Source organism: Dietzia sp. IBK-p2-15D (genome assembly GCF_057773105.1).
In genome coordinates this window covers 54121-147741 of the sequence record NZ_JBYMTK010000010.1, presented here as the reverse complement: position 1 = coordinate 147741, position 93621 = coordinate 54121, and the positions used below count along the sequence as shown (strand labels likewise).

The 93621-nt window shown below is 71.5% G+C and carries 96 protein-coding genes, 2 pseudogenes and 1 riboswitch (1 of these 99 only partly in view); of the genes and pseudogenes, 47 read left to right on the top strand and 51 right to left on the bottom strand.

Annotation, left to right across the window (positions count from 1 at the left end; genetic code table 11):
* Window positions 1-292, bottom strand: a pseudogene (locus tag AC3DEV_RS13830) (HNH endonuclease signature motif containing protein); the annotation flags it as partial.
* A 126-nt stretch (window positions 293-418) separates the two neighbouring features.
* On the bottom strand, window positions 419-1558 hold the full coding sequence (locus AC3DEV_RS13825) for an ArsO family NAD(P)H-dependent flavin-containing monooxygenase (RefSeq protein WP_488372475.1): 1140 nt from the start codon (window positions 1556-1558) through the stop codon (window positions 419-421).
* Between the two features lie 73 nt (window positions 1559-1631).
* On the opposite strand from AC3DEV_RS13825, the gene AC3DEV_RS13820 reads away from it, so the two are divergent.
* A complete protein-coding gene (locus tag AC3DEV_RS13820; protein WP_488372474.1) occupies window positions 1632-2708 on the top strand; it encodes a permease in 1077 nt (358 codons plus the stop codon).
* Between the two features lie 49 nt (window positions 2709-2757).
* Window positions 2758-2994, top strand: coding sequence for a thioredoxin family protein (locus AC3DEV_RS13815; protein ID WP_154830223.1), 237 nt, complete (start codon window positions 2758-2760; stop codon window positions 2992-2994).
* 43 nt (window positions 2995-3037) lie between these two features.
* On the opposite strand, the gene AC3DEV_RS13810 is transcribed toward AC3DEV_RS13815, so the two are convergent.
* A complete protein-coding gene (locus AC3DEV_RS13810; protein ID WP_488372473.1) occupies window positions 3038-4195 on the bottom strand; it encodes an acyl-CoA dehydrogenase family protein in 1158 nt (385 codons plus the stop codon).
* 108 nt (window positions 4196-4303) lie between these two features.
* Here AC3DEV_RS13810 and AC3DEV_RS13805 point away from each other — a divergent pair, with 108 nt between their 5' ends.
* The gene (locus AC3DEV_RS13805; protein ID WP_472982646.1) at window positions 4304-5083 is read left to right on the top strand and encodes a PIG-L deacetylase family protein; all 780 of its coding nucleotides are present in this window, start codon (window positions 4304-4306) and stop codon (window positions 5081-5083) included.
* A 6-nt stretch (window positions 5084-5089) separates the two neighbouring features.
* Here AC3DEV_RS13805 and AC3DEV_RS13800 read toward each other — a convergent pair whose 3' ends face one another.
* The 4 genes from AC3DEV_RS13800 to AC3DEV_RS13785 form a co-directional block, all read right to left on the bottom strand.
* Entirely contained in the window at window positions 5090-5794 is a 705-nt protein-coding gene (locus tag AC3DEV_RS13800) for an APA family fibronectin-binding glycoprotein (protein ID WP_488372472.1), read from the bottom strand.
* The gene (locus tag AC3DEV_RS13795; protein WP_488372471.1) at window positions 5791-6495 is read right to left on the bottom strand and encodes an alpha-ketoglutarate-dependent dioxygenase AlkB family protein; all 705 of its coding nucleotides are present in this window, start codon (window positions 6493-6495) and stop codon (window positions 5791-5793) included. The genes AC3DEV_RS13800 and AC3DEV_RS13795 overlap by 4 nt, the downstream gene beginning before the upstream one ends.
* The gene (locus AC3DEV_RS13790) at window positions 6492-7919 is read right to left on the bottom strand and encodes an MFS transporter (RefSeq protein WP_488372482.1); all 1428 of its coding nucleotides are present in this window, start codon (window positions 7917-7919) and stop codon (window positions 6492-6494) included. The genes AC3DEV_RS13795 and AC3DEV_RS13790 overlap by 4 nt, the downstream gene beginning before the upstream one ends.
* A gap of 263 nt (window positions 7920-8182) precedes the next feature.
* A complete protein-coding gene (locus AC3DEV_RS13785) occupies window positions 8183-9046 on the bottom strand; it encodes an inositol monophosphatase family protein (protein ID WP_488372470.1) in 864 nt (287 codons plus the stop codon).
* A gap of 133 nt (window positions 9047-9179) precedes the next feature.
* Between AC3DEV_RS13785 and AC3DEV_RS13780 the strand changes: the two genes are divergently transcribed.
* The 5 genes from AC3DEV_RS13780 (at window position 9180) to AC3DEV_RS13760 (ending at window position 13844) form a co-directional block, all read left to right on the top strand.
* On the top strand, window positions 9180-9824 hold the full coding sequence (locus AC3DEV_RS13780; protein WP_067719103.1) for an ABC transporter permease: 645 nt from the start codon (window positions 9180-9182) through the stop codon (window positions 9822-9824).
* Window positions 9821-10999 carry an ABC transporter ATP-binding protein gene (locus AC3DEV_RS13775; protein WP_440220381.1) on the top strand — a complete coding sequence of 393 codons (1179 nt, stop codon included), beginning with the start codon at window positions 9821-9823 and terminating at the stop codon, window positions 10997-10999. The genes AC3DEV_RS13780 and AC3DEV_RS13775 overlap by 4 nt, the downstream gene beginning before the upstream one ends.
* Before the next feature lie 104 nt (window positions 11000-11103).
* Window positions 11104-11814, top strand: coding sequence for an ABC transporter permease (locus AC3DEV_RS13770; RefSeq protein ID WP_067719194.1), 711 nt, complete (start codon window positions 11104-11106; stop codon window positions 11812-11814).
* Window positions 11811-12833, top strand: coding sequence for a glycine betaine ABC transporter substrate-binding protein (locus AC3DEV_RS13765; RefSeq protein ID WP_488372469.1), 1023 nt, complete (start codon window positions 11811-11813; stop codon window positions 12831-12833). The genes AC3DEV_RS13770 and AC3DEV_RS13765 overlap by 4 nt, the downstream gene beginning before the upstream one ends.
* Before the next feature lie 126 nt (window positions 12834-12959).
* Window positions 12960-13844 carry an alpha/beta fold hydrolase gene (locus tag AC3DEV_RS13760; RefSeq protein WP_488372468.1) on the top strand — a complete coding sequence of 295 codons (885 nt, stop codon included), beginning with the start codon at window positions 12960-12962 and terminating at the stop codon, window positions 13842-13844.
* On the opposite strand, the gene AC3DEV_RS13755 is transcribed toward AC3DEV_RS13760, so the two are convergent.
* The 3 genes from AC3DEV_RS13755 to AC3DEV_RS13745 all read right to left on the bottom strand — a co-directional run bounded on the left by AC3DEV_RS13755 (window position 13841) and on the right by AC3DEV_RS13745 (window position 15086).
* A complete protein-coding gene (locus AC3DEV_RS13755) occupies window positions 13841-14146 on the bottom strand; it encodes a hypothetical protein (protein WP_269503429.1) in 306 nt (101 codons plus the stop codon). The genes AC3DEV_RS13760 and AC3DEV_RS13755 overlap by 4 nt on opposite strands.
* A gap of 9 nt (window positions 14147-14155) precedes the next feature.
* The gene (locus AC3DEV_RS13750; RefSeq protein WP_413957590.1) at window positions 14156-14587 is read right to left on the bottom strand and encodes an MmcQ/YjbR family DNA-binding protein; all 432 of its coding nucleotides are present in this window, start codon (window positions 14585-14587) and stop codon (window positions 14156-14158) included.
* 70 nt (window positions 14588-14657) lie between these two features.
* Window positions 14658-15086: a hypothetical protein gene (locus AC3DEV_RS13745; RefSeq protein ID WP_067719090.1), complete on the bottom strand. Its 429-nt coding sequence runs from the start codon at window positions 15084-15086 to the stop codon at window positions 14658-14660.
* Window positions 15087-15198: 112 nt separating this feature from the next.
* On the opposite strand from AC3DEV_RS13745, the gene AC3DEV_RS13740 reads away from it, so the two are divergent.
* Window positions 15199-16206, top strand: coding sequence for a carbon-nitrogen hydrolase family protein (locus tag AC3DEV_RS13740; RefSeq protein ID WP_488372467.1), 1008 nt, complete (start codon window positions 15199-15201; stop codon window positions 16204-16206).
* Here the strand turns inward: AC3DEV_RS13740 and AC3DEV_RS13735 are convergent.
* Window positions 16185-17075 (bottom strand): cation diffusion facilitator family transporter, encoded by an 891-nt coding sequence (locus AC3DEV_RS13735; protein ID WP_472982638.1) that lies wholly within the window; start codon window positions 17073-17075, stop codon window positions 16185-16187. The two genes, AC3DEV_RS13740 and AC3DEV_RS13735, sit on opposite strands and share 22 nt — an antisense overlap.
* A gap of 69 nt (window positions 17076-17144) precedes the next feature.
* Here AC3DEV_RS13735 and AC3DEV_RS13730 point away from each other — a divergent pair, with 69 nt between their 5' ends.
* From AC3DEV_RS13730 to AC3DEV_RS13720, 3 genes are read left to right on the top strand one after another with little or no spacing between them, the layout of a single operon-like run.
* The gene (locus tag AC3DEV_RS13730; protein ID WP_472982637.1) at window positions 17145-17579 is read left to right on the top strand and encodes an NfeD family protein; all 435 of its coding nucleotides are present in this window, start codon (window positions 17145-17147) and stop codon (window positions 17577-17579) included.
* A gap of 51 nt (window positions 17580-17630) precedes the next feature.
* Entirely contained in the window at window positions 17631-18950 is a 1320-nt protein-coding gene (locus AC3DEV_RS13725; RefSeq protein WP_488372466.1) for an SPFH domain-containing protein, read from the top strand.
* 57 nt (window positions 18951-19007) lie between these two features.
* A complete protein-coding gene (locus tag AC3DEV_RS13720) occupies window positions 19008-19652 on the top strand; it encodes a TetR/AcrR family transcriptional regulator (RefSeq protein WP_256821500.1) in 645 nt (214 codons plus the stop codon).
* A gap of 13 nt (window positions 19653-19665) precedes the next feature.
* Here AC3DEV_RS13720 and AC3DEV_RS13715 read toward each other — a convergent pair whose 3' ends face one another.
* From AC3DEV_RS13715 to AC3DEV_RS13685, 7 genes are all read right to left on the bottom strand, one after another.
* Complete coding sequence (locus AC3DEV_RS13715; RefSeq protein WP_488372465.1) at window positions 19666-21039, bottom strand: TIGR01777 family oxidoreductase; 1374 nt, start codon at window positions 21037-21039, stop codon at window positions 19666-19668.
* Between the two features lie 10 nt (window positions 21040-21049).
* Window positions 21050-21712 (bottom strand): lipocalin family protein, encoded by a 663-nt coding sequence (locus tag AC3DEV_RS13710; RefSeq protein ID WP_488372481.1) that lies wholly within the window; start codon window positions 21710-21712, stop codon window positions 21050-21052.
* Window positions 21713-21810: 98 nt separating this feature from the next.
* Entirely contained in the window at window positions 21811-23961 is a 2151-nt protein-coding gene (locus tag AC3DEV_RS13705; RefSeq protein WP_488372480.1) for an MMPL family transporter, read from the bottom strand.
* 119 nt (window positions 23962-24080) lie between these two features.
* A complete protein-coding gene (locus AC3DEV_RS13700; RefSeq protein WP_488372464.1) occupies window positions 24081-24890 on the bottom strand; it encodes an alpha/beta fold hydrolase in 810 nt (269 codons plus the stop codon).
* Between the two features lie 122 nt (window positions 24891-25012).
* Window positions 25013-25735, bottom strand: coding sequence for a histidine phosphatase family protein (locus AC3DEV_RS13695; RefSeq protein ID WP_488372463.1), 723 nt, complete (start codon window positions 25733-25735; stop codon window positions 25013-25015).
* Window positions 25735-27087, bottom strand: coding sequence for a phosphotransferase family protein (locus AC3DEV_RS13690; RefSeq protein WP_488372462.1), 1353 nt, complete (start codon window positions 27085-27087; stop codon window positions 25735-25737). Before AC3DEV_RS13690 ends, AC3DEV_RS13695 begins: the two co-directional genes overlap by 1 nt.
* Window positions 27084-28373 carry an acyl-CoA dehydrogenase family protein gene (locus AC3DEV_RS13685; protein ID WP_488372461.1) on the bottom strand — a complete coding sequence of 430 codons (1290 nt, stop codon included), beginning with the start codon at window positions 28371-28373 and terminating at the stop codon, window positions 27084-27086. The genes AC3DEV_RS13690 and AC3DEV_RS13685 overlap by 4 nt, the downstream gene beginning before the upstream one ends.
* A 179-nt stretch (window positions 28374-28552) precedes the next feature.
* Here AC3DEV_RS13685 and AC3DEV_RS13680 point away from each other — a divergent pair, with 179 nt between their 5' ends.
* Window positions 28553-29521: a glucosyl-3-phosphoglycerate synthase gene (locus AC3DEV_RS13680; RefSeq protein WP_488372460.1), complete on the top strand. Its 969-nt coding sequence runs from the start codon at window positions 28553-28555 to the stop codon at window positions 29519-29521.
* On the opposite strand, the gene AC3DEV_RS13675 is transcribed toward AC3DEV_RS13680, so the two are convergent.
* From AC3DEV_RS13675 to AC3DEV_RS13660, 4 genes are all read right to left on the bottom strand, one after another.
* Entirely contained in the window at window positions 29500-30384 is an 885-nt protein-coding gene (locus AC3DEV_RS13675) for a cytochrome c biogenesis CcdA family protein (protein WP_488372459.1), read from the bottom strand. The two genes, AC3DEV_RS13680 and AC3DEV_RS13675, sit on opposite strands and share 22 nt — an antisense overlap.
* A 10-nt stretch (window positions 30385-30394) precedes the next feature.
* Entirely contained in the window at window positions 30395-31135 is a 741-nt protein-coding gene (locus AC3DEV_RS13670) for a DsbA family protein (RefSeq protein WP_488372458.1), read from the bottom strand.
* Between the two features lie 97 nt (window positions 31136-31232).
* Window positions 31233-32186 carry a M48 family metalloprotease gene (locus tag AC3DEV_RS13665; protein ID WP_488372457.1) on the bottom strand — a complete coding sequence of 318 codons (954 nt, stop codon included), beginning with the start codon at window positions 32184-32186 and terminating at the stop codon, window positions 31233-31235.
* Entirely contained in the window at window positions 32186-32590 is a 405-nt protein-coding gene (locus tag AC3DEV_RS13660) for a BlaI/MecI/CopY family transcriptional regulator (protein WP_472982629.1), read from the bottom strand. The genes AC3DEV_RS13665 and AC3DEV_RS13660 overlap by 1 nt, the downstream gene beginning before the upstream one ends.
* A 71-nt stretch (window positions 32591-32661) precedes the next feature.
* On the opposite strand from AC3DEV_RS13660, the gene AC3DEV_RS13655 reads away from it, so the two are divergent.
* Window positions 32662-33345, top strand: coding sequence for a hypothetical protein (locus AC3DEV_RS13655; RefSeq protein ID WP_488372456.1), 684 nt, complete (start codon window positions 32662-32664; stop codon window positions 33343-33345).
* On the opposite strand, the gene AC3DEV_RS13650 is transcribed toward AC3DEV_RS13655, so the two are convergent.
* Window positions 33320-33952: a class I SAM-dependent methyltransferase gene (locus tag AC3DEV_RS13650; protein WP_488372455.1), complete on the bottom strand. Its 633-nt coding sequence runs from the start codon at window positions 33950-33952 to the stop codon at window positions 33320-33322. The two genes, AC3DEV_RS13655 and AC3DEV_RS13650, sit on opposite strands and share 26 nt — an antisense overlap.
* A gap of 96 nt (window positions 33953-34048) precedes the next feature.
* On the opposite strand from AC3DEV_RS13650, the gene AC3DEV_RS13645 reads away from it, so the two are divergent.
* From AC3DEV_RS13645 to AC3DEV_RS13635, 3 genes are all read left to right on the top strand, one after another.
* On the top strand, window positions 34049-34735 hold the full coding sequence (locus tag AC3DEV_RS13645) for a PIG-L deacetylase family protein (RefSeq protein ID WP_067719049.1): 687 nt from the start codon (window positions 34049-34051) through the stop codon (window positions 34733-34735).
* Between the two features lie 84 nt (window positions 34736-34819).
* A complete protein-coding gene (locus AC3DEV_RS13640; RefSeq protein ID WP_067719047.1) occupies window positions 34820-35431 on the top strand; it encodes a class I SAM-dependent methyltransferase in 612 nt (203 codons plus the stop codon).
* Entirely contained in the window at window positions 35428-36801 is a 1374-nt protein-coding gene (locus AC3DEV_RS13635; protein WP_488372454.1) for an MFS transporter, read from the top strand. The genes AC3DEV_RS13640 and AC3DEV_RS13635 overlap by 4 nt, the downstream gene beginning before the upstream one ends.
* A gap of 71 nt (window positions 36802-36872) precedes the next feature.
* Here AC3DEV_RS13635 and AC3DEV_RS13630 read toward each other — a convergent pair whose 3' ends face one another.
* Together AC3DEV_RS13630 and AC3DEV_RS13625 are read right to left on the bottom strand one after the other, a co-directional pair.
* A complete protein-coding gene (locus AC3DEV_RS13630; protein ID WP_488372453.1) occupies window positions 36873-37595 on the bottom strand; it encodes a nicotinamide mononucleotide transporter family protein in 723 nt (240 codons plus the stop codon).
* Between the two features lie 100 nt (window positions 37596-37695).
* Window positions 37696-37890: riboswitch (FMN riboswitch) on the bottom strand.
* Between the two features lie 101 nt (window positions 37891-37991).
* Window positions 37992-38471: a Rieske (2Fe-2S) protein gene (locus tag AC3DEV_RS13625; protein ID WP_271800587.1), complete on the bottom strand. Its 480-nt coding sequence runs from the start codon at window positions 38469-38471 to the stop codon at window positions 37992-37994.
* Window positions 38472-38547: 76 nt separating this feature from the next.
* On the opposite strand from AC3DEV_RS13625, the gene AC3DEV_RS13620 reads away from it, so the two are divergent.
* The gene (locus AC3DEV_RS13620; protein WP_472982623.1) at window positions 38548-39708 is read left to right on the top strand and encodes a pyridoxal phosphate-dependent aminotransferase; all 1161 of its coding nucleotides are present in this window, start codon (window positions 38548-38550) and stop codon (window positions 39706-39708) included.
* A gap of 128 nt (window positions 39709-39836) precedes the next feature.
* Entirely contained in the window at window positions 39837-41696 is a 1860-nt protein-coding gene (locus AC3DEV_RS13615; RefSeq protein WP_488372452.1) for an acyl-CoA dehydrogenase, read from the top strand.
* A gap of 187 nt (window positions 41697-41883) precedes the next feature.
* Here the strand turns inward: AC3DEV_RS13615 and AC3DEV_RS13610 are convergent, their stop codons facing one another.
* The 3 genes from AC3DEV_RS13610 to AC3DEV_RS13600 are packed head-to-tail and all read right to left on the bottom strand — an operon-like array spanning window position 41884 to window position 43993.
* The gene (locus AC3DEV_RS13610) at window positions 41884-42849 is read right to left on the bottom strand and encodes an NADPH:quinone oxidoreductase family protein (protein WP_488372451.1); all 966 of its coding nucleotides are present in this window, start codon (window positions 42847-42849) and stop codon (window positions 41884-41886) included.
* 21 nt (window positions 42850-42870) lie between these two features.
* The gene (locus tag AC3DEV_RS13605; RefSeq protein ID WP_067719033.1) at window positions 42871-43308 is read right to left on the bottom strand and encodes a hypothetical protein; all 438 of its coding nucleotides are present in this window, start codon (window positions 43306-43308) and stop codon (window positions 42871-42873) included.
* A gap of 22 nt (window positions 43309-43330) precedes the next feature.
* Window positions 43331-43993: an SDR family oxidoreductase gene (locus AC3DEV_RS13600; protein WP_163376196.1), complete on the bottom strand. Its 663-nt coding sequence runs from the start codon at window positions 43991-43993 to the stop codon at window positions 43331-43333.
* Window positions 43994-44169: 176 nt separating this feature from the next.
* On the opposite strand from AC3DEV_RS13600, the gene AC3DEV_RS13595 reads away from it, so the two are divergent.
* A complete protein-coding gene (locus AC3DEV_RS13595) occupies window positions 44170-45432 on the top strand; it encodes a L,D-transpeptidase (protein ID WP_206473461.1) in 1263 nt (420 codons plus the stop codon).
* Window positions 45433-45618: 186 nt separating this feature from the next.
* Here AC3DEV_RS13595 and AC3DEV_RS13590 read toward each other — a convergent pair whose 3' ends face one another.
* On the bottom strand, window positions 45619-47094 hold the full coding sequence (locus AC3DEV_RS13590; RefSeq protein ID WP_488372450.1) for a peptide MFS transporter: 1476 nt from the start codon (window positions 47092-47094) through the stop codon (window positions 45619-45621).
* A gap of 226 nt (window positions 47095-47320) precedes the next feature.
* On the opposite strand from AC3DEV_RS13590, the gene AC3DEV_RS13585 reads away from it, so the two are divergent.
* Both AC3DEV_RS13585 and AC3DEV_RS13580 read left to right on the top strand, forming a co-directional pair.
* A complete protein-coding gene (locus AC3DEV_RS13585) occupies window positions 47321-48682 on the top strand; it encodes a hemolysin family protein (RefSeq protein ID WP_488372449.1) in 1362 nt (453 codons plus the stop codon).
* Entirely contained in the window at window positions 48679-49782 is a 1104-nt protein-coding gene (locus tag AC3DEV_RS13580; RefSeq protein ID WP_253702200.1) for a hemolysin family protein, read from the top strand. The genes AC3DEV_RS13585 and AC3DEV_RS13580 overlap by 4 nt, the downstream gene beginning before the upstream one ends.
* Window positions 49783-49822: 40 nt before the next feature.
* Here the strand turns inward: AC3DEV_RS13580 and AC3DEV_RS13575 are convergent, their stop codons facing one another.
* The gene (locus AC3DEV_RS13575; protein WP_119192556.1) at window positions 49823-50326 is read right to left on the bottom strand and encodes a DUF4112 domain-containing protein; all 504 of its coding nucleotides are present in this window, start codon (window positions 50324-50326) and stop codon (window positions 49823-49825) included.
* Between the two features lie 162 nt (window positions 50327-50488).
* Here AC3DEV_RS13575 and AC3DEV_RS13570 point away from each other — a divergent pair, with 162 nt between their 5' ends.
* From AC3DEV_RS13570 to AC3DEV_RS13560, 3 genes are read left to right on the top strand one after another with little or no spacing between them, the layout of a single operon-like run.
* Window positions 50489-52378 carry a penicillin-binding transpeptidase domain-containing protein gene (locus tag AC3DEV_RS13570; RefSeq protein ID WP_488372448.1) on the top strand — a complete coding sequence of 630 codons (1890 nt, stop codon included), beginning with the start codon at window positions 50489-50491 and terminating at the stop codon, window positions 52376-52378.
* A gap of 9 nt (window positions 52379-52387) precedes the next feature.
* Window positions 52388-53374: an SDR family NAD(P)-dependent oxidoreductase gene (locus AC3DEV_RS13565; protein WP_488372447.1), complete on the top strand. Its 987-nt coding sequence runs from the start codon at window positions 52388-52390 to the stop codon at window positions 53372-53374.
* Between the two features lie 49 nt (window positions 53375-53423).
* Window positions 53424-55235, top strand: a complete 1812-nt coding sequence (locus AC3DEV_RS13560; RefSeq protein WP_488372446.1) for an acyl-CoA dehydrogenase — start codon at window positions 53424-53426, stop codon at window positions 55233-55235.
* A gap of 178 nt (window positions 55236-55413) precedes the next feature.
* Here AC3DEV_RS13560 and AC3DEV_RS13555 read toward each other — a convergent pair whose 3' ends face one another.
* On the bottom strand, window positions 55414-56091 hold the full coding sequence (locus AC3DEV_RS13555) for a fasciclin domain-containing protein (RefSeq protein WP_167457869.1): 678 nt from the start codon (window positions 56089-56091) through the stop codon (window positions 55414-55416).
* Between the two features lie 493 nt (window positions 56092-56584).
* On the opposite strand from AC3DEV_RS13555, the gene AC3DEV_RS13550 reads away from it, so the two are divergent.
* The 3 genes from AC3DEV_RS13550 to AC3DEV_RS13540 all read left to right on the top strand — a co-directional run bounded on the left by AC3DEV_RS13550 (window position 56585) and on the right by AC3DEV_RS13540 (window position 59654).
* Window positions 56585-58144 (top strand): molybdopterin-dependent oxidoreductase, encoded by a 1560-nt coding sequence (locus tag AC3DEV_RS13550; RefSeq protein ID WP_488372479.1) that lies wholly within the window; start codon window positions 56585-56587, stop codon window positions 58142-58144.
* 74 nt (window positions 58145-58218) lie between these two features.
* Window positions 58219-58800, top strand: a complete 582-nt coding sequence (sigK, locus tag AC3DEV_RS13545) for an ECF RNA polymerase sigma factor SigK (protein WP_163376190.1) — start codon at window positions 58219-58221, stop codon at window positions 58798-58800.
* Window positions 58797-59654, top strand: coding sequence for an anti-sigma factor (locus AC3DEV_RS13540; RefSeq protein WP_488372445.1), 858 nt, complete (start codon window positions 58797-58799; stop codon window positions 59652-59654). The genes sigK and AC3DEV_RS13540 overlap by 4 nt, the downstream gene beginning before the upstream one ends.
* 60 nt (window positions 59655-59714) lie before the next feature.
* On the opposite strand, the gene AC3DEV_RS13535 is transcribed toward AC3DEV_RS13540, so the two are convergent.
* From AC3DEV_RS13535 to AC3DEV_RS13525, 3 genes are read right to left on the bottom strand one after another with little or no spacing between them, the layout of a single operon-like run.
* Window positions 59715-61031 (bottom strand): class I SAM-dependent methyltransferase, encoded by a 1317-nt coding sequence (locus AC3DEV_RS13535; protein ID WP_488372444.1) that lies wholly within the window; start codon window positions 61029-61031, stop codon window positions 59715-59717.
* Complete coding sequence (locus AC3DEV_RS13530; protein WP_488372443.1) at window positions 61028-62500, bottom strand: FAD-binding oxidoreductase; 1473 nt, start codon at window positions 62498-62500, stop codon at window positions 61028-61030. The genes AC3DEV_RS13535 and AC3DEV_RS13530 overlap by 4 nt, the downstream gene beginning before the upstream one ends.
* A 10-nt stretch (window positions 62501-62510) precedes the next feature.
* The gene (locus tag AC3DEV_RS13525) at window positions 62511-63440 is read right to left on the bottom strand and encodes a sterol desaturase family protein (protein WP_488372478.1); all 930 of its coding nucleotides are present in this window, start codon (window positions 63438-63440) and stop codon (window positions 62511-62513) included.
* Window positions 63441-63582: 142 nt separating this feature from the next.
* Here AC3DEV_RS13525 and AC3DEV_RS13520 point away from each other — a divergent pair, with 142 nt between their 5' ends.
* Window positions 63583-64158, top strand: coding sequence for a DUF732 domain-containing protein (locus AC3DEV_RS13520; protein ID WP_488372442.1), 576 nt, complete (start codon window positions 63583-63585; stop codon window positions 64156-64158).
* 11 nt (window positions 64159-64169) lie between these two features.
* Here AC3DEV_RS13520 and AC3DEV_RS13515 read toward each other — a convergent pair whose 3' ends face one another.
* Window positions 64170-65309, bottom strand: a complete 1140-nt coding sequence (locus AC3DEV_RS13515; RefSeq protein WP_472982599.1) for a patatin-like phospholipase family protein — start codon at window positions 65307-65309, stop codon at window positions 64170-64172.
* A 190-nt stretch (window positions 65310-65499) separates the two neighbouring features.
* Here AC3DEV_RS13515 and AC3DEV_RS13510 point away from each other — a divergent pair, with 190 nt between their 5' ends.
* Both AC3DEV_RS13510 and aroD read left to right on the top strand, forming a co-directional pair.
* Window positions 65500-65982 carry a DUF4262 domain-containing protein gene (locus tag AC3DEV_RS13510; RefSeq protein ID WP_488372441.1) on the top strand — a complete coding sequence of 161 codons (483 nt, stop codon included), beginning with the start codon at window positions 65500-65502 and terminating at the stop codon, window positions 65980-65982.
* A 38-nt stretch (window positions 65983-66020) separates the two neighbouring features.
* A complete protein-coding gene (aroD, locus tag AC3DEV_RS13505) occupies window positions 66021-66800 on the top strand; it encodes a type I 3-dehydroquinate dehydratase (protein ID WP_488372440.1) in 780 nt (259 codons plus the stop codon).
* Here aroD and AC3DEV_RS13500 read toward each other — a convergent pair.
* Window positions 66797-67237, bottom strand: coding sequence for an SRPBCC family protein (locus AC3DEV_RS13500; RefSeq protein ID WP_154830186.1), 441 nt, complete (start codon window positions 67235-67237; stop codon window positions 66797-66799). The genes aroD and AC3DEV_RS13500 overlap by 4 nt on opposite strands.
* A 49-nt stretch (window positions 67238-67286) precedes the next feature.
* Here AC3DEV_RS13500 and AC3DEV_RS13495 point away from each other — a divergent pair, with 49 nt between their 5' ends.
* From AC3DEV_RS13495 to AC3DEV_RS13485, 3 genes are all read left to right on the top strand, one after another.
* Window positions 67287-67856 (top strand): DUF1697 domain-containing protein, encoded by a 570-nt coding sequence (locus tag AC3DEV_RS13495; protein ID WP_488372439.1) that lies wholly within the window; start codon window positions 67287-67289, stop codon window positions 67854-67856.
* 251 nt (window positions 67857-68107) lie between these two features.
* Entirely contained in the window at window positions 68108-68668 is a 561-nt protein-coding gene (locus tag AC3DEV_RS13490; RefSeq protein ID WP_488372438.1) for a DUF2599 domain-containing protein, read from the top strand.
* Entirely contained in the window at window positions 68665-69180 is a 516-nt protein-coding gene (locus tag AC3DEV_RS13485; protein WP_472982596.1) for a GNAT family N-acetyltransferase, read from the top strand. Before AC3DEV_RS13490 ends, AC3DEV_RS13485 begins: the two co-directional genes overlap by 4 nt.
* On the opposite strand, the gene AC3DEV_RS13480 is transcribed toward AC3DEV_RS13485, so the two are convergent.
* Window positions 69104-70594, bottom strand: coding sequence for a condensation domain-containing protein (locus AC3DEV_RS13480; RefSeq protein WP_488372437.1), 1491 nt, complete (start codon window positions 70592-70594; stop codon window positions 69104-69106). The two genes, AC3DEV_RS13485 and AC3DEV_RS13480, sit on opposite strands and share 77 nt — an antisense overlap.
* A 45-nt stretch (window positions 70595-70639) precedes the next feature.
* On the opposite strand from AC3DEV_RS13480, the gene AC3DEV_RS13475 reads away from it, so the two are divergent.
* The 3 genes and pseudogenes from AC3DEV_RS13475 to AC3DEV_RS13465 all read left to right on the top strand — a co-directional run bounded on the left by AC3DEV_RS13475 (window position 70640) and on the right by AC3DEV_RS13465 (window position 72916).
* Entirely contained in the window at window positions 70640-71443 is an 804-nt protein-coding gene (locus AC3DEV_RS13475) for an alpha/beta fold hydrolase (protein ID WP_488372436.1), read from the top strand.
* Between the two features lie 72 nt (window positions 71444-71515).
* Window positions 71516-72334: pseudogene (nadE, locus tag AC3DEV_RS13470) on the top strand (NAD(+) synthase); the annotation flags it as partial.
* 21 nt (window positions 72335-72355) lie between these two features.
* Window positions 72356-72916 (top strand): cysteine hydrolase family protein, encoded by a 561-nt coding sequence (locus tag AC3DEV_RS13465; RefSeq protein ID WP_256385645.1) that lies wholly within the window; start codon window positions 72356-72358, stop codon window positions 72914-72916.
* A gap of 15 nt (window positions 72917-72931) precedes the next feature.
* On the opposite strand, the gene AC3DEV_RS13460 is transcribed toward AC3DEV_RS13465, so the two are convergent.
* The 3 genes from AC3DEV_RS13460 to AC3DEV_RS13450 form a co-directional block, all read right to left on the bottom strand.
* Window positions 72932-73939, bottom strand: coding sequence for a pirin family protein (locus tag AC3DEV_RS13460; RefSeq protein ID WP_488372435.1), 1008 nt, complete (start codon window positions 73937-73939; stop codon window positions 72932-72934).
* Window positions 73940-73994: 55 nt separating this feature from the next.
* Entirely contained in the window at window positions 73995-74600 is a 606-nt protein-coding gene (locus tag AC3DEV_RS13455) for a DedA family protein (RefSeq protein WP_120285713.1), read from the bottom strand.
* A gap of 74 nt (window positions 74601-74674) precedes the next feature.
* Window positions 74675-75307: a YdcF family protein gene (locus tag AC3DEV_RS13450; RefSeq protein ID WP_256820989.1), complete on the bottom strand. Its 633-nt coding sequence runs from the start codon at window positions 75305-75307 to the stop codon at window positions 74675-74677.
* Between the two features lie 112 nt (window positions 75308-75419).
* On the opposite strand from AC3DEV_RS13450, the gene AC3DEV_RS13445 reads away from it, so the two are divergent.
* The 3 genes from AC3DEV_RS13445 to tpx all read left to right on the top strand — a co-directional run bounded on the left by AC3DEV_RS13445 (window position 75420) and on the right by tpx (window position 77501).
* Window positions 75420-76088, top strand: coding sequence for a DNA-3-methyladenine glycosylase family protein (locus AC3DEV_RS13445; RefSeq protein WP_488372434.1), 669 nt, complete (start codon window positions 75420-75422; stop codon window positions 76086-76088).
* An 11-nt stretch (window positions 76089-76099) separates the two neighbouring features.
* Window positions 76100-76903, top strand: a complete 804-nt coding sequence (locus AC3DEV_RS13440) for an adenylate/guanylate cyclase domain-containing protein (RefSeq protein WP_185951521.1) — start codon at window positions 76100-76102, stop codon at window positions 76901-76903.
* A 100-nt stretch (window positions 76904-77003) separates the two neighbouring features.
* Window positions 77004-77501, top strand: a complete 498-nt coding sequence (tpx, locus tag AC3DEV_RS13435) for a thiol peroxidase (protein WP_488372433.1) — start codon at window positions 77004-77006, stop codon at window positions 77499-77501.
* A gap of 117 nt (window positions 77502-77618) precedes the next feature.
* On the opposite strand, the gene AC3DEV_RS13430 is transcribed toward tpx, so the two are convergent.
* Window positions 77619-78182: an NADPH-dependent FMN reductase gene (locus AC3DEV_RS13430; protein ID WP_067718956.1), complete on the bottom strand. Its 564-nt coding sequence runs from the start codon at window positions 78180-78182 to the stop codon at window positions 77619-77621.
* A gap of 66 nt (window positions 78183-78248) precedes the next feature.
* Window positions 78249-79061, bottom strand: coding sequence for a PaaI family thioesterase (locus tag AC3DEV_RS13425; RefSeq protein ID WP_488372432.1), 813 nt, complete (start codon window positions 79059-79061; stop codon window positions 78249-78251).
* 74 nt (window positions 79062-79135) lie between these two features.
* Between AC3DEV_RS13425 and AC3DEV_RS13420 the strand changes: the two genes are divergently transcribed.
* Entirely contained in the window at window positions 79136-80629 is a 1494-nt protein-coding gene (locus AC3DEV_RS13420) for a sensor histidine kinase (RefSeq protein WP_488372431.1), read from the top strand.
* Window positions 80630-80733: 104 nt separating this feature from the next.
* On the opposite strand, the gene AC3DEV_RS13415 is transcribed toward AC3DEV_RS13420, so the two are convergent.
* Window positions 80734-81420, bottom strand: coding sequence for a response regulator transcription factor (locus AC3DEV_RS13415; RefSeq protein ID WP_096906600.1), 687 nt, complete (start codon window positions 81418-81420; stop codon window positions 80734-80736).
* A 12-nt stretch (window positions 81421-81432) separates the two neighbouring features.
* Complete coding sequence (locus tag AC3DEV_RS13410; protein WP_082924056.1) at window positions 81433-82272, bottom strand: serine acetyltransferase domain-containing protein; 840 nt, start codon at window positions 82270-82272, stop codon at window positions 81433-81435.
* 84 nt (window positions 82273-82356) lie between these two features.
* Between AC3DEV_RS13410 and AC3DEV_RS13405 the strand changes: the two genes are divergently transcribed.
* Complete coding sequence (locus AC3DEV_RS13405; RefSeq protein ID WP_366222119.1) at window positions 82357-82680, top strand: putative quinol monooxygenase; 324 nt, start codon at window positions 82357-82359, stop codon at window positions 82678-82680.
* A 24-nt stretch (window positions 82681-82704) separates the two neighbouring features.
* Here AC3DEV_RS13405 and AC3DEV_RS13400 read toward each other — a convergent pair whose 3' ends face one another.
* Window positions 82705-83523 carry a DUF1906 domain-containing protein gene (locus AC3DEV_RS13400; RefSeq protein ID WP_067718943.1) on the bottom strand — a complete coding sequence of 273 codons (819 nt, stop codon included), beginning with the start codon at window positions 83521-83523 and terminating at the stop codon, window positions 82705-82707.
* A gap of 162 nt (window positions 83524-83685) precedes the next feature.
* Between AC3DEV_RS13400 and AC3DEV_RS13395 the strand changes: the two genes are divergently transcribed.
* A complete protein-coding gene (locus AC3DEV_RS13395) occupies window positions 83686-84600 on the top strand; it encodes an SDR family NAD(P)-dependent oxidoreductase (protein ID WP_488372430.1) in 915 nt (304 codons plus the stop codon).
* 71 nt (window positions 84601-84671) lie between these two features.
* Here the strand turns inward: AC3DEV_RS13395 and dapA are convergent, their stop codons facing one another.
* Window positions 84672-85559, bottom strand: coding sequence for a 4-hydroxy-tetrahydrodipicolinate synthase (dapA, locus tag AC3DEV_RS13390; protein WP_069389590.1), 888 nt, complete (start codon window positions 85557-85559; stop codon window positions 84672-84674).
* 126 nt (window positions 85560-85685) lie between these two features.
* Here dapA and AC3DEV_RS13385 point away from each other — a divergent pair, with 126 nt between their 5' ends.
* From AC3DEV_RS13385 to AC3DEV_RS13375, 3 genes are read left to right on the top strand one after another with little or no spacing between them, the layout of a single operon-like run.
* The gene (locus tag AC3DEV_RS13385) at window positions 85686-86030 is read left to right on the top strand and encodes a hypothetical protein (protein ID WP_317471092.1); all 345 of its coding nucleotides are present in this window, start codon (window positions 85686-85688) and stop codon (window positions 86028-86030) included.
* An 11-nt stretch (window positions 86031-86041) separates the two neighbouring features.
* Window positions 86042-87415, top strand: coding sequence for a hemolysin family protein (locus AC3DEV_RS13380; protein WP_488372429.1), 1374 nt, complete (start codon window positions 86042-86044; stop codon window positions 87413-87415).
* Window positions 87408-88454 (top strand): hemolysin family protein, encoded by a 1047-nt coding sequence (locus AC3DEV_RS13375; RefSeq protein WP_069388501.1) that lies wholly within the window; start codon window positions 87408-87410, stop codon window positions 88452-88454. Before AC3DEV_RS13380 ends, AC3DEV_RS13375 begins: the two co-directional genes overlap by 8 nt.
* Before the next feature lie 32 nt (window positions 88455-88486).
* Here the strand turns inward: AC3DEV_RS13375 and AC3DEV_RS13370 are convergent, their stop codons facing one another.
* On the bottom strand, window positions 88487-88612 hold the full coding sequence (locus tag AC3DEV_RS13370) for a hypothetical protein (RefSeq protein ID WP_256385631.1): 126 nt from the start codon (window positions 88610-88612) through the stop codon (window positions 88487-88489).
* A 236-nt stretch (window positions 88613-88848) separates the two neighbouring features.
* Here AC3DEV_RS13370 and AC3DEV_RS13365 point away from each other — a divergent pair, with 236 nt between their 5' ends.
* Window positions 88849-89631 carry a pirin family protein gene (locus AC3DEV_RS13365; protein ID WP_256821001.1) on the top strand — a complete coding sequence of 261 codons (783 nt, stop codon included), beginning with the start codon at window positions 88849-88851 and terminating at the stop codon, window positions 89629-89631.
* Here the strand turns inward: AC3DEV_RS13365 and AC3DEV_RS13360 are convergent.
* From AC3DEV_RS13360 to AC3DEV_RS13345, 4 genes are all read right to left on the bottom strand, one after another.
* The gene (locus AC3DEV_RS13360) at window positions 89628-91361 is read right to left on the bottom strand and encodes a BCCT family transporter (RefSeq protein ID WP_488372428.1); all 1734 of its coding nucleotides are present in this window, start codon (window positions 91359-91361) and stop codon (window positions 89628-89630) included. The genes AC3DEV_RS13365 and AC3DEV_RS13360 overlap by 4 nt on opposite strands.
* A 146-nt stretch (window positions 91362-91507) precedes the next feature.
* Window positions 91508-92116 carry a CAP domain-containing protein gene (locus tag AC3DEV_RS13355; protein ID WP_240341356.1) on the bottom strand — a complete coding sequence of 203 codons (609 nt, stop codon included), beginning with the start codon at window positions 92114-92116 and terminating at the stop codon, window positions 91508-91510.
* A 100-nt stretch (window positions 92117-92216) separates the two neighbouring features.
* Complete coding sequence (locus tag AC3DEV_RS13350) at window positions 92217-93176, bottom strand: diacylglycerol kinase (RefSeq protein ID WP_488372427.1); 960 nt, start codon at window positions 93174-93176, stop codon at window positions 92217-92219.
* Window positions 93173-93621, bottom strand: the 3' portion of a protein-coding gene (locus tag AC3DEV_RS13345) for an FAD-binding oxidoreductase (RefSeq protein WP_488372477.1). Its footprint extends 1153 nt past the window's final position; only the last 449 of its 1602 coding nucleotides appear in the window; its start codon lies beyond the right edge, outside the window; it ends in the stop codon at window positions 93173-93175. Before AC3DEV_RS13345 ends, AC3DEV_RS13350 begins: the two co-directional genes overlap by 4 nt.

Sequence of the window (93621 nt, the reverse complement as noted above, 5' to 3'; positions counted from 1 at the left end):
CCGTCGAGATCGCCATCGCCGACACCACGTACCCGGCCGCGACATCGATCGGATCGAGTACCGCATGACCGGGCCGACACTCACCGCCGCCCGCACCGGACTCCTCCCGGCGCTGGCATTCGACAAATAGCTCGTAGCAGGCCACGAACCGGCGCGCCGCCGCACGATTCTCGCCCATCCACCCCTCACGCGCCGCCGCCCGCAACCCCGACAGCGACACGGGCGCCGCGGAACCGGCGCCGCCACCAGACGGGGACGGACCACCGGCCGCGGCGTCTTCGTTCCCGCCCATGTGCCCCACCCCCTGCCCGTGCGTACGGTCTCGAATCTGTGTTCTATGATACGCACGCACATTCGAACAGGCAAGGGTCACACATCATCAAATAGCCCCAGCCGAGAACACGCGGGACCGTCGTGCTCACCCCAGCGACGCGGCCACCGCCGCCTTCGCCCACTGCCCCACCCCGATGAGGGTCGCCGACGCCGCGCCGCACCAGTCGCCGTAGCCGAGCAGGAACAATCCCGGGACGCCCGGCACCTCGACGCCACTCGTGTCGACCCGTCCGTCGCGACGCGGCAGCAACCCCCGCAAGTGACCCAACGCCGGCCGGAAGCCGGTACACCAGATCACCGCGTCGACCGGCTCGCGTCGACCGTCCGACCACTCCACACCGGCCGCGGTGAACCGCTCGAACATCGGCGTCGCCTCCAGGAGGCCGGCGTCACGGGCTGCGCGGACCGGCGGCACCACGACGATGTCGCCCAGCTCGGCGATGCCGCCGCCGGACTCCCCCACGCCCCGGATGGCCGCGTTGGCGACGCGGAAGAGTTCGCGGCCGTCGACATCGTCGGGCAGGTAGCGGGGCGGGCCGGTTGTACACCAGGTCAGCCACCCGCCGGAGTCGGCGAGTGGCCGGGCGAGGTCAGCGGCGATCTGGGCGCCCGAGTTCGCGCCACCGACCACCACGACGCGCCTGCCCTCGAAGTCCGACGGGCCCCGGTAGGCGGCGCTGTGCAGCTGCCGGCCACGGAAGTCACCGGCGCCCGGATAGGTGGGGACGAAGGGGCGTCGATAGGTACCGGTCGCACTGATGATCGCCCGCGCGCGCCACGAGCGACCGTCAGTGGCGCGGATGAGGAACACCTCGTCGTCGTGGTCCTCGTCGTGGTCCTCGTCGTCGTCGTGGTTGTCGTCGATGTTGGTGGCGTCGCCGCCCGCTCGCCCCGCTCCCGGCCGCTCCACGGCGACCACCGTCACCCCGCGCCGCACGGGGAGGTCGTAGTACTCCTCATAACCGCGCAGGTAGTCCACGACGTGGGCCGCGTCGGGATTGGCGCCGTCGTCCGTGCGGGGCATGCGACGGCCCGGCAGGGACGAGAAGTCGGCGGGCGAGAACAACCGCAGGGACGGCCACGTGTGCGGCCACGCTCCGCCGGGCCCGTCCGAGGCGTCGAGGATCTCGAAGTCCGCGCCGGCGCGGCGGAGGTAGAAACCGGCCGCGAGACCCGCCTGGCCCCCGCCGATCACCACGACATCGCGCACGGCCGCGTCCGGCACCCTGCCACCCCCTCAATAAAGGTTCTGACCTGTTCCTATCGACGGTTATCGATCTTAATCGTACAGTGGACCCATGAGCACCTCCCCCGCTCCCGTGGCAGGCCGGTCCGGCCCCGACGACCTAGCCGGGGTCCGCGAGCACCGGCGGCTCGTGGCTGCGCTCGCCCTGGCCGCGGTCGCATGGGTCGCACTGTGGATGTCCAACGAGTGGTTCTGGGACGCGGCCGTGGGGTGGCTCGGCCTCGACCTCGCGGACCGGGCGGTCGGAGCGGTGCACTTCTTCCTCTACGACACCGTGAAGATCGTGCTGCTGCTCGTCGGACTGATGTTCGTGGTGGGGATGCTCCGCGCGAGTCTCGACCTCGACAGAGCACGTGACTGGCTCGAGGGCAGAGGCCTGTTCGTCGGACTCACCCTGGCGATCGTGCTCGGCGTGGTCACCCCCTTCTGCTCCTGCAGTTCGATCCCCTTGTTCATCGGCTTCGTGGCCGCCGGGATCCCCCTGTCGGTGACCCTGACCTTCCTCATCGCCTCACCCCTGGTCAGCGAGATCGCGGCGATCATGATCGGCGAGATGTTCGGCTGGCACATCGCCGCCGCCTACGTCGCGGCCGGCGCCGGCATCGCGTTCGTCGCCGGCTGGGTCCTGTCGCGATTGCGCCTGGAGAAGTGGGTCGACCAGGTCGTGTACACCACCCGCGTAGCAGCCCTGCGCGCCGACGGCCACGTACCCACCCTCCGCGAGAGGATCGACGCAGCACTGGGCGAATCGCGCGACATCCTGCGTGACGTGTGGATCTGGGTGATCGTGGGCGTCGGCATCGGTGCCGCGATCCACGGTTGGGTACCGGAGGACTTCTTCCTGCGCTGGGCCGGTCCGGACAACCCGCTGGCCGTACTCGTCGCGACGCTCGCCGGGGTACCGCTGTACGTCAACGGGGCCGGGGTCGTACCGATCGCCGAGGCCCTGTGGACCAAGGGGATGAGTCTGGGCACCGTCATGGCGTTCATCATGAGCTCGATCGCCCTGTCGGTACCGCAGGCGATCATGCTGCGCCGGGTGATGAAGCCGCCTCTGTTGGCGTTGTTCTTCGGCGTGGTCACCGTTGGCGTCCTCGCCATCGGCCTGCTCTTCAACCTCGTCGCCTGAGCCACCGCGAATCACACCGACCCGAATCACACCGACCCCAGGAGGAACCATGATCGTCAAGGTGCTCGGCCCCGGATGCCGGAACTGTCACACCCTCGTCACCCGCACCAGGGAGGCACTGGACGGGCTCGGGAGGGAGGACGAGATCATCGAGGTCACCGACGTCGCCGAGATCGCCGGTTACGGCCTCATGAAGACTCCCGGCCTCGTGGTCGACGACGAGCTGGTCGTGGGCGGGAAGGTCCCGACGGTCCGTCAGCTCACCGAGCTGCTGCGCGGCCGGTAGGCCGGCTCCGGGCCCCCGCCGATCACCACGACGTCGCGGTGGATCACAGCGCCCGGCCGATGACCTCCTTCATGATCTCGTTCGTGCCACCGTAGATCCGCATGACGCGGGCGCCGGCGAATTTCTGCGCGATGGGGTACTCCATCATGTAGCCGTAGCCGCCGAACAGCTGGAGGCAGCGGTCCACCACGTCGTCCAGCATGTCGGTCGCCTGGAGCTTGGCCATGGAGGCGGTGACGGCGTCGAGCTCGCCGTCGATCTCCCGGGAGATGCAGTGGTCGACGAACGTGCGGGTGGCCATGACCTGGGTCTTGCAGTGCGCCAGCTCGAAGCGGGTGTTCTGGAAGTCCAGGATCGGCTTGCCGAACGCCTGCCGCTCGCGGACGTACTCGAGCGTCTCGATGACGGCGGCCTCGGCCATGGCCAGCGCGTCCACGGCGATCGCCAGGCGCTCGCGCGGGAGCTGGTTCATGAGCTGGTAGAAGCCCTGCCCCTCCTCGCCGCCGAGGATGTTGGCGGCGGGCACGCGCATGTCGTTGAAGAACAGCTCGGCGGTGTCGGCGCCGTGGCGGCCCATCTTCTCCAGCACGCGGCCGCGCTCGAAGCCCGGCGTCGAGGCCTCCACGGCGAACAGGGCCATGCCCTTGTGGCCGGCGTCGAGGTCGGTCTTGGCCACCACCACCACGAAGTCGGCGGAGCCACCGTTGGAGATGAAGGTCTTGGAGCCGTTGATGACGTATTCATCGCCGTCCCGCTTGGCGGTGGTGCGCACGCCCTGCAGGTCGGACCCGGCGCCGGGCTCGGTCATGGCGATGGCGGAGATCCACTCACCCGAGCAGATCTTCGGCAGCCATTCGCGCTTCTGCTCCTCCGTGGCGTAGTTCGCCACGTAGTGGGGGGTGATGGTGGAGCCGACGCCCATGCCGAAGGCGGTGTCCCCGGAGTGGACGAGCTCCTCGGTGACGAGGTATTCCATGCCCGGGTCGCCGCCCTGGCCGCCGAACTCCTCGGGCACGTCGAGGCAGATGAGGCCGGCCTCGCCGGTGCGCAGCCAGGTCTCGCGGTCCACGTGCTTCTGCGTGGACCACTTCTCCTGGTTGGGCGTCATCTCCTTCGCGAAGAACGCGCGGGCGTGCTCGCGGAGCAGCCGGTGGTCGTCGGTCTCCCAGGTGGGGCGGTAGTCGGGGAAGAGTGCGGACACTGGGGGCCTCCATGAGGGGACGACGACGACGAGGTTCGCGGCAAGTTTACGTGGGCCCGTTCCGGCGACGGCGGGGACGCGAGCACCGAGGAGGGCCATACTCGGGTCATGAACGATTCCCCGGACCGGCCAGAGAACGCAGCCCAGCCCGAGAAGGCCACCACCCCGGCATCCTCGGACCATTCCGTGCCCGAGGCGTTCCCGACCGACTGGACCCGGGGGCTGGTCCTGGTGGCACACCCCGACGACCCCGAGTACGGGATGTCCGCCGCGGTGGCACGGTGGACGGCCGAGGGCCGCAGCATCGTCTACGTCCTGGCCTCCAGCGGCGAGGCCGGCATCGAGGGGATGGCACCGGCGATCGCGGGACCGATCCGCGAGGAGGAGCAGCGGCGGTCCTCGGCGATCGTCGGGGTGGACGAGGTGGAGTTCCTCGGTTTCCCGGACAGCCGGATCGTCAACAACGCCGAACTGCGCGACGCGGTGGCCGACGCGATCCGCCGCCATCGCCCGGACGTCGTCATATCCCTGTACTCCGGTGAGGAGTTCGGGCCGGGGATGCCCAACCAGAGCGATCACATGGAGTTCGGCGCGGCCGTGGGGGCCGCGTACGACGACCTGGTCGCCGCGGTCGGGGTGGACGCCGCGGAGGGTCGCCCGCAGATGTGGTTCGAGTCCTCGCCCGAGGTGACGCACTACGTCGATGTGAAGGGGTTCGTCGAGTCGGCCGTCGACGCGCTGGCCGAGCACTCCGAGTACCTGTCGGTGCTCGACCCTCAGACGCCGGTGCGGGACCAGGCGCGGGCGCAGGTCGAGGCCGTGTGCGCGTCGCGTGAGGGACTCGCGGATGGGAACCCGGTGGTGGGCTTCCGGCGCATGCGGCCCTGAGCCGCGTCAGATCCGGGCCGGCCGCAGGCGCTCGACGATCTCGTCGGCCCACTCGGCGTGGGGTGACGACATGCTGCCGTCGCCCGGACGACTGACGTAGGTCAGCCAGAAGCGCTGCGCGCCCTCGCCGACGACCGCCGAGTACACCAGCGCGCCCTCCGGGCCGATGATGTCCTGCTGGACCGCGGGGAGCACCCGGAACGACACCGACCAGCCGTCGCCGACGCGCGTGGAGAGCGGTTCGATCCGCTCCTCGACCGGCCGCCCCGGGACGGGGAGCAGGAACTGACCCATCCCGTTGGCCAGGGTGAGCGCCGCCAGCTGGTTGTCCGGGTTCTCCGGATCGAACAGGTCCTCGGTGAGGCGACCGGCCAGCACGACCCCGTCCGATCGCCCGGCCGCCGGAGGCTCCGCCGCCGACCCCGCGTCCTCGTCCACTACCGGGCTCATGACGGTACTGCCGAAGACCAGCTCCCCCGACTCCGCGCGCCACCCCTCGGGGACGCGGATGACCAGGCCGGTCGCGGGATCGACATGGTCGGAACCGGCCGCCACCTGGACCTTCGGGGACAGGGTGCGCACCCCCGGGGAGTATGTCGCCGACGAGACGACCACCGTCACGACCGCGGCGACCACCGCCAGGACGGCGACGAGCGCCACCACGAGAATGGTCCGGCTCCGGCCGGCGGACGGGTTCTGCCCTGACGTCATCCGCCCAGCGTAGGTGGCCGGGTTTCCCGCAGCGTGATGTTGACCCTCCCCGGCTCCGCGCCCAGCGCCTCGCGGCACCACGCCGGGGCGGTGCCGTCGAAGACCTTCGGTACGCCGTGGAAGGCCATCCGCGACGGCCCGCCGAACACCACGAGGTCGCCCGATTCCAGGCGAACGTCGGTGTACGGGCGCCCGCGGTGTTCCGGGGTGCCGAAGCGGAACGTGCACGCATCACCCAGGCTCAGCGAAACGACGGGTGCCGTGCTCGCCTCGTCGCGGTCCTGGTGCAGGCCCATGGTGGATCCACGGCCGTAGAGGTTCACCAGGGCGGTGTCCGGGGTGTAGTCAGCAGTCTGTTCGGCCCCGGGCGTGTGGGCCGACCCCGCGACCGCCGGCTCCACCGCCGCTGCCGCCGCGAGCCCGTTCCGCGCCGCCCGCACCAGCCAGTCCGGGACCGGCGGGACCACCTCGTCGTCGTCGTACCGGTACGGCACCCAGTGGCGCCCCAGGCTGAACGTGCGCACCGACATCCGGCCCCCGCCGGGGAGCACGATCGAGCGCGGCACGCGCACCGCGGCCCAGTCCAGGCACGCCCGGAGAAGGAACTCCTGCTGCTCGCGGCTCAGCCAGTCGGGCACGTGCACCGCACCGGGGCCCAGGACGGTCGGCTCGCGGTCGACGCCGAAGAGCGGCTCGGTCACCTCTGTCCGCTCTCCTCCTCGTCCGGATCGGCGGCCGTGATGGGCGCCGCGATGTCCTCGAGCGACTCCCCCTCCGCGTCCACGCCGAGGACGATCTCCGCGATCCCGCCGATCGCCATGATGCCGGCGGCGAGGAGGAAGCCCAGCCCCACCAACGTGCGGTCCCCGCTCTCGATGAAGTTACCGAACAGCAACGGCCCGATCATGCCGCCGATGGCCGTACCGATCGCGTAGAAGAAGGCGATCGCCAGCGCACGGGTCTCCATCGGGAAGATCTCCGACACCGTGAGATAGGCCGCCGAGGCACCCGCGGTGGCGATGAAGAACGTCAGCGACAGCAGCGCCACGAAGCCCCACAGGCCACCGGTCTCATTGACGAACACGAAGTAGAGCGGCACCGTCACCAGGGCCGAACCGAGGTAGGTGCCCGAGATCATCTTCTTGCGGCCGACCCTGTCGAACAGCGGGCCCAGGATGAGCGCCCCGAGGAAGTTGACGATCGCGAACAACGCCAGCAGCAGCGGGGCATTGCCGGCGTCGATGCCGTAGTAGTTCTGGTACAGCGTGCCCAGGTTGAAGGTGATGCCGTTGTAGAGGAACGCCTGGCCGATGAACAGCGCGAGACACAGGACCGCCCGCTTGGGGTACTTGCCGAACGCCGTCTTGGCGATCTCCGTGAACGGGATCGACTTCCGCTGGTGGATGGTGATCTCGTCGTCGCGACCGACGTCCTCCAGCGGCTCGTCTTTCTCCTCCTCGACCTGCTCCTCGATGTCCTCCACGATCTCGTCGGCCTCGTCCTCGCGGCCGTGGATGAACAGCCATCTCGGACTCTCCGGGACGTGTCGGCGGACGAAGATGATCACCACGCCGAGCAGGGCGCCCACCCCGAGAGCGAAGCGCCAGCCCAGGTTCTCGGCGAACATCGCGGTGTTGAGGAAGAACAGGGAGTAGAACGAGCCGAACGTGGCTCCCAGCCAGTAGGTGCCGTTGATGAGGATGTCCACACGGCCGCGGTAGTACGCGGGGATGAGTTCGTCGACCGCGGAGTTGATGGCCGCGTACTCGCCGCCGATGCCCGCCCCCGTGAAGAACCGACAGAGGAAGAACATCCACGGCTCCACCGCGAAGGCCGTGGCGAACGTGGCCACGCAATAGACGATCAGCGTGAGCATGAACAGTTTCTTGCGGCCCCACTTGTCGGTCAGCCGGCCGAAGAACAGTGCGCCCAGGCAGGCGCCGAGGATGTAGATCGACGCGGCGAGACCGATCTGGCCTTCCGTGATCGGCAGGCCACTGCCCGGCTCGACCAGCCGCGCGGCCAGCGAGCCGATGAGGGTGACCTCGAGGCCGTCGAGGATCCACACGGTCCCCAGGCCCACGACGACCTTCCAGTGGATACCCGCCCAGGGCAGCCGGTCCATTCTGGCGGGGACGGCGGTGGTGATGGTCCCGAGGGTGCGCTTGCGCTTGCGCTTGCCGGACCCGGACCCGGACTCGGTGGCGGTGGCGGGGGACGCTTCACCCCGGGGATGTCGCTCCATGGATTGGTTGTAACCCGCCGCGCGGCGGCGTGCATCCGGACGGCAGGCTCACCAGACCTGCGATGCGGGAATGTACACAGAACCGCACGTTGCGCGTCCGGATCGGACCATAGGCGCAGCGAACCTCCCCGCGCGTCCGGCGCCTACGGCTGCAGCACCGCCCACGCCTGGTCCGCCAACTCGCGGGTCGCGGCCGCCACGACCGTGCCGCCCTCGAGCGGCTGGCGGCCGTCCGGGCCGGTGATCACGCCGCCCGCGGCCTCGATGATCGGGATCAGCGCCACGATGTCGTACGAGTTCAGGTCGGCCTCCACGACCAGATCGACACGCCCCGCGGCGAGCATGCAGTAGGCGTAGCAGTCCCCGCCGAAGCGCTGCAGGCGGACCCGGCGGCCGAGCTCGTCGTAGCGGCTGCGCACCTCGCCGTCGTCACCGAACATCGACGGGTGGGTGGTGTACATGATCGCCTCGGACAGCTCCGTGCACCCCGACGCGCGCAGGTCGATCGCGCCCGGACCGTCGGAGCGGCGCCGCACGGTGGCGCGGCCGTGCACGGCCGCGAAGGTCTCGCCCAGGATCGGCTGGTCCATCCACCCGGCCACAGCGCGGCCGTCCTCCACCACGCCGACGAGCGTGCCCCACCCGGCCATTCCCGTCATGAACGCCTTGGTGCCGTCGATCGGGTCCAGGTACCAGGTGCGGGCGGCGTCGGCCGGCCCGGTCTCGCCGTTCTCCTCCCCCACGATCCGGTCGCCCGGGTAGACGTTCGAGATCCCCGCCCGCAGCAACGCCTCGATCGCGCGGTCGGCCTCGGTCACCGGGTCGTAGCGCCCGTCCGTCGCGCCGTTCCCGGCCCGGTCCCCGGCCACGCCGTTCTTGTCCGCGGCGGCCAACGACTCGAGGTCACCGTGGAAGTGCCGGCGGGCGATGCGGCCACTGGCGGCGAGGAGCTCGTCGAGGCGCTCGGTCAGGTCGTGGTCCAGGGGGCGTGCGGGCCGTGACGTCATGCCCCCATGGTGCACCACGCCCCGCCGCCGTCCCGACGGATCGGCGCATGTGCGCCCTCTACGCCCGCCGATACGGCTACCGTGGGCGCACCCGAACACGGAACGCACCACCCACAGACGGAGCCGAGATGCGATGACCGCCCTGATGGACTTCATCTCCACCCGCCGCTTCCAGCTCGCGACGGACTCGTGGCAGCACATCAGTGCCACCGTGCAGGCCGTGCTCATCGCGACGCTGCTCTCGGTCGCGCTCGGGGTGGCCGTGTACCGCAGTCGGTCGGGGTCCGCGATCGCCACCGGCCTGGCCGCCACCGCCCTGACCGTCCCGTCGTTCGCCCTGCTCGGCCTGCTCATCCCGGTCCTCGGCCTGGGCGTGCTGCCCACCATGACCGCACTGGTGATCTACGCGGTGCTGCCGATCCTGCGCAACACGATCGTCGGCCTGGACGCCGTGCCCGCGGCGACCGTCGACGCCGCCCGCGGGGTGGGGATGAGCCGGATCGGGGTGTTGGGCCGGGTCGAGATCCCGCTGGCGTGGCCGTCCATCCTCGCCGGGATCCGCATCTCCACCCAGATGTCGATGGGCATCCTCGCCATCGCCGCGTACGCCAAGGGCCCGGGGCTGGGGAACCTCATCTTCGCGGCCCTGTCCCGGGTCGGGACGCCCACCGCGCTGCCGATGGCGCTCACCGCGACCGTGCTCATCGTCGTCCTCGCGCTCGTCCTCGACGCGCTCCTCGTCCTGCTCGGACGTCTCACCATCAGGGGGAACCAGTGAGCACCTCAGAACCCGTATCCGGCGTGCCGATCGTGCTGGACGACGTCACCAAGGTCTACCCCGGGCAGGAGCGCCCGGCGGTGGACCACGTCTCGCTCGAACTGCCGGCCGGGCGGACCACCGTCTTCGTGGGCCCGTCCGGCTGCGGCAAGACCACCACCATGCGGATGATCAACCGCCTCATCGAGCCCACCTCCGGCACGATCACCATCGACGGCGAGGACAACCGGACCCTCGACGCCGACACCCTGCGCCGCAGCATCGGCTACGCCATCCAGGCCTCCGGGCTGTTCCCGCACATGACGGTCGCGCAGAACGTCGGCACCGTCCCGCGGCTGCTCAAGTGGAAGAAGTCGCGCATCCGTGAGCGGGTGGACCAGATGCTGGAACTGGTCGGCCTGGACCCGTCGGACTACCGCGACCGCTACCCCGCGCAGCTCTCCGGCGGTCAGCAGCAGCGCGTCGGCGTGGCCCGGGCGCTGGCCGCGGACCCGCCGGTACTGCTCATGGACGAGCCGTTCGGGGCGGTCGACCCCATCACGCGCGCGTCGCTGCAGGACGAGCTCGTGCGGCTGCAGGACGAGCTGCGCAAGACCATCGTCTTCGTCACCCACGACTTCTCGGAGGCGGTCAAGCTCGGGGACCGGATCGCGGTGCTCGGTCCCGGATCGTCGGTGCTGCAGTTCGACACCCCGGAGGCGATCCTCACCAACCCCGCCGACGAGACGGTGAGCGGGTTCATCGGCGACGACGCCGCGCTCAAGACCCTGACCCTCCGGCGCGTGGGGGACGTGGAACTACAAGGGGCGACGACGGCGAGGGCCTCCGAGAGCCCGACCGATTTCGCGGCCCGGTTGCGCGGAACCAGCGACGAGTGGGCCGTGGTGCTCGACGACGCCGGCCGCCCCCTGCGCTGGGTGCGCGGGGACCGGGTGTCGCGGATGCCCGACCTGGGCTCGGGCGGGTTGCCGATCACCGGCACCGTGACGGTCGACTCCTCGCTGCAGGAGGCGCTGGACGGGCTGCTGTCGACGGCGAGCGCCACCACGGTGGTCGTGGACCGCGACGGGGCCTACCGCGGCACGATCGGGATCGACGACCTGGTCGCCGAGTTGCGGCGTATCCACCACCGGCACAACGACGAGGGCCTCGCCGAACAGGACGTGGCGCCGTGAGCGCCCCCGCCACGGCGACGCGTGGGGGCTCCGCCGGTCGTGGGGGCGCCGCTGGTCGCGGAGGTTCTGCCAGTCGGGTCGCCGCCCTCCAGGACTCCGCGCGGCTGATCGTGCAGCCGCTTCTCATCGTGGCCGCGGCCGTCGGCGTGCTGTGGTGGGCGTTCTCCGGCGAACTGGACGAGACGCAGAAGGCCTCGCTCAACGCCGCCTCCATCACCCAGCGCACGCTCGAGCACGTGCAGATCACGGTGACGGTCGTGGCGATCGTCGTGGCGGTCGGCGTTCCGCTGGGGATCCTGCTCACCCGCCGACGGACACGGTTCCTCGCACCGGTGGCAGTGGGGTTCGCCAACATCGGCCAGGCGGCGCCCGCGATCGGCCTGATCGTGCTCCTGTTCCTGGCCACCAACCGGACCGGGTTCTGGATCGGTGTGCTGCCGGTCGCGTTCTACTCCCTGTTGCCGGTACTGCGGAACACCATCGTGGGGATCCGCAACGTCGACCCCGCACTCATCGACGCGGCGCGCGGACAGGGGATGTCGAGCGGACGGGTCCTGCGCACGGTCGAGTTGCCCCTCGCGGTGCCGTTCATCCTCGCCGGCCTGCGCACCACCCTCGTGCTGGCGGTGGGCACGGCGACGCTGAGCTTTTTGGTCGATGCCGGCGGCCTGGGGATCTTCATCGACACCGGATACCGGCTGCAGGACTACACCACCCTCGTGGTCGGCTCGGTGCTGGCGGTGTGCCTGGCACTGTTCGTGGACTGGCTCGGCGGGGTCGGCGAGATCCTGTTCAATCCGAAGGGGCTGCGATGACCGGCACGATCCCCGCGCGCGCCGGGCTGACGCGAACAGCGTTGACACGAACAAGGCGCCTGGTCACCGCGCTCCTGGCCACCGTGATGCTGGCGACGGGATGCGGGCTCAACAACGGCGGTTCCGTCCCGCTGCCCGTGGGCCCCGGCCCCGAGGGCACCGTCCCCGCGCTGGAGGGGGTGCGCATCACGGTCGGCGGCAAGGACTTCACCGAGGGCGTGATCGCCAGCTACCTGGTGGAGTTCCTGCTGGCGGCCGCGGGGATGGAGGTGTCCGACATGTCCTCGTTGGCCGGGTCGAACAGTTTCCGCCAGGCGTTGGTGACGGGGCAGGTCGACATCGGCATGGAGTACACCGGCACCGCGTGGATGAGCTACCTGGGCAACTCCGACCCCATCCGGGACCCGCAGGGGCAGTGGGAGGCGGTGCGCGACGCCGACCTGGCCGAGCACGACCTGCGGTGGCTGCCCCCCACCACCGTGGACAACACCTACTCGTTCGCGATGAACCGGGCCACCGCCGAGGAGACCGGGGTACGCACGTTCTCCGAGTACGCCGAGTTGGCCCGGACCGATCCACAGGCGGCCCTGACCTGCATGGAGACCGAGTTCTCCGTGCGTCGCGACGGTTGGCCCGGGCTGGCGGAGGCCTACGGGTTCGACGCGGACGCCGTGCCCACGCCGATCATGCAGCCGGGGATCATCTACCAGGCGACCTCGGTCGGCCGGGAGTGCCGGTTCGGCGAGGTCTACACCACCGACGGCCGGATCAAGGGCCTGGACCTGCTGGTGTTGGAGGACGACCAGCGCTTCTTCCCCGTCTACAACCTCGCGACGGTGGTCCGCGGTGAGATGCTCGACGCGCACCCGGAGATCGAGGACGTCCTCGCCCCGCTGGTGGACATCCTCACCAACGAGGTGATGGTGGAGATGAACATGCGCGTCGACGTCGACGGCGAGGATCCCGCGCTGGTCGCGCGCGATTTCCTCGAGGACCGGGGGCTGGTCTCGGTGGAGTGACCCGGCGCGTGCCCCACGCGGCCGGATGCGCCCGCCCGCCCGGTGACACACAATTCCGGTGACACAGTTCCGGTGACATGCAGTTCCGGTGACATACAAACGGGTTCCACAACCAGGAGGTCCCCAGTGCCCAGGAGGTCGATCGTCTCGCTGCCGCGGACGGCCGCGCGACTACCGCGGATGATCCCCGACCTGGCGCATCTGCCACCCGGGCGGATCGTCACGCTCGCCGACGGCGTCACCACGAAGGTTCACGACACCGGCGAGGAGCACCTCGCACCGGCGATCCTGCTGCACGGGATGGCGGCCACCGGGATGCTGAACTGGTACCAGACGTTCGAACGACTGCGGGGCGAGTACCGACTCATCACGTTCGACCAACGCTGGCACGGCAAGGGCTTCCACGGGGATTTCCGGTTCGAGACCCTCGCGGAGGACGTGCTGCGGGTCGCCGACCACCTCGACATGGCGGCGCCGGTGGTGGGCGGCTACTCGATGGGCGGGATCGTCGCCCAGCTGGCGGCCCGGCGCGACCCCTCCCGGCTCGGCGGCCTCGTGCTGGCCGCCACCGGGACGGGTGCCCAGCGCAATGCCCTCGAGAAGGTCGCACTCGGCGGGTTCACCCGCTCCCAGCCGCTGCTCAACGCCGTTCCGGAAGAGGTCGGCGGGGTGGTGGAGGACCAGGTCGACGACGAGGCGCTCAGGCCGCACGCGTGGGCGCTGCGCGAGTTGTCGTCGGTCTCGCTCGCCACGCACCGCACCGTGATCGCCCAGGTGGCCGGGTTCAACTCGACACCCTGGCTCCACGAACTCACCCTGCCCGTCGCGGTGGTCAAGACCACCCGTGACCTCGCGTTCCCGCAGTGGATCCAGGACGAGATGGCCGACCTGCTGCCGCACAGCGCCGTGTTCCCGATCCACGCCGGCCACGCCGTCTGCGCCACCCACCCCGGCACGTTCGCGCGCCGGATGCGCACCGCGATCGGCTGGGTCGTGTCCAACGCCCGCTAGAGCGCCGAGTACCGCACCGCGGTCACCACGAACACCACCAGGGCGATCACGCCCAGGACCACGCCCGCCAGTGCGCGACGTGGGTTCGATTCGTCGTTGGTGAGCCAGCCGGTGGGCCAGCGGGCGAGCAGGCCGAACGCGACGGCCATCAGGCCCGCGAGGAACGCGATGATGTTGAGGACCGGCACCCACGAGATCACCAGGGCCCCGACGCCCAGCACCAGCGCCCGGGTCCCCAGGTCCATGCCGTCGGACGAGCGCCTGCGTGGCGAGGCGGCGTCGGAGCGGGGGCGCAGCGGCATGAGGCCAGCCTAGTCGCGGGGGCGTTCCCGCCGGTCGTCCAGACGAGCGACGCGCCGGCCCCCGGCGGTCTGCCGGTACGAGGATTCGACGAGCTCGGCCACCTCATGCCAGTCCGGTCCACGGCCGCCACCGTCCGGTCCACCGTCCAGCGGCAACGCGAGCCAGCCGGCCGGCCCGTAGTACGCCGGGACGTGGACTCGCTCGTCCTGCTCCAGCGCCGCGCGCTCCCCCGGGTCCGGCAGGAACAGCAGTGCCCGGGCCAGGAGGGGGGCCGAGTGGTCCCCCTTGACCGAGCCGCCGTAGACCGCGAACACCTTGGTCGTGTACCAGGTGGGCCGGCCGTGAGAGATCTTCTCGCCGGCGTCCGGCAGCGCGAGGCACACCTCCCGCAGACGCGTCAGCAGCGGATCCGCGGCGTCGAACATGATCGGATGACCCACACGGCCGAGACTACGACCGCCGACCGCGTCATCCCGGGCGAACGGTCGGGAAAACCCGCCCGGGGCCGACTCAGCCCCCGAACTGCCCCGCGACGAACCCCGCCAGCAGCACCGCGAACCCGCCCATCTCGCCGACGATGAGCGCCACCATGCCGATGTGCAGCGTCGCCGTGGGGTGCTCGAACTGGTTGGTCGTGTCCCTCCGCGCGCCGTGGAGGATGTAGCTGCCGATCGCCACCAGGAAGAAGAAGACCACCACTGCTGCCGCTGTCAGGTTCACCCAGGTCGGCCAGCTGCTCAGCTCGACGAACGCGGCGATGAGCAGCGTCGCGAACGAGTACAGCAGCGAAGCCCGGTGCGCGATGTCGACGTACGGGTGGGCGAGGTGATCGGCGGTGGTGGCCATCTGCCGGTACTTCCACACCCCCAGGCCGAGCGCCAGCAGGAAGAGGAGACCCGCGGCGAGCAGGGTGAGGCGCGTGTCGAGGCCGAGTTCCATGGATCCTTCCGAAGTGCACTTGACAGCAGTGCGTGATTTGTATGCTTCACGACCATAGGACAGCGCGCTGACCTGCGCGCTCGTTCGCGCGCGATCGCACACGGGAGGCCTCATGGACGCGCAGGTGGTGCACGCCGCGGCAGTGCAACTGGAAGGCGTGCCGGGGCACGTGGACCTCACACTGGGTCGACTGGAAAAGATGATCGTGGAGGCCGCCGGGCGGGGCGCGCGCCTGATCGCGGTGCCGGAGTTCTGCACGTCGCCGGTGCCGATGCGCGGGCAGGTCCACGACGCGGTCCTGCCGCGCGAGAACGTGGCCGTCGAGATGTTCCGACGCCTCGCCGCGCGCCACTGCGTCACCGTCGGTGGGTCGATGCTGGTCGCCGACGACGACGAGGTGGTCAACCGCTACCACCTGGTCGAACCCGACGGGCGCGTGCACACGCATGACAAGGACCTGCCGACGATGTGGGAGAACTGCTTCTACACCGGCGGCGGGTTCTACGCGGACGGCAGCGACGACGGGGCGTTCGTCACCGGGCTCGGCGGGGTGGGGGTGGCGAGCTGCTGGGAGCTGATCCGCACCGGGACCGTACGCAGGCTCCGGGGGCGGGTCGGGGTGGCGGTGACCGGGACCCACTGGTGGACGGTCCCGGGCAACTGGGGCGGGTTGACCGGGCGAGCCCTCGGTTCGCTCGCGCGGTACAACAGGGAACTGTCGGAGAACGCGCCGGCGGAGTTCGCCCGGCGGCTGGGCGCGCCCGTGCTGCAGGCCTCCCACTGCGGGACGCTGCGGTCGGACTTTCTCCTGTTGCCCGGTTCCGACGCATCGGTGCCGTACGCCACGGAGTTCGTGGGCGCGACCCAGATCGTCGACGCCTCGGGCACGGTACTGGCCATTAGACGCACGGACGAGGGGCCCGGGATCGTCTACGCGGACGTGCCCCTCGGAGCCACGGACCCCGTCACGCCGCTGGAGGACCGGTTCTGGATCCCCCACCTGCCGCCGCTGCTACGCGGGTACTGGCACCAGCAGAACGTCGCGGGCAAGAGCTACTACCGCCGCCGAGGTCGCGAGGCCGGGCTGCGCGCGGCGCATCACAGGTGCACGTCGTTGTAGGCCCGCTCGTCCTCGATCGGCTCGAGGTGTGTGGTGATGTGCGAGCTCGGCAGGACCGCGTGGATCTCCTGTTCCACGGTCTCCACCAGGTCGTGCCCGCGTTCGACGCTCCACTGCCCGGGCACCAACGCGTGGAACTCGACGAAGCGCCACCTGCCCGACTCCCTCGTCCGGAGTTCGTGGAAGTCGACGCGGCCGGGTTCGCGGTGGCGTTCGAGGACCTCCTCGATCGCCCGGTTGTCCTCGTCGGGGAGCGTGGCGTCCATCAGTCCCATCCCCGATTCGTGCACCAGTCGATAGCCGATGAACAGGATGTTCAGTCCCACGCCGATCGCCACGATCGGGTCGAGCACCTCCCAGCCGGTTGCCCAGGCCAATGCCAGTCCGGCGACGACGCCGACCGACGTGACGACATCGGTGATGAGGTGTTTGCCGTCGGCCTTGAGGGTCGGTGACCGGTGACGGGTGCCCGCCCGCACCAGCGCCACACCCACCACGCCGTTGATCACGGCGGCCACCACCGAGATGGCCAGGCCGACACCGAGTGCCTCCAGCGGTTCCGGATTGATCAGCCGCTCGACGCTGACGACCAGGATGAACGCGGCGGCGACGAAGATCATCGCGCCCTCGACACCCGCGGAGAAGTACTCGGCCTTGGAGTGACCGTACTGGTGGTCGTCGTCGGCCGGGCGTTCGGCGACCGTGATGGCGCCGAGCGCGATCACCGCCGCCACGAGGTTGACCACGGACTCCGCGGCGTCGGACAACAGGCCGACCGAACCGGTGACCCACCAGGCCGCGATCTTGAGCACGATGGTCACGATCGCCGTGGCCACGGACAGCCACGCGAACTTCCTCAGAGTCGACACGTCCCAGCAGCCTAGTCCCGCGAGCAGGAGACCTCCTGCCCGTCGCCCGTTGTCGGTAGGCTCGGTGTCATGCATGTGGGACTGGCCTGGCTCGGAGCAGCGGTGTTGCTCGCCGCCGGAGAGGCGGCCGGGGGCGAGCTGTTCATGCTCATGCTCGCCGGCGGCGCCCTCGGCGGCTCGGCCGCCGCGTTCCTGGGCGCGCCGGTCTGGGGGCAGGCCCTGGCGTTCGCCCTCGTCTCCCTCATCCTCGTCCTGGGGGTCCGCCCCCTCGTCCGGCGGCGCCTGCTCGCCGCGCTTCCCGAGCACGACACCAACACCGCCGCGCTCACCGGCCGGGACGGCACCGTCGTCGAGGCGATCGGCGCGGGCGGCGGACTGGTCGAGATCGCGGGCGACACCTGGACCGCGCGTCCGCTCCTCGAGGGCGAGACGTTCGAGGCCGGGGACAAGGTCCTCGTACACCAGATCGAGGGCGCCACGGCGATCGTCGTGCGTGGCATCTAGAAGGCGCTGGTCTCCGGCCAGCGGACACGCACGAGAAGCATCGGAGGAACCATGGAAGGCTTGATCTTCCTCGCCGTCATCGTCATCCTCATCGCCTCGGTGGTGGTGAGCTCGGTCAAGCTCATCCCCCAGGCGGAGGCCGCCGTCATCGAGCGGCTCGGCCGTTACCAACGCACCGTGAGCGGCCAGCTCACGCTCATCATCCCGTTCATCGACCGGGTGCGCGCCAAGGTCGATCTGCGCGAGCGGGTGGTGACCTTCCCGCCGCAGTCGATGATCACGGAGGACAACCTCACCCTGAGCATCGACACGGTGGTCTTTTTCCAGGTCACCGACCCCAAGGCTGCGGTCTACGAGATCAACAACTACATCGTGGCCGTCGAACAGCTGGCCACCACCACCCTGCGCAACGTCGTCGGTGGACTCACCCTCGAGCAGACGCTCACCAGCCGCGACATGATCAACAAGCAGCTGCGCGGGGTGCTCGACTCCGAGACCGGACGCTGGGGACTGCGCGTGGCCCGGGTCGAGTTGCGGTCCATCGATCCGCCGATGTCCATCCAGGAGTCGATGGAGAAGCAGATGAAGGCCGACCGCGAGAAGCGCGCCACCATCCTCACCGCCGAGGGACAGCGCGAGGCCGCGATCACCACGGCGCAGGGTGCGAAGCAGGCAGCCATCCTCGACGCCGAGGGCAACAAGCAGGCCTCGATCCTCAACGCCGAGGCCGACCGGCAGTCGCGCATGCTGCGCGCCCAGGGTGAGCGCGCCGCCCGCTACCTCGTGGCCGAGGGCCAGGCCGCCGCGATCGCCCGTGTCAACGCCGCGGTCAAGTCCTCCAAGCCCACGCCGGAGATGCTGGCGTACCAGTACGTGCAGAACCTCCCGGAGATGGCCAAGGGTGAGGCCGCCACGATGTGGATGATCCCCTCGCAGTTCGGCGACTCGCTGGAGAACTTCGTCAAGTCCGTCGCCAAGAAGGACGACGACGGGGTGTTCCGCTACGAGCCGGCCGACGTCGACTCCGAGGCCGATCTGCCGTCCGCGCCCGACGAGTGGTTCGACACCTCCACCGACCCGGAGATCGCCCGGTCCGTGGCCGCCGCGGAGGCTGCCGCCAAGGGTACGACCTCGGTGATGGACGAGCAGCCGAGCCGACCCAAGCCCAAGCCCGGCGTGTTCGACATGGTCCCGGAGTCGGAGGGCGGCGTGGCACCCGACAGCTCTTCCTCGACGGGTCAGGACACCCCCGCGATCGGTGGTCCGCAGGGCCCCGCTCCAGGCCAGCCGTCCGGGTTCGACCAGGCCGCTGACCAGCGGTCGGGGGAGGGTGCATACCCCGTCGATGGTGGCGACCAGCCCCGGCGGTGACCCCCGACGGGTGGCATTTCGCGCAGCCACCCCGGCCGGGCGTCGTAACATGGGGGCGTGACTCGTAACACTGGCCTGGGTGGTGGCCGCACGCCCGACGCCGAGGATGTTCGGCTGATCGAGACGGCGTCCGCGGTGTTCGCCGAGCGCGGCATCAAGGGCACGAGCACCGACGACATCGCGCGCGCGGCCGGGGTCACCCGCGTGACCCTCTACCGGCGTCTGGGGCCGCGGGACGACATCCTCCGCGCGATCTACGCCCACGAGGCGCAGCGCCTGATGATGACCGTCAACGCGCGCTACACGCCCTTCGAGTCCCTGCAGTGGGACCCGGTGAGGCACATCGAGGACCTGCTGGTCGGGACCGTCTTCGACATCCGGCAGAACGAACTGCTGCGTCGGCTCATCGAGGTCGACAAGGTCGAGGCCATGGCGTTGCTCGCGGGCCAGTCCGACACCGTTCTGGACGCGATCACCGAGATCCTCGCCCAGTTCGTCCGCAGCACGTGGAACGCGGACGTCCACACCCGCCCGATGGACGACGAGGAGTGCGAGCAGCTGTCCCGCGAGGTCGCCGGCGTCGTGGGCCGGTTCCTCCACTCACTGGTCGTGATGACGGACGGCCCGCCCGCGGTCGACACGGAGGAGCAGATCCGGGCACTGGCCCGCCGCGTGCTCGTGCCGATGATCCTGCAACGCTGAACGCTGCATCTCTCTACAGCCCCGCGGGGAGCTCCTCGGCGCCGAGTTCGTGGGCCAGCGCGCTCTCCAGCCGGGGGTGTCGGAAGCGGTGGTCCGCGCCGGCGAGCGCCTGCGGCAGGATCCGCTGACTGGCCAGGGCGAGCTCGTCCGAACCCCGCCCGCCCAGGACGATCGCCGGGGCCCACCCGGGTACCGGGACGATCGTCGGGCGCCGCAGGACCGAACCGAGGACGCGGGTGAACTCGGAGTTGGTGACCGGTTCCGGGGCGGTGGCGTTGACCGGGCCCGTCACCTCGGGGTCGACGATCGCCCGCAGGTAGATGTCGGTGAGGTCGTCCAGCGAGATCCAGGACATCCACTGCTCTCCCGAACCGAGGCGGCCGCCGAGCCCGGAACGGGTGATGGCGGCCAGCGGCGGGAGCATCCCCCCGGCACCGGACAGCGCGATTCCCGTGCGGACGTTCACCACCCGGGCCCCGGCGAGACGTGCGGGCTCGCAGTCTCGCTCCCAGTCGACGACGATGTCGGCGACCGGACCGGTGCCGGGATCGGAGTCCTCGACGAGCCGCTCGTCGCCGCGGTCGGCGCCGTAGTAGCCGATCGCGGACGCGGACACGAAGCTTGTGGCCCCGTCGCGTGCGGCGACGAGTTCGGCGAGACGACGGGTGGGGCCCACGCGACTGTCGCGGACGAGCTCGAGATGCCGATCCGTGAAGCGGCCGGCGATGGGGGCACCGGCGAGATGGACCAGGACGTCGACGCCCTCGAGGAGGTCGGCGGCGGGATCGCCGGTGTCCCAGTGGCGCTCCCCCGGGCCACGGGCGTCGCCGCGGACGAGGCGGATGACCCGGTGGCCGGCGACCCCGAGCAGCGCGGTGAGGGCGGTGCCCACGAGACCGGAGGCGCCGGTGACGGCGACGGTCAGAGCGCGGCTGTCGTACCGGGCGAGGCTGTCGAGGTCGGCGGCCATCTGGCGGTACCGGTAGGCGAACACCGGCGAGAGCATCCGGCCGGGCACCCGGGCGTCGACCCTGTCGCCGAGCAGAGCGGTGCCGTCCGGACCGGCCGTCACAGTGTGCGTGTGGACCCATCCGGTCGCCGCGGCGTACGGCTGGGATACGCAGCGGTCGACGAACCGCTCACCCTCGAGGAAACCGGCGGGATCGTGCTGCGCGAGCCAGCGGGGACCGAAGCGGACTCCGAGAGGCCCCGGCAGCGCCGTACGCGGTTCGAGCACCGCCACGCCGTCCCGCAGTGAGTCCGCCTCACTCACCGGTCGCAGCGGCATGAACGGGGGCGAGAGCCGACGGAAGGCGCCCGGCGAGGCGAGGTACCGCCACGCCTCGTCGGGGGTCGCCGGGACCGTGCAGGTGAGATCGATGCTCATCGGGTACTCATCAGGGCAGGAGGCAGAGCGGGGTCACGTCGCCGCGGCCGCCCGCCATCGGAACGGTGAGGAAGGCGCACGACCACCAACCGCGGTCCTCGATCACGCCGCGGACGGTGGACCACTGCTCGGCGTCGAGGGCCGGCTCGCGACTGAGCACGAACCCGGAGGACCGCGTGGGGTCGCCCACGATGGCCAGCGAGTAGTCGTCGGCCAGGTAGGTGATCCGGTAGTTGACGGGTCCGTTCTCGTCCTGGAACGGGACCATCGGGAAGTTGACCCGGAGCGAGGCGTTGGTGTCGGTGTCGCGGACCTTCGCCTCGCCCTCGATCACCGAATCCGAGCTGATGGCCGAGCCACACGTGTTGCGCACGGAGACCGTGCCGGGCGCGGTCACCGCGTACTCGGCCTTGGTGTCGTTGGTGCACTGCAGCGTGTACGGCTGCGGGATGGCGGCGACCTGGAACCACTCTCCCTGATACCGCTGGAGGTCGACGGAGCCGACCTGGCTGAGCTCCGGTCCACCGAGGGAGCCCACCGCGACACCGTCGGGCAGCAGCTGCGAGGACCCGCCGCCGAGGCGACCTCCGTCGGTGACGTCCTGCGCGCCGGCCACGGGGGCTGCGCCCAGGCCCGCCGCGAGGAGCGGGGCGACGGCCAGGGCGGTCACCATCCCTCGGAGGCGGGACCGGGACAGGCCGGAGCGGGGGCTGGTGCTGGTGCGGGCGGCGGTGCTGGTGCGGGCGGCGGTGCTGGGGCGGGCGGTGGTGCTCATGCGTGGATCTCCTCGGTCGTGGTGGGGCCGGCGCCGTGGTCGCCGGTGCGGCGGTCGGGGTCGTCGGACGCGGAGCCTGCGGTAGCGCCGCGGCGGGTCTGTCCTCGCGGGTCACCCGGCCACCACACCTTGTCCCCCACGAGGGTGAACAGGGCGGGCACGACCAGGGTGCGCACGACGAAGGTGTCGAGCAGGACACCGAGGGCGACGATCACGCCGACCTGGGTGAGCACGATCAGCGGAAGGACGCCCAGGACCACGAACACCGAGGCGAGCACGATGCCGGCGGAGGTGATGACGCCGCCCGTCAACGCCACGGCGCGGACCATCGCCTCCCTGGTGGCGTGGGTGGAGGCCTCCTGGCGGGCCCGGATGGTGAGGAAGATCGAGTAGTCCACGCCCAGGGCCACCAGGAACAGGAAGCTGTACAGCGGGACCGACACGTCCAGGCCGGGGAAGCCCAGGATCTGGGTGGTGACGAACGTGCCGAGCCCGAGGGCGGCGAGCGACGACAGCACGGTCGCCGCCATGACCAGCAGGGGCGCGACGACCGACCGCAGGACCAGCACCAGCACGACGAACACCACGAGCAGGATGAGCGGCGCGATCAGGGTGAGGTCACGCAGGTTGCCCTGGGACGTGTCGACGGCCTCGGCCACCGACCCGCCGACGAGCGCCTCGGAACCGGGGACAGTGTCGACGACCTCGCGCAGTGCGACGACGCTGTCCTCGGACCGGTCGGTCGCGGGCGCGGCGTCGAGGACCACGGTGACGCGGCTCCATCCCGTTCCGGACTCGCCGGCCGGGCGGGCGGACACGACACCTTCCACATCCTGGACCGCCTCGGTGATCTCGCCCTCGGTGCCGGTGCGGGTGAGCACGGTGACCGGGTCGGTGACGCCGGCCGGGAAGTGCTCGGCGGCGGTCTCCAGCCCGGCGGCGGCCTCGGAGGGGGTGCGGAACTGCTCGGTCTGGCTCAGTCCGATACGGGTTCCGAGCAGGCCGAGGGACAGCACGGCGAGGAGCAGGACACAGGAGACGATGACCGTCACTGGGCGCTTGACCACGCGCGCGGCGACGCGACCCCAGACGCCCGGCGGGACGTCCTCGTCGAAGTCCCGCGGGGTCACGGGGGCGCCGTCGTCGGTGTGCCTGCCGGCAGGCCTCTCGTCCGGGCGCGGGATGAACGGCCAGAACAGGCCGCGGCCACACACGGCCAGGGCGGCGGGCAGCGCGACGAGCGCGTACACCAGGGCCACGAGCAGGCCCACCGCCGCGGACGCGCCGAGCGAGCGGTAGTTGGGCAGGGTCGCCAGGAGCAGGGTGAGCAGCGCGAGGACGACCGTGACGTTGCTGGCGACGATGGCCGGGACCGCGCCCCGGTACGCGTCGCGGAGGGCGGTTCGACGATCCGAGGTCTTGCGGAGTTCCTCGCGGTAGCGGGACACCAGGAGCAGAGCGTAGTTTGTTCCGGCACCGAAGACGAGGACGGAGACGATGCCGGAGGTGGACCCGTCGACGGTGATGTCGAGTGCCTCGCCGACCTTGGCGACGAGCAGCGCCGCGACGCGGTCGGCGACTCCGATGATGATCAGCGGGACGAGCCACAGCACCGGCGAGCGGTAGGTGACGATGAGCAGTACCGCGACGACCAGGGCCGTGGCCGCCAGGAGTCGGAAGTCGGCGCCCTCGAACGCGGCGGCGGTGTCGGCGGCGAACCCCGGGCCGCCGGTCAGCTGGGCGGTGATGCCCTCGTCGAGACCGTCGGCGACTGCGTCCCTCATCTCCGACACCAGGTCGCTGGCCGCGCCCCCGGAGAGGAACTGGGCGTCGACCGGCACCAGCATGAGGGCAGCGGCGCCGTCCTCGGACGGGATCGGACCCTGCGCGGGCGCACCGACGACCTCGGCCATGCGCTCGCCGGCGCCGACGGCCGCGGCGATGCCCTCGGGCCCCAGTTCGCCGCCGTCCTCGCGGGTCACGACGAGGACCGCCGGTACGGACTCGGACCCCGGGAACTCGCGTTGGATCTCGGAGACGAGTGCGGCCTCGGAGTCATCCGGGAGCGTCTGGGGCCCCTGCGACGAGCCCTCCGACGAGGCGAAGGCGAACACCGCGCCGCTCACGAGGAGCACGACCACGAGCATCAACCACGCGGAGAGCTTGCCCGTGACGATGCCGACCCACCCGTCGGCCGACCCCGGCCGTCCCGTCGACTCTGACTCTTCTCTAGCCGAGCGCTCAGCTCTCATCGGTTCCCTTGTCTTCACACGTCGTATTCGGAGAGGAACGCCTCGAGGATGGTGGTGACCTCGTCGGGACGTTCCATGCTGGGCGAGTGCCCCGCACCGGGGATCTCGCGATAGCGCGAGCCCGCGATCAGCTCGGTGATCCGCCGGGACTTGTCCGGGGGCGTGGCGGCGTCCTCGGCCCCCACCATGACCAGCGTCGGGGCGATGATGCGGATGGCCTCGTCCTCACACGGGTCACGGTCGGCGACGGAGTCGATGGCCTTGACCAGCCCCACGCGATCGGTGCGCTCGAGCTGGGTCATCCACTCCGTGACCCAGGGGGCGTCGAGGTTGCCCTCTGCCAGCATGATCGGCGCCACCCGCGCACGCAGGGGCTTCATGCCAGCCACGCGGTACACCTTGGACAGCGTCTTGTACTTGCTGCGATTGGCCGGCTCCTCCGCGGTGGCAGCGGTGTCCATGAGCGTCAGGGTGTGCACGATCTCCGGGTTGCGGGCGGCCAGGCGCATCCCCACGAACCCGCCCATGGACAGGCCCACGAAGTTCACCACCGGGATCCGCAGGTGCCGCAGGAGTTCGGACACGTCCACCGTCAGGGTGTCCATGTCGTAGCCACCCATGGCCCGCGGGGAGTTGCCCTGCCCGCGGAAGTCGATCGTCACGCACCGGTACTTCTCGCGAAGGTGGGCGATCTGGTGCTGGAACATCCAGCCCGAGAACAGCAATCCGTGGGCGAAGAACACCACCGGGGCGTCCTGGCGTCCCGCGGGGGCGCCGGTGTCCGTGTAGGCGATCGTCGTGTGACCGCGCTGGAAGGTGGGCATCGTGGCGTTCTCCTGACGTGCTCTCGTGGCCGCCTGGAACGGCCTCTACGGTCGTACGATACGACGCCCGCCCGGGCGCGAGGCGGCCTCGAGCCGATCCGACGTGCGGTCGGCCGACATCGTCACCTCAGGGTGACCAGTCGGCGTGGGTCGTCGGGCCCGGCCGCCCGCTCGAGGTGCTGGTGTTCGTTGACCGCGATACACGTCATCCCACCGCGACCCACCACGACCCGGGCGGTCCCGGTGTTCACCGTCACGCGCTGCAACCGGGTCCACAGCCCCACGACGCCCTCGGGGTCGGCGAGGAGGCCGGCGACCGCCAACGAGATCGTGCCGGCGGAGGAGACCACCACCGTGGTCCGGCCGGTCCCGGACCGGGCGGCGGCATCGGTCAGGGCGGTGTCGGCGTCCCGTCGGTACTCGGCGAAGGCCTCGAGGCCCGCCCAGTGCCCGAGGGCGGCGTCGAGCTGGCGTTGGAAGGCCTGCTTGGCCTCGTCGGAGGACCCGGCCGAGTCGAGGGTGCCGTGCTCGGTGGTCAGGCCGGCCACGCGGGCGGCCTCCAGGACCGCGTCGGCGTCGTACTCGGCCCAGCGCTCGTCGACCTCCACGGCGACGTCCTCGGCGGCGTCCCGGTCGTGGTGGGCGCGCAGGCCGGCGAGCAGGCCCTCCGCCGTCTCGCGCTGTCGGCGCAGGCCGCCGTGGATGATCACGTCGGGCCGCAGCCCACGGCCGGCCATGTCCTCGCCGGCCAGGCGCGCCTGCAGGTGACCGGTCTCCGACAACCGGTCGTAGTCGCCGCTGCCGAACGAGGCCTGCCCGTGGCGGACGAGGTGGATGGACCCCATCAGCGCCCACCACCCGACGTGCCGGTGGGTCGCCCGCCGATCACGGGGAGATCGCCGATCACCGGCAGGCTTCCGAGCAGACCCGTCACCTTGCCCCGGACGTCGTGGACGCCCCCGGCGAGCAACGGGAGCACGACCCGCGGGACGCCGAGCAGTTCCGGGACCACGTCCCGCGGGGAGACCCGGGTCGGCGTGAGGCGACCGTCGCCCGTGCGGATGATGCGCAGGCAGCGCTGCTCGAGGAAAGCCACGCCGGGCCGGAAAGCACGGAACGCCGGGTTGGTGGTCTGCCCGTGGAAGTAACGGTGGTTGATCTGCTGGGCGATCACGGCCAGGCGGAACAGACCGAACACCTCGTAGAAGCGCCACTGCTCAGCGGTGATGTCCAGTCCGGCCCGGCGGGCGTACCGCTCGACGACCTGCTGGCGGGTGAGCATCCCGGGCGCGTGGGTGGGCTGGCGGCGGAACGCCTTGAACAGCGGGCCGTCGTCGTCCTGCACCCAGTAGGCCAGTGCGCCGCCGAGGTCCATGAGCGGGTCGCCGACGGTCGCCATCTCCCAGTCCAGGACGCCGATGACGCGGGTGACGTCCTCCGGGTCGAGCACGAGGTTGTCGAACCGGAAGTCGTTGTGCACCAGGCAGTGCCCCACGTCGTCGGGCTGGTTGGCGCGGAGCCACTTCATCACCGGCGCGAAGTCGGGCACGTCCGGGGTGCGGGCCCGCCGGTACCGGGCCGACCAGCCCTCGACCTGCCGGCGCACGTAGCCCTCGCCGCGGTCGAGGTCCCCCAGGCCCGCGGCCTCGATGTCCACCGAGTGGAGGTCGGCGAGCGCGTCGACGGCCGCCTCGGCGAGACGACGGGTGGTGACCCGGTCCATGAGCAGCTCGCGGGGCAGCTCCTTGCGCAGGATGGTGCCCTCCATCCGCTCCATCACGTAGAAGTCCGTGCCGATCACCGAGTGGTCGCCGCAGAACCCGACTATCCGCGGTACCAGCGGGTACACCGGCCGCAGCGCCGACTGGACGCGGTACTCGCGCTTCATGTCGTGGGCACCGCGGGCCTTGGTCCCGGCCGGCGGGCGGCGCAGGACGAGGTCCGCGCCCGGGTAGCGCAGCAGGTAGGTGAGGTTGGACGCGCCACCGGTGTACTGCCGGACCTCGGGGATGACCGGCTCGTCGTCGTCGCCGAGGTTCACGCCCGCCAGCACGGTCGGGTCGTGGGGCGCGATCGACCGCAACCACGCGGCCACCGCCTCGACGTCGAACGCGTCCTCGCCGCGCACGGCGTCAGTGCCGGGGACACGGCGCCGCAGGGCGGCGTCGCGGTCGGGCGTGCCGTCGCGGGCGGTCATCGGGTCGTCCCGGTCGTCTCGGTGCCACCGGTGGTGGCGGCGTCGCGGTAGGGCGCGAGCAGGGCCCGGGCGACGACGCCGAGGTGGACCTCGTCGGGGCCGTCGGCCAGTCGCAGCGACCGCGCGGTGGCGTACGCCCCGGCCAGGGGGAAGTCGTCGCTCATGCCGCCGCCACCGTGGAGCTGCAGGGCCATGTCGATCACCTGCTGCGCCATCTTCGGGACGGCGGCCTTGATGGCACTGACCTCCACGGCGGCCTGTCCCTCGGTGTCGAGCTTCCAGGCGGCGTGCTGGACCAGCAGGCGCGCCTGGTCGATCGCGATGCGCGCCTCGGCGAGACGCTCACGGTTGCCGCCGAGGTTGACGATGGGTTTGCCGAAGGCCACGCGACCCGAGGCCCGGCGGCAGGCCAGGTCCAGCGCCATCTCCGACAGGCCGATCAGCCGCATGCAGTGGTGGACGCGGCCCGGGCCCAGTCGGCCCTGCGCGATCTCCGCGGCCTTGCCCGGACCGGCGATGATGCTGGACACCGGGAGCCGCACGCCCTCCAGCGTCACCTCGCCGTGGCCGAGCGGTTCGTCGTAGACCCCCTGGGCGGTGAGCATGCGCTCGACGCGGACCCCTGGGGCGTCCATCGGCACCAGGACCATCGAGTGGCGCAGGTAGCGGTGCGCGTCCGGATCGGACACGCCCATGAAGATGCCCACCTTGCAGTCCGGGTGACCGACGCCCGTGGACCACCACTTACGGCCGTCGAGGACGACCTCGTCACCCTCGATACGGGCGGTGGCGGCCATGTTCGAGGCGTCCGAGGAGGCCACATCCGGCTCGGTCATGAGGAAGGCGCTGCGGATCTTCCCGTCCAGTAGCGGGTCCAGCCACCGGTCCTTCTGCTCCTGCGAGCCGTACTTGAGCAGAACCTCCATGTTCCCGGTGTCCGGGGCGTTGCAGTTGAACACAAGCGGGGCGAGGAACGAGCGGCCCATCTCCTCGGCGACCGGCGCGTAGTCGGTGTTGCTCAGGCCCGTGCCGCCGTGGGTGCCGTAGCGCTCGGCGTAGGGCCCCTCGTGTCCGGCCGGGAGGAAGAGGTTCCACAGTCCCTGCTCGCGGGCGCGGGCCTGGAGCTCCGGGACCCGCGGATCGACCGCCCACGGATCCTCCCCTGCCAGCCGACGCCGGGCGATGTCGGCGTGGATCTCCGGCTCCACCGGGGCGATGTGGGTGTCGATGAACTCGCGGACGGCTGCGGTGAGCTCAGCGGCGCGGGGCGAGGAGGAGAAGTCCATGGGTTCATCGTGGCACAGCCCGACGAACGGGTCCCGGCTCCGCGGCGTCTCCACGTGCGGGCCGGGGCCGGGGGTCGCGCGCGGGCCCGCCGACGGGTGACCCACAATGGCGAGACGGAGACCCCCTCCGCGACCCGCCCGGCCGGTGGGTCGTCACAGCGAGAGCGAGACGCCCGACGATGCTGCCGGACACCGAGGGTTGGTTCCGACGCCGGAGCCTGACCGCCCGGGACTTCGACGCCGCCGGGGTGGCCGCGGCGAAGGCCGGCCGACGCCTGTCGGTGGTCCTGCCCGCCCGCGACGAGGAGGCCACGGTCGGCGCCATCGTCACCGCGCTGCGCGAGCACCTGGTGGAGGCGGTGCCGCTGCTCGACGAGATCGTCGTGATCGACTCCGACTCCACCGACGACACCGCGCGGGTCGCCCGCGCCGCCGGCGCCGTGGTCCACGCGCAGTCCGAGATCCTGCCGGAGTGGGGGTCGGTCCCGGGCAAGGGCGAGGCGTTGTGGAAGTCCCTCGCGGTGACGACCGGGGACGTGGTGGCGTTCATCGACGCCGACCTGCGCGACTTCGACCCGACCTTCGCCGTGGGATTGCTGGCCCCGCTGGTCCTGGATCCGTCACTCGGCTTCGTCAAGGGGTGCTACGACCGGCCGCTCGCGGACGGCGTCACGGTGTCGCCCTCGGGCGGCGGTCGGGTGACCGAACTCGTGGCCCGGCCGCTCATCGACGCCTGGTGGCCGGAGCTGGCGGGGTTCGTCCAGCCACTGGCCGGGGAATACGCGGCCACCCGGGAGGTCCTCGAACGGATCCCGTTCGCGCGGGGTTACGGCGTGGAGCTCGCGCTCCTGGTGGACGTGTGGGAACTGGTGGGACTCGAGGCGATGGCGCAGGTGGACCTGGGCATCCGGCGACACCGCAACTCCCCTGACGACTCGTTGGCCCGGATGGCCGCGCAGATCCAGCTCACCGCACTCGACCGTCTGGTCCGCGCGGGCCGCGTCACCACGACGGCGCGACCGGATCAGCGGCTCACCACGTTCACCCGGTCGCCGGCGGGGGCCTACTCGCCCACCACCACGCGCATCGAGACCGGAGACAGGCCTCCGATGTGCGAGGTGAGGGTTCAGCCGCGGGCGGGCTCCTGATCCTCGGGGCCGGGGGCGTCCGGCTCCTGCCGCGCCCGCGCGCGGCGCCGGTCGCGTAGCGCCCACACCGCGAGGCAGACGGCGGCCACGGCCAGCGCCGCGACGGCGAACCACAGGTCGTCGATCCCGGCGACCCGGCGCTCGATGGCGAGCTGCAGGTCGAACTGGGCGTCCACACCCATCACCGAGCCGAGGGCCGCGGTGCCGTCGGTGAGGATGAACAGCAGTCCCACCGCGATGAACAGCACCCCGGCGATGAGTGAGGTGGTGTGCGTGCGGACGGGCCCCAGGGTGACCTCGCGACCGCGGATCCATCGCCGGCGCGACACCCCCAGCCGGTCCCACGCCAGGGCGAGCACCGCGAGCGGGACGACCATGCCGACCGCGTAGGCGCCCATGACCGCCGCACCGTAGGCGGGCGAACCCCCGGCCATCGCCAGGGTGAGCACGCCGCCGAGCAGCGGGCCCGAGCAGAATCCCGCGAAGCCGTAGAGGGCGCCCAGCGCGAGGACGGCCACGGGGCCGCTGCCGGTGACGCGGGACGAGGCGTCCGAGAGTCCGGGAAGCCGGAATCCGCCCCCGAGGGCGGTGTAGACGCCCAGGGCGACGACGACGAGGCCACCGATCAACGTCACGGTCCCGCGGTGGACGGTGAACAGCGAACCGATGGCCCCGACCCCCGCCCCGAGCGGGACCAGGACGATGGCGAGGCCGAGCAGGAACAGCCCGGTCCGGGCGAGGAGCACCCGGCGGGTTCCGAAGGCGTAGGCGAAGAAGGCGGGCAGCAGTAGGGCCGAGCACGGGCTGAGGATGCTCAGGACGCCGCCGAGGAATCCGCCGATCAGTCCGATCTGTTCGGTCATCGGGCCCACGTCACCCGTCGAGTGAGCTGTCGATGACGTTGCGGAACGTCTCCGTGGAGCGGGCGCCGATGATGCCCGTTCCGTTGATGAGGAACGTCGGGGTCGAGGTGGCACCGAGTGCGGTGGCCGCCTCGTAGTCGGCCCGGATCGCCTCGTCGTACCGGTCGCTGGTCATGTCCTCGCGGAAGCGCTCGATGTCGGCGACGCCGGCCTCGCGGGCGTACCCGACCAACTTCTCCTCGCCGAGGTCCGGATGACCGCGGTCGGGGGAGTCGGCGAAGACCACCTCGGTGAACTCCCAGAACCGCCCCTGGTCGGCGGCGGCGCGGCCGGCTCGCGCGGCGGCCATCGACTGCTCACCAAAGATCGGCAGGTCCCGCCATTCGATCCGCAGGTCGCCCTTCTCGACGTACTCCTCGACCAGGGCGGGCCCCACCTCGCGGGAGAACTTGGCGCAGAACGGGCAGCGGAAGTCGGTGTACATGGTCATCACGACCGGTGCGTCGACGGGCCCCATGGCCATCGGGTCGCCCTCCTCGAAGCGCGCGATGCCCTCCATCGACTCCGGGCCGGGAGCCTGTTCCGGGCTGGTCTGCCGATCGTCGGACACCTCCGACGTCCCCGCGGCGGACCCGTCGGCGGACGGTTCGCCCCCGCCCACCTCGCGGGCGAGGAGGATCGCCACGAGGGCGAGGAGTACGGCCACCACGAGGGACAACGCGATGACCGGGACGCTCGGACGACGGGACACTTCGGGTCTCCTGCGGGTGCGATCGGGGACGGGGACCGACCCGTGAGTGGGCCAGTTTCTACTACGTTGCATAGTAGTTAGCGGCGGTGGCGTGATGTCAACCCGCCAGCGCGGAGCACATCCCCAGCACGAGCGTCGTCGCCGCGGCCGCGGAGATCGCCGCCGGCGAGACCGCGTGTACGAGCGCGAGCACGAGCCCGGGCCCCACCCCCCGGGGTCCGGCCGGCACCGAGGACAGGACGGCCACCCGGCCGGCGGGGGCGCCGAGCTCGCCGAGGGCACCGCGCACGGCCGCCGCGCCGCCGGCGCCGAGCGCGGCCCGCCGGTCCGCGGCCAGCTCGGCGAGGACGGACACCTCCGCTGCCGCTCGCCGCAGCAGGGGCACCGGCGAGAACACCGTGCGCAGAGCAGCCGCCGACGTCACCGCGACGTGGTGACGCCCCCGCAGATGCGCGATCTCGTGGTCGAGCACGGCCCGTCGGCGCTCCTCGCCGAGATCCCACAGGGCGGTGGAGGCCACCACCGTCCCGCCGCACGAGGCCGGCCCGCGTCGTCCCACGCCTGGGAACCCGCGCGTCGCCGCCCCCGGCAGCGCGTAGGCGACGGGTTCGTCGTCGGCGATCCACCACACCCGTACCCCGTCGACGTGGTCGGTGGCCTCGACCAGTGACCGCAGGGACCGGGCGTGCGCCCGCGCCGAGCGCCGGGCCCGGGACATCGCCGCCACGACCACCGCGACCGCGGACACCGCCGCCACCACGGCCACCGCGACGACCACGCCACGGACGGCGGCCGGCCACACGCCGCTCGCCGCCGGATCGAACATCGTCGCGCACGCCGTGACGGCGGTGGCGGCGGGCGCGAACCCCCTCAGCGGCTGCACGTGCATCACCACCGGGGCGGCGACGAGCAGGGACACGAAGACGACGCCGGTGCCGATCCAGGCGCCCAGCGCGACGCCCGGCCGCGCCGCCGCGTCCACGGCGCGACGCAGGTAGGCAGGGCCGGCGGCGCCGACGACCAGTGCCGCGAGCAGCATCCCGATGCCCATCAGGCGTCCCCGCCGCCGCGGAGGCGCGCGGTGATCCTGCGGAGCACTCCCGCCTCCTCCGGGGCCAGGTCTCCACCCTCCCTCGAGACGAAGTGCAGGAGGAGCTTCTCCGCGTCGCCGCTCGACCGGAGCAGTTCACCCAGGGCGTCGGCGCCGAAGTCCTCGCGGCTACGCGCGGGCCGGTACCGGTACCCGCGTCCGACCTTCTCGCGCGTCACCGCCCCTTTGTCGTACAGGTGCGCCAGGACGGTCATCACGGTCGTGTAGGCCAGTGGCCGCCGGTCCGCGAACCGATCCGCGACCTCGCGGACGGACAGGTCGTCGCCGTCACCCGCGCACTCGTCCCACAGCAATTCGAGGACGGCGGTCTCGAGCTCACCGAGACCGGGCAGCGAATGGGCCACGACAGCGCTCCTCCCGATCGATCTACCAGGGCCGGTGGCGGATACCCCGCCGGTATGCAGACCATGGTGGCATGAACCACTCGTCCGGCGCGTCGGCCGCCCCCCGGAACGCGCCCGCCCCCGAGACCGCGTCCTCCGAGGCCGCGTCGTCCGGGATCGCGTCGTCCGAAATCACGTCGACCCCGGCGGTGTTCGCCCCCGCCCGCGCCGCCCTGGCGGCGCTCGGGACCTTCCTGCTGATCGGCATCCCCACCGACATCCTGCCCAACCCGGTGTTCGGCCGCGAGATCCCCGTCCGCTGGTGGGAGTACCCCGTGCTCGCCGCCACCGTACTGCTCACCGCCGCCTGGTTCGGCATCCGGTCCGCGCGGGAGGCCGGCGTCGGCAGCGCAACCGGGCACCCCGCCGGAGCCGAGCCGTCCGAACGCCCTGCGCTGGTCACCGTGGGCGTGGCGACCGCCTGGTTCGCGGTGGCGTGCCCCGTCTGCAACAAGATCGTGCTGATCCTGCTCGGCACCACCGGCGCGCTCGGGGTGTGGGCCCCGCTGCAGCCGTGGCTCGCGGCCCTGTCGCTGGTCCTCCTGGCCGGCGCCGTGATCTACCGGTGGCGGGCCCGCCCCTGCGCCGATGGCGCCTGCGCGTCCGACGCCTGCGCGTCCGACGCCTGCGCGTCCGACGCCTGCGCGTCCGACGCCTGCGCGGTGCCGCCCACCGGGAGCGGGGACCGCGCTACCGACGCCGCGCGGACCCGCTGAGCACCGGCGTCAACGGCACCACCGGCGGGAACGGACGGGCCTGCAGGCCGGAGACGTCGAAGCCCGCCTCCGCGACGTGCCGGGCGGTGTCGCGGTTCGGGTGGCACCCGCCTCCGAGTCGGCTCCACACGGGTTCGATCCGGTCGGCGACGCGACCCAACCGACCGTCCGCCCGGACGTGCTCGAGCAGACGCAGCTCGCCGTGCGGGGCGAGCACCCGCCGGGCCTCGGCCAGGGCGGCCGGGACGTCGAGGACGGTGCACAGGACGAGCCCGAACACCACGGCGTCGGCCTCACCGTCGGCGAGCGGGAGCGCCTCCGCCACCGTGTCCACCACCTCGACGTCGACCGCCGCCCGCTGCGCGTGCCGGCGGGCGTACGCGCGCAGGTGCGGGTCCGGTTCGACCGCCACCACCCGGGTGACCTCCGGCGGGTAATGCTCGAAGGTCACCCCGCTGCCGGCGCCGACCTCCACCACCGTGCCCGACAGGCCGTCGACCAGACGACGTCGCGACTCCGCCAGGCCGATCCGCTCCAGCACCGGGCTGGCCACCACCCACGCGCGGGCGAAGAGTGAGGCATCCTTCCGTTCGCGAGACCTATTCATGCGAAGATACGGTACCGGGTATCCGCCGGCCCCGGGGCCGGTCCAACGATTCCCACCGACACAGCGATTCCCACCGACACAGGGAGGTCCGCCGCGATGCGCACGACGACCGGGCTACCGGACTGGGACACGGTCCTGGCCGTGGTCGCCCACCCCGACGACGAGTCCTTCGGCCTCGGCGCGATCCTGTCGACCCTCGCGGCCGCGGGCGCGCGTGTCCACGTCCTCTGCCTGACCCGGGGCGAGGCCTCGACCCTCCACGGGGCGCGTGGAGAGGAGATCGAGGGAGACCTGTCGGTGATCCGCGAGCGCGAACTGCGGGCCGCCGCCGACGCGCTCGGCGCGCAGGGGGTCACCCTCCTGGACCTCCCCGACGGCGGGCTGACAGCGCTCGGTGCGGACGCGATCGACGACGCGGTCGAGCGGGAGATCGAGGCGGTGAGGCCGGACGGGCTGGTCGCCTTCGACTCCACCGGCATCAGCGGCCACCCCGACCACGTGGCCGCCACCGCGGCGGCCGTCCGCGCGGGCGAGCGCCACGACCTGGGGGTGCTGGCGTGGGTCCTCCCCGACGCCATCTGCGCCACGCTGGCGGGCGAGGGGTACGCGGGATTCCTCGGACGCCCGGCCGACGAGATCGACCTGGCCCTGACCGTCGACCGTGCCGCGCAGCTGGCCGCGGTGGAATGCCACCCCAGCCAGGCCGTCCCGGGCAGCGTGCTGTGGAGGAGACTGGAACTGCAGGGGGACACCGAACACCTCCGGTGGCTCCGCCGCCCCTGAGAACCGTGCCCGACAGCCGAGCCTGGCAGCCGTGCCTGGCAACCGAGCCTGACAACCGTGCCCGAACCGAAAGGACCACCGCCCGTGGACGCCTCCGCATGGAACGCCCGCTACCTCGCGCAGCCCGATGCGTGGGGCACGACCCCCGCCGCCCGGATCGTCGCCGAGGTGACGGCCGCCGAGGACACCGGGCTGGACGTGGGCACCGCCGTCGACCTGGCCTGCGGTGACGGTCGGCACGCGCGGTGGCTCGCCGCGCACGGCTGGCAGGTGCAGGCGGTCGACTTCTCCGAGGTCGCCATCGAGCAGGCTCGCGCCAAGGACTCCGACGACGGACGCAGCGGCAGCGTCGACTGGGTCGTCGGCGACGCCACCACCTGGGCCCCGTCCGAGGCCGTCGACCTAGTCGTCGTCGGATTCCTACACCTCGACCTCCCCGCACTGACCGCCGTGCTGCGCAGCGCCGGCACCTGGCTGCGCCCCGGCGGCCACCTGGTCTACCTCGGCCACGCCGCCGAGAACCTCCGCCGCGGCGTCGGCGGACCGCAGGATCCCACCGTGCTCCCCGACATCGCCGACCTCGCCCGCGGCGCCGAGGGACTCGAGGTGGTCTCGCTGCGGCACGACCTGCGGCCTGCCGGCAAGGCCACCGCCGTCGACGTGCTCCTGCACGCCCGGACCTGGGGCGGGGCGTGACCCGCGCCGGCGACGCCACGCACACCGCACCGGAGGCGGGCCGGGCGACGGCGCAGCGGCGGATCCTCACCGTCCTCGTCCTGGCCCAGCTCCTCGCCGGGGCCGGACTCGCCGCGGGCATCACCGTGGGCGCGCTGCTCGCCGAGGACCTGCTCGGTGGCCCCGGCCTGTCCGGGCTGCCGTCGGCACTGTTCACCGGAGGCTCCGCCCTCGCCGCGATCGCGGTCGGCAAGCTCTCCCAGGCCCGCGGCCGCCGCCCGGGCCTGGCCGCCGGATTCGCGGTCGGCGCACTCGGCGCGGTCGGCATCGTCGCGGCCACCGCCCTCGAGTCGCTGCCGCTGCTGTTCGCCTCGTTCGTCATCTACGGCTCCGGCACGGCCACCAACCTGCAGGCCCGCTACGCCGGGGCCGACCTCGCCACCGACGCCACCCGCGCCCGGTCCCTGTCCTACGTCCTGCTCGGCACCACCGCCGGTGCCGTCGCCGGGCCCAACCTCGTGGGGCCCACCGGCGGCGTCGCCGAGGCGCTGGGGCTGGCCCCGCTCGCGGGACCGTTCCTGCTCGCCGCCGCGGCGTACGGCGGTGCCGCGCTGGTCATCTCCCTGCTGCTGCGGCCCGATCCCCTGCTCGAGGCGCGCAGGATGGAGATCGAGGCAGCGGAGGAGGCGCTCACCTCGTCGTCGTCGTCACTGTCGTCGTCACCGCCGTCGTCGTCCCCCTCCCCTACTGCGGAGGCCGCGGCCACCGCCGCCGACTCCGAACGGCACGCCGTGGCGCCCGTACCGACCCGCATCTGGACGGCCGACGTCATCACCGGTGTCGTGGTGATGGCGCTGACCCAGTTCGTCATGGTCGGGCTCATGACCATGACCCCCGTGCACATGCGTGCCCACGACCACACCGTGACCGTGGTGGGCGTCGTGATCTCGCTGCACGTCGCCGCGATGTTCCTGCCCGCGCCCCTGTCCGGGCTGCTCGTGGACAAGTTCGGCACCCGCGCCGTGGCGGTGTCCGCGGGCCTGGTGCTGCTGGCCGCCGGAGCGCTCGCCGCCCTGGCCCCGCCGCAGTCCACGGCGCTCGTCGCGCTGGCACTGATCCTGCTGGGACTGGGCTGGAGCCTGGGGCTGGTCGCCGGCACGACCGTTCTCACCACGTCCGTCCCGACCACCGTGCGCGCCAGCGTCCAGGGGCAGGCCGATGTGGCCGTGGCGCTGTCCGGCGCGGCCGGCGGTCTGCTGTCCGGCCTGGTGTTCGCGTGGATCGACTTCCGCGGGCTGGGCTTCACGCTCGCCGCCCTGTCGCTCGTCGTGGTGGCGGCCGTACGCCCGCGGACCGCGCGCCGGACGGCCGCCCCGGCGTCGACGGTCTGACGACCCGGGGCCCGGCGGGGGGCTGACGCCCCGGGGCCCGGCGGGGGGGCTGACACCAGGACAGGCCGTGGTCAGCCGACCGGCAGCTGCTCCCGCCGCTGCCCGGCGGGACCGGCGGCGTCCGCGCGTTCGGCCAGATCCACGCGCCACCACACCAGGAAACCCCAGATCACGAACGCGCCGTACACCAGGTACAGCGCCGCCGACGGGTAGTAGCCGGCCTTGAGCAGCAGCGGCACTCCCACGATGTCGACGCCGATCCACAGCAGCCAGAACTCGGTCCAGCCGCGGGCCATGCCGTAGGTGGCGAGGATCGATCCGGTGAAGATCCACGCGTCGGCCCACGGTCCCCACGAGCCGAGCTGGGCGAAGATCCAACCGAAGACCAGCGTGCCGGTCACCATGCCGATGACGAGACCGGCCCGCTGCCGGCCGGTCGCCCAGTGGGGATGGACGGCCACCGCGTCGGCGGCCGAGCCTCCGGGCAGGGCGGCACTCGCACGCCTGGACTGCGACCACCGCCACCAGCCGTAGACGCCCACCGCCAGGAACATGACCTGCCGGCCGGCCTGACCGTAAAGGTCCACGTCCTGCGGGGTGTGGAAGACGCCGCCGAGGAAGACGGTCAGAAGGGTGAGATTGCCGACGATTCCGACCGGCCACGCCCACACCACCCGACGCATACCGCCGATGGCGGCGGCCAGGCCGAAGACGTTGCCGACGATCTCGCGCCACAGGATCGGCACGCCACCGATCATCAACTGCGCGTCGAGGAATTCCACGAGAAGGCTCATCGTGTGCCCCTTTCACGGGCTCTACACAGACGGCCCAGGGCTTGTGACGCGACGCCCGCCCGGCCACGGTCGTCATTGACCGGGACCGCGTCGGGTGACGCGCGGTTCTCTTCCATCCGGACTATGACCGTCGGCCCCGGGATCACACCGGGTCTGCTGACCCCCGCGTGCGTGGAGTGGCCGGACCGGGAGTCCAACCGCACCGCGGGTGCGGGGCGCTCGCGGGCTCGCCGCCGGCCATGGGGCCGGTGACATCACCGCCGGTGGGGAGTTTCACCCCGCCCTGAGAACGTGTTCCCGTTCTACCCCTGACCGTGGCCGCGCCGCAAGCCGAGGCGGCGGCGGGTCGGCGGGCGCGGAGGCCGGCGGGGCTGCTGTCGCGGGCGGCGGCGGGCGTCAGCCGAGGGTGAGCTGCCCGCCGGACTCCGTCACCGGGATCGCGTCGAGCGGGCGCGGGGCCGGGGGCAGGGTGTTGCGGCCGTCGGTGGCGTCGTACTCGGCGCCGTGGAGCGGGCACCGCAGCGTCATTCCCTCGATCACCTGGACCACCCCGCCCTGGTGGGTGCAGCGGGCCGAGTAGGCGACGAACTCGCCCTCGACGGGCTGCGCGACGATCACCGTGGCCTCGCCGGCCCTGAACTGCTTGGCCGTGCCCGGCGGGATCTCGGCGGCGGGGATGGTGGTCGCGGGGACCGTGGTGGTCTGCTGCACCGTCGACGGGGGCTGCGCGGGCTCGGTCATGCCGCAGGCCGAGGCGATGCCCGGCAGCAGGATGATCCCGGGCAGGGCGGCCAGCACCGCGCGGCGCTGGGTGCACGGCCCGACGGTGGCGGCTCCACCGGTCGAGGCGGACGTGGCGGCGAGGGGCTCGGTCATGCCGCCCATGGTATCGGTCGGCGCCACCCGTCCTGCGTGTGCAGAACACCGTGTGCCGAACACCTAGGCTGCCCGTATGACGGTCCGCAGACTCCGACCCCACGCCACGACGATCTTCTCCGAGGTCTCGCAGCTGGCCACGCGGTTCGACGCCATCAACCTGGGCCAGGGCTTCCCCGACACGGACGGACCGGAGTCGATGATCGAGGCGGCCGCACGCGCCATGCGGGAGGGCCACAACCAGTACCCGCCGGGCATCGGCACCCCGGAACTGCGCCGGGCCGCCGCCGACCACGAGACCGCCCACACCGGACTGGTGCACGACCCGGACACCGAGGTGCTGGTGACGGTCGGCGCGACCGAGGCGATCGCCGCCGCGGTGGTGGGCCTGGTGGAGTACGACGACGAGGTGGTCGTGATCGAACCGTATTACGACTCCTACGCGGCCACGGTCGCGATGGCCGGCGCCACCCGTCGCGCCGCGAGGATGGTCCGCACGGGCGGCGAATTCCGACTCGACGTGGACTCGTTGCGGGACGCGTTCTCCCCGCGGACGCGGGCCGTGCTGGTGAACTCGCCCCACAATCCCACCGGGGCCGTCCTGCCGCGTGAGGACCTCGAACAGATCGCCGCGCTGTGCCACGAGTTCGACGCAATCGCCATCTCCGACGAGGTGTACGCCCACCTCACCTACGACGGGGTGGAGCACGTGTCGATCGCGACGCTGCCCGGGATGGCCGAGCGGACCCTGCGCATCTCGAGCGCCGGCAAGCTGCTCAACTGCACCGGGTGGAAGATCGGGTGGCTCACCGGGCCCGCGGACCTCGTGGCGGGGGCCCGCACCGCGCGGCAGTACATGAGCTTCACCGTCGCCTCGCCCCTGCAACTGGGCGTCGCGCACGCACTGCGCCACGAGCAGGAGTGGATCGCGACGCTGCGGCAGGACATGCAGGCTCGGCGGGACCAGTTGGTGGACACGCTCTCGGGAGTCGGGTTCGACCTCGTCGTCGCACAGGGCACGTACTTCCTCACCGCGGACCCGCGCCCACTCGGGGTGACCGACGCGGCGGCCTGGTGCCTGGAGTTGCCGGAACGGATCGGCGTGGCGGCGGTGCCGTTCGCCCCGTTCACCGACGCCTTCTCGGCGGAGTGGTCCCACCTGGTGCGGTTCGCGTTCTGCAAACGGCCCGAGGTGCTCGACGAGGCGGGACGACGGTTGCGGGCCCTGCACGGATAGTCGGTCCGGCACCGCCACCCACCTTCCGGACTACGGTCCGTAATTGCGCCGACCGCGGGGCGCCGTGCTCTACGGTGGGCACGTGACGCGCCACCCGGTGCGGACCACCGTCGTCGGAAAGGCCCCGCGTGTCCCACTACCGCAGCAACCCACGTGACCTGGAGTTCGTCCTGTTCGACGTGTTCGGTCTCGACGAGATCCTCGAGCGCGACGACGCCACCGAACTCGACGGCGACACGGTCCGCACCATGCTCCGGGAAGCCGCCGCGCTCGCCGAGGGACCGGTCGCCGCGTCGTTCACCACCGCCGACCGCAACCCGCCCACCTTCGACCCCGAGACCCACGAGGTCACCCTCCACCCCGACTACGTGGCCTCCGTCCGCGCCTGGCAGGACGCCGGCTGGGGCCTCGTCGGCGTGGACCCGGCCGTCGGGGGCGTGGCCGCACCGCGCCTGGTCACCTGGGCGATCAGCGAGTTCCTCGTGGGCGCCAACCCGTCGATCTTCATGTACCTGTCCGGTCCGCTGTTCGCCGGGATCATGCACTCGATCGGCAACGAGCAGCAGAAGACGTGGGCCACCAAGATCATCGAGCGCAACCACGGGTCGTCCATGATGCTCACCGAGGCCGAGGTCGGCTCCGACGTGGGCGCCGTGCGCACCAAGGCGATCGAGCAGCCCGACGGCACCTGGCACATCGAGGGCACCAAGCGGTTCATCACCGGCGCCGACACCGGCGACCTGTTCGAGAACATCTGGCACCAGGTGCTCGCCCGACCCGAGGGCGCCGGCCCCGGCACCAAGGGCCTGAGCTACTTCCTCGTGCCCAAGTACATGCCGGACCCGGAGACCGCCGCGCCGGGCGAGCGCAACGGCGTCTACGTCACCGGCATCGAGAAGAAGATGGGCCTGGCCGCCTCCGCGACCTGCGAGGTGGCTTTCGGCGCGCACGGCCGACCCGCCGTGGGGTTCCTGGCCGGTGACGTCCACCTGGGCATCAAGCAGATGTTCAAGACCATCGAGGCCGCCCGGATGATGGTCGGCACCAAGGCCATCTCCACCCTCTCCACGGGCTATCTGAACGCTCTCGAGTTCGCGCGCGAGCGGGTCCAGGGCAACGACATGGCCGACGCCGGCAACCCGGACGCCACGAAGGTCACCGTCATCCACCACCCGGACGTGCGCCGGTCGCTGCTCACGCAGAAGGCGTACGCCGAGGGGCTGCGCGCGGTGTACCTCTACGCCGCCGCCCACCAGGACATCGTGTCCGCCGAGGTCGTCTCCGGCGCCGGGCCCGAGCTCGCGCACACGGTCAACGACCTGCTCCTGCCCATCGTCAAGGGGGTGGGCTCCGAGCGGTCCTACCAGTGCCTCGCCGAGTCACTGCAGTGCTTCGGCGGTTCCGGGTACCTCAAGGACCACCCCGTCGAGCAGTACCTCCGCGACGCGAAGATCGACTCCCTCTACGAGGGCACCACCGCGATCCAGGCGCAGGATTTCTTCTTCCGCAAGATCATCCGCGACGGCGGGACCGCACTGGGCCACGTCGCGGCGCAGATCCACCGCACCGTGGACGAGGCCGGTCCCGCCGAGACCGGTCCCGCCGAGACCGGCCCGGCCGAGCTCGAGACCGCGCGCGCCGGGGTGGCCGGCGCCCTGGCCGACGTCGAGTCGATGGTCGGCACCCTCACGGAGCACCTCATGGGCGCCCAGGAGGATCCCGAGAAGCTCTACCTCATCGGGCTCGGCGCGGTCCCGCTGCTCATGGCGGTCGGCGACCTCATGGTGGGCTGGATGCTCCTGCGCGAGGCGGGCGGGGCGCTGGACCGGCTGCCGGAGGCGACCGGCGACGACCACGACTTCTACACCGGCAAGGTGACGGTGGCGAACTTCTTCGCCCGCGCCCACCTGCCGCAGGTGGGCGCCGCGCGGGCCACCATCGAGGCGCTCGACGTGGACGTCATGCACATGCCCGAGGGCGCGTTCTAGGTCGGGGCCTTCCGGCTCGGCCCGCCGGGGCGGCAGCGCACCTCGTCGTCGTCGTCGATCCCGGCCCTGCGGGCTACGGTGTCGTTCCCGGCCCGCCCCCCTCGTCGAGAAGAGCGTTTCGCCCACGTCTACCGAGTAGACGTGCGCGGAACGCTCTTCTCGATGGGGATCTGGGACGAGAGGGAGCTCACCGGCCAGTGGTGAGAACGATCTTGCCCACCGCGCCGCGGCCGTCCATGAGCTCGAGAGCCTCCGTGGCCTTCTCGAGGGGGAACTCGGCGCCGACCAGCGGGTCGAGCTTGCCGGCGGCCAGGAGCGGCTCGACCTCGGCCCACTGCTTCTGCAGGTAACCGGGGTTGGACATCCAGTACTCGCCCCAGCCCACGCCCACGGCGCTCTTGTTGCCCAGCAGCAGCCGGTTGACCTTGACCGTGGGGATCTCGCCGCCGGTGAACCCGATGACGAGGATCCGCCCCTCCTGACCGAGGGACCGGATGGAGTCGGTGAACCGGTCCCCGCCCACGGGGTCGACGACGATGTCGACGCCCTTCCCACCGGTGAGCTCCTTCACGGCGTCCTTGAAGCCCTCGGGCGCGATCGCGTCGCTCGCCCCGGCCTTCAGCGCCAGGTCCCGCTTCTCCTCCGTGGAGGCCACGGCGATGACGCGGGCACCCATCGCGGTCGCGAACTGGGTGGCCGCGATCCCGATCCCGCCGCCCGCGCCGTGGACCAGCACCGTCTCCCCCGCCTGCAGCCGGCCGCGGTGGGCCAACGCGAAGTGGACGGTGAGCACGTTCATCGGGATCGAGGCGCCCTGCGTGAACGACAGGCTGTCCGGGAGACGGAACACCTGACCGGGATCGGCCGAGACCACCTCGGCGAACCCGCCCAGACCCGGGAACGCACACACGCGGTCACCGGCGGCGAACCCCGAGCCGTCGGGGGCGGACCGCACCACGCCCGCCACCTCCGAGCCGGGGACGAACGGAAGCGGCGGCGAGATCTGGTACTTGCCGCGCGTCTGCAGCACCTCGGGGAAGGTCACCCCGGCGGCGTGGACGTCGATCAGCACCGCACCCGCGTCGGGCTCGGGGACGTCCACCACCTCGAGAGCGGCGGGTCCGTCATGGCTGGAGATGTGGATGGCACGCATGCGGTCCATAGTGTCAGCCCGTCACCGAACGCGTGCGCCCTCCGCCTCACGCTGGTGCCGCCGACGGCGGAGCAGGTGCAGGGCCAGCCCCACCGCCACGAACACCTGACCGATCTGGAAGGCCAGTGCCATGACGATGAACTCGCGGCCGAACGTCGTCGGCGAGATGAGGAGTGCTGCGCAGATGCCCAGCAGGACGACCGTGATGAGCTGCCCGCCCGCCAGGAACCTCCGCGGGTTCGTGGTGAGCTGACGACGGAACGCCATCAACAGCGAGTTGAGCGCCACCAGCAGGCACACCGGGACACCGATCTGGGCCGGGAAGAGGAACAGCACCACGAACAGCGGGTGGGAACTGAGGGTGACCGTGCCCTCGAACAGGAACTGCGGAACACTCCACAGGGCCGTGAGCAGCGCGCAGATCACCGAGATCCACGAACCGCCCACGAGGATCCTCACGCGGAGAGGATAACGCCGCGGGTCACTCCCTCGTCAGCGCCTCACCGATCGGGATGTCGCCGTCCGAGAATTCGATGGTGCGACCGGCGGTGTCCGGGCGGCGCAGGACGGCGGCGATGACGGCGGCCACCGCGTCCCTGCTGGTCGACCGGTCCTCACGCTTGTCGTCGCCCACCCCGATGGTCTCGCCGCCGGGCTCGTCGGTCAGTGCCCCCGGCCCGAGGATCGTCCACCCCAGGTCCGAGTCGCGCAGGTGCGCGTCCGCGGCGCCCTTGGCCTCCGCGTACGGGAAGAACGAGTCGTCCTCCGGGACGCCGTGGTCGGGGCCCGCACCGTCGTAGGAGACCATGACGTAGCGTCCCACCTCCTCGGCGGCGCTCGCGTCCATCGAGCGGATGGCGGCGTCACGGTCCACCGCGAAGGTGCGGTCGGGGTTCCCGCCGCCGGCGCCGGCGGTCCAGACGACCGCCCCGCTGCCGCGCACGATCTCGCGGAGCCCATCGACGTCGAGCGTCTCCACGTCCGCGACGACAGGGTTCGCACCCGCGGCGCGGACGTCGTCGGCGTGATCGGGATTGCGGATCACCGAATACACCTCGGCACCAGCCTCGGACAGGATCCTGGCGACGCGGAGGCCGACCTTGCCGTGGCCGCCGATGATGGTCACTGGTTTGTCGATAGTCATCTCTCCGTTGTACGCCTCCGCGTTCGCCAGCGGGGACTCCCCGGTTCGATCACGAATCCACAACGACCGGGCGTCCGTCGGTCCGGCGATTGGCCCGGTGTCGGACCCGGAGTGCATCATGTGGACATAAGCCGGGACTCACCGGCGGCCCCGCGTTCGTTCTTTCGGAGTACCGCATGTCCCTGTCCAGGTCTCGAACCCACTCTGCTCGGGCGGTGCCGGGTCCCCTCGGCCTGCTCGCCGCTCTCCTCGCCCTGCTCCTGGTCACCGCCGGGTGCACGATCCCGATGCCCGTCGGTTCCGCCGGGGAGACGACGCCCACGACTCCGACCTCCGAGGCGCCCGCCCCGGCGACGCTGGAGGTGACCCCGGCCGACGGTGCCACGGAGGTCGCCGTGGTGGACGGTGTCCGGGCCACCGTGGAGAACGGGACCATCACGGACGCCGTGCTCACCAACGATGCCGGCAAGGAGATCGAGGGCGAACTCTCACGCGACGGTTCCCAGTGGAAGCCGGCCGTCACCCTCGGATACGGGCGCACCTACACCCTTGAGATCACGTACGAGGGCGCGGCCGGCGGGAGCCGGAGCGACACCCGCACGTTCACCATGGCCGATCCGCTGGCCGTCGTCACGCCCAGCCTCGTCACCACGGGCGGGGCCGCCCTCGAGTCCGACCGTGAGTACGGCGTCGGGATCATCGTCGCGGCCAGGTTCGACCAGCCGATCGCCGATCGCGACGAGGCCGAGAAGCACATGACGGTCACGACGACCCCCGAGGTCGAGGGCAACTGGTTCTGGCTCAACGACTCGACCGCGCACTGGCGGCCCCGCGACTACTACGAGCCCGGCACGCGCGTGCAGGTCGCGCTGGACGTCGAGGGACGCAGCCTCGGCGGCGGGCAGTGGGGCGGGGCGAGCGCGGAAGCCGACTTCACCATCGGCGAGCGTCGCGTGGCGATCGCCGACGACGCGACCAAGACCGTCACCGTCTACCACGACCAGAAACCCGTGAGGGTCATGCCGACCTCCATGGGCAAGGGCGGATGGGCCACCTACGGCGACGTGACGATGCACTTCTGGACCCAGCCGGGCAACTACACGGTGCTCGACAAGGCCAGTTCCGTGGTGATGGACTCCTCGACCTACGGCCTGCCGTTGTCCGCCGGGTACAAGGTGACCGTCGACCACGGTGTGCGCCTCACCAACGACGGGATCTACTTCCACGCGCTCGAGTCGTCGATGTGGGCACAGGGGAACACCAACACCTCTCACGGCTGTCTCAACCTGTCGCCCACCGACGCGAAGTGGTACTTCGACCAGGCCGTGACGGGCGATGTCGTGGAGGTCAAGGGCACGGGCGGACCCGAACTCGGGGTCTGGCAGAACGGTGACTGGTCGGTGCCGTGGGAGGTCTGGCAGTCCGGCTCCGCCGACTGACGTCCCCCACGCGGCCCACGCGGCCCACGCATGACCGCCCGCAGCGCACACGGCCCACGTAGCCCACGCGGCCCACGCGACCTACGAAATCCGCTATCCGGATTCCGGATCGGCGCTCCCGAATGGAGCAGCCGATCCGGAATCCGGATAGCGGATCTTCTTGTCTCGTGTTGTCTGGGGGCGGAGTCAGCGCACGCCCATCATGTTCTTCCTGATCCACGGCGACAACGCGGCCATGATCCCGGCCAGGACGATCGAGGCGACACCCAGCACGAGGAAGTAGTTGCGCTCGGCACCGGCGTCCGTCGGGTCGTAGTACCCCGCGAGCACACCGGACAACGCACTGCCGATCGAGACGCTGAGGAAGAACAGCGCGACCATCTGCGTCTTGAACGCCTCCGGGGCGAGCTTGGTGGACAGGGACTGCCCGACCGGCGAGAGCAGCAGCTCGGCCATCGTGAACAGGAACAGGATCCCGACGATGCCCAGCAGCGGCGTCGCCACACTGCCCACGAAGAACAGGAACACCAGGTAGGCGATGCCCATGATGAGGTTCGCCAGGGCGAACTTCATCGGGCTCGAGGGCTGACGGTTCCCGAGCTTGACCCAGAGCGTCGCGAACACGGCGGCGAAGATGATGATGAACAGCGGGTTGATGGACTGCACCCAGCTCGCCGGCATCTCCCAGCCGCCCAGGTTGCGGTCCAGTCGCTGGTCGGAATAGATCGCGATCACCGTGAACTGCTGCTGGAACAGGGCCCAGAACGCCACCGAGGCCACGAACATCGGGATGAACGAGACCACCCGGCTGCGCTCGATCGGCTCCGTCTTCGCACTGGTGATGAGGAGGGCGAACAGCGCGATCGCGCCGACCACGGCGATCGCGGTGACGATGTCCGCCAGTGACTCCAGCGGCACGAGGCCGGTGGCGATGGCCGCCACGACGAGCAGCGCCACGACCGCGCCGATCCCCAGGTAGCGGACGCGCTGCGGCCGCGGGAGCGGGTCGGGGACGACAGCGCCGACACCCTTGAGGGTGGCGCCGCGCATCGCGACGTACTGGATGAGCCCGATGGCCATACCCGCGGCCGCAGCCCCGAAGCCCCAGTGGAAGCCGTAGTTGTCCCACAGCACCCCGGTGAGCAGCGGGCCCGTCAGGCCGCCGATGTTGACCGCCATGTAGTAGATCGAGAACGCGGCGTCCCGCCGGTCGTCGGTCCGGCGGTACATGTCGCCGACCACCGTGGAGGTGGTGGCCTTGAGGGTCCCCGCACCGACACCGACCAGTACGAGGCCGATCCCGAGGCCGATCTCCCCGGGCACGAGCGCCAACGACAGGTGGCCGAGCATGATCATCACGGCCGCGCCGAACAGCGTCCTCTCGGCGCCGAGGAGGCGGTCCGAGACCCAGCCGCCCAGGATCGCGGAGGCGTACACCAGACCGCCGTACGCGCCGACGATCGAGGCGGCGATCTCCTGGGAGTAACCGAGTCCGCCGTCGCCGACCGCGTAGTAGATGTAGTACGCCAGCAGACCCTGCATGCCGTAGAAACTGAACCGCTCCCACAGTTCGATCCCCGACAGGTTCGCCAATCCGAGTGGGTGGCCGAAGAACCTGCGGTCCGAATCGGCGAGAGCCACCTCGGCATTCCGAGTTGTCATGTAACTCAGTGATACTCCTGCTCCCCGGGCCAGACAAAACCGGTGCCGCTCGAGCTGCCCCGCAGGGGTGGGAGTCGACAATCGGTGCCCCAGACGGGAGAATCGGACCGATCAGCCCGGGCGATCTGCCCCGGGCGTAATCGAGAAGCGCAGGAGCACCTCCAGTGAGCCGAGCCGACACCCCGGCCCGATCTATCAGCCCCCTTCATCGAAGGGGGGACACCGGATGAGCATCGCGCTCTCACTCCTGGTCGGCGTCACCGTCGTCCTGGCCATCACCGCGCTCACGGGCTACTTCGTGGCGCAGGAATTCGCCTTCATGGCCGTTGATCGCTCGCGGATGGGGGCTGCCGCCGAAAAGGGCGACCCCGTCGCCGACCGCGTACTCGGGGTCACCAGGCGGACCTCGTTCATGCTGTCCGGCGCGCAGCTGGGCATCACCGTCACGACCCTCGTCGTCGGCTACGTGGCCGAGCCACTCATCGGGCGGGCACTGGGCGAACTACTCGGCCTCGCCTCCGTTCCGCAGGCCATCGGCGTCGGCGTGGGCACGGTCCTGGCCCTGCTGTTCTCGACCGTCGTGCAGATGCTCTTCGGCGAGCTCGTGCCCAAGAACCTGGCGATCGCCAAACCCGAGCCCGTCGCCCGCTGGCTGGCCCGGTCGACCACCATCTACCTGGCGCTGTTCGGCTGGATCATCGGGTTGTTCGACAAGGCGTCCGAGGCCCTGCTCAAGGCAGTCGGCATCGAACCGGTGCACGACAAGGAGCATTCCGCCACCGCCCGCGACCTCGAGCACATCGTCCACGAGTCCAGCGAGACCGGCGAACTCTCCCCGGAGCTCAGCCGCCTGCTGGACCGGATGCTCGACTTCCCCGGACAGCCGGCGGAGCACGCGATGATCCCGCGCTCCCGTACCGACGTGGTCCGCGGGGAGGACGCCGTCCCGGACGTGCTGTCGAAGATGGCCACCGGCCACACCCGCTACCCCGTGGTCGGCGAGGACTCCGACGACGTCATCGGCATCGTCGACCTGCACGACCTGCTGGTGATCTGCGACGACGAACGGGACACCTCCCTGACCCTGGTGTCGGAGGTCATGCGGGCCCCGATCGTCGTGCCCACCTCCCTGCCGTTGCCCGAGGTGGCGGCGCGCCTGAGCGAACAGAAGGCCGAGATGGCCGTGGTCGTCGACGAGTACGGCGGGTTCGCCGGAGTCGTGACGATGGAGGACATGGCGGAGGAGATCGTCGGGGAGATCGCCGACGAGCACGACCCGCAGGCCGCCGGGGACGCCCCGGTCAGTGAGGGGTTGGGCTGGGTCCTGGGCGGCGACACCCACCTGGACGAGGTCGAGCGCCTGCTCGACATCACCCTGCCCGAGGTCGACGCCGAGACGCTGGGCGGCCTCGTCGTCGAGACGATCGGTGACCTGCCGGACGTCGGCGACCGGGTGGACATCCCGCTGCCCGACACCGACATCCTCGAGGAGGTCTCCGCCGATCGCGTCCTGCGGGCCGAGGTCCGTCGTCTCGAGCGTCGCGTCCCCGCCGAGCTGCACATCGTGGTCGAGGAGGCCACACGATGACCCCCACCACGACCCTCATGGCCGCCGAGGCCCAGTCCGGACTCATGAGCAATCCCTGGGTGGTCCTGGCCGCGACCGTCCTGCTCATCGCGGCGTCCGCGTTCTTCGTGGCCGTCGAGTTCTCCCTCATCTCCGCGCGGCGCCACCGCCTCGAGGACGCCGCCGCCACCAGCAAGGCCGCCCGGGCGGCCCTGCGCAACGCCTCCGAACTCACCCTCCTGCTGGCGGGAGCGCAGCTGGGGATCACGCTGTGTGCACTGGCGCTGGGATCGATCACCAAGCCCGCCGTGCACCACTGGCTCACCCCGGTCTTCTCCGGCTGGGGCCTGCCGTTGTGGACCGCCGACGTCATCGCGTTCATCCTCGCGCTGATCATCGTGACGTTCCTGCACCTCGTGGTGGGCGAGATGGCCCCCAAGTCGTGGTCGATCACGCATCCCGAGTACTCGGCCACCCTGCTGGCGATCCCGATGCGGGCGTTCCTCTGGCTCACCCGTCCGCTCCTGGTCGCCCTCAACGCCATGGCGAACAACATCCTGCACCGGCTGGGTGTCGAGTCGAGGGACGAGGTGTCCGCGGGCCAGGACGCCGATTCACTGCGCGAGCTCGTGCGGCACTCCGGTGAGGCGGGGACCCTGGACGACACCCATCAGCGCCAGCTGCTCAGCGCCCTCGAGCTGCAGGAGCTCACCGTGGGCGACCTGCTCGGGGAGCGCGGGGTCGACACGCCCGCCTCGCCCGAGGAGATGTCCTCCGTCGGCGCGGACGCCACCCCGGGCGAGATCCGCGACACCGCCCGCCGCACCGGCCACCTGCGGCTACTGGTCCTCGAGGACGACACCGCCGTCGGCGTGGTGCACGCTCGGGACGCCATCGACGTCGAGGGGCCGGCCACCGCCCGCGAGCTCATGCGGTCGAGCCTGTCCCTCGAGCACGACCTGACCGTCGCGGAGGCGTTCCGCCGGATGCGTGACGCACGGGCGCACCTCGTCGTCGTCGAACAATCCGGCGGGCACCCGGGCACCCACGTCTCCGAGGTCCGCGGCGTCCTCACCCTCGACGACGTGGTCCGTCGCCTCCTGCCCGTCACCTCGGGGTAGATAGGCGGGGGGTAGATCGGCGCAGGTGGACCGGCGCGGGTCAGATCCGGCTGATGAGCCAGACCACGCCGAACAGCGCCAGCCCGGCGATCCCGAGCAGGACCAGCAGCATGAGCCCGACCGCGCCGATCGCCCTCAGCAGGTAGCCGCGCGCGTCGGTGTCGACGCGTCTGCCGTCGGCGATGGTGCGGTCGACCAGCCGCAGGTTCTTGGACGTGGCCTTGTGGGCGGCATCGGCGACGTCACCGACGAACGGGATCAGCCCGAGCACGGCGTCCACCAGGTAGTTCCAGCCCATCCGGAACAGGATCCGCACGGGCACCCGGTTGCGCACCGCCTCGGCGAACACGGCGGCCGCGAACACGGTGCCGACCGCGTCGCCGACCACCGGGACCAGCCCGATCACCGGATCCAGACCGACGCGATAGCGGGTGCCGGGGATGCGGACGAGGTCGTCGAGCACGCGCGCGAGACCGGTGGTGACCGGGGAGGCGCCGGTGCGGTCGACGGGTGCCGGGGCGGGGTCGGGGCGGTCGGGGTTCACGGGCCCGAGCCTACGGTCCGCGCTCCCGGTGCGCCCGGGCCCGGGATCTGGTTTCGTGGAGAGATGATGCCCACGCCCGCCTCTCAGCCGAGTCGCCCCCCGCTGCGGCCCCACCGCGATCCCGGCGCGACCCGGCACCCGCATCGTCGCGCCGGAGGCCTCGTGGCGGCGGCCCTCGCCGTCGTGCTCGTGGGGTCGGGGTGCGCCGCGCTGACCGGCGACACGGGCGCCGACGAGGTGGACCAGTTCCTGGCCGCCCTCAATCGGGGCGACGTGACGGGCGCGGCCGCGCTGACCACCGACCCGGCCGCCGCGGAGGAGACCATCATCGCGAGCGTCGAGGGGATGGGGTTGCCCGCGATCTCCGCGACCACCACCGGCGACGACGGGCGCCCCGACCGCGACCCGGTGACGGTGGAGATCACGTGGGACATGGGCGCCGCCGGAGCCGACGATGAAGGCGGCGAGAACGAGGGCGGCGCCGACGGTTCTGGTGACGACGACGAGGCGGGCTCCGGCCCGGCCGGCGGGGACGAGGCGGCCGACGCCGGGACGCGCAGCGTGACCACCCGCGGCGAGGTGCGGACGACCGAGGTGGGCGACGAGTGGAAGGTGCAGTGGGCGCCGACGGTGCTGGACACCCGGCTGGCACAGGGGGGTCGGCTGACGTTCGCCGAGGAACTCGACTGGGACACCGACATCCTGGACCGGACCGGCGAGCCGCTCATGCAGTGGACCCCCGTCACGGCGGTGACGCTGGCACCCGACGCCGCCGGCTCCGCGGACGCGGTCGCATCGCTGGTCAGCGGGGCCGCACCGACGATCACCGGGCAGACGATCCGCGACGGCATGGCCGAGGCCGGCGACCAGCCGTACCAGGTCGTGGCACTGCGCCCGGCGGACATCGACCCGATCCGCGATCAGCTCGCCGCGGTGCCGGGCGTGAGCCTGCCGGAGCAGGGCCAGCTCATCCGCACCGACCGCGACCTGGACTCCCCTGCCCTCGACGGCCTGCCGAACGCCTGGACGGAGGCGCTGCAGTCCGAGGCCGGCTGGTCGGCGCAGATCGTCAACCCCGGGGCCGAACCGATCGAGATCGGGGGCGCCCCGGCCGGGGAGGTCGACGACCTCGTCTCGATGGTCCAGATCTCGATGCAGCGCGAGGCCCAGCGGGCCGTGGACGCCAGCGGGTTGGCCGCGTCGATCGTCGCCATCCAACCCTCCACGGGTGGGGTGCTGGCGGTGGCCCAGAACGCCGCCGCCGACCGGCAGGGGCCCGTCTCGCTGCAGGGCCGCTTCCCGCCGGGGTCGACGTTCAAGGTGGTCACCACCGCCGCCGCGCTCTCCGCCGGCGTCGTGGGCCCGGACGAGATCGTGCCGTGCCCGGCGTCGGTCACCGTCTCGGGCCGGACGATCCCCAACGACGACGACTTCGAGCTGGGCCCCGTCCCCCTGGAGACGGCGTTCGCCCGGTCGTGCAACACCACTCAGGCCGTGATCAGCGACCGCCTGGAACCCGCGGCGATGAAGGACACCGCCGCGTCACTGGGCCTCGGCGTCGGGTTCTTCACCCCGGGGCTGAACACCTACACGGGGGAGGTGCCCGTCACCGAGCGGGGCCCGGGCCGGGTCGAGGCGGCGATCGGGCAGGGCGAGGTGCTGGCCAGCCCGTTCGGCATGGCGGTGATGACGGCGTCGCTCGCGAACGGTGGCCGGATGATCCTGCCGCAACTCATCGACGGGATGCCCGCGGTCGCCAACGACTCCCCCGAGCCGCTCGACGCGGCCGTGGTCGACACCCTGCGCCGCTACATGGTGCAGACCGTGCAGTCGGGCACCGCGACGGCCGCGAGGTCCGTGCCCGGGCTGGGCGGCAAGACCGGCACCGCCGAGGTGGGCAGCGGGCCGTCGCACGGCTGGTTCGTGGGCTTCACGGGGGACATCGCGGTCGCGGTCCTCATCGAGGGCGCCGACTCGTCCGGCCCGGCGGTGGAGATGGCCGCCGACTTCCTCGGGGGTGTCGGACAACCGGCACCGCTGGCCGCTCGGTAGTTTCGGCACATGCGCCTGCCCAAGGTCTCGCTCCCTGAATTGACCCTGTCCGATCTATCCCTGCAGAATCTGCCGCTGCCCGGCCTGGACCGGCTGCCGTTCTCGTCGTCGTCCCCCTCCCCCGCGGACACCCACCGCCGCGTCCTGGTGACCGGCGGTGCGTCCGGCCTCGGTCTGGCCCTGGCGACGGCGTTCCTCGAGCGCGGTGACCGGGTGATCATCGCCGACCTCGCCCCCACCGACGACCGCCCCGACTCCGTGCCCGCCGACGCCCACTACCTGCGGCTCGACGTGCGCTCGGAGGACGAGTGGCAGGCCGCACGCGCCGAGGTCGAGCAGATCTGGGGCGGCCTGGACGTGCTCGTCAACAACGCCGGCATCGCCCAGGGTGGCCGCATCGAGATGCTCACCGAGGACGACTGGCGGCAGATCGTCGACATCAACCTGCTCGGCGTGGCGCGCGGATGCCGCACCTTCGTCCCGATGCTCAAGGCGCAGGGCAGCGGCCACCTCGTCAACACCGCCTCGCTCGCCGGCCTCGTCCACCCGCCCACCATGTCCTCCTACACGGCGGTCAAGGCGGCGGTCGTGGCGATCTCCGAGAGCCTGCGGTGGGAACTCGAGCCGTTCGGCGTGGACGTGTCGGTGCTGTGCCCGTCCTTCTTCCGCACCAACCTCGCCTCGAGCCTCAACGCCTCCGACCCCGCCGCCAGCGGGTTCGCGAGCAAGCTGATCGACCGCTCCGAGCGGGGCGCCGACGAGATCGCCTCCGAGGTGATGACGGGCCTGGACGCCAAGCAGTTCCTCATCCTCCCCGACCCCGACGCCCGCAAGTCCTACCGCGCCAAGCGGTTCCTGCCCGCCGCGTACGCCAGGACCATGCTCGGCATGGGACAGAAGTTCGCGGCGGCGACCAGGGGCCCAGCCACGGGCGGGGCGGGTGCCACGGACGGGGCGGGCGCGACGGGCGCCGAGGCCGGCGGAACGGGCGCGTGAGCACCGGGGCCGGCCCCCGCTGATACAGCGCGCTAGTACCCTGCGGGGCATGACCCCCTCGCACCTGCTCTCCCGCGCCGACCTCGATTTCCTCCTGCACGACTGGCTCCGCGTCGCCGAGCTGTGCGAGCGGGAACGATACGCGGAGCATTCGCGCGAGACGATCGACTCCGTGGTGGACCTGTCGGCCGAACTCGCCGAGAAGTACTTCGCGCCCCACTTCCGCAAGGCCGACCTCACCGAGCCGCGATTGGTCGGCGAGGACGTGGAGCTCATCCCCGAGATCGGCGAGGCGCTGGCGAAGTTCGCCGAGGCCGACCTCGTGGGCGCGGCCATGGACGAGCGGGTCGGCGGCATGCAGCTGCCCTACACCGCCTACCTGGCGTGCATGGCCTGGTTCTACGCCGCGAACATCTCCACCGCGGCCTACCCGCTGCTCACCACCGGCAACGCCAACCTGCTCATCGAGCACGGCTCCGACGAGCAGATCGAGCGGTACGTCAAGCCGATGATCGAGGGCCGCTTCACCGGGACGATGTGCCTGTCCGAGCCGCAGGCCGGGTCCAACCTCGCCGACATCACCACCCGGGCCGAGCCGCAGCCCGACGGCACGTACCGGCTGTTCGGGCAGAAGATGTGGATCTCCGGCGGCGAGCACCAGATGGCCGAGAACATCGTGCACCTGGTGCTGGCCAAGGTTCCCGGGTCGCCGGCGGGCACCCGCGGCATCAGCCTGTTCGTCGTGCCGAAGTTCCTGGTCACCGACGACGGCACGATCGGCGAGCGCAACGACATCGTCATCACCGGCCTCAACCACAAGATGGGCTTCCGCGGCACGGTCAACACCATGCCCACGCTGGGCCAGGGCATGCACACCCCCGGCGGTCAGGCGGGCGCGGTCGGGTACCTCGTCGGTGAGGAGAACACCGGCCTCAAGAAGATGTTCACCATGATGAACGAGGCCCGCCTCGGCGTGGGCCTCGGCGCGACCGCCATCGGCTACACCGGGTACCTCAAGTCGCTGGACTACGCCCGGAACCGTCCCCAGGGCCGGCAGGTCGGGGCGGACCCGTCATCGCCGCAGGTCATGCTCACCGGCCACGCGGACGTGCGCCGCATGCTGCTGGCCCAGAAATCGTACGTGGAGGGCGCCCTCGCCCTGGGGCTGTACTGCGCGCGACTGGTCGACGACGAGAAGACCGGATCCCCGGAGGAGTCGGCGGCGGCGAAGATGCTGCTCGACGTCCTCACCCCGATCGCCAAGTCGTGGCCCTCGCAGTGGTGCCTCAAGGCCAACGAACTCGCGGTGCAGGTTCTGGGCGGGGCCGGCTACACCATCGACTACGACGTGGAACAGCACTACCGCGACAACCGTCTCAACCCGATCCACGAGGGCACCCACGGCATCCAGGGCCAGGACCTGCTGGGACGCAAGGTGATGGCCGGCGGCGGGGCCGGGTTGGCCGCGCTGACCGGGCGGATCACCCAGGCGTGTGACCGGGCCGCCGAGGCGGGCGGGTCCGCGGCCGGGATGGCCGCGCTGCTGCGCCCGCGCGTCACCCGCCTCATCGAGGTCACCACCGCGCTGGCGGAGGTGGGGGCCACGGATCCGGAGGCCTTCCTGGCCGACGCCACCGAGTACCTCGAGGCCGCCGGGCATGTGGTGATCGCCTGGATCTGGGTCGAACAGGTGATGGCACTGGGCGCGCGCACCGACGACGAGGACGACGCCTTCGCCGCGGGCAAGCTCAGGGCCGCGGAGTACTTCCTGCGCCGCGAGCTCCCGATCGTCGACGCCAAGTTCGACCTGCTCGCCGCGGGCGACCGCACGACGCTGGACATGCGCGACGACTGGTTCTGACCTCTGGTTCTGGCCCGCTCCTGGTGGCCGGACCGCGCCCGGTTCGGCCGACCGCTCGGCGGCGGCGCACGACGAAGCCCGGGCCGGCGCTCTCGCGTCGGCCCGGGCCTCGTCTCGTCTGGTCGACCTCACCGGATGGGCGGGAGTTCAGGGCACCCGTCCGCGGCGATCGGTCAGATCACTCCTCGGGGATGAGGACCTGGTCGATGAGGTAGACGGTGGCGTTGGCGGTCTCGACGCCACCGCAGACCACGTTGGCACCGTTGACCATGAGCTCGTCGCCGGAACCGGTCACATCGACGTCAGCGCCGTTGAGAGTGGTCTGCATCCCGGAGATCTCGTCGGGCGTGATCTGGCCCTCCACGACGTGGTAGGTCAGGATGCCGGTGAGCAGGTCGGCGTCGGTCTGGAGCGCCTCCATCGTCGCGTCATCGATCTGCGCGAACGCGTCATCGACGGGGGCGAAGACGGTGTACTCGCCGTTGTTGAGGGTGTCGACGAGGTTGACGTCCGGGTTGACGCCGCCGGACAGGGCGGCGGTGAGGGTCGTCAGCAGCGGGTTGTTGGAGGCGGCCGTGGCGACCGGCTCCATCGCCATGCCGTCGACCGAGCCCGGTCCCTCCGGGTTGGCCTCGGCGTAGTCCGCGCACCCGGGGCCGACGAGCATGCCGGCCGGCTCGGCCTCCATGGACGAGGTCTCGGAGGAGGCGGTGGTGCTCATCATGGAGCTGGCGGTGCCCTCGGCGGTGGTCTCGGTGTCGCTTCCGTCGTCGGTCGAGCAGCCGGCGAGGACGAGTCCGGAGACCGCGGCGGCTGCGGCGATCGAGGCGACTCGGCGGGAGATCGTGATGCCCATTGTGCTGTCCTTTCGGTGGAGCCCCTGTGGTGTGGGGCTCTGTGCGGTGGGTCACCAGTGCTTCGCTGCCCCCCGTGATCCGGATGGGTCCGGCCCGGAATTTTTTTCGAGCCGCCGGCCGCAGCCGCCTGCCGCCGCCCGTCACGATGGCGTCTCGCGTGAACAGATGCGCAGGCCAGACGCCCTCCCCGGGGGGCGGCGGTCGCCGGCGCGTCCATCCGCGCGAGCAGGGCGCCATGCGCGGGAGCGGATGCCGGCTGCGGGTCGTCGGGGAGGTGTCCCGGTGACGCCGGGGCGCCAGCCGGGGTGAGGCCGCGCTGACTCCCGGGGGTTGACCTGAGCGCGCCCGGCCGTGCAGGCCGACCGGGCCGTCCGACCGGGCCGTCCGACCGGGCTCCGGCTCCGAATCAAGGACGTGAACACTCCACAGTCCCGATCCCTCGTCGCGGCCAGAGCCGGCGCGGGCCTCCTCGCCACCGGCCTCGCCGTCGCGGTGGGTCATGCCGTCGCCGGAGTCGTGGCCCCCGGGTCGTCGCCGTTCCTCGCCGTGGCCGACTCGGTGGTCGACCGGGCCCCCTCCGCGGTGCGCGAGGTGACGATCGACGCACTCGGTACCGCCGACAAGCCTGCACTGATGGCCGGGCTGGCGGTCATCCTTGTGGTGACGGGCGTGGTGGTGGGCCTCATCGAGCGCCGGGGACGTCCCGCCGGCACGATCGTGCTCGCCCTTTTCTGCCTCATCGGCACCGCAGCGGCGGTGACCCGGCCGACAGCGGGGCCGCTGTGGGCACTGCCGACGGTGCTCGGCGCGATCGTCTCGATCGTGGCCCTGCGGGCGATGATCGGCGCCCTGTTCCCCGCGTCTTCCGTCGCCGCGGCCGCCGGAGGCCCGGAGGGGTCCGCCTCCGCCGGCACCGGGGAAAGTGCCTCCTCGCCCGGCACCGGCGCGGCGGGGACCGCGACGCGGCGGGATCCCGACCGTCGACGCTTCCTGGTCCTGGCCGGGTCGGCCGCGGCCGTTATCGCCGCGGCCGGTGCCACGGGAATGGCACTGACCCGCCGGGCCGCCGAGGCGGTGGCCGAACGCACCGGGTTGCGGTTGCCCCGGGTCCTCGCGCGGAACGCGGCGCCTGCCGTGCCGACAGGTGTGGTCCCGGACGCGCCCGGCGCGACCCCGTTCCTCACCGACAACGACGAGTTCTATCGGATCGACACCGCTCTGCGGGTCCCTTCGCTGAGGGCCGCCGACTGGCGACTGCGCATCCACGGGATGGTGGAGCGCGAGATCGAGCTCGACTGGCAATCGCTGATCGATAGGGAGACCCGCGAGCGCATCATCACCATGACCTGCGTGTCCAACGAGGTCGGTGGCGACCTGGTCGGCACCGCGAGCTGGACCGGCTTCTCGATCGCTGACCTGCTCGCCGAGGCCGGGCCCCTGCCGGACGCCGACATGCTGCTATCGACGTCGGTCGACGGCTGGACCGCCGGCACCCCGCTCGAAGCACTGACCGACGGCCGCGACGCCCTGCTGGCCGTGGGGATGAACGGCGAACCGCTGCCGTTCGAGCACGGGTACCCGGTCCGCCAGGTGGTGCCGGGGCTCTACGGGTACGTCTCGGCGACCAAGTGGGTCGTGGACTGGGAGGTCACCCGATTCGACCGGGCCAGTGCGTACTGGACGGATCGCGGGTGGGCGGAGCGGGGTCCGATCCGGACGGCCAGCCGCATCGACCGGCCCGCGCCGCTCGCCGAGGTACCGCCCGGGCCGGTTGTGGTGGCGGGCACCGCCTGGGCCCAGCGTCGCGGTATCGAGCGGGTCGAGGTCCGGGTGGACGACGGTCCGTGGCGCGAGGCGCAACTGTCCGAGGAGTACTCGGTCGACACCTGGCGGATGTGGTCGTGGACCTGGGACGCCGAACCCGGTCTGCACACCCTGCACGTCCGCGCGACGGACGGGGCCGGTCGGGTACAGCCCGAGGAGCGGCGGGAGCCCGTCCCGAGCGGCGCCACGGGTTGGCACAACCGGACGTTCCGGGTGGCGACGGCATGACCCTCGTAGAGATCCCCGCACCGGGAACACGGCCGCCCCGCGACCCGGACCGGATTGGCCCTAGACTGGTGACCGTGTCCGAGCCAGTCGCCCCGCCACTGACCGACCCGGGGCGCCTGCTCGAGCTCGCCTCCTCCGGTGACCTCCAGGCCTTCGGTCGCTTCTACGACCTCATGTCCCCGCGCGTCTACGGCCTGGCCCTGAGGGTCCTGCGGGACCCGGGGTACGCCGAGGAGACCGTGCAGGAGGTCTTCCTCCAGGTCTGGAAGCAGGCTGCCGACTACCGGCCGAGTCTGGGATCGGTGCAGTCCTGGGTGCTGACCATCACGCACCGTCGGGCGGTGGACCGGGTTCGTTCGGAGACGTCCGCCGCGCGGCGCGACGAGATGGACGCGGCGGCGGACTTCACCCGGTCCGGCGACATCGCGGAGCAGGTCACCGAACAGCTCTCCCGTGACGAGGACGCCGCGGAGGTCCGCAGATGCCTGGGGACCCTCACGGACAACCAGCGCGAGTCCATCGAGATGGCCTACTTCTCCGGCCAGACGTACCGCGAGGTCGCCGACCGTCTCGGCACCGCGCTACCCACGATCAAATCGAGAATCCGCGACGGTCTCCGTCGCCTGAAGAACTGCCTGGGAGGTGAGCTGTCATGAGCATTCGGCACCACGATCATCCGTCGGACCTGGGCAGCGTCCGTCCCGAGGACCTCGACCTCTACGCCCTGGACGCCCTGGACGATGACGAGGCCGAAGCCGTCGAGATGGCGCTGGTCAGCGCATCGGCCGAGGAGAAGTCGTCCATGCTGGCGCACATCGCCTCGACGCGTGAGGTCGTCGCCGGCATGGTCGCCGACGCCGGGCTCGACACCGCGCCCCCGCCGCAGCTGCGGGACCGCGTCCTGGAGTTGGCCGCGGCCGGTACCCCCCGCGGGCCGGCCCGGCCGGCAGACGCCGGGGACACCGACCGGGATCAGCCCGGCGGAGGCACCGACGTGGTCGACCTGAGCCGGGAGCGCGAGCGCCGGCGGCCCGGTCCGCTGTCGTTCCTCGCCGCCGCGGCGGCCGCCGTGGTGCTGGTCGCCGGTGGCGTGACCATCGGTCGCATCACCGACAACGCAGGGAGCGACAGCTCGGTGCCCGTCGCGGCCCCGCCGTCGATGCCCGGCAAGGTCACCTCGCTGCTGGCGGCGGAGGACCTCGCGGTGGTCCGCGGCCAGGTCGGCGCGACCGGTACCGCCACCGTCCTGGCGTCCAAGACGGAGGACATGGCGGTCATCTCGATGACCGACCTCCCCGAGCCGGCCACCGGCCGCGCCTACCAGCTGTGGTTGATGGGTGACCATGAACCCATCTCGGCGGGGACCATGGAGTCCGGCCAGGTCGGACCGTCGCCCTCGGCGCAGATCGACGGCATCCGGAACTCCGAGCAGATCGGCATCACCGAGGAGCCCGCGGGTGGATCGCCGGCGCCGACCGGTCAGGTCCTCCTGGCCCTCGATATCGACTGACCCGGCGGTCCGGCTGCGCAGGCGATGCCCGCGCGGGCGGCTGCCCCTCGGAGGCCTTCGTCAGGCCTGCCACCACGGCCGCAGCGGCACATCCCAGGTCATGGTGTCGCCCAGCCGGACCGCGAGGATCTGGTGCAGCTGGATCTTGTTGTGCTCGAAGCCGTACTGGCACGCGCCCATGTAGAGGCCCCACAGTTTGGCCATGGGCTCGCCGACCTCCTCCACGGCCTCGTCCCAGTGCTCGACCAGGTTGGCGCACCAGTCCCGCAGGGTGAACGCGTAGTGCTGGCGCAGGTTTTCCTCGTGCACGACCTCGAAGCCCGCGTTCTCGGCCTCCAGGTGCACGGTCCCAGCGCCGGCGAGCTCGCCGTCGGGGAAGATGTACCGGTCGATGAACTGCCCCGCCTTGACCGTGCGCGAATTGTCCGGCCGGGTGATGCAGTGGTTGAGCAGGCGCCCGCCGGGCCGCAGGTAGTTGTGCAGCCGGGTGAAGTAGTCGTGGTAGTTCTTGCGACCGATGTGCTCGGTGATGCCGATCGAGCTGACGGCGTCGAAGTCGCGTTCGGGTACGTCCCGGTAGTCCTGCAACCGGACCTCCGCGAGGTCACCCAGTCCGTCGCGCGCGATCGCGGCCTGTCCCCACTCGGCCTGCTCCTTGGACAGGGTCACGCCGATCACCCGCACGCCCCGCGCGGCGGCGTAGCGGACCATGCCGCCCCAACCGCACCCCACGTCGAGCAGCCGGTCGCCGGCCTCGAGACCCAGCTTGTCGAACACCAGCCGGTACTTGTTCTCCTGCGCCTCCTCGAGGGAGGTGTCGGGGGCGGTGTAGCAGGCGCACGTGTACGTCATGGATTCCCCGAGGATCCACTCGTAGAAGCGGTTCGACACGTCGTAGTGGTAGCTGACGACCTCGGAGTCCCGCTCCTTGGAGTGTCGGCGCATCCCCGACACGACCCGCTTCCACGCCGGCGTGACCTCCATGGGCGGCGTGGGGAGGAACCTGATGTTCTCCGTGCCCACCGCCCGGGCGATCCTGGCGAGGGTCCGGGCATCGGGCGTCCGGGTCATGTGTTTGCGGAACACCTCGAGCGCCCCGAACACGTCGTGGGGCGCCCCCGGATGGACGCCGTCCATCTCGAGTTCACCCATGAGGTAGGCCCGCGCGAGCCCGAGGTCACCGGGGGCGGTGACGAAGTACTGCAGCGCCTTCTCGCTCTTGAGCCGCAGCACCAGGTCACTGTTCTCGGGTCCGATCGAGGACCCGTCGTAGGCCTCGATCCGCAGGGGCGGCTCACCGGCGGCGAAGGCGCCGATGATCTCGCCGATCGTCATCTTCCCCGGGGCACCAGCGGTCCCCGCACTCGTCGTGGTCACCGTGCACCCACCGCCTTGTCGTAGAGGGTCGCGAACCGGCCCTCGGGATCGAATTCCGTCTTGAGTCTGCCCGCGTGATCACCGCCGTAGAGCTGGGCGAACTCCTCGCGGGAGTAGAAGACCTCCGAGTACAGCGACTTGTGGCCGCCGAGTCCGGAGACCTCCTCCTCGATGCGGCGGTTCCACGCCCCCTCGGCCATGCCGGGTTCGATCGGCGCGGAGGACCAGAAGCCGATGTTGACGTAGGTGGTCTCCGGGGCCAGCGGGTACAGCGGCCAGGGCCGGTCGGAGCCGGGGCCGCCGCCCACGCCGGGCGAGGGGCTGGACTCACGCAGTCGCAGCGGGCAGATCCACAGTGGCTCGATGGGCACCTCGCGCAGGAACCACTCGAGGAAGTCGGCGGTGTGGTCGATGGTGACCTCCACGTCCTGCACCACCCGCTCGCGCGGGCCCTCGCCCTTGAGTGCGCCGATCCTGTTGCCCAGGTCGTACTTGTGGTCCAACCCGATGATCTTCCAGTACGCCGAGCTCCTCAGCAGCTGTTGCGGCCAGAATCTGCGGATGCGCGGGTTCTGCACGCCGAACGCCCGCGAGCACCAGAACCAGTCCGTGTCCCAGCGCCACAGGTAGTCGCGGATCGTCAGGCGGTCGCGCTCCACCGAGCCGGCGGGACCGCCGTGTCGGATCGAGCGGTAGAAGATCGCCTGCTTGTCGGCCACCCCGGTGTAGTCCGAGACGGGCCCCGGCTCGTCGGTCCGCCGACCCAGGCACAGGTACGACTCGTCGGCCGAGAACACGACCCCGTCGAGGAAGTCGACCTCCTCGTCGTCGTATCGCTCGTCCTCGCTGATCCGCGCCAGCGCCGACTCGAGCGCGGTGAGGGAGTCGAACCGTACGTGGCGCAGTTCCACGAAGCGCCCCACCGGTTCGAGCGCGATCCGCAGCCGCACCGCGTAGCCGAGCGAGCCGTACGAGTTGGGGAAGCCACGGAAAAGCGCGCGTTCGCGCTCGGTGCCGTCGGGGCGGGCGGTGGCGATCTCGCCGGTGCCGGTGAGCACGTCCATCTCGAGCACGGACTCGTGCGGTAGGCCCAGGCGGAACGAGGAGGACTCGATGCCCAGCCCGGTGACCGCGCCACCGAGGGTGATGGTCTTGAGCTGCGGCACCACGTACGGCATCAGGCCGTATGGCAGGGTCGCGTCGACCAGGTCCTCGTAGGTGCACATGCCCTGGACGTCGGCGGTGCGGGCCCCGGGGTCGACGGAGATGACGCGCGTGAGACCGGAGGTGTCGAGACCGGGCGACGACGACGAGGCGCGCGGCCGGAACAGGTTGGACGTCCGCTTGGCCAGCCGAACCGGTTCACCTGCGGGCACGGCCCGGAAGCTCTCGACAAGTCGCCGCACGCCTTCGTCATGTCGGGCGGTTCCCACGACGAGTGGGTCGGCGAGAATCGAGGCAGTTCCCATGCGCCCCACCCTAGTGCGGCTCGGGGACCCCGGCGGATGATCGGGGGATGGGTGCTGGCACCGGGGCGGGCCTCCACCCCGGTGGGCCGAACGCGTAGCCGAGCCGCTCGCGCCAGCTCGTCGCACCGCGGAGGTCCCGCCAGATGGCGACGTACTCGTGCGTCTGGAGCCAGAACGGGTTGTGCGAGGTCACCGGCGTCGTGAGCCCGTAGGTGGGCCGGTGGGTCTCGGGGCGGAAGGTGCAGAACAGGCGGTCCCAGATGATGAGGATCCCGCCGTAGTTGCGGTCAAGGTACTCGGCGTCGCTGCCGTGGTGCACGCGGTGGTGCGAGGGGGTGTTGAACACGAACTCGACCGGTGCGGGGAGCCGACCGATGCGCTCGGTGTGCACGAAGAACTGGTAGACGAGCGAGATGGAGAACCCGGTGAAGACCATCCACGGCGGCACCCCCAACAGCGGTAGAGGCAGCCAGGCGACGATCTCGCCGGAGTTGTTCCACTTCTGGCGCAGGGCGGTCGCGAAGTTGTAGTACTCGCTCGAATGGTGGGCCTGGTGCGTGGCCCAGACCAGACGGATCCGGTGCGCGCCACGGTGGTACCAGTAGTAGAGGAAGTCGGTGCCGACGATCGCGAGGACCCACGTGTACCAGGCATTCGACGGCAGGTGCCACGGTGCGAGGTAGACCCACACCGCTGCGTAGATGACCAGGCCGATCAGCTTTCCGACCAGCCAGAACGCCTGCGAGCTCGCTCCCATGAGGAGCGAGGTGACGGCGTCCCGCGGCTGGTAGCCGCCCGGCTCCCGGGCCTCGAGCACCCGCGCCGAGATCCACTCGATGGCGACGAACGTGATGAACACCGGAAATGCCAGCAGCACCGGCTCGTGCAACGGGTCCGCCAAAGCCCCCAGCGCGCGGCCCAGTGACTCGGAGTACCCCATCTCGTTCACGTCTCGATTGTGACACCACTCACAGACATTCGGGCAATCAGACCCGACCGGGCCGCACAGGTGAATTACCCTCGCCACAGCACCTGCCCCGTGGGCCGGTGTCGCACAACCGACTTGACGAGGAGGACCCACCGTGACCGTCACACCCCGGTCCGCACGGACCCGTTCCCGCACTCTCGCCGCCGCGTCAGGCCTCGCCGCGTTGGCACTGGCCCTGGGGGCCTGCGGCGAGGAGGGCGAGGCCGAGGAGGCCGTCGGTGAGGCCACCAGCGCGGTGGGATCCGTCGCCGCCGAGGCCACGTCGGCGGTGGGTGACGCGATGAACGACGGCGGCGAGGGCGGCGAGGGCGGCGCCACGACCGGCAACGGCCCGCAGCCCGAAGGCTCCGAGGAGGGTGGGGGCGAGAGCGCGAACCCGGACGAGGAGTTCCTGAACGACATCCAACGGGTCGGCGTGGACACGCCGGACGAGCAGGACTACATCACCCGCGGCCGTGACGCCTGCGCGTCGTTCGACGAGGGCACCGGCTACATCGACGTGCTCCAGATGTACAACGACGCCCATCCCGATGCTCCCGTGACCGAGGCACCGGCAGTGGTGACGGCCGCGGTCAAGGCGTACTGCTCGCAGCACCTGCCGCTCGTCGGCGACGGAGGCGAGAACGGCGGTGGCGAGAACGGCGGTGGCGAGAACGGCGGTGGCGCCTAGGACCGAGCCCGTCAGATCCCGGCGCGGTCGAGCGCCTCGGCGGTGAGGCGGCGGCCCAGCGCGATCAGCTCGTCCGCCCGGTGGAAGTCGAACGTCGAGCACGCGTCCGAGGGGACTTCGACCAGGACATCGGGGCGGTTGCCGGCCATGCGGTAGGCGGTCACGATGCTCTCCATCGCCTCGATGGTGTGGGTGACCACGTCGAAGATCCGCAGGGACCCGGGAAGGGATTCCTCGCCGTCGTCGTCGGCGACCTCACGCTCGCCCTCGTCGACGACCTCTTCCACCACGTCAGACGGCTGACCGGGCGCCCGGACCCCGGCCGTCCCGTCGTAGACGCCATCGACCGGGTCATCGGCCACGTCACCGCCGGCGTCCGATGAGTCCTCGTCCTCCGGGACAGCCGGATCCTGGCCGAATCGCGCGGCGATCAGTCGCACCAGGTCGCCGTCGCGGACGTCCGCTGCGGCGGTCCGGATCCGGCCTGTCAGCGTGCCCGCCGGCCTCGCCCCGCCCGCGGCACCCCTCCGGGAGATCTTCGGCTCGGCCTCGGGGGACACCTCGTCCGGGTCCGAACTCTCCTGGAACGTCGACCCTCGGATCCCGGACCGACGCCCCGTCAGCGAGACCGCCAGCAGCAGGTCGCTGTTCACGGGCGCCAACGGTTCCAGCGGGACGGGGTTGGTCACGCCACCGTCGACGATCAACCGCCCTCCGACCAACGCCGGGGTGATGACGCTGGGGATGGCGAACGACGCCCGCACCGCCACGTCCGCGGGACCGCGGGTGAACCAGACCTCCCGGCGGGCCCGCAGATCGGTGGCGACGGCGGTGAACGGGATCTCGAGATCCTCGATGCGGACGTCGTCCAACATCGCCCCGATCACCGCCATGATCCTGTTCGCCCGGATGGCGCCGCCGCCCGCGAAGGAGACGTCGAGGAGCCGCAGGACGGCGGGCTGGGTCAGGCCCCGCACCCACTTCTCGAAGTCGTCGAGCTTGCCGGCCGCGTAGAGGGCACCCACGACGGCACCCATCGACGCCCCGGAGACACCGACCACCTCGTGTCCACGTGCCTGCAGCTCACGGATCACGCCGATGTGCGTGTATCCACGCGCCCCGCCCGAGCCCAGTGCCAACGCGACCCTCACAGGCGCCCCTTCCGGTCGAGTCCGACCACGCGTCTCCCGCGTGTCCGCCCCCAGTGTGCACCCGTCCCGTCCGGGTACAGGACGTCAACTCCACGGTCCGTGTCGTAGGTGGGATCTACCGTCAGCACCGCATCGAGCACCTGTTCGACGCCGGGCCCCGGGCCCGATACACCCGCACAGAGGAGATCCCATGTCCCACACCGCCATCCCGCTCCGTACCGGCTCCGCCTACGCCCCCACCATCGACCGCGACATGCTGCGGGTCGCCGCGAACGTCGAGCACTCCGGGATGCACGTCGTCCACGTCGGCGAGGGCTGCGACTGCGGCGACTGCGCCGCCACACCACTCCCTCCGGACGAGAGGTTCGGCTACACCATCGGACTGACGGATCTGGGGCACCCCGAGTTGCTCGTGCGGGGCCTGTCTGCCCGGGAGACCGCCGATCTGCTGGGTCGGTGGGGCGAGACCGTCCTGGCCGGGCAGGTCTTCGATGCCGGGCACCTGCTGTGCGAGGGCTCCGGCGGCCCGACCTGGGAACTGGTCCCCGTACGCCGGCCGTCCCGCACCCTGCGCTGGGCGGGCAGGTACTACCGCACCTCGGGAACCGGGGGCCTGACCGCGCTGGAGTTGATCCCGGCCCGCCGGCCGTGCCCTTGCGAGGGGTGTAGCTGACGGTCCGGACCCGGCCGGGGTCGTCGTAGGGTCTAACCATGCCCCGTCACCAGCTGCACCTGGATGCGCGTTCGCCGTCGATCATCGTCCCGATCACCGCCGGCGACCTCACGCAACTGGAGGAGCAGGCCGCGGCGTTGGCCGACGATCCCGTGGTCGATCTCGTCGAGTGGCGGGTCGACCTCTACGAGCCCGCCCCCGCCCGGCCCGGGGCGGCCGCCGCCGAGGCCGGGACGTCGACTTATCCCGGCCCGGCGGTGGCGGCGCTCGAGGCCCTGGCCGCACTGCTTCCGGACACCCCGATCCTGGCCACGTTCCGCACCACGGCCGAGGGCGGTAGTGCCGGGATCACCGACGACGCCTACGTCGCGCTTGTCGCTGCTCTCGCGGCGACCGGTCTGGCGGCCGCGGTGGACGTCGAGTACCGGCACCCGCGGGCGGCACGGGCGATCGAGGCGGCCCACGCGCACGGCACCTCGGTGGTGGCGTCGAACCACGACTTCGATGCGACGCCGCCGGCCGCGGAAATCGTCGCTCGACTGGAGGCCATGGAGGCCGCCGGGGCGGACGTGGCCAAGATCGCCGTCATGCCCCGCTCGGCGGCCGACGTGGTGACGCTGATCGCCGCCACCGAGAGTCGCCACCGCGTCGCCGGTATCCCGCTGATCACCATGTCGATGGGCGCGCTCGGGGCAGTGACGCGTATCGGCGGCGGCACGTTCGGATCGGCGGCCACCTTCGCCACCGTGGGCGGGGCCTCGGCGCCCGGGCAGTTGCCGGCGGCCGGGGTGCGGGCAGCGCTCGATCTGCTGGGCTAGCCGTAGCGCCGGAGGACCTCCTTGCGGAGGCCGGAGGTGGCCACGTCCGCGATGTGCTTCTGGGCCTTCTTGAGCATCACTCCGGGAAATTTGATCTTGAGGTCCACCTCGAGGTCGAAGACCACCTCGGTGGTCCCGTCACCCTTGTCCGTCAGCACATAACGCGCGTTCTGTACGTTCTGGGTGCTGCTCTCGACGAGGGACCAGCTCACCTCGCCGTCGTACCACTCGTACCGCACAACCATCTCGTCGGTCACGCCGTACTGCGCGATCTTCTCCCACACCACGATCGGCCACCCCTCGTCGTCGGCCTCGCGGATCTCGACCTCGCGGTGGGCCTCCGACCAGTCGACGAGGGATTCGACGTCGGCGAGGACCTCCATGATCTCAGGGATGCCGGCCTCGATCGTGGTCACTGACTGCACTGACACTGCCATGGTCGCCAAAGTTACCCTCGCGGCCTGCCCGTGGTGCGAGGATCGGTCCATGAACGCCACAGCCGGTCCCGGCGGGTCGAGCTCGGACCGCAAGGTCGCGTTGCTGCGGGGGATCAACGTGGGCAGGTCGGCCAGGATCGCGATGTCGGACCTGCGGGCCTGCACCGAGGACGCGGGCTGCGCGGAGGTGAGAACCGTCCTCGCCACCGGGAACGTCGTGCTCACCGACCCGCGCGCCGAGGACGACCTCCGGGCGGTGCTCGAAGCCGCCTACGCCGACAGGTTCGGGTACGACGCGGTGGTGCAGGTCCTCACCCGCGATGCCGTCGAGGAGGCCGTGGCGGCGTACCCGTTCGAGTCGCTCGACGAGCACCACGACTACGTCGTGTTCTCCGATGACCCGGCGGTGACCCGGGCGGTCGCCGAGGCGATGGGCGCGGCGATCGAGCCCGGCGGCACCGAGGTTGTCACCGCGGGATCAGGGTGCGTGTACTGGCGGGTTCCCAAGGGGGCGACGCTGAGCTCGGCCGCCGGCAAGGCCTCCGGGAACCGAGCGCATGAACGTCACCTGACGAGCAGGAACCTCCGGACGCTACACAAGATCCTCGCGGTGGGCTGAGAGGCCGTCAGGGCCCCTGGACGGACGCGCCGATCGTGTCGACGAAGGCAGCGAGGGGCCCGAAGATCGCGGGAAAGATCCCGTCCCACATGGCCTGAAGCTGGGAGAGGTCGAACGGGGGCATCGGTCACGCTCCTTCTGCGGGAGGGCTGGCGTGCGGGCTCTCCGCCTGCGCCGGGTTCCCTTCCGCAGACAGGATCCTCTGCACACGTGCTCGGGCGCAACCCTTTGCCCGTGGCAGACTGCGAGCGATGTCGCACCGCCCGCCCACCGGATCCACTGCCGCCGCGCTCGGCGCCGTGCTGTTGGCGGCCCTCGCGCTGGGTGGGTGCTCGTCGGAGCCGCAGGAACCCGCGCCCGGGGACTCGGGGGAGACGACGTCCGTGTCCACCTCCGCGGCGCGGGTGCCGACGGCCGCGCCGCGGGAGTCCCCGCCCCCGGCGCCGACATCGTCCCCCGCCGCCGGTGGGCCCGCTCCCACGGAGCGGGACTCGCCCCCGCCCGTCCCGCCGTTCATCGACGCCGCGACCTGGGGCGACTCCGACTACGGGGTGACGCTCGAGGTGGCCCCGTCCACCGCCGGCCGCCAGGCGTGGGGGGAGGGCGACTCGCGAACGGCCTGGCGGGAGGTCGTCCGGCTCGTCCCCGAGGCCGACAGTCCGGGGATGTGGGAGCAGTTCGACTGCCACTGGACCTGGGCGCGACTGCTCGAGCCGGACAAGCCCACCTGGAATCTCGAACCGTGGCGGCCGGTGGTCTCGCCCGAGCGCATGTTGGCGGAGGGCTGCAACCCGGGAGGGCCGGAGGTGTGAGGGCGATCCGCCGCGCCACCGTGGCCGACGCCGTCGGTTGTCTGGACGTGTACGCGCCGTACGTCCGCGAGACCACGGCGACGTTCGAGACCGAGGTGCCGCCGGTCGACGAGTTCGCGGCGCGGATCGCCCGGGCACTGGCGGGGTACGACTGGCTGGTGGCCGAGCTCGACGGTCGGATCGTCGGGTACGCCTACGCCGGGCCGGTCAAGGACCGCGCGGCGTACCGCTGGTCCTGCGAGGTGAGCGTCTACGTCGATCCGGGCGCGCACGGCCTCGGGTTGGGGCGGTCGCTGTACCGGGAGCTGTTCGCCCGGCTCGAGGCGGCCGGGTTCCGTCGACTGCTGGCGATCGTGACCCTTCCGAACGAGGCGAGCGTGGCTCTACACCTGGCCATGGGGTTCCGCGAGGCGGGCCGGTTGGAACGGATCGGGTTCAAGCACGGGCGGTGGCTCGACGTGGGGTGGCTGCAGGCCGACCTGGGGCCGGAGTCCGAGGCGCCGCCCCACTGACCTGCACGCGAGCGGCCTCGTCCTGCTCGCCCGGCCCGGTGCGACCGGCGGCCGGGGTGGCGCGGCGGACCAGCCCGGCGCACAGCTCGTCGAGCCAACCCCCCACCGACCCGCGGGCGGCATCGATGCCCGGATAGCGGCAGCGCACGTGCAGCCCCGAACCGCTGACCACGAACCACACCATCACCCCGTCGGTCCGGATCGCGGCCGACACGTGCTGCGGGCTGAGGCTCAGGTCCACGTCCACCGGCAGGCGGCGGTGGTCGAGCCACGAGATCGCGAACATCCCCGGGGTGTGCGGCATCCCGCCGTACGGGGCGAGTATCGGCCCCAGTGCGTGCGAACCGAGGTCGACGGCCTCGCGCACGGCCACCGCGCACGCGGCCGGGTCGGGGTCGTCGCACTCGATCACGGAGTTGGTGATGAACCACCCCACCGAGTCGTTCCAGCGAGCGGTGCGCACGTCGTGGCGGGAGTGCACCGGCAGGACCGCGCGCAGGCCCACCCCGGCGCGGCGGTGGAGTACGGCCGTCATCTCGGAGATCGCCAGCGAGATCATGCGTACTCCGCCGGCGGCGGCCGTCTCCTCCAGGGCGGCGACCCCGGCCGGGTCGAGCACGTCGCGCACCTCGACCACCTCCTCGCGCGGGGTGGAGATGTCGCCCAGGTCGAGCGGGAACACCGGCATCTCACCGCCGCCGCGGGCCAGGATCGCGGCCCAGCGTCGGTGCACCTCGTCCGGCGCGGGCGGGCGGGCGGCGAGCTCGGCGGTGTGGGTGGCGAACGCCGTCGCCGGCGGCAGGCAGGTGCCCGGTTCGAGGCCGCAGGCCAGGTCGTCGAGGCACGAGCAGAAGTCGCGCATCAGCACCAGCAGCGACCAGGCGTCGACGTGGCAGTGGTCGAGCCCGATCACCACGACCGGCCGCTCCCGCTCGTCCAGCGGCTCCACCAGGCACAGCGCGTGCGCCGGCCGGGCGAACGGGCAGCACGCCTCGTCGAACACCCGGCGCAGGACGGCCCTCGGGTCCTCCCCCGGCTCCGCGGGCGGGGTCCGCCACCCGAGTGGCCGCACGGTCACGGGACGAAGGCGCAGCTCGTCGTCGTTGTCGTCGTCGCGGTCGTCACGGTCGTCACGGTCGTGGCGGTCGTGCCCACCTCCGGTGAGCACCGTGCGCAGGGTCCCGTGGCGCGCGATCACCGCGAGCCACGCCCGCGCGACCTCGTCCCGGTCGGCCGGGAACGGCAGCGTGAACGCCACGGCCATCCACGAGCCCGGGCGGGGGCCGAGCGAGGCGTGGCGCGCCTGGTCGAACGAGGGGGATCGATCCTCGCCGTGAGCTGGGGTGACATCGGTCGCAAACCGGTGCACGACGCCGTCGGGGAGCGACATCCGCGTTACGGTGGTGAGCCTCATGGCCCGGACGGTAGGGGCGGCGTGTTACGGGGAAAGGCGCGAAGTGTGACGACGACGAGACGGCTCGACGCCCGGCCCGGCGGGGACGGGCCCGCGCTCGCCCGCGACGTACGCGGGGACGGGCTGCCGGTGGTGCAGTTGCACGGGCTCAGCTCGAGCCGGCGCCGCGACGAGGTGTTCGGCCTCGACCTCACGGCGGGCCGCGACGGCCTGCGGGTCGTGCGCTACGACGCCCGCGGTCACGGTGAGTCCCCGGGCACCGCGGACCCGGACGACTACACGTGGCCGGCGCTGGCCCGCGACCTGCTGGCGCTCCTCGACGAGGAGTTCCCGGGCCGGCGCGTCCACGGGGTGGGCCAGTCGATGGGGTCAGCGACGCTGCTGACCGCGGCGGTGGCCGAGCCGGAGCGGTTCGCATCGCTCACCCTGGGCATCCCGCCGACGGTGTGGCAGTGGCGGCGGGAACAGTCGCGGCTGTACGAGTTGGCCGCGCGGCAGGTGGAACGCTGGGGCGGGGCCCGGTGGTCCGAGGTGACGCGGCAGCCGCCCACCTCGCCGGCCATCGACCCGGCCCGGCCGGTCACCGCGCCCGACGTTGCGGACGAGTGGCTGCCCGCGGCGTTCCGGGGCGCGGCCGCGACCGACCTGCCGCCACGGGAGGAGGTGGCCCGGCTCGGGATGCCGGTGCTGCTGCTCGCGTGGCCCCTCGACGCCTCGCATCCGCTGGAGGTGGCCGAGGAGCTTGTGGAGTTGCTGCCCGACGCCCGACTGGAGGTGGCTCGGACCCCGGCCGAGGTGGCCTCGTGGCCGCGGGTCGTGGGCGACTTCGTGCGCGCCGGCGGCGGCTGAGCGGGGCAGCGCCCGGCTTTCCGGCGGCGCCCGAGCGGTGGCACCGCGGCGCCGGCCTCGCACAATGGGGCCATGCGCGAACTACAGCGGACGATCATCGACAGCCTCGGGGTCCGGCCCGACATCGACCCCGCCACCGAGGTGGAGCGAAGGGTGCGGTTCCTCGTGGACTACCTCACCACCAGCGGCGCCAAGGGATTCGTGCTGGGTATCTCCGGCGGGGTCGACTCCACTCTGGCCGGGCGCCTGGCCCAGATCGCGGTGGAGCGGGTGCGCGCGGACGGCGGCGACGCGGTGTTCGTGGGGATGCGCCTGCCCTACCGGGTGCAGCACGACGAGGCCGATGCCGTCGCCGCGGTGGAGTTCGTGGACGCCGACGAGACCGTGACCGTGAACGTCGCACCGGGGGTCGATGCCCTCAACGGGGCGATCCGGGAGGGCACGGGGGCCGAGCTCACCGACTTCACGAAGGGCAACGCCAAGGCGCGTCACCGCATGGTCGCCCAGTACGCGCTGGCCGGGGACCGCGGACTACTGGTGATCGGCGCCGACCACGCCGCCGAGAACGTCACCGGGTTCTTCACGAAGTTCGGCGACGGCGCCGCGGACGTGTTGCCGCTGTCGGGGCTGAACAAGCGGCAGGGTCGCGCCCTGCTCCGCCAACTGGGCGCCCCGAAGCGACTGTGGGACAAGGTGCCCACCGCCGACCTGCTGGACGAGAACGAGGGCCAGACCGACGAGGACGAACTCGGCCTGCGCTACGACGACATCGATGACTACCTCGAGGGCCGCGACGTCCCCGAGCACGTGGCGCGGACGATCGAGACGGTGTGGCACCGCAACCGGCACAAGCGCACCACGCCGGTCGAGGTCTCGGACACGTGGTGGCGTCCGGGCGAGCAGACCGCCCTCGTGGTGATCGACATGCAGAACTCGTACTTCGAGTTCCCCGAACTGGCGAAGGTGCGCGACGAGCTGGTGCCGCGGGTCAACGAGCTCATCCGCACCGCCCACGACGCCGGACGACCCGTCGTGCTGGTGCGCACCGAGCACTCCCGCGACAAGTCCACGTGGACGCTCAACATGTGCGAGGACGACCAGGGCTTCGCGTTCCCCGGCACCGAGCAGGCGCAGTTCCTCGACGAGTTGGCCACGGGCGATCACGTGGAGGTGGTCAAGACCCGCGACAGCGCCTTCTTCGACACCGAGCTCAAGGCCCGGCTCGAGCAACTCGGCGTGGACCACCTGCTGCTGTGCGGGGTGTCGACGCACAGCTGCGTGTCGCAGACGGCGATCGACGGGTTCGCCGAGAACCTCCACGTCGCGGTCGCCCGCGGTGCCATCTCGTCGGACAACTCCGCCCTCTCGGAGGCGCTGCTGGACTTCTGCGCCGACCAGATGCGCCAGCCGATCATCGACCAGGAGGCCAGCCTCGAGCTCCTGCGAACCGGAGCCTGGCCCGACGGGGGCTGACCCGTCGGCCGCGGTCTAGCCCACCGGCCGCGTCAGGGTGCCGTCCGGGTAGCGGGCGAACCGGGTCTCGTCCCGTGCGTGGACGGGATCGTTCTGCGGCAGGTCCCAGGTGCCGAACACGCCGGCGCGGTACTCCTGCATGGCGGTGACGATGTCCTCGCGGGTGTTGCCGACGAACGGCCCCTGCTGGACGACAGGGGCGCCGATCGGCCGGGCCTGCAGGACGAGGAACTCCGCGCCCTCGTCGCCGGCGGTCACGGCGACCGTCTCCGGGGCGAGGACGGCGGCGTCGTACCCCAGCTGCTGGTCGTCGACGGTCAACGGGCCACCGTAGTTGTAGAGCACACGGTTCGCGGAGGGGTCGGCGCCGGGCAGCTCCGTGGTCACGCCCGGGTCGACGGTGACGATCCAGATGGCCAGGTGGTTCTCCGGCCGTGCCGCCCAGGAGTGCGGCGGCGGGTCGAGGGCACGCACGCCGTCGACCTCCCCGGCGATCACGCGGAACCGCGCGGCGGCGCCGTCGGCGCCGCGGACGACGACCGGGGTCTGCTCGGACCAGAACATGTCGAAGTGCGGCTCGGCGGACTTGTCCTCGGGGGCGAGGTTGAGCCAGATCTGGAACAGCTCCATCGTGTTGGGCCCCTCGGTGTCCAGCAGCGGGAACATCTCCGAATGCGAGATGCCGGAGCCCGCGGTGAGCCACTGGGTGTCGCCGTGGCCGAAGCGGGCGGCCGCCCCGAGGGAATCAGCGTGGTCGACCACTCCGTCGAGCACCACGGTCACCGTCTCGAAGCCGCGGTGCGGATGCTGGGGGAACCCGGGGACGGTCTGGCCGTGGTACATCGACCAGCCGTCCTTTCCGGAGAAGTCCTGCCCCAGGGACCGGCCTGCGAGGGAGGCGGCGGGGCGCATTGTCTCGCCGTCGGCCGGCGGGAACTCGTCGCGGTGGTGGACGGCGAACAGGAACGGGTCGAGACCCGGCCACTGGCCTCCGAGCGGGACGACCTGGCGGATGGCGGACATGGTTTCCTCCTGGGGTGCACGGGTGAGCTGACACGACTTTTTGCTGTCACATCAGTTAACCGCGTGGGGCGTCGCGGTGTTCCCGCTGCTCCCTGAACTCCAGGTAGGCACGCCGCCCCAGGAACACCGCCAGCAGCACCACGATCGCCGCGACGACGGCGTTGGACGCCCATCCCGCCACCGACTCGATCCGGTGCCACTGCTCACCCAGGAGATACCCGGCCACGACGAACAGCGAGTTCCAGATCAGACTGCCGGCCGTGGTGAGCAGCACGAACAGCAGGAGGCTCATCCGCTCCACACCCGCCGGGATGGAGATGAGGCTGCGCACGACGGGCACCATCCGACCGAAGAAGACCGCGCCCCGCCCGTGGCGGGTGAACCAGCCCTCGGCCTTGTCGAAGTCCGCGACCTGGATCAGCGGGACCCGGTCGAACAGCGCGCGGACCCGCTCGGCACCGAGCCAGAAACCCAGACCGTAGGCGAGGATCGCCCCCAGCACGGACCCGAGGGTGGTCCAGAAGATCGCACCGGCGAGGGTGAACGTGCCCTGCGCCGCGCTGAACCCCGCCAGCGGCAGGATGACCTCGCTGGGGATGGGCGGGAAGACGTTCTCCAGACCCACGACGAGGGCCGCGCCGGGCCCGCCGAGCGCCTCCATGACGCCCACGGCCCAGCCGGCGATCCCGCCGAGATCACCCTCGGTCGAAAGGACCACAGGAGCGGCGACCTCGATCAGCCCCGCGCGACCACGCCGGTGACCGGGATCCGGCCGTCCACGGCCTGGCGGAAGTTGAGCACCGCGCGCTTGACGTGGTCGCCGGTGGTCACGACGACGGCGCCGGTGGTGCCGCGCTCCCGGAAGATCCGGTCGGTGAACTGGGCGTTCTGCACCGTGGAGGCGGAGTTCCCCTCCTCGGTGATCCGGAACGGCGCGATCCCGGCGCCACGCAGCCAGTCGCCCATCGCGCGCGCCTCGGTGCGCCCGTTCTGCGGCACGCCGCCGGTGACGATGATGCGGGCGGTCGGGTACGCCTGCGCCAACCGGTATCCGGTCCGCAGTCGCTCCTCGAGCACGGGGCGGATGCCGCCGTCGGGGAGAAGTCCGGCACCCAGGATGACGATGTCGGTGGTGAACGGGTTGACGGTGAGCACCGCGGGATCGTCCACGGTGGGGACCTCGAAGTCCCCACACACCGCCAGGAGCTCCTGGCCGACGTTCTGGCAGCCGAGCATCGTCAGGCCGCTGTACAGCGCGACGCCCGACGGCACCTCGGCCGACCCGGCGGAGGCGGTGCCCGCTCCGGCGCCCAGCGCGAGAGCGGCGGCGGCCGCGACGGCGGCGAGACGCCTCTGAGTTCTACGCACGATAACGGTCCTCTCCCAAGCAGTGTCGTGACCAGATGGTTATCGCTTTGCGCGTGAAGGTCGTTACCTGTGACACGGGGAGGTCACGATCGGCCCGCGTACCCTTCACCGCATGCCGGAAGGATACGACAGGGTCACGGCCGTGCGGTACCTCCACGAGGCCGACCCGCACCTGCGCGCGCACATCGACGCCGTCGGTCCGTGCACCCTCACCCCGACGCCGGACACGGGGCCGCACACCCTCTTCGACCGGTTGGCCTCGTCGATCCTGTCCCAGCAGCTCTCGGTCAAGGCCGCGGCGACGATCGCGGGCCGGCTGCGCGGGCGGGCGACGAGCGACGCCCAGCTCGACCCCGCGCTCGTGGCCGCGCTGTCCGACGAGGAACTGCGGGCGTGCGGGATCTCGCGGCCGAAGGTGGCCGCCCTGCGGGACCTCGCCGACGCGGTGCGTGGGGGCCGGATCCCCACCCTGGGGGAACTGAGGGACTACGACGACGACGAGGTCATCAGCTCCCTGACGACGGTCCGCGGGATCGGCCGATGGACCGTGGAGATGCTGCTGATCTTCCTGTTGGACAGACCCGACGTGTTCCCCGTGGCCGATGTCGGGGTGCGGCGGGGATTCGAACGGGTGCTGGGCCTGGACGACAAGGCCTCCCCCGCGATGATGCTGGAACACTCGGCTGGCTGGGCACCGTACCGGTCGGTGGCGTCCTGGTACCTGTGGCGGGCGGTGGACCAGACGGGCGAGGCGGCCCCGGCGCCCACCTCCTCGTCCTAGGCTTCACGACCATGGCGAACCTCTACTGGGAGCGGGTGCGGACGGCGACGGCCCGCGCCGCGGCGGGCGCACGAGACGTCAACCGTCATCCCACGTCGGTCGAACTGCTGCGGCGGGCCCGGCGGGCCCTGCCCGGGGACGCCGGTTTCGGCGACCCGCTCTCGGCCGCCGGCCGCGACAGCGCGGGGACGATCGCCCGGGTGGCCGGCCGACTGTTCGACGAGCAGCCCACCGCGTCCCGGGAGGTGACGCTCGGCGGGCTCCAGGTGTGGCACGCCGTGCTCGAGCGCACGGGGCGGGCCGGCGGCGGGAGCGAGGTGACCATCGTGTTCACCGACATCGTCGGGTTCTCCGACTGGGCGATGCGCGCCGGCGATGAAGAGTCGCTGCAGCTCCTCCGACGGGTCGCCGCGGCCACCGAACCCGAGGTGCTCGCCCACCGTGGCGCCGTCGTCAAACGTCTCGGCGACGGACTGATGGCCACGTTCCCGTCTCCCCAGCTGGCGCTGGACGCGGTGGCCGGTTGCCTGGACGGGGTCGCCGGCGTGGAGGTGGCCGGCTGGCGTCCGCGGTTGCGGGTCGGCGTCCACACCGGGCGCCCGCGCCGGATCGGGGACGACTATCTCGGCATGGACGTCAACGTCGCCGCGCGGCTCGCGGAGAAGGCCGGGGCGGGCGAGATCCTCGTCAGCGAGTCCACCCGCGCTGGGCTGGACCCCGACAGCGTGGCGACCCGCCCCAAGCGGACCTTCCGGTGGGGCGGGGTCAAGGGCGTCCCCGACGGGATCGCCGTCTACGTGGCGACCCCCCGATGAGGAGTTCGGCGGGACCGGGAGCGAGGAACCCGCCATTCGCCGCCCCACCCCGGAACCGGCCGGACCACCGCCGACCGCCGCCATCCGGTAGAACGGACGCATGGCAACCACCAATTTCAAGGGCAACCCCGTCAGCACGTCCGGCGAGCTCCCCGCCGTCGGCTCGAACGCTCCGGAGTTCGAACTCGTCGGCACCGACCTCGCTCCCGTGACCTCCGGGTCGCTGGCCGGCAAGAAGCTCATCCTCAACATCTTCCCCAGCGTCGACACGGGCGTGTGCGCCCAGTCGGTGCGCACCTTCCACGAGAAGGCCTCCGGCCTGGAGAACACCGAGGTCGTCAACATCTCGGCCGACCTGCCGTTCGCGCACAAGCGCTTCTGCGCCGCCGAGGACATCGAGAACGCCACCGCCGGCTCGACCTTCCGCAGTGACTTCGCCTCCGCCTACGGCGTCAAGATGATCGACGGCCCCATGGAGGGCCTGCTGGCCCGCTCGGTCGTCGTGGTCGACGCCGAGGGCAAGGTCGTCTACACGCAGCTCGTCGACGAGATCACCACCGAGCCGGACTACGACGCCGCGCTCGCCGCCGTGAACTGAGCGCACCGCAGCGAACGCACCGCAGCGAACGACGAGGCCCGCCCCCGAAGAAACGGGGGCGGGCCTCCTTGCTCAACTACTGCGTCCGGCTACTGCGCCTGTGTAGCGCGCCGCGACTCAGGCGCTCGCGTCCACCAGGGAGAAGCGGCGGGTGGCCTGCTCGAGCTGATCGAACAGCGTCGCCAGCTCCTCGGAGCGGCGCTCCGCGGGCTGCACGCCCTCGGGGCCGAACTCGGTGAACAAGCTCAGCGAGATCTGCTGACGCACGCCGTACATGTGGAAGTTGGCCACTATCTGCCGCCAGTGCTCCACGGCGCGCACACCACCCTCGGCTCCGTAGGAGACAAAGGCGACGGGCTTGTTCGCCCACTCGCTACCGAGCGAGTCGAAGGCGTTCTTCAGGCCGCCCGGGACACTGTGGTTGTACTCGGGGGTGACAAAGACGAAGGCGTCGTAGGAGTCGATGGTCGAACTCCAGCGCTGCACCCGCTCGTCGGAGTACTGCTTGTTCGCCGCGCCCGGCACCGTGGCCGAGGTGAGCAGCGGGACGTCGAACGACTTGAGGTCGACCAGCTCATAGGTGGCGTCCTGCCGCGCCTGCGATTCCTGCGCGACCCACTCGGCCACGGTCTGCCCGGAACGCTCCTCGCGGATGCTGCCCAGAATGATGCCGATCTTCACGTACGGTCCCCTCTCGTCGTGCGGGTTGCTGATGACGAGAACTCTACTTGATTGACGTGACACCTACTACCGGTGGCCGTAGACCGTGACCGTCGCCACGGCACAGACGCGCCCCCGCTCATCCCTCGTCGTCACCTGGGCGATGCCCCAACTCCGGCCGTCGTGCAGGACCTCGGCCCGGACCGTCACCGGCTGCACCAGCGGGATCTGTCGTACGTACCGCACGTCGAGCGAGGACGAGCTGACCTCGCGTTCGTGCGGGAACACCGCCGCCCCGGCGACCTCCGCGGCCGCCGCGAACACGCCGCCGTGCAGATTGCCCAGCGGGTTGGCCAACGTCGGCTCCGGCGCGATCACGCCCTCCACGACGCGGGTTCCGCCCGGGCCGTCGTCCCGCTCGTCCAGCGTCAGGCACAGGACCTCGGCCAGCGTTCCCGGCGCGAGCCTGGACGGCCACGGCGGCTCGTCGTCGTACCCGTCCGGGTCCACGGCTCCCGCGATCTCCATGGATTTGACCAGTCCCGAGGCGATCACCTCGCCGTCGTCGTCGACGACCTCGCCGCGCGTCGTGAGGCAGTGACCGTCGTCGCCCAGGTGGTCCGTGCGGATGCCCAGTCCCGCCGATCCCGCGCGCGGGCGCGCCAGCAGGTCCATCCGCAGCTCGGTGGTGACCGTCCACATCCCCTCGGGGCGGCGGCGGTGGTTCTCCGACCCCAGGCCCGAATCCACCAGGACCGCCAGACCGCCGGTGGCGAAACGCCCCGACGGGTCGATGAACTGGTCGCCGACCGGCTGGCGCCAGCTCACCGACCCGTCCGGGTTCGGGCTGAACGTCAACCCCAGGCGGGGCTCCGGGCCGTCGTGCTGCGATTCTCTCACCCGCCGACGCTAACACGTGTTCTCGTTCACTCCCCGCGACCGCGCGCGCCGGATCGCGTCCGCACAATGGAGACGTGCCACTGAACCGCGAGGCCCTCACGACCCCCCGCCGCTGGCCCATCCGCGTCGCCACGACCGTGATCGCCACCGGCATCGTCATCCTCGTGCTGGCGGCAGCGGCCGGCGGTGCGTGGCTGCTCCTGCGGTCGGCCGTGCACGGCGCGATCGACTCCGCCGACCGTGCCCGGGCGGTCGAAGTGGCGGGTGGGCTCGCGGCCCGGGGCCCGCAGGCGTCCCTCGAGCTGGTCTCCGAACCACTGTCCGGGGTGGACCTGGTGCGGGTCGTCGCGCCCGACGGCCGCGTCCTGTCCGGTCAGGTCACCCGCGGCCTCGAGAACGTCCCCGCGCTCCCCTCTCCCGCCCCCGGTCAGGTCATCCAGCGCGACCTCGACGCCCCGAACGGCGCCGACCTCCGCCTCACCTCCGTCGGCGTGGAGGTCCGCGGGGGAACGTTCGCCGTGGACGTGGCCACCGACACCGACCGCTACGACTCCCTCCTGGCCACCGGCGCGGTGCTGTTCCTGGCGTTCGTCCCCGTCGCCGGCCTGGCCACAGCCGTGTTCGTCCACTACGCCATGGGGCGGGTGCTGCGGCCGGTCGAGTCGATCCGCTCCCGCGTCGCCGAGATCTCCGCCTCCGGCCGTGGCGAGCGGGTCCCGGTCCCCGAGGCCGAGGACGAGATCTCCCGCCTGGCCCGGACGATGAACGCCATGCTCGCGCGCCTCGACGCCGCCCGCACCGCACAGGTCGCGTTCGTCGGTGACGCCTCGCACGAACTGCGCAGCCCGCTGTCCACGCTGTCGACGATGCTCGAGCTGTCCTCCACCTCCGGCACCCCGGTGGACGTGGAGACCGTCGACGAACTGCTCCTGCCGGAGGTGCAGCGGATGCGCACGATGGTCGAGGACCTGCTCCTGCTGGCCAAGAACGACGAGCGCGGCCGGCCGCTGCGCCGCGACGACGTGGACCTCGACGACATCGTGCTCTCCGAGGCCGCCCGGCTGAGGGGCCTCGTCGGCGGAGGCGACGGAGGCGACGGCGGCGACGGCAGCGGCGGCGACGGCGGCGGGCTCGAGGTGGCGGCCTCGGTGGAGCCCGCGCGCCTCGTGGGCGACGCCGATGCCCTGCAGCGCGTGGTGCGCAACCTCGTCGACAACGCCCGCCGCCACGCGCGCGACCGGATCGCGCTGCGGCTCACCGTCGACCGCACGACCCCCGGGGCGCCGCGCGCGGTAGTCTGTGTCGACGACGACGGCGAGGGCGTTCCCCCTGATCAACGGGATTCAGTGTTCGATCGCTTCGCCCGCCTGGACGCGGACCGCGCGCGGGGCAAGGGCGGATCGGGCCTGGGTCTGGCGATCGTCGCCGAGATCACCCGCTCCCACGGCGGCTCGGTCCGGGCGGAGGACGCCCCCGGCGGGGGCGCGAGGTTCGTGGTCGAGCTGCCGGTCGAGTCACTGGACGACGACGTCGACGACATCCCCACCGGCCCGGCCCGGCCCGCCTGAGCGGTCATCCCGCACAGGGTCCCGCCTCCTGCGCCGGCGGGCGGCTGTGGCAGGACGGATGGCCACGCGCAGACGCCGGCGAGGAGTGGGCGAAGTGGCCCGGCTCAGGGGCGCGCCGCGACGCTGTCGACGAGTCGGTAGCCCTGCCCGCGGACGGTTTCGATGGCGCGGGCCCCGAACGGGGCGTCGATCTTGCGTCGCAGGTAGCCGACGTAGACCTCGACGATGTTGTCGTCACCGTCGTACGCGGCGTCCCACACGGCCCGCATGATCTGGACTTTGGACACCACCTGGTTGCGATGGCGGATGAGGTACTCGAGCACCGCGTATTCACGCGCGGTCACGGTGATCCGCGTATCTCCGCGGCGGACCTCCCGCGCGGCCGGGTCCACCACGAGGTCGCCGGCCTCGAACGTCGCCGGGCGCTCCGGCGCCCCCCGCCTCACCAGAGCCCGGAGTCGGGCCTCGAGGACGACGAACGAGAACGGCTTGACCAGGTAGTCGTCGGCGCCCAGGTCGAAGGCGTCGGCCTCGTCGTATTCGCCGTCCTTGGCGGTGAGCATGAGCACCGGGGTCCAGACCTCGCGGCGTCTCATCTCGCGGACGACCTCGTACCCGCTGCGCCGCGGCATCATGATGTCCAGCACGACCACGTCGAAGTCGTCGGCGCAGGCCATCTCGAGGCCCTCCTCACCGTCGGCGGCGGTCTCCACGGCCCAGCCGCCCGTGACGAGTCCCCGGCGCACGCTCTCGCGCAGCGCCGGCTCATCGTCGACCACCAGGACCCGCATCGGCGTGTCGTCCTACCCCTCGGGGTCGATCTCCTGGTCCATCCGCTCTGCGGGGACCAGCGAGTCGGCGTGCCGCCGGACCACCTTCGCGGGGACCCCGGCCACGGTGGTGTGGGGCGGGACCTCGTGCAGGACCACCGATCCCGCGGCCACCCTGGAGCAGGCGCCCACCCGGACATTGCCCAGCACGATCGATCCCGCGGACAGCAGCACGCCGGAGCCGATCTTGGGATGACGGTCGCCGTCCTCGTTGCCGGTGCCGCCGAGGGTGACGCCCTGCAGGATGGACACGCCGTCGCCGATCACGCAGGTCTCGCCCACGACGATCCCGGTGGCGTGGTCGACGAGGATGCCCGAGCCGACACGGGCCGCGGGATGGATGTCCATCGCGAACACCTCGGAGATCCGGCTCTGCAGGAACGACGCCGCCATGACGCGCCCGGAGTTCCACATCTCGTGGGCCACGCGGTGCACCTGCAGGCCGAGGAAGCCCTTGGCGAAGAGGTAGGGCACCAGGTAGTTGGGGTACGCGGGGTTGCGCTCGAAGCTCACCACGAGGTCGGCCGCGACGGCCTCCAGAACGTGGGGATGCTCCACCAGCACCGCCCGGATCTCCTTCTCCAGCACGTGCCGACCGATCTCGGGGGTCGCGACCCGGGAGGCGGCGAGGCGCGCGAGGGATTCGCCGAGGTCATCACAGCCGTCGATGAGGTCCAGGACCAGTCCCGCGATCAGCGGTTCGTTCCTGCTCGAGGTCGCGTCCAGCGACAGGCGGTTCCAGACAGCGCGGACGGAGGAGTCGGCCTCTGCCCGCGGGACGCACGGGTTCTCGGTGCTCATCTCGATGGTCACCTGATACAGCGTATGCCTGCCCCGGCGGTCGGGGCGAGTCACACCTCCCTCGACGGCCCGCTCCCCGCGCGGCAGGATGGGGCCATGATCCTCATCAACGTGCGTTTCGACGTCAAGCCCGAGTTCGCCGAGTCCTGGCTCGAGTTCACCCGCGAGTTCACCGAGGCCACCCGCGCCGAGCCGGGCAACCTCTTCTTCGACTGGTACCGGTCGCCGGAGTCCCCGAACACCTTCCTGCTGTGCGAGGCCTTCCGGGAGGGCGACGCCCCCGCCCAGCACGTGAACTCCGACCACTTCGCCGAGTTCACCGGCTCGGCCGCCCGGCACCTCGAGCGGACCCCGCGGATCATCAACACCACCGCCGAGGGCGAGGAGTGGGGGACGATGGGCGAGATCACCGTCGGGTAGGCGACGACCCCGCCGGACGTCGCGTCAGATCGAGCTGCCGAGCGCCGACTGCGCGAGAGCGATCGGGTCGACCGGCCACCACTGGCCGTAGTCGAGCGCGTAGACACGGTTGAGGTCGGACACGACCCCGCCGACGGTGACCTGCTGGCGGACCGGCAGCTGGTGGATCGTCGCGCTCGGGTTGAGGCGCCCACCGGAGCCCCAGTCGTGCTGCCAGAAGTACCGCCCGAGGCCGGTCTGACGGCACCAGTCGATGGTGGGGGCGTTGGCGTACACGCCGAGCTCCATCCCCGCGCCGTGGAGCTGGGCGCGCCAGCGCTCGAGGTACGGGCGGATCTGGTTGTCGAACTGCCACCGGGTGGGGTTGTCGTCGATCGCGACGTACATCGGCACGCCGGACGGCCCGCCGGCCTCGCGGTGGATCCGGATCCCGATCGGGGCGTGGCGGTCGCCGCCCGCGGCGCCTTCCCTCCAGTCGGCGGTCTCGGCACGCCCGTACTGGTAGCAGGAGACCATGTTGAGGCCACTGCGGCGGAAGTCGTCGACCTCGCGGCGCAGCAGCGGCTTGCCCGTCATCCACTCGGCGCCGGGGCGACGGTTGGAGCAGTACCGCACGGCGCCCATGTGGCCGGCCGCGCGGATCGACGCCGCCGACGGCGGGCCGGAGGCGTAGTCGAGCAGGGTGCCGATCGGGACGCCGACACCCGCTCCCGGCAGCGCACCGAGCCCGGCGGGGATCGAGGACTGGGCACCCACCGCGGGGGTGATGCCCGCGGCGAGGGCGCCCGCCCCGGCGGCGCCGATGCCGGCGCGGCGGAGGAAGGTTCGGCGGTCGAACGTCATGGAGCTACTCCGGGATCTCGAGGAAGGGGCACGCGGGGGCACGTGTGACACGTGGGACTCGCACACCCGACGAGTGTGTCACAAGGACATCGCGAAGGATATCCCGGCGTTACCACACGGACGGACCACCACAGCGCAGGCACGGCTGGTTGACTGATGTTCATGACTCGAGCGCACAGATGGTCCGCCACCGACATCCCAGACCAGACGGGCCGGACCTTCGTGGTCACGGGCGCCAACGGCGGGATCGGGCTGGCCACCACCGCCGCACTCACCGCCCGGGGCGCCCGGGTCGTCATGGCCTGCAGGAACGAGGAGAAGGCGCAGGAGGCGCGCGCGACGCTCCCCGCCGGTGACCGGGAGCGCGCGCAGGTGCGCCTGCTCGACATGGCGGACCTGGACTCCGTCGACGCGTTCGTGGCGGCCACGGCGGCGGAGGGTGCGCCGGTCGACGTGCTGATCAACAACGCCGGCGTGATGAACATCCCTCACGCCCGCACCGCGCAGGGACACGAGATGCAGTTCGGGGTCAACGTGCTGGCACATCACGCGCTCACCCTGGGGCTGGAGCAGATGCTGACGGACCGGGTCGTGTGGCTGGGCTCGCTCGCCCACCTGCGCGGACGCCTCGACACCGACGATCTCGACATGGACGTGCGCGGCTACCGCCCCATGGCGGCGTACGCGGATTCCAAATTGGCGTGCATCATGCTGGGCTACGAATGGCAGCGCCATTTCGAGCGGTCCGGCAGCGGGCTGCGGTCGGTCGCCGCTCATCCCGGTTACACGGCGACCGACCTCATCCGCCAGAGCGGCAACCCACTGGAGGACCGCTTCTTCGAGTTGGGCAACTCCATCACGTGGGCGGGCCTGACACCGGAGATGGGTGCGCTGTCCGTGCTGTACGCGGCGACGGTGCCCGGCCTCGCCGGTGGCGAGTTCGTCGGCCCCGATCGCCTCGGGGGCCTGCGCGGGCATCCGAAGCCCGCCCGGTCGGGTCGCCGTTCGCACGACCGGACCACGGCCGCCGCACTGTGGCGGCGGTGCACGGAGATGGCCGCGTTCCAGCGGTCATGACGAGGGTCACGACGACGACGAGGTCATCCCCCGCAGAGTGGTGACCGTGGTCGGCCGGTGGCCGGGATGGGTCAGCCGAGCCCGGCCGCGGCCAGCCCGTCGCGCAACTTGGCCCGGTGCTCGGGCGGCCCCTGGAGGAGGGGCATGCGCAGGCGGTCCGAGCCGATGAGGCCGGCCTCCTTCAGGGCCGCCTTGACCTGGATGGCGCCCTGCGAGGTGTGCATGATCGCGTCCACGGCCGGGATGAGGCGGGTGTGGATCTCGCGGGCCCGCGGCAGGTCACCGGCGTCGACGGCGTCGATCATCGCCCGGTAGTCGTCGCCGGCGACGTGGCCGACGACCGAGACGATGCCGGTGGCACCGAGGGCCAGGAAGGCCAGGTTGAGCACGTCGTCGCCGGAGAACCAGAGCAGGTCCGTCTCCGCCATGAGTCGGCTGGCCTCGAACAGGTCGCCCTTGGCGTCCTTGACCGCCCGCACCCGGGGGATCTCCGCCATCCGCCGGATGGTGTCCGTGGCCAGGGCGGTGCCGGTGCGGCCGGGGATGTCGTAGGCCATGATCGGGCGGTCGGCCGCCTCGGCGATCATGCGGAAGTGCTCGACGATCCCGTGCTGGGTGGGCTTGTTGTAGTACGGCGTCACCACGAGCAGGGAGTCGGCGCCGCGGGCGATCATCTCGCGCGCCGCACGCATCGAGTGCTCGGTGTCGTTGGTGCCGCAACCGGCCATGACCTTCACCCGGTCGCCGACGGCCTCGACGACGGCGGCCACGCTGTCGTAGTCCTCGTCATCGGTGGTCGTCGCGGACTCGCCGGTCGTGCCGTTGACCAGCAGTCCGTCGTGGCCGTGATCGGCGAGATGGACCGCGAGCCGCTGCAGGCCGTCGAAATCGATCGAGCCGTCGTCATGCATGGGGGTCACCATCGCGGTGATGACCCGACCGAAGGGATTGTCCGACATGCGCACCAGACTAAGCCACGGTGACGCGGTCGGGAGATTCCGACGTGAGGGGTCCCCACGGGACTAGGGTCGTCAGCACCCCGGCGCCGGGGCCCGGCGTCCACCACCGAGACCGCGGAGGCGATTGTGACCGACCAGACCCGACCCGACGACCCCGCGCGCATCCCGGAGGAGCCCCCGGAGTCGTTCGGCAACACCATCGACGGATCGGGGGCCGGCGACGGCAGCACCTCCCGGGGCGGGGACGAGGCGGACACCGCCACCGAGTCCGCCGCCACCGAGTCCGCCACCGACCGGGCCGCCGGGGGCGCGACCCCGCACGACTCCGCGGGAGCGGCGAGCTCCGCTGCGACGTCCGGCGCGGGCGGGGACGGCGCCGCCGAGCGCGCCGAGCAGAAGAAGGTGTACCAGACCCCCGAGCAGCCGGATCACGCCGTGGGCGGCTCGGACGGTACGGCAGACGGCCAGTAGTCGGGCCTGACATGGCCATCGCCCTGACCCTCACGTTGGCGTTGGTACTGCTCATCAGTGCCAACGCCCTGTTCGTGGCCGTCGAGTTCGGGTTCCTCACCGTCAACCGGGACGACGTCCGCGCGGCCGGCTCGGAGGGCGATCGCATCGCCACGACCCTCGACGGGGCCCTGGCCAGGACCTCGACGAACCTGTCGGGGGCCCAGCTGGGCATCACGGTCAGCAGCCTCCTGGCGGGATACCTCACCGGTCCCTCCGTGGGGGAGCTGATCACCGGCGCCCTCGGCCTGTCGGGGATGTCCGAGCCGGCGGCCCGCGGCATCGCGATGACGGTGGCCTTCGTCGTCGTCACCTTCCTCCAGATGGTCTTCGGCGAACTGGTCCCCAAGAACTGGGCCATCGCCGCTCCGATGCGGGTCGCGCGGCTGGTCGTGATCCCCCAGAGGATCTTCATGGCGGTGTTCGGCTGGCTGGTCACGGGCCTCAACACCACCGCCAACGTCGTCCTGCGGTTGCTCGGGTTCACCCCGCAGGAGGAACCCGGCGAGGCACGGTCACCCGAGGAGCTGCGGGCGTCGGCCGCGCGGTCGGGCCGTCAGGGCGCGATGGACCCGCACACGGCCGAGCTGGTGACCCGCTCGATCTCGTTCGGGGAACACCGCGCGGCGGACGTGATGGTGCCCCGTCCGCTGGTGACGTTCCTGCGTGACCACACCGCGCAGGACCTGCTCGACACGGTGGCCGCGACGGGCCGGTCGCGGTTCCCCGTCCTCGGCGCGACCGTCGACGAGGTGGTGGGCGTCGTCCACTACCGGCAGGCGTTGGCCGTGCCTGTCGACGAGCGCGCCCGGACGCCGGTGCGGGAGATCGCCACCGAGGCGACCGTGGTGTCGGAGGTGATGACGCTCGACCCGCTCATGCGGCTGCTCCGTCAGACCGATCTGCAGATGGCCGTGGTGGTGGACGAGTTCGGCGGGACCGCGGGGATCGTCACCCTGGAGGACCTGGTGGAGGAGATCGTCGGCGAGATCGATGACGAGCAGGACCGAGCGTCGCGCACCCACGAGTGGGTCGACGACGACACCGTGCTCGTGGGCGGGATGATGCGGCCCGACGAACTGGGCGCCATCCTGCGACTGGAGATCCCGCCGGTGGAGACGGTGTCCACCCTGTCCGGGCTCCTGTCCGAGGCGGTGGACCGACTCCCCCGGGTCGGCGACGAGACCGAGTTGGACGCGCACGACCACATCAACCGCGACGACGACGACCTGCCGACGCGGGCGCGTGTGCGCCTGCGGGTGGAGTCGCTGCGCGCCCACCGGGCCGAGCGGGTGCGCGCCACCGTCCTGCGGGACGAGCCCGAGGCGGTGGATCCGGATGAGTGACGGTGTCGCGCTACTGGTCCTGGTGGCCCTCCTGCTGGGCAACGGGTTCTTCGTCGCCGCGGAGTTCGCGATGGTCTCCGCGCGGCGCGACAACCTGGAGCCGCACGCGGCCGAGGGCAGCACGCGCGCACTGTGGTCGCTGCGCGGCATGGAGAACGTGTCGCTCTCGCTGGCGGCCACGCAGCTCGGCATCACGGCCTGCTCGCTGCTCATCGGCGCGGTCGGCGAACCCGCCATCGCCCATCTCATCGAGCAGCCGCTGGGCTGGCTGGGCGTGTCCACCGGGTTCGCCCACCCGATCGCTCTGGTGATCTCCCTGCTCATCGTCACATTCCTGCACATGGTGCTCGGCGAGATGGTGCCCAAGAACATGGCGATCGCCCGGCCCGCGGCCGCGGCCCTCCTGCTCGGCCCGGTCCTGCGGGTCTTCGTGCTGGTGTTCCTGCCCGCGATCTGGCTGATGAACAAGTCCGCGGACGCGGTGGTGAGGTACGTACTGCGGGTGGAACCGCGTTCCGAGGTGGAGACCACTTTCACGGTGGACCAGATGCACGGGATGGTCGCCGCGGCCGAGGACTCCGGCCTCCTCGACGAGGACGAGACGCTGCTGCTCGAGGGCGCGCTCGAGTTCGATCACATCACCGCCGCCGACGTCCTCCGGCCGATCGCGGAGGTGGACTCGATCGAGGAGGACTGGTCCACCGGAGACGTGCAGCAACTGTGCGTGCGGACGGGGCACTCGAGGTTCCCCGTGCGCCGCGGCGGCGCGTACGTCGGCTACGTCCACGTCAAGGACACCCTCGGCGACGACCTGTCCCAGCCTCTGCGCCGGGATCGGATCCGCGAACTGGGGATCGTGCCCGCGGAGACCCCCCTCGACGACGTCCTGGAGGCGATGCAGCGGGCGCGGGCCCACCTCGCGGTCGTCGACGATCGCGAACCCGGCGAACCCGACCCGCGTGGGCTGCTGGTCCTGGAGGACGTCCTGGCAGAACTCGTCGGCGAGGTCAGGGATGCGACGCCCGGAGCCGATCAGTAGGGCGCCCGCGGAGCAGAAAGGGCCCCGACGACCTACCGGACCTTGTCGGGGTTGGTGTCGAGCACCCGCCCGAGAGTGTTGTCCACGACGATCTGCGCCACCCCGCTGTACGTGGCCACGCCTACTCGCACCGTGGCGGCCAGCGCGTTCTGCAACATCGTGGAACCTCCTGCTAGTCGGTGTGACTCCCGTCACTCTACGCTCGTCGGCGGCGGGCCGCTGACAGATAAACAATCTTTCTGGACGGGCGTTCTGAACGATCGCCCGAACAGTCGTTTCGAACCCTAAAGTGCCCCCTCCATCGCCGCCACCGAACGCGCGAGAGCGCCATCCCGCCACCGGCCGGTGCTATAGTTGATGCGTCATCCACCGCTGGGGAGGGGGCGCAGAGCCCATGTCCGACATCCGTATCCACCGGTCCCGGTCGCGCTCACACGACGCCGGCGGGTGGTTGGACTCCCGCCACTCGTTCTCGTTCGGCAACTACCAGGACCCGATGAACACGCACTTCGGCCGCCTGCTGGTGAACAACGACGACCGCATCGCCGCCGGCTCCGGCTTCGACACGCACGGCCACCGGGACATGGAGATCGTCACGTGGGTCCTGTCCGGCTCGCTCGTGCACCAGGACTCCGAGGGACACAGCGGGATCATCTACCCCGGACTCGCGCAGCGGATGAGCGCCGGCTCGGGGATCCTGCACTCCGAACGCAACGACGGCTGGCGCGACGGCCCGGTCCGCCCCGAGGCCGCCCCCGCCGACCCGGTCCACCTCGTCCAGATGTGGGTCGTCCCGGACTCCTCCGGTGGGGATCCCGGCTACGAACAGCTGGAGATCGAACCGGCGGAGCTGGAGAACCAGCTCGTCGTCGTCGCCGGAGGGCTACCCACCCACGCCGACCGCGCCGCCATCCGGATCCGCGACCGCTCGTCCGCGCTGCACGCCGCGCGGCTGGCACCGGGCCGGTCCGTCCAGCTCCCCGACGCGCCCTACGTCCACCTCTACGTGCCCCTGGGCTCGGTGACGCTGGAGGGCGAGGGCCTGCTGGACACCGGCGACGCCGCGCGGATGACCGCCGCCGGGGGCCGACGCGTCACCGCCGGCGACCACGGCGCCGAGATCCTCGCGTGGGAGATGCACGCGGGCATGACGATGCTCGACGTCCGCGGCCACTAGTCCTTCTCGGTTGCCGTCCCCTTGTCGTCGCCGGCCGACAGGGGGGCACCGTCGTCCTGCTCCCCGTCCCCCGGGATGTGGTACAGCGGGTGCACCGGCTCGGGCGAGGGCGCCTCCTCGTGCTTCTCGAGCTCCTCGGCCGAGTAGGCGCGGCGCCACTGCCTGGTGACCGTGGGGGGCCGCTCCCCCATGTCGTTGCTGATCCCGCGGACCAGGCTGTACATCATGACGAAGCCCATGATGAAGAACGGCAGTCCGACGACGGTGATGACCTCCTGCAGCGCGGTGAGCCCACCCTCGCCGGTACCGGCGAGGATCGTCGCGCCGACCGCTCCCATGAGCACGCCCCAGATGACCCGCTGATGGGTCGGTGTCGGCTCGAAGTCGTCGTCCCGGCCGGAGGCCATCATGTCGACGACCATCGACGCCGAGTCGACGGACGTGGTGAAGAAGACGACGACGAGCAGCACCGCGATACCGGACAACAGCGTGGCCAGCGGGTAGTTCGACAGGAACGCGAACAGGGCGCCGGGGATGTCGCCGTCGTCTACCACCGCCTCGGTGAGGCCACCGGAACCGAAGAGTTCGATGTGGAACGAGGCCATGCCGAAGATCCCGAACCACAGCACCGAGAAGCCCACCGGCAGGCCGAGGACGCCGAAGACGAACTGGCGGATCGTGCGGCCGCGGCTGATCCGGGCGATGAAGATGCCCACGAACGGCGACCACGTGATGGTCCACGCCCAGTAGAAGACGGTCCACGTGTTCTGCCACGAGGCCAGGTCGTCGTTGGCCGGGAAGACGTTGTTCCACAGCGCCAGCTCCGGCAGGGTCGACAGGTAGATCCCCAGCGACTCGACGGTGCCCTTGAGCAGGAACAGGGTCGGCCCGGTGGCCACGACGAAGATCAGCAGCGCGACCGCGACCGCGATGTTGAGGTTGGACAGCCGCTTGATGCCCTTCTCCAGGCCCAGGGCCACGGAGATGCACGCGATGGTGGTGACCACGACGATGACGAGGACCTGGACGACCGGGGACATGGCGATGCCGAACAGCTCGTCCAGGCCGGCGTTGATCTGCAGCGTGCCCAGGCCGACCGAGGTGGCCACACCGAACACGGTGCCGACGAGCGCCACGATGTCGATCGTCTTGCCGATCGGGCCGAAGATCTTGTCGCCCAGCAGCGGCGCGAAGATCGAGCTCACCCGCGGCGGCATCTTGCGCTTGTAGATGAAGTAGGCGAACGCCAGGGCGGGCAGCGCGAAGATCGTCCAGGTGTGCAGGCCGAAGTGGTACAGCGTGAACGCCATCGCCTCGGTGGCCGCGTCCCGGCTGCCGGGCTCGACGCCCCCGCGCGGCGGGGTCGCGAAGTGCGAGATGGGCTCCGCCACGCCCCAGAACATGAGGATCGTGCCGATGCCCGCGGCGAACAGCATGCCGAACCAGCTCAGCGTGGAGTGCTCGGGGAGCTCGTCGTCCCCGCCGAGACGGACGTGGCCGAATCGGCTCAGGGCGATCCAGATGAGGAAGCCGAGGAACGCGGTGACACCGAAGATGTAGAACCAGCCGAGGTTGGTCATGATCCACCCGGAGGCGGAACCGAAGACGCTGCCCACCCAGTCGCCGGCGAAGAACGTCACCACGACGAAGAGAAGGATGACCCCGACGGTCGTGAAGAACACCCCCGGATCGGTCTTGAGCCTCAGTGCTCTCAGTATCCGTTCGGACATGGTCTCCCCCGTCGTCTCGGCTCTACCCGGGCGCCGGTGCCGCCGGATCGAGTGGTTCAGTCAGAGTGCTGCTTCCACTAGTGGTCGGGCTTCTACCAGTGGTGGTGCTTCTACTTGTGGTCGTGCTTCAACCTGTGGTCCTGCTTCTAGTACGCGAAGTTGTGTACCACGAATACCTTCCCGCCGCTCGAATAGGCGATTCCCATACCGGCGGACCGGTACCCGGGATCGAGGAGGTTTTCGTTGTGTCCGGGCGAGTTCTTCCACAGGTCGACGAGGCAGGTCGCGCCGCAGTGGGTCCCGGCGGCGACGATGTTCTCCCCGTAGCCACGGCCGATCAGGGCGGTGTTGTGGACCACCTCGTCGCGGGCGGCGAGTCGGTCGGCCCAGGCCTGGGCCTCACGGTCGAGTTCCGGGTTGGGCGCCAGCGTCCCGAGCGCGCGGCCGATGCGGTACGCGTCGATCTCGCGGACGATGCCCTCGCGCAACCCGCCGCCGACGGCCAGGGCGGTGATGTCCTGGTAGGCCATCTCGCTGGAGCCGACCGCAGCCCACGCCTCGGGAGGCAGTGCGGCCCGCACCTGGGAGACGAGACCGTCCACCTGGGGGACCAGGTGGGCCGGGATCAGGTGCTGCGGGATGAAGGACGGCAGGGTCCGGTCAGCCGTCTGGGCAGAGGCGGTCGCGGCCCCACCCAGAAGGGTGGCGGCGGTGACGGCGATCGTCGCGAGTGACGCGATGGGACTGGTGCGCATGGTGGTGATCATGCCGTCTCGGTGCGCCTGAAGCGAACCGATTGGCCGATGAGGTAACAGGACGGGCGCGGGACGGCGTCAATGCTGTGACCAGCAGATATCAGCGATGCTGGTGTGACTGGAGTGGCTCACGGGGTACGAGGAACCGACCCGCTCCGGGGAGCACCTCGACGGTCACCGGAAGGGGCGCGATGGCGTCCCCGTCGGCGAAGGCCTCGACGTCCGCGGCCTCGAGTCGGACCGTCCGGCACCGCCTCGTCGACACGCCGCGCAGACCCACGTGGGCACCGGAGTAGATCGAGGGGAAGTGCCGCATGAAGCGGAGTTTGGAGATCTTCCCGACGTAGCAGACGTCGAACAACCCGTCGCTCCGGTCGGCGTCGGGCGCGATCTTCATGTCCCCGCCGTAGCTGCGGGTGATCGCGAACGCGCTGAGCAGGACCTCGGTCTCGACCGTGTCCTCGGTCGGCAGTCCGGCGTCGAAGACCATCCGGAAGCGCCGGGGACGGTAGGTCGGGAACTCGATGATCGAGGCGAGGACGTAGCGCAGGGGCCCGCGGAGGATCCCCATCTCGTTGACCCGCCGGTTGACCCTGGAGTCCAACCCGGCGCACAGCACCGAGGCGAACACCGTCGGTTCCCCGCCGTCCGGGGTGGCCCGGCCGAGGTCGACGGTCTCGACCCGGCCGTCGGCGACGACGTCCGCGGCGGCCTCGGGATCGCCCAGGGGGATGCCGTACTCGCGGGCCAGGTCGTTGCCGGTGCCCGCCGGGATGATGCCCACGGGCACATCGGTGAAGGCCTGCGCCTGCACGGCGATCGAGACCATCCCGTCTCCGCCGCACACCACCAGCGCGTCGGTCCCGTCGGCCACCGCCCGCCGCGCCAGCGCGAGGGACTCGGTCGCCCCGCCTCCGGCTAGCCGGGTGACCTCGAGACCGTGCGCGCGCAGCCGGTCGGCGGCCCGGCCCGCCACCTTCTCTCCGCGTCCCCCGCCCGCGGCGGGGTTGACCAGCAGCGTGACCGCCCCGATCCGGCGGTCGGACAGCTGCGCGCTCATGGGATGAGTGTGCCCGGGTTGCACACGCCGTGGGGGTCGACGGCGCTCTTCACCGCGCGCAGCATCCGCAGTCCGACCTCGCCGATCTCCGACTCCAGATACGGGCGGTGGTCGACGCCGACCGCGTGGTGGTGGGTGATCGTGCCGCCGGCCGCCACGATCGCCTCGGAGGCCGCCCGCTTGGCATCGAGCCACTGGGCGACGGGGTCCGGCCCGCGCTGGCCAGCCACCACGGTGAAGTAGAGGGACGCACCCGTCGGGTAGACGTGGCTGATGTGGCACATGACCAGCGCCGGCGTTCCGAAGGCCTCGAGCGAGGTGGTCAGCGCCTCCGTGACCGCGGCCCGCAGTGCCGGCAGGCGGGACCAGTCGGTGGCGGTCTCCAGGGTCTCCACCAGCGCGCCGTTGTCCAGCAGCGCATCGCGCAGGACCGGGGCCCCGAAGC

Coding starts and splice junctions, on each gene's coding strand:
- AC3DEV_RS13820 (WP_488372474.1), top strand. CDS start 1,632: ATGAGCACCTCCCCCGCTCCCGTGGCAGGCCGGTCCGGCCCCGACGAC.
- AC3DEV_RS13815 (WP_154830223.1), top strand. CDS start 2,758: ATGATCGTCAAGGTGCTCGGCCCCGGATGCCGGAACTGTCACACCCTC.
- AC3DEV_RS13805 (WP_472982646.1), top strand. CDS start 4,304: ATGAACGATTCCCCGGACCGGCCAGAGAACGCAGCCCAGCCCGAGAAG.
- AC3DEV_RS13800 (WP_488372472.1), bottom strand. CDS start 5,794: ATGACGTCAGGGCAGAACCCGTCCGCCGGCCGGAGCCGGACCATTCTC.
- AC3DEV_RS13790 (WP_488372482.1), bottom strand. CDS start 7,919: ATGGACCGGCTGCCCTGGGCGGGTATCCACTGGAAGGTCGTCGTGGGC.
- AC3DEV_RS13785 (WP_488372470.1), bottom strand. CDS start 9,046: ATGACGTCACGGCCCGCACGCCCCCTGGACCACGACCTGACCGAGCGC.
- AC3DEV_RS13780 (WP_067719103.1), top strand. CDS start 9,180: ATGACCGCCCTGATGGACTTCATCTCCACCCGCCGCTTCCAGCTCGCG.
- AC3DEV_RS13765 (WP_488372469.1), top strand. CDS start 11,811: ATGACCGGCACGATCCCCGCGCGCGCCGGGCTGACGCGAACAGCGTTG.
- AC3DEV_RS13755 (WP_269503429.1), bottom strand. CDS start 14,146: ATGCCGCTGCGCCCCCGCTCCGACGCCGCCTCGCCACGCAGGCGCTCG.
- AC3DEV_RS13745 (WP_067719090.1), bottom strand. CDS start 15,086: ATGGAACTCGGCCTCGACACGCGCCTCACCCTGCTCGCCGCGGGTCTC.
- AC3DEV_RS13740 (WP_488372467.1), top strand. CDS start 15,199: ATGGACGCGCAGGTGGTGCACGCCGCGGCAGTGCAACTGGAAGGCGTG.
- AC3DEV_RS13730 (WP_472982637.1), top strand. CDS start 17,145: ATGCATGTGGGACTGGCCTGGCTCGGAGCAGCGGTGTTGCTCGCCGCC.
- AC3DEV_RS13725 (WP_488372466.1), top strand. CDS start 17,631: ATGGAAGGCTTGATCTTCCTCGCCGTCATCGTCATCCTCATCGCCTCG.
- AC3DEV_RS13715 (WP_488372465.1), bottom strand. CDS start 21,039: ATGAGCATCGATCTCACCTGCACGGTCCCGGCGACCCCCGACGAGGCG.
- AC3DEV_RS13710 (WP_488372481.1), bottom strand. CDS start 21,712: ATGGTGACCGCCCTGGCCGTCGCCCCGCTCCTCGCGGCGGGCCTGGGC.
- AC3DEV_RS13705 (WP_488372480.1), bottom strand. CDS start 23,961: ATGCTCGTGGTCGTGCTCCTCGTGAGCGGCGCGGTGTTCGCCTTCGCC.
- AC3DEV_RS13700 (WP_488372464.1), bottom strand. CDS start 24,890: ATGCCCACCTTCCAGCGCGGTCACACGACGATCGCCTACACGGACACC.
- AC3DEV_RS13695 (WP_488372463.1), bottom strand. CDS start 25,735: ATGGGGTCCATCCACCTCGTCCGCCACGGGCAGGCCTCGTTCGGCAGC.
- AC3DEV_RS13690 (WP_488372462.1), bottom strand. CDS start 27,087: ATGACCGCCCGCGACGGCACGCCCGACCGCGACGCCGCCCTGCGGCGC.
- AC3DEV_RS13685 (WP_488372461.1), bottom strand. CDS start 28,373: ATGGACTTCTCCTCCTCGCCCCGCGCCGCTGAGCTCACCGCAGCCGTC.
- AC3DEV_RS13680 (WP_488372460.1), top strand. CDS start 28,553: ATGCTGCCGGACACCGAGGGTTGGTTCCGACGCCGGAGCCTGACCGCC.
- AC3DEV_RS13675 (WP_488372459.1), bottom strand. CDS start 30,384: ATGACCGAACAGATCGGACTGATCGGCGGATTCCTCGGCGGCGTCCTG.
- AC3DEV_RS13665 (WP_488372457.1), bottom strand. CDS start 32,186: ATGGGCATCGGGATGCTGCTCGCGGCACTGGTCGTCGGCGCCGCCGGC.
- AC3DEV_RS13655 (WP_488372456.1), top strand. CDS start 32,662: ATGAACCACTCGTCCGGCGCGTCGGCCGCCCCCCGGAACGCGCCCGCC.
- AC3DEV_RS13650 (WP_488372455.1), bottom strand. CDS start 33,952: ATGAATAGGTCTCGCGAACGGAAGGATGCCTCACTCTTCGCCCGCGCG.
- AC3DEV_RS13645 (WP_067719049.1), top strand. CDS start 34,049: ATGCGCACGACGACCGGGCTACCGGACTGGGACACGGTCCTGGCCGTG.
- AC3DEV_RS13630 (WP_488372453.1), bottom strand. CDS start 37,595: ATGAGCCTTCTCGTGGAATTCCTCGACGCGCAGTTGATGATCGGTGGC.
- AC3DEV_RS13625 (WP_271800587.1), bottom strand. CDS start 38,471: ATGACCGAGCCCCTCGCCGCCACGTCCGCCTCGACCGGTGGAGCCGCC.
- AC3DEV_RS13620 (WP_472982623.1), top strand. CDS start 38,548: ATGACGGTCCGCAGACTCCGACCCCACGCCACGACGATCTTCTCCGAG.
- AC3DEV_RS13610 (WP_488372451.1), bottom strand. CDS start 42,849: ATGCGTGCCATCCACATCTCCAGCCATGACGGACCCGCCGCTCTCGAG.
- AC3DEV_RS13600 (WP_163376196.1), bottom strand. CDS start 43,993: ATGACTATCGACAAACCAGTGACCATCATCGGCGGCCACGGCAAGGTC.
- AC3DEV_RS13595 (WP_206473461.1), top strand. CDS start 44,170: ATGTCCCTGTCCAGGTCTCGAACCCACTCTGCTCGGGCGGTGCCGGGT.
- AC3DEV_RS13590 (WP_488372450.1), bottom strand. CDS start 47,094: ATGACAACTCGGAATGCCGAGGTGGCTCTCGCCGATTCGGACCGCAGG.
- AC3DEV_RS13585 (WP_488372449.1), top strand. CDS start 47,321: ATGAGCATCGCGCTCTCACTCCTGGTCGGCGTCACCGTCGTCCTGGCC.
- AC3DEV_RS13580 (WP_253702200.1), top strand. CDS start 48,679: ATGACCCCCACCACGACCCTCATGGCCGCCGAGGCCCAGTCCGGACTC.
- AC3DEV_RS13565 (WP_488372447.1), top strand. CDS start 52,388: ATGCGCCTGCCCAAGGTCTCGCTCCCTGAATTGACCCTGTCCGATCTA.
- AC3DEV_RS13560 (WP_488372446.1), top strand. CDS start 53,424: ATGACCCCCTCGCACCTGCTCTCCCGCGCCGACCTCGATTTCCTCCTG.
- AC3DEV_RS13555 (WP_167457869.1), bottom strand. CDS start 56,091: ATGGGCATCACGATCTCCCGCCGAGTCGCCTCGATCGCCGCAGCCGCC.
- AC3DEV_RS13540 (WP_488372445.1), top strand. CDS start 58,797: ATGAGCATTCGGCACCACGATCATCCGTCGGACCTGGGCAGCGTCCGT.
- AC3DEV_RS13530 (WP_488372443.1), bottom strand. CDS start 62,500: ATGGGAACTGCCTCGATTCTCGCCGACCCACTCGTCGTGGGAACCGCC.
- AC3DEV_RS13525 (WP_488372478.1), bottom strand. CDS start 63,440: ATGGGGTACTCCGAGTCACTGGGCCGCGCGCTGGGGGCTTTGGCGGAC.
- AC3DEV_RS13510 (WP_488372441.1), top strand. CDS start 65,500: ATGTCCCACACCGCCATCCCGCTCCGTACCGGCTCCGCCTACGCCCCC.
- aroD (WP_488372440.1), top strand. CDS start 66,021: ATGCCCCGTCACCAGCTGCACCTGGATGCGCGTTCGCCGTCGATCATC.
- AC3DEV_RS13500 (WP_154830186.1), bottom strand. CDS start 67,237: ATGGCAGTGTCAGTGCAGTCAGTGACCACGATCGAGGCCGGCATCCCT.
- AC3DEV_RS13495 (WP_488372439.1), top strand. CDS start 67,287: ATGAACGCCACAGCCGGTCCCGGCGGGTCGAGCTCGGACCGCAAGGTC.
- AC3DEV_RS13490 (WP_488372438.1), top strand. CDS start 68,108: ATGTCGCACCGCCCGCCCACCGGATCCACTGCCGCCGCGCTCGGCGCC.
- AC3DEV_RS13480 (WP_488372437.1), bottom strand. CDS start 70,594: ATGAGGCTCACCACCGTAACGCGGATGTCGCTCCCCGACGGCGTCGTG.
- AC3DEV_RS13460 (WP_488372435.1), bottom strand. CDS start 73,939: ATGTCCGCCATCCGCCAGGTCGTCCCGCTCGGAGGCCAGTGGCCGGGT.
- AC3DEV_RS13455 (WP_120285713.1), bottom strand. CDS start 74,600: ATGGAGGCGCTCGGCGGGCCCGGCGCGGCCCTCGTCGTGGGTCTGGAG.
- AC3DEV_RS13445 (WP_488372434.1), top strand. CDS start 75,420: ATGCCGGAAGGATACGACAGGGTCACGGCCGTGCGGTACCTCCACGAG.
- AC3DEV_RS13440 (WP_185951521.1), top strand. CDS start 76,100: ATGGCGAACCTCTACTGGGAGCGGGTGCGGACGGCGACGGCCCGCGCC.
- tpx (WP_488372433.1), top strand. CDS start 77,004: ATGGCAACCACCAATTTCAAGGGCAACCCCGTCAGCACGTCCGGCGAG.
- AC3DEV_RS13415 (WP_096906600.1), bottom strand. CDS start 81,420: ATGCGGGTCCTGGTGGTCGACGATGAGCCGGCGCTGCGCGAGAGCGTG.
- AC3DEV_RS13405 (WP_366222119.1), top strand. CDS start 82,357: ATGATCCTCATCAACGTGCGTTTCGACGTCAAGCCCGAGTTCGCCGAG.
- AC3DEV_RS13400 (WP_067718943.1), bottom strand. CDS start 83,523: ATGACGTTCGACCGCCGAACCTTCCTCCGCCGCGCCGGCATCGGCGCC.
- AC3DEV_RS13395 (WP_488372430.1), top strand. CDS start 83,686: ATGACTCGAGCGCACAGATGGTCCGCCACCGACATCCCAGACCAGACG.
- dapA (WP_069389590.1), bottom strand. CDS start 85,559: ATGTCGGACAATCCCTTCGGTCGGGTCATCACCGCGATGGTGACCCCC.
- AC3DEV_RS13380 (WP_488372429.1), top strand. CDS start 86,042: ATGGCCATCGCCCTGACCCTCACGTTGGCGTTGGTACTGCTCATCAGT.
- AC3DEV_RS13375 (WP_069388501.1), top strand. CDS start 87,408: ATGAGTGACGGTGTCGCGCTACTGGTCCTGGTGGCCCTCCTGCTGGGC.
- AC3DEV_RS13370 (WP_256385631.1), bottom strand. CDS start 88,612: ATGTTGCAGAACGCGCTGGCCGCCACGGTGCGAGTAGGCGTGGCCACG.
- AC3DEV_RS13365 (WP_256821001.1), top strand. CDS start 88,849: ATGTCCGACATCCGTATCCACCGGTCCCGGTCGCGCTCACACGACGCC.
- AC3DEV_RS13360 (WP_488372428.1), bottom strand. CDS start 91,361: ATGTCCGAACGGATACTGAGAGCACTGAGGCTCAAGACCGATCCGGGG.
- AC3DEV_RS13355 (WP_240341356.1), bottom strand. CDS start 92,116: ATGCGCACCAGTCCCATCGCGTCACTCGCGACGATCGCCGTCACCGCC.
- AC3DEV_RS13350 (WP_488372427.1), bottom strand. CDS start 93,176: ATGAGCGCGCAGCTGTCCGACCGCCGGATCGGGGCGGTCACGCTGCTG.